The organism is Actinosynnema sp. NPDC091369 (assembly GCF_044757065.1).
GTDB lineage: Bacteria > Actinomycetota > Actinomycetes > Mycobacteriales > Pseudonocardiaceae > Actinosynnema.
Map to the genome: position 1 here is coordinate 397,860 of NZ_JBIVUG010000004.1, position 112,321 is coordinate 510,180.

111 protein-coding genes and 2 pseudogenes (2 of these 113 only partly in view) are annotated in these 112,321 nt (G+C 73.1%); 55 read left to right on the forward strand and 58 right to left on the reverse strand.

The genetic code is table 11. The annotated features are described in order from the left end of the window. From ACIQMJ_RS18345 to ACIQMJ_RS18355, 3 genes are all read right to left on the reverse strand, one after another. A protein-coding gene (locus ACIQMJ_RS18345; RefSeq protein WP_499762156.1) for an efflux RND transporter periplasmic adaptor subunit crosses the window boundary here: on the reverse strand, positions 1-149 show its 5' portion. It extends 856 nt beyond the left edge of the window; the window shows 149 of its 1,005 coding nt (coding positions 1-149); its start codon is at positions 147-149; the stop codon falls past the left edge of the window. Positions 150-289: 140 nt separating this feature from the next. Continuing rightward, positions 290-1,297 (reverse strand): GDSL-type esterase/lipase family protein, encoded by a 1,008-nt coding sequence (locus ACIQMJ_RS18350; RefSeq protein WP_499762157.1) that lies wholly within the window; start codon positions 1,295-1,297, stop codon positions 290-292. Between the two features lie 221 nt (positions 1,298-1,518). Then, a complete protein-coding gene (locus ACIQMJ_RS18355) occupies positions 1,519-2,451 on the reverse strand; it encodes a cation diffusion facilitator family transporter (RefSeq protein ID WP_499762158.1) in 933 nt (310 codons plus the stop codon). A 70-nt stretch (positions 2,452-2,521) separates the two neighbouring features. Between ACIQMJ_RS18355 and ACIQMJ_RS18360 the strand changes: the two genes are divergently transcribed. Together ACIQMJ_RS18360 and ACIQMJ_RS18365 are read left to right on the forward strand one after the other, a co-directional pair. Further along, positions 2,522-2,866 carry an ArsR/SmtB family transcription factor gene (locus ACIQMJ_RS18360; RefSeq protein ID WP_499762464.1) on the forward strand — a complete coding sequence of 115 codons (345 nt, stop codon included), beginning with the start codon at positions 2,522-2,524 and terminating at the stop codon, positions 2,864-2,866. A 133-nt stretch (positions 2,867-2,999) separates the two neighbouring features. Then, positions 3,000-3,179 carry a hypothetical protein gene (locus ACIQMJ_RS18365; protein ID WP_499762159.1) on the forward strand — a complete coding sequence of 60 codons (180 nt, stop codon included), beginning with the start codon at positions 3,000-3,002 and terminating at the stop codon, positions 3,177-3,179. An 87-nt stretch (positions 3,180-3,266) separates the two neighbouring features. Here ACIQMJ_RS18365 and ACIQMJ_RS18370 read toward each other — a convergent pair whose 3' ends face one another. After that, positions 3,267-3,980, reverse strand: a complete 714-nt coding sequence (locus tag ACIQMJ_RS18370) for a DUF998 domain-containing protein (RefSeq protein WP_499762160.1) — start codon at positions 3,978-3,980, stop codon at positions 3,267-3,269. A 112-nt stretch (positions 3,981-4,092) separates the two neighbouring features. Here ACIQMJ_RS18370 and ACIQMJ_RS18375 point away from each other — a divergent pair, with 112 nt between their 5' ends. Next, entirely contained in the window at positions 4,093-7,329 is a 3,237-nt protein-coding gene (locus ACIQMJ_RS18375) for an ATP-binding protein (protein WP_499762161.1), read from the forward strand. Here the strand turns inward: ACIQMJ_RS18375 and ACIQMJ_RS18380 are convergent. After that, a complete protein-coding gene (locus ACIQMJ_RS18380) occupies positions 7,298-7,759 on the reverse strand; it encodes an AfsR/SARP family transcriptional regulator (protein WP_499762162.1) in 462 nt (153 codons plus the stop codon). The two genes, ACIQMJ_RS18375 and ACIQMJ_RS18380, sit on opposite strands and share 32 nt — an antisense overlap. A 144-nt stretch (positions 7,760-7,903) precedes the next feature. Between ACIQMJ_RS18380 and ACIQMJ_RS18385 the strand changes: the two genes are divergently transcribed. After that, on the forward strand, positions 7,904-9,064 hold the full coding sequence (locus ACIQMJ_RS18385) for an L-histidine N(alpha)-methyltransferase (RefSeq protein WP_499762163.1): 1,161 nt from the start codon (positions 7,904-7,906) through the stop codon (positions 9,062-9,064). 4 nt (positions 9,065-9,068) lie between these two features. Continuing rightward, positions 9,069-9,629 carry a hypothetical protein gene (locus ACIQMJ_RS18390; RefSeq protein ID WP_499762164.1) on the forward strand — a complete coding sequence of 187 codons (561 nt, stop codon included), beginning with the start codon at positions 9,069-9,071 and terminating at the stop codon, positions 9,627-9,629. On the opposite strand, the gene ACIQMJ_RS18395 is transcribed toward ACIQMJ_RS18390, so the two are convergent. The 5 genes from ACIQMJ_RS18395 to ACIQMJ_RS18415 all read right to left on the reverse strand — a co-directional run bounded on the left by ACIQMJ_RS18395 (position 9,616) and on the right by ACIQMJ_RS18415 (position 13,443). Then, positions 9,616-9,972 carry a DUF6292 family protein gene (locus ACIQMJ_RS18395; RefSeq protein WP_499762165.1) on the reverse strand — a complete coding sequence of 119 codons (357 nt, stop codon included), beginning with the start codon at positions 9,970-9,972 and terminating at the stop codon, positions 9,616-9,618. The two genes, ACIQMJ_RS18390 and ACIQMJ_RS18395, sit on opposite strands and share 14 nt — an antisense overlap. Positions 9,973-10,082: 110 nt before the next feature. Further along, the gene (locus ACIQMJ_RS18400; RefSeq protein WP_499762166.1) at positions 10,083-10,394 is read right to left on the reverse strand and encodes a hypothetical protein; all 312 of its coding nucleotides are present in this window, start codon (positions 10,392-10,394) and stop codon (positions 10,083-10,085) included. Positions 10,395-10,774: 380 nt separating this feature from the next. Beyond that, complete coding sequence (locus ACIQMJ_RS18405) at positions 10,775-11,635, reverse strand: NAD(P)-dependent oxidoreductase (protein ID WP_499762167.1); 861 nt, start codon at positions 11,633-11,635, stop codon at positions 10,775-10,777. A gap of 34 nt (positions 11,636-11,669) precedes the next feature. Further along, the gene (locus ACIQMJ_RS18410) at positions 11,670-13,160 is read right to left on the reverse strand and encodes an amidase (protein WP_499762168.1); all 1,491 of its coding nucleotides are present in this window, start codon (positions 13,158-13,160) and stop codon (positions 11,670-11,672) included. 61 nt (positions 13,161-13,221) lie between these two features. After that, positions 13,222-13,443, reverse strand: coding sequence for a hypothetical protein (locus tag ACIQMJ_RS18415; protein WP_499762169.1), 222 nt, complete (start codon positions 13,441-13,443; stop codon positions 13,222-13,224). Between the two features lie 17 nt (positions 13,444-13,460). Between ACIQMJ_RS18415 and ACIQMJ_RS18420 the strand changes: the two genes are divergently transcribed. Continuing rightward, positions 13,461-14,096 (forward strand): hypothetical protein, encoded by a 636-nt coding sequence (locus tag ACIQMJ_RS18420; protein WP_499762170.1) that lies wholly within the window; start codon positions 13,461-13,463, stop codon positions 14,094-14,096. 95 nt (positions 14,097-14,191) lie between these two features. After that, on the forward strand, positions 14,192-15,151 hold the full coding sequence (locus ACIQMJ_RS18425; protein WP_499762171.1) for a hypothetical protein: 960 nt from the start codon (positions 14,192-14,194) through the stop codon (positions 15,149-15,151). A gap of 65 nt (positions 15,152-15,216) precedes the next feature. Here ACIQMJ_RS18425 and ACIQMJ_RS18430 read toward each other — a convergent pair whose 3' ends face one another. After that, positions 15,217-16,068 carry an ABC transporter permease gene (locus ACIQMJ_RS18430; RefSeq protein WP_499762172.1) on the reverse strand — a complete coding sequence of 284 codons (852 nt, stop codon included), beginning with the start codon at positions 16,066-16,068 and terminating at the stop codon, positions 15,217-15,219. Next, positions 16,065-16,949 carry an ABC transporter ATP-binding protein gene (locus ACIQMJ_RS18435; protein ID WP_499762173.1) on the reverse strand — a complete coding sequence of 295 codons (885 nt, stop codon included), beginning with the start codon at positions 16,947-16,949 and terminating at the stop codon, positions 16,065-16,067. The genes ACIQMJ_RS18430 and ACIQMJ_RS18435 overlap by 4 nt, the downstream gene beginning before the upstream one ends. Before the next feature lie 132 nt (positions 16,950-17,081). On the opposite strand from ACIQMJ_RS18435, the gene ACIQMJ_RS18440 reads away from it, so the two are divergent. Beyond that, on the forward strand, positions 17,082-17,795 hold the full coding sequence (locus ACIQMJ_RS18440; protein WP_499762174.1) for a MerR family transcriptional regulator: 714 nt from the start codon (positions 17,082-17,084) through the stop codon (positions 17,793-17,795). Here ACIQMJ_RS18440 and ACIQMJ_RS18445 read toward each other — a convergent pair. From ACIQMJ_RS18445 to ACIQMJ_RS18460, 4 genes are read right to left on the reverse strand one after another with little or no spacing between them, the layout of a single operon-like run. Then, the gene (locus tag ACIQMJ_RS18445; protein ID WP_499762175.1) at positions 17,765-18,421 is read right to left on the reverse strand and encodes a response regulator; all 657 of its coding nucleotides are present in this window, start codon (positions 18,419-18,421) and stop codon (positions 17,765-17,767) included. The genes ACIQMJ_RS18440 and ACIQMJ_RS18445 overlap by 31 nt on opposite strands. After that, positions 18,418-19,377: a sensor histidine kinase gene (locus tag ACIQMJ_RS18450; protein WP_499762176.1), complete on the reverse strand. Its 960-nt coding sequence runs from the start codon at positions 19,375-19,377 to the stop codon at positions 18,418-18,420. Before ACIQMJ_RS18450 ends, ACIQMJ_RS18445 begins: the two co-directional genes overlap by 4 nt. 26 nt (positions 19,378-19,403) lie before the next feature. Further along, positions 19,404-20,807 carry a serine hydrolase domain-containing protein gene (locus tag ACIQMJ_RS18455; RefSeq protein WP_499762177.1) on the reverse strand — a complete coding sequence of 468 codons (1,404 nt, stop codon included), beginning with the start codon at positions 20,805-20,807 and terminating at the stop codon, positions 19,404-19,406. Positions 20,808-20,843: 36 nt separating this feature from the next. Further along, entirely contained in the window at positions 20,844-21,044 is a 201-nt protein-coding gene (locus ACIQMJ_RS18460; protein WP_499762178.1) for a hypothetical protein, read from the reverse strand. Between the two features lie 175 nt (positions 21,045-21,219). Between ACIQMJ_RS18460 and ACIQMJ_RS18465 the strand changes: the two genes are divergently transcribed. From ACIQMJ_RS18465 to ACIQMJ_RS18500, 8 genes are all read left to right on the forward strand, one after another. Continuing rightward, entirely contained in the window at positions 21,220-22,284 is a 1,065-nt protein-coding gene (locus ACIQMJ_RS18465) for a sensor histidine kinase (RefSeq protein ID WP_499762179.1), read from the forward strand. After that, the gene (locus ACIQMJ_RS18470; protein ID WP_499762180.1) at positions 22,277-23,485 is read left to right on the forward strand and encodes a hypothetical protein; all 1,209 of its coding nucleotides are present in this window, start codon (positions 22,277-22,279) and stop codon (positions 23,483-23,485) included. Before ACIQMJ_RS18465 ends, ACIQMJ_RS18470 begins: the two co-directional genes overlap by 8 nt. Further along, positions 23,470-24,120, forward strand: coding sequence for a response regulator (locus ACIQMJ_RS18475; protein ID WP_499762181.1), 651 nt, complete (start codon positions 23,470-23,472; stop codon positions 24,118-24,120). The genes ACIQMJ_RS18470 and ACIQMJ_RS18475 overlap by 16 nt, the downstream gene beginning before the upstream one ends. A 97-nt stretch (positions 24,121-24,217) precedes the next feature. Next, a complete protein-coding gene (locus ACIQMJ_RS18480; RefSeq protein ID WP_499762182.1) occupies positions 24,218-25,561 on the forward strand; it encodes a glycoside hydrolase family 6 protein in 1,344 nt (447 codons plus the stop codon). A 51-nt stretch (positions 25,562-25,612) separates the two neighbouring features. Next, positions 25,613-26,101, forward strand: coding sequence for a MarR family winged helix-turn-helix transcriptional regulator (locus ACIQMJ_RS18485; RefSeq protein ID WP_499762183.1), 489 nt, complete (start codon positions 25,613-25,615; stop codon positions 26,099-26,101). Between the two features lie 73 nt (positions 26,102-26,174). Beyond that, complete coding sequence (locus ACIQMJ_RS18490; protein ID WP_499762184.1) at positions 26,175-27,599, forward strand: MFS transporter; 1,425 nt, start codon at positions 26,175-26,177, stop codon at positions 27,597-27,599. Between the two features lie 25 nt (positions 27,600-27,624). Further along, positions 27,625-28,014, forward strand: coding sequence for a pyridoxamine 5'-phosphate oxidase family protein (locus ACIQMJ_RS18495; protein ID WP_499762185.1), 390 nt, complete (start codon positions 27,625-27,627; stop codon positions 28,012-28,014). Between the two features lie 136 nt (positions 28,015-28,150). Further along, complete coding sequence (locus ACIQMJ_RS18500; protein WP_499762186.1) at positions 28,151-29,350, forward strand: MFS transporter; 1,200 nt, start codon at positions 28,151-28,153, stop codon at positions 29,348-29,350. 31 nt (positions 29,351-29,381) lie between these two features. On the opposite strand, the gene ACIQMJ_RS18505 is transcribed toward ACIQMJ_RS18500, so the two are convergent. Beyond that, entirely contained in the window at positions 29,382-30,203 is an 822-nt protein-coding gene (locus ACIQMJ_RS18505) for an alpha/beta fold hydrolase (RefSeq protein WP_499762187.1), read from the reverse strand. A gap of 76 nt (positions 30,204-30,279) precedes the next feature. Here ACIQMJ_RS18505 and ACIQMJ_RS18510 point away from each other — a divergent pair, with 76 nt between their 5' ends. Beyond that, complete coding sequence (locus tag ACIQMJ_RS18510; RefSeq protein WP_499762188.1) at positions 30,280-31,314, forward strand: sigma-70 family RNA polymerase sigma factor; 1,035 nt, start codon at positions 30,280-30,282, stop codon at positions 31,312-31,314. Between the two features lie 56 nt (positions 31,315-31,370). On the opposite strand, the gene ACIQMJ_RS18515 is transcribed toward ACIQMJ_RS18510, so the two are convergent. Beyond that, positions 31,371-31,895: a hypothetical protein gene (locus ACIQMJ_RS18515; protein ID WP_499762189.1), complete on the reverse strand. Its 525-nt coding sequence runs from the start codon at positions 31,893-31,895 to the stop codon at positions 31,371-31,373. A gap of 70 nt (positions 31,896-31,965) precedes the next feature. Here ACIQMJ_RS18515 and ACIQMJ_RS18520 point away from each other — a divergent pair, with 70 nt between their 5' ends. From ACIQMJ_RS18520 to ACIQMJ_RS18530, 3 genes are all read left to right on the forward strand, one after another. Then, positions 31,966-32,415: a helix-turn-helix transcriptional regulator gene (locus ACIQMJ_RS18520; RefSeq protein ID WP_499762190.1), complete on the forward strand. Its 450-nt coding sequence runs from the start codon at positions 31,966-31,968 to the stop codon at positions 32,413-32,415. A 5-nt stretch (positions 32,416-32,420) separates the two neighbouring features. Then, positions 32,421-32,831 carry a VOC family protein gene (locus tag ACIQMJ_RS18525; protein WP_499762191.1) on the forward strand — a complete coding sequence of 137 codons (411 nt, stop codon included), beginning with the start codon at positions 32,421-32,423 and terminating at the stop codon, positions 32,829-32,831. A gap of 113 nt (positions 32,832-32,944) precedes the next feature. Continuing rightward, on the forward strand, positions 32,945-35,335 hold the full coding sequence (locus ACIQMJ_RS18530; protein WP_499762465.1) for an ATP-binding cassette domain-containing protein: 2,391 nt from the start codon (positions 32,945-32,947) through the stop codon (positions 35,333-35,335). A gap of 213 nt (positions 35,336-35,548) precedes the next feature. Here ACIQMJ_RS18530 and arfA read toward each other — a convergent pair whose 3' ends face one another. The 4 genes from arfA to ACIQMJ_RS18550 all read right to left on the reverse strand — a co-directional run bounded on the left by arfA (position 35,549) and on the right by ACIQMJ_RS18550 (position 40,262). Then, a complete protein-coding gene (gene arfA, locus ACIQMJ_RS18535) occupies positions 35,549-37,054 on the reverse strand; it encodes an arabinosylfuranosidase ArfA (RefSeq protein ID WP_499762192.1) in 1,506 nt (501 codons plus the stop codon). Between the two features lie 7 nt (positions 37,055-37,061). After that, on the reverse strand, positions 37,062-37,928 hold the full coding sequence (locus ACIQMJ_RS18540; protein ID WP_499762193.1) for a carbohydrate ABC transporter permease: 867 nt from the start codon (positions 37,926-37,928) through the stop codon (positions 37,062-37,064). Beyond that, the gene (locus tag ACIQMJ_RS18545) at positions 37,925-38,887 is read right to left on the reverse strand and encodes a carbohydrate ABC transporter permease (protein WP_499762194.1); all 963 of its coding nucleotides are present in this window, start codon (positions 38,885-38,887) and stop codon (positions 37,925-37,927) included. Before ACIQMJ_RS18545 ends, ACIQMJ_RS18540 begins: the two co-directional genes overlap by 4 nt. Positions 38,888-38,951: 64 nt before the next feature. Beyond that, positions 38,952-40,262, reverse strand: a complete 1,311-nt coding sequence (locus ACIQMJ_RS18550; RefSeq protein ID WP_499762195.1) for an ABC transporter substrate-binding protein — start codon at positions 40,260-40,262, stop codon at positions 38,952-38,954. A gap of 383 nt (positions 40,263-40,645) precedes the next feature. On the opposite strand from ACIQMJ_RS18550, the gene ACIQMJ_RS18555 reads away from it, so the two are divergent. From ACIQMJ_RS18555 to ACIQMJ_RS18575, 5 genes are all read left to right on the forward strand, one after another. Beyond that, positions 40,646-41,674: a LacI family DNA-binding transcriptional regulator gene (locus tag ACIQMJ_RS18555; protein WP_499762196.1), complete on the forward strand. Its 1,029-nt coding sequence runs from the start codon at positions 40,646-40,648 to the stop codon at positions 41,672-41,674. A gap of 268 nt (positions 41,675-41,942) precedes the next feature. Next, positions 41,943-45,014 carry a glycoside hydrolase family 2 TIM barrel-domain containing protein gene (locus ACIQMJ_RS18560; RefSeq protein ID WP_499762197.1) on the forward strand — a complete coding sequence of 1,024 codons (3,072 nt, stop codon included), beginning with the start codon at positions 41,943-41,945 and terminating at the stop codon, positions 45,012-45,014. Beyond that, positions 45,014-47,716 (forward strand): exo-rhamnogalacturonan lyase family protein, encoded by a 2,703-nt coding sequence (locus tag ACIQMJ_RS18565; protein ID WP_499762198.1) that lies wholly within the window; start codon positions 45,014-45,016, stop codon positions 47,714-47,716. Before ACIQMJ_RS18560 ends, ACIQMJ_RS18565 begins: the two co-directional genes overlap by 1 nt. Before the next feature lie 80 nt (positions 47,717-47,796). Then, positions 47,797-48,483: a response regulator transcription factor gene (locus tag ACIQMJ_RS18570; RefSeq protein ID WP_499762199.1), complete on the forward strand. Its 687-nt coding sequence runs from the start codon at positions 47,797-47,799 to the stop codon at positions 48,481-48,483. Further along, a complete protein-coding gene (locus tag ACIQMJ_RS18575; RefSeq protein ID WP_499762200.1) occupies positions 48,480-49,883 on the forward strand; it encodes a sensor histidine kinase in 1,404 nt (467 codons plus the stop codon). The genes ACIQMJ_RS18570 and ACIQMJ_RS18575 overlap by 4 nt, the downstream gene beginning before the upstream one ends. Positions 49,884-49,910: 27 nt before the next feature. On the opposite strand, the gene ACIQMJ_RS18580 is transcribed toward ACIQMJ_RS18575, so the two are convergent. Next, complete coding sequence (locus ACIQMJ_RS18580; RefSeq protein ID WP_499762201.1) at positions 49,911-50,285, reverse strand: hypothetical protein; 375 nt, start codon at positions 50,283-50,285, stop codon at positions 49,911-49,913. Between the two features lie 128 nt (positions 50,286-50,413). Between ACIQMJ_RS18580 and ACIQMJ_RS18585 the strand changes: the two genes are divergently transcribed. Genes ACIQMJ_RS18585 through ACIQMJ_RS18595 form a run of 3 tightly spaced genes read left to right on the forward strand, consistent with a single transcriptional unit; the run spans position 50,414 to position 53,595 of the window. Further along, the gene (locus ACIQMJ_RS18585; protein WP_499762202.1) at positions 50,414-50,755 is read left to right on the forward strand and encodes an ArsR/SmtB family transcription factor; all 342 of its coding nucleotides are present in this window, start codon (positions 50,414-50,416) and stop codon (positions 50,753-50,755) included. Between the two features lie 47 nt (positions 50,756-50,802). Then, positions 50,803-52,431 carry a SulP family inorganic anion transporter gene (locus ACIQMJ_RS18590; RefSeq protein WP_499762466.1) on the forward strand — a complete coding sequence of 543 codons (1,629 nt, stop codon included), beginning with the start codon at positions 50,803-50,805 and terminating at the stop codon, positions 52,429-52,431. Positions 52,432-52,440: 9 nt separating this feature from the next. Further along, positions 52,441-53,595, forward strand: coding sequence for a glycosyltransferase (locus ACIQMJ_RS18595; RefSeq protein ID WP_499762203.1), 1,155 nt, complete (start codon positions 52,441-52,443; stop codon positions 53,593-53,595). Here ACIQMJ_RS18595 and ACIQMJ_RS18600 read toward each other — a convergent pair. Both ACIQMJ_RS18600 and ACIQMJ_RS18605 read right to left on the reverse strand, forming a co-directional pair. Next, entirely contained in the window at positions 53,558-54,241 is a 684-nt protein-coding gene (locus ACIQMJ_RS18600) for a response regulator (protein WP_499762204.1), read from the reverse strand. The genes ACIQMJ_RS18595 and ACIQMJ_RS18600 overlap by 38 nt on opposite strands. Beyond that, positions 54,238-55,344: a sensor histidine kinase gene (locus tag ACIQMJ_RS18605; protein ID WP_499762205.1), complete on the reverse strand. Its 1,107-nt coding sequence runs from the start codon at positions 55,342-55,344 to the stop codon at positions 54,238-54,240. The genes ACIQMJ_RS18600 and ACIQMJ_RS18605 overlap by 4 nt, the downstream gene beginning before the upstream one ends. A 135-nt stretch (positions 55,345-55,479) precedes the next feature. Between ACIQMJ_RS18605 and ACIQMJ_RS18610 the strand changes: the two genes are divergently transcribed. Beyond that, positions 55,480-56,670, forward strand: a complete 1,191-nt coding sequence (locus ACIQMJ_RS18610; RefSeq protein WP_499762206.1) for a serine hydrolase domain-containing protein — start codon at positions 55,480-55,482, stop codon at positions 56,668-56,670. 47 nt (positions 56,671-56,717) lie between these two features. On the opposite strand, the gene ACIQMJ_RS18615 is transcribed toward ACIQMJ_RS18610, so the two are convergent. Continuing rightward, entirely contained in the window at positions 56,718-57,350 is a 633-nt protein-coding gene (locus ACIQMJ_RS18615; RefSeq protein ID WP_499762207.1) for a response regulator, read from the reverse strand. Further along, positions 57,347-58,378, reverse strand: coding sequence for a sensor histidine kinase (locus tag ACIQMJ_RS18620; RefSeq protein ID WP_499762208.1), 1,032 nt, complete (start codon positions 58,376-58,378; stop codon positions 57,347-57,349). The genes ACIQMJ_RS18615 and ACIQMJ_RS18620 overlap by 4 nt, the downstream gene beginning before the upstream one ends. 89 nt (positions 58,379-58,467) lie before the next feature. Between ACIQMJ_RS18620 and ACIQMJ_RS18625 the strand changes: the two genes are divergently transcribed. From ACIQMJ_RS18625 to ACIQMJ_RS18640, 4 genes are all read left to right on the forward strand, one after another. Continuing rightward, positions 58,468-59,826, forward strand: coding sequence for an alpha/beta fold hydrolase (locus ACIQMJ_RS18625; protein ID WP_499762209.1), 1,359 nt, complete (start codon positions 58,468-58,470; stop codon positions 59,824-59,826). A gap of 27 nt (positions 59,827-59,853) precedes the next feature. Continuing rightward, complete coding sequence (locus tag ACIQMJ_RS18630; protein ID WP_499762210.1) at positions 59,854-60,225, forward strand: RNA-binding S4 domain-containing protein; 372 nt, start codon at positions 59,854-59,856, stop codon at positions 60,223-60,225. Positions 60,226-60,397: 172 nt separating this feature from the next. Next, entirely contained in the window at positions 60,398-61,381 is a 984-nt protein-coding gene (locus ACIQMJ_RS18635) for a hypothetical protein (RefSeq protein WP_499762211.1), read from the forward strand. 424 nt (positions 61,382-61,805) lie between these two features. After that, the gene (locus tag ACIQMJ_RS18640; protein WP_499762212.1) at positions 61,806-62,006 is read left to right on the forward strand and encodes a hypothetical protein; all 201 of its coding nucleotides are present in this window, start codon (positions 61,806-61,808) and stop codon (positions 62,004-62,006) included. Here ACIQMJ_RS18640 and ACIQMJ_RS18645 read toward each other — a convergent pair. Beyond that, positions 62,003-62,935: an EamA family transporter gene (locus ACIQMJ_RS18645; RefSeq protein WP_499762213.1), complete on the reverse strand. Its 933-nt coding sequence runs from the start codon at positions 62,933-62,935 to the stop codon at positions 62,003-62,005. The two genes, ACIQMJ_RS18640 and ACIQMJ_RS18645, sit on opposite strands and share 4 nt — an antisense overlap. Positions 62,936-62,974: 39 nt before the next feature. Between ACIQMJ_RS18645 and ACIQMJ_RS18650 the strand changes: the two genes are divergently transcribed. The 12 genes from ACIQMJ_RS18650 (at position 62,975) to ACIQMJ_RS18705 (ending at position 75,057) form a co-directional block, all read left to right on the forward strand. Next, a complete protein-coding gene (locus ACIQMJ_RS18650) occupies positions 62,975-63,505 on the forward strand; it encodes a CGNR zinc finger domain-containing protein (protein WP_499762214.1) in 531 nt (176 codons plus the stop codon). Between the two features lie 133 nt (positions 63,506-63,638). Next, a complete protein-coding gene (locus ACIQMJ_RS18655) occupies positions 63,639-64,895 on the forward strand; it encodes an ATP-grasp domain-containing protein (protein ID WP_499762215.1) in 1,257 nt (418 codons plus the stop codon). Further along, positions 64,892-65,734, forward strand: a complete 843-nt coding sequence (locus tag ACIQMJ_RS18660) for a Rossmann-like domain-containing protein (protein WP_499762216.1) — start codon at positions 64,892-64,894, stop codon at positions 65,732-65,734. The genes ACIQMJ_RS18655 and ACIQMJ_RS18660 overlap by 4 nt, the downstream gene beginning before the upstream one ends. Beyond that, positions 65,731-66,792: a PLP-dependent cysteine synthase family protein gene (locus ACIQMJ_RS18665; RefSeq protein WP_499762217.1), complete on the forward strand. Its 1,062-nt coding sequence runs from the start codon at positions 65,731-65,733 to the stop codon at positions 66,790-66,792. Before ACIQMJ_RS18660 ends, ACIQMJ_RS18665 begins: the two co-directional genes overlap by 4 nt. Further along, positions 66,789-67,790 (forward strand): dipeptide epimerase, encoded by a 1,002-nt coding sequence (locus ACIQMJ_RS18670; protein ID WP_499762218.1) that lies wholly within the window; start codon positions 66,789-66,791, stop codon positions 67,788-67,790. The genes ACIQMJ_RS18665 and ACIQMJ_RS18670 overlap by 4 nt, the downstream gene beginning before the upstream one ends. Beyond that, positions 67,787-68,968: an MFS transporter gene (locus ACIQMJ_RS18675; RefSeq protein WP_499762219.1), complete on the forward strand. Its 1,182-nt coding sequence runs from the start codon at positions 67,787-67,789 to the stop codon at positions 68,966-68,968. The genes ACIQMJ_RS18670 and ACIQMJ_RS18675 overlap by 4 nt, the downstream gene beginning before the upstream one ends. Positions 68,969-68,979: 11 nt before the next feature. Beyond that, positions 68,980-69,786 carry a class I SAM-dependent methyltransferase gene (locus ACIQMJ_RS18680; RefSeq protein WP_499762220.1) on the forward strand — a complete coding sequence of 269 codons (807 nt, stop codon included), beginning with the start codon at positions 68,980-68,982 and terminating at the stop codon, positions 69,784-69,786. A gap of 10 nt (positions 69,787-69,796) precedes the next feature. Then, a complete protein-coding gene (locus ACIQMJ_RS18685; RefSeq protein ID WP_499762221.1) occupies positions 69,797-71,332 on the forward strand; it encodes an ABC transporter substrate-binding protein in 1,536 nt (511 codons plus the stop codon). After that, on the forward strand, positions 71,329-72,273 hold the full coding sequence (locus tag ACIQMJ_RS18690; RefSeq protein WP_499762222.1) for an ABC transporter permease: 945 nt from the start codon (positions 71,329-71,331) through the stop codon (positions 72,271-72,273). Before ACIQMJ_RS18685 ends, ACIQMJ_RS18690 begins: the two co-directional genes overlap by 4 nt. Further along, the gene (locus ACIQMJ_RS18695; protein WP_499762223.1) at positions 72,270-73,040 is read left to right on the forward strand and encodes an ABC transporter permease; all 771 of its coding nucleotides are present in this window, start codon (positions 72,270-72,272) and stop codon (positions 73,038-73,040) included. Before ACIQMJ_RS18690 ends, ACIQMJ_RS18695 begins: the two co-directional genes overlap by 4 nt. After that, positions 73,037-74,509 (forward strand): ABC transporter ATP-binding protein, encoded by a 1,473-nt coding sequence (locus ACIQMJ_RS18700; RefSeq protein WP_499762224.1) that lies wholly within the window; start codon positions 73,037-73,039, stop codon positions 74,507-74,509. The genes ACIQMJ_RS18695 and ACIQMJ_RS18700 overlap by 4 nt, the downstream gene beginning before the upstream one ends. Beyond that, positions 74,506-75,057 (forward strand): GNAT family N-acetyltransferase, encoded by a 552-nt coding sequence (locus ACIQMJ_RS18705; protein ID WP_499762225.1) that lies wholly within the window; start codon positions 74,506-74,508, stop codon positions 75,055-75,057. The genes ACIQMJ_RS18700 and ACIQMJ_RS18705 overlap by 4 nt, the downstream gene beginning before the upstream one ends. Before the next feature lie 6 nt (positions 75,058-75,063). Here the strand turns inward: ACIQMJ_RS18705 and ACIQMJ_RS18710 are convergent, their stop codons facing one another. The 6 genes from ACIQMJ_RS18710 to ACIQMJ_RS18735 form a co-directional block, all read right to left on the reverse strand. Further along, positions 75,064-75,909 carry an SDR family oxidoreductase gene (locus ACIQMJ_RS18710; RefSeq protein WP_499762226.1) on the reverse strand — a complete coding sequence of 282 codons (846 nt, stop codon included), beginning with the start codon at positions 75,907-75,909 and terminating at the stop codon, positions 75,064-75,066. Positions 75,910-76,184: 275 nt separating this feature from the next. Next, positions 76,185-77,327 (reverse strand): ABC transporter permease, encoded by a 1,143-nt coding sequence (locus ACIQMJ_RS18715; protein WP_499762227.1) that lies wholly within the window; start codon positions 77,325-77,327, stop codon positions 76,185-76,187. Continuing rightward, the gene (locus ACIQMJ_RS18720; protein ID WP_499762228.1) at positions 77,327-78,211 is read right to left on the reverse strand and encodes an ABC transporter ATP-binding protein; all 885 of its coding nucleotides are present in this window, start codon (positions 78,209-78,211) and stop codon (positions 77,327-77,329) included. The genes ACIQMJ_RS18715 and ACIQMJ_RS18720 overlap by 1 nt, the downstream gene beginning before the upstream one ends. An 84-nt stretch (positions 78,212-78,295) precedes the next feature. After that, a complete protein-coding gene (locus tag ACIQMJ_RS18725; protein ID WP_499762229.1) occupies positions 78,296-78,967 on the reverse strand; it encodes a response regulator in 672 nt (223 codons plus the stop codon). Then, positions 78,964-80,241, reverse strand: coding sequence for a sensor histidine kinase (locus ACIQMJ_RS18730; RefSeq protein ID WP_499762230.1), 1,278 nt, complete (start codon positions 80,239-80,241; stop codon positions 78,964-78,966). Before ACIQMJ_RS18730 ends, ACIQMJ_RS18725 begins: the two co-directional genes overlap by 4 nt. Before the next feature lie 841 nt (positions 80,242-81,082). Continuing rightward, positions 81,083-81,874 carry a class I SAM-dependent methyltransferase gene (locus ACIQMJ_RS18735; protein ID WP_499762231.1) on the reverse strand — a complete coding sequence of 264 codons (792 nt, stop codon included), beginning with the start codon at positions 81,872-81,874 and terminating at the stop codon, positions 81,083-81,085. A gap of 65 nt (positions 81,875-81,939) precedes the next feature. On the opposite strand from ACIQMJ_RS18735, the gene ACIQMJ_RS18740 reads away from it, so the two are divergent. Continuing rightward, positions 81,940-82,527: a TetR/AcrR family transcriptional regulator gene (locus ACIQMJ_RS18740; RefSeq protein ID WP_499762232.1), complete on the forward strand. Its 588-nt coding sequence runs from the start codon at positions 81,940-81,942 to the stop codon at positions 82,525-82,527. A 281-nt stretch (positions 82,528-82,808) separates the two neighbouring features. Here ACIQMJ_RS18740 and ACIQMJ_RS18745 read toward each other — a convergent pair whose 3' ends face one another. From ACIQMJ_RS18745 to ACIQMJ_RS18755, 3 genes are read right to left on the reverse strand one after another with little or no spacing between them, the layout of a single operon-like run. Next, positions 82,809-83,765: an LLM class flavin-dependent oxidoreductase gene (locus tag ACIQMJ_RS18745; RefSeq protein ID WP_499762233.1), complete on the reverse strand. Its 957-nt coding sequence runs from the start codon at positions 83,763-83,765 to the stop codon at positions 82,809-82,811. A 9-nt stretch (positions 83,766-83,774) separates the two neighbouring features. Continuing rightward, on the reverse strand, positions 83,775-84,452 hold the full coding sequence (locus ACIQMJ_RS18750) for an SDR family NAD(P)-dependent oxidoreductase (protein ID WP_499762234.1): 678 nt from the start codon (positions 84,450-84,452) through the stop codon (positions 83,775-83,777). Then, the gene (locus ACIQMJ_RS18755; protein ID WP_499762235.1) at positions 84,449-84,865 is read right to left on the reverse strand and encodes a VOC family protein; all 417 of its coding nucleotides are present in this window, start codon (positions 84,863-84,865) and stop codon (positions 84,449-84,451) included. The genes ACIQMJ_RS18750 and ACIQMJ_RS18755 overlap by 4 nt, the downstream gene beginning before the upstream one ends. A gap of 46 nt (positions 84,866-84,911) precedes the next feature. Between ACIQMJ_RS18755 and ACIQMJ_RS18760 the strand changes: the two genes are divergently transcribed. Further along, positions 84,912-85,589, forward strand: coding sequence for a GntR family transcriptional regulator (locus tag ACIQMJ_RS18760; protein WP_499762236.1), 678 nt, complete (start codon positions 84,912-84,914; stop codon positions 85,587-85,589). Here ACIQMJ_RS18760 and ACIQMJ_RS18765 read toward each other — a convergent pair. The 9 genes and pseudogenes from ACIQMJ_RS18765 to ACIQMJ_RS18805 form a co-directional block, all read right to left on the reverse strand. Beyond that, complete coding sequence (locus ACIQMJ_RS18765; protein ID WP_499762237.1) at positions 85,553-86,695, reverse strand: alpha/beta hydrolase family protein; 1,143 nt, start codon at positions 86,693-86,695, stop codon at positions 85,553-85,555. The genes ACIQMJ_RS18760 and ACIQMJ_RS18765 overlap by 37 nt on opposite strands. A 159-nt stretch (positions 86,696-86,854) precedes the next feature. Further along, positions 86,855-87,727 (reverse strand): alpha/beta hydrolase family protein, encoded by an 873-nt coding sequence (locus ACIQMJ_RS18770; RefSeq protein WP_499762238.1) that lies wholly within the window; start codon positions 87,725-87,727, stop codon positions 86,855-86,857. Positions 87,728-87,749: 22 nt separating this feature from the next. Continuing rightward, entirely contained in the window at positions 87,750-88,733 is a 984-nt protein-coding gene (locus ACIQMJ_RS18775) for an ABC-2 membrane transporter-related protein (RefSeq protein WP_499762239.1), read from the reverse strand. After that, a complete protein-coding gene (locus ACIQMJ_RS18780; RefSeq protein WP_499762240.1) occupies positions 88,730-89,611 on the reverse strand; it encodes an ABC transporter ATP-binding protein in 882 nt (293 codons plus the stop codon). Before ACIQMJ_RS18780 ends, ACIQMJ_RS18775 begins: the two co-directional genes overlap by 4 nt. Continuing rightward, positions 89,608-90,000 carry a GntR family transcriptional regulator gene (locus ACIQMJ_RS18785; RefSeq protein ID WP_499762241.1) on the reverse strand — a complete coding sequence of 131 codons (393 nt, stop codon included), beginning with the start codon at positions 89,998-90,000 and terminating at the stop codon, positions 89,608-89,610. The genes ACIQMJ_RS18780 and ACIQMJ_RS18785 overlap by 4 nt, the downstream gene beginning before the upstream one ends. Before the next feature lie 250 nt (positions 90,001-90,250). After that, on the reverse strand, positions 90,251-90,556 hold the full coding sequence (locus ACIQMJ_RS18790) for an immunity protein TriTu family protein (RefSeq protein WP_499762242.1): 306 nt from the start codon (positions 90,554-90,556) through the stop codon (positions 90,251-90,253). Between the two features lie 10 nt (positions 90,557-90,566). Beyond that, positions 90,567-90,762 (reverse strand): annotated as a pseudogene (locus tag ACIQMJ_RS18795) (IS110 family transposase); the annotation flags it as partial. Then, a pseudogene (locus ACIQMJ_RS18800) lies at positions 90,755-90,862 on the reverse strand (IS110 family transposase); the annotation flags it as partial. The pseudogenes ACIQMJ_RS18800 and ACIQMJ_RS18795, both read right to left, overlap by 8 nt. Positions 90,863-91,149: 287 nt before the next feature. Further along, positions 91,150-92,694, reverse strand: a complete 1,545-nt coding sequence (locus ACIQMJ_RS18805) for a right-handed parallel beta-helix repeat-containing protein (protein WP_499762243.1) — start codon at positions 92,692-92,694, stop codon at positions 91,150-91,152. Positions 92,695-92,985: 291 nt separating this feature from the next. On the opposite strand from ACIQMJ_RS18805, the gene ACIQMJ_RS18810 reads away from it, so the two are divergent. Then, on the forward strand, positions 92,986-94,077 hold the full coding sequence (locus tag ACIQMJ_RS18810; protein ID WP_499762244.1) for an IS630 family transposase: 1,092 nt from the start codon (positions 92,986-92,988) through the stop codon (positions 94,075-94,077). On the opposite strand, the gene ACIQMJ_RS18815 is transcribed toward ACIQMJ_RS18810, so the two are convergent. Then, positions 94,074-95,522, reverse strand: coding sequence for a DHA2 family efflux MFS transporter permease subunit (locus tag ACIQMJ_RS18815; protein ID WP_499762245.1), 1,449 nt, complete (start codon positions 95,520-95,522; stop codon positions 94,074-94,076). The genes ACIQMJ_RS18810 and ACIQMJ_RS18815 overlap by 4 nt on opposite strands. A 190-nt stretch (positions 95,523-95,712) precedes the next feature. Beyond that, positions 95,713-96,207: an FBP domain-containing protein gene (locus ACIQMJ_RS18820; protein WP_499762246.1), complete on the reverse strand. Its 495-nt coding sequence runs from the start codon at positions 96,205-96,207 to the stop codon at positions 95,713-95,715. 77 nt (positions 96,208-96,284) lie between these two features. On the opposite strand from ACIQMJ_RS18820, the gene ACIQMJ_RS18825 reads away from it, so the two are divergent. The 7 genes from ACIQMJ_RS18825 to ACIQMJ_RS18855 all read left to right on the forward strand — a co-directional run bounded on the left by ACIQMJ_RS18825 (position 96,285) and on the right by ACIQMJ_RS18855 (position 103,036). Beyond that, on the forward strand, positions 96,285-96,851 hold the full coding sequence (locus ACIQMJ_RS18825) for a TetR/AcrR family transcriptional regulator (RefSeq protein WP_499762247.1): 567 nt from the start codon (positions 96,285-96,287) through the stop codon (positions 96,849-96,851). Positions 96,852-96,933: 82 nt separating this feature from the next. Then, entirely contained in the window at positions 96,934-97,296 is a 363-nt protein-coding gene (locus ACIQMJ_RS18830; protein ID WP_499762248.1) for a PLDc N-terminal domain-containing protein, read from the forward strand. 422 nt (positions 97,297-97,718) lie between these two features. Next, on the forward strand, positions 97,719-98,321 hold the full coding sequence (locus ACIQMJ_RS18835) for a DUF4956 domain-containing protein (RefSeq protein ID WP_499762249.1): 603 nt from the start codon (positions 97,719-97,721) through the stop codon (positions 98,319-98,321). Then, a complete protein-coding gene (locus ACIQMJ_RS18840) occupies positions 98,318-99,157 on the forward strand; it encodes a polyphosphate polymerase domain-containing protein (protein WP_499762250.1) in 840 nt (279 codons plus the stop codon). Before ACIQMJ_RS18835 ends, ACIQMJ_RS18840 begins: the two co-directional genes overlap by 4 nt. Continuing rightward, a complete protein-coding gene (locus tag ACIQMJ_RS18845) occupies positions 99,148-101,247 on the forward strand; it encodes a CotH kinase family protein (RefSeq protein WP_499762251.1) in 2,100 nt (699 codons plus the stop codon). The genes ACIQMJ_RS18840 and ACIQMJ_RS18845 overlap by 10 nt, the downstream gene beginning before the upstream one ends. A 175-nt stretch (positions 101,248-101,422) precedes the next feature. Then, entirely contained in the window at positions 101,423-102,376 is a 954-nt protein-coding gene (gene xynA / locus ACIQMJ_RS18850; protein WP_499762252.1) for an endo-1,4-beta-xylanase XynA, read from the forward strand. Positions 102,377-102,697: 321 nt separating this feature from the next. Then, positions 102,698-103,036: a HEAT repeat domain-containing protein gene (locus ACIQMJ_RS18855; protein WP_499762253.1), complete on the forward strand. Its 339-nt coding sequence runs from the start codon at positions 102,698-102,700 to the stop codon at positions 103,034-103,036. Between the two features lie 75 nt (positions 103,037-103,111). Here ACIQMJ_RS18855 and ACIQMJ_RS18860 read toward each other — a convergent pair whose 3' ends face one another. The 10 genes in view from ACIQMJ_RS18860 to ACIQMJ_RS18905 are tightly spaced (at most 35 nt apart) and all read right to left on the reverse strand, a layout consistent with a single transcriptional unit that may run on beyond the window. Continuing rightward, positions 103,112-103,768 (reverse strand): hypothetical protein, encoded by a 657-nt coding sequence (locus tag ACIQMJ_RS18860; protein WP_499762254.1) that lies wholly within the window; start codon positions 103,766-103,768, stop codon positions 103,112-103,114. 11 nt (positions 103,769-103,779) lie between these two features. Next, on the reverse strand, positions 103,780-104,274 hold the full coding sequence (locus ACIQMJ_RS18865; protein WP_499762255.1) for a methylated-DNA--[protein]-cysteine S-methyltransferase: 495 nt from the start codon (positions 104,272-104,274) through the stop codon (positions 103,780-103,782). Between the two features lie 5 nt (positions 104,275-104,279). Then, the gene (locus tag ACIQMJ_RS18870; protein ID WP_499762256.1) at positions 104,280-105,530 is read right to left on the reverse strand and encodes an ATP-grasp domain-containing protein; all 1,251 of its coding nucleotides are present in this window, start codon (positions 105,528-105,530) and stop codon (positions 104,280-104,282) included. Between the two features lie 35 nt (positions 105,531-105,565). Continuing rightward, positions 105,566-106,717 (reverse strand): acyl-CoA dehydrogenase family protein, encoded by a 1,152-nt coding sequence (locus ACIQMJ_RS18875; protein ID WP_499762257.1) that lies wholly within the window; start codon positions 106,715-106,717, stop codon positions 105,566-105,568. Between the two features lie 5 nt (positions 106,718-106,722). After that, positions 106,723-107,211: a flavin reductase family protein gene (locus ACIQMJ_RS18880; protein ID WP_499762258.1), complete on the reverse strand. Its 489-nt coding sequence runs from the start codon at positions 107,209-107,211 to the stop codon at positions 106,723-106,725. A gap of 33 nt (positions 107,212-107,244) precedes the next feature. Next, positions 107,245-108,609 carry an FAD-binding oxidoreductase gene (locus ACIQMJ_RS18885; RefSeq protein ID WP_499762259.1) on the reverse strand — a complete coding sequence of 455 codons (1,365 nt, stop codon included), beginning with the start codon at positions 108,607-108,609 and terminating at the stop codon, positions 107,245-107,247. A gap of 1 nt (position 108,610) precedes the next feature. After that, positions 108,611-108,937, reverse strand: a complete 327-nt coding sequence (locus ACIQMJ_RS18890) for an avidin-fold protein (protein ID WP_233827272.1) — start codon at positions 108,935-108,937, stop codon at positions 108,611-108,613. Beyond that, complete coding sequence (locus tag ACIQMJ_RS18895) at positions 108,934-110,256, reverse strand: ATP-grasp domain-containing protein (protein ID WP_499762260.1); 1,323 nt, start codon at positions 110,254-110,256, stop codon at positions 108,934-108,936. The genes ACIQMJ_RS18890 and ACIQMJ_RS18895 overlap by 4 nt, the downstream gene beginning before the upstream one ends. Continuing rightward, entirely contained in the window at positions 110,253-111,284 is a 1,032-nt protein-coding gene (locus ACIQMJ_RS18900; protein ID WP_499762261.1) for an FAD-dependent oxidoreductase, read from the reverse strand. Before ACIQMJ_RS18900 ends, ACIQMJ_RS18895 begins: the two co-directional genes overlap by 4 nt. Before the next feature lies 1 nt (position 111,285). Further along, a protein-coding gene (locus tag ACIQMJ_RS18905) for a class I tRNA ligase family protein (protein ID WP_499762262.1) crosses the window boundary here: on the reverse strand, positions 111,286-112,321 show its 3' portion. Its footprint extends 506 nt past the window's final position; only the last 1,036 of its 1,542 coding nucleotides appear in the window; its start codon lies beyond the right edge, outside the window; the stop codon is at positions 111,286-111,288.

Below are 112,321 nucleotides of genomic sequence, written 5' to 3' on the forward strand. Positions count from 1 at the left end.
TCCTGCCGGGTCGGCTTGGCCGTGGTCTGCACGGTGCCGCGCGGCGCCAGCTCCGGGTTGAGCGGTTCGGCTCCGGTCGACGTGCACGCGGCCGCGGTGAGCACTGCCGCGGCCAGTCCGCACACGCGGACGAAGGCGTTCTCGGACACCGGTCCCCCCAAAGCGATTCCCCAATCCGGTCCCGCCAATTTACCCATATGACGCCGGCGGGGTGATCGGGGTTGCGCGCCAACGGGAAATCGCTCCCACCCGGTGTCGGGCGGGAGCGATCCCCGGTGGTCAGGCGGTGCTACGCGACGGCGTGCAGGTTGCCGTCGGCGCCCGCGAGGCAGCGGGCCGAGGCCGCGCCGCCCTGGACGAACTCGGTGATGCAGCGGCCGAGCTGCCCGTGGCCGTCGGCGTTCGGGTGGAACGACTGCTGGGCCAGGTGGATGCCGATGGCGTCCAGGCCGCCGGTCACCAGCGCGTACGGGTCGACGGTGAGCCGGCGCTGCCACTCGCCCGCGGAGCTCTCGCCCTTGCTGCACGCCTCGCGGTTCTCGGTGGCGCGGGAGAAGTCGAGGAACTTCACGCCCGCCCGGCCGGCCACGCCGCGCAGCGCCTCGGACAGCTGCGGCACGGCGACCGTGCGGCCGTAGGCGGCGTCGGCCAGGCGCAGCGGGCAGCCCTGCGGCCCGTGCAGGTAGCGGTCCATCTTCTCGGTCACCGGCGAGGCGTACGAGGTGAGGATCAGGTTGTAGGCGGAGTCGGCGTACCCGGCCTGGGCCATCGCGGAGCGGACGTCGCGCAGGGCGTTCTCGACCTTGGGCGCCATGCCGGCCAGCCGGCCGGGCCACTCGCGCTCCAGCTTGGAGCGGCAGCTCGCGCCGAACGGGTTCGCCCACGCGGCGACGCAGTCGACCATCGTGTCGGCGAACCGGACGTCGTCGTTCGCGCCGACCTGCACGACGACCGTGGTGACGCGGTACTGGCGGGCGACGTCGATCAGTCGGCGGGCCTGGCTGCCCTCGGTGTAGTGCACGGTGTCGGCCAGCGACACGTTCGCCGAGTCGGCGCCGGAGCAGGCCAGGTTGACGGTGCGGTCGGCCAGCTGGGTGCGGTGGACCATGGCCTGGGTGGAGCGGTGGCACCAGTTGCCGTTCTCGCCCTCGGTGCCGGGCTCGTAGGAGCCGGCGCCCTCGCCGGACATCGCGCTGTCGCCGAGCGAGACGACGGCGGTCGGCCGGTCGTCCACGGCGCTCGCGGTGATGGGGATGGCGAAGAAGGTGGAGCCGGTGAGCAAGAGCGCGCCGACCACGGCGCCAACCTGTTTCCGCGACACCGCGGGCCTCCAAGGGGTGTGCCGTCGATCGGGCGTGATCCGACCGTAGGGCGAGCGTGGCGCGGCGACAACGGCCGATCGGCTGCTTTGCCCGCGCCTTCGGCTGTCCGCAGCTCACGGTCGGTCCACAGAGGAACGACGACGGCCGCCGGGTGCGGCGTGGGCGCCGGGGGGCACGGCCCTCCGGGACGGGACGGCTAGGTCGAGGCCGGCTCGGTGTGCACGGTGACGGCGGCCAGGCGGGGGACGGCGCGCTTGAGGTGGTGCTCGACCTCGTGCGCGATGCGGTGGCCCTGCTCGACGCTGAGGCCCGCGTCCACCGCGATCGCCAGTTCCGCGCGCAGCACGTGGCCGGTCCAGCGCATCCGCACCCGGTCGGCCCGGACCACGCCGTCGACCTGCGCGGCGGCGCGTTCGGCCAGGTCCACCGACGCCGGGTCGACCGCGTCGAGCAGCCGGCCGAACACCTCGCCGGCCGCGTCGCGCAGGACGAACAGGATCGCGGCGGTCATGCCCAGGCCCACGAGCGGGTCGGCGGCGGGGAAGCCCAGGGCCACGCCGAGGCCGCCCAGCACCACGGCGAGCGACGTGAAGCCGTCGGTGCGGGCGTGCAGGCCGTCGGCGACCAGCGCGGCCGAACCGATCTCGCGGCCGACCCGCATCCGGTAGCGGGCCACCAGCTCGTTGCCGAGGAACCCGATCACGCCGGCCGCCGCCACCACCCACAGGTGCCGCACCGGCTGCGGGTCGAGCAGGCCGCGCACGGACTCGTAGCCCGCGTACACCGCGGACGCGGCGATCACCAGCACGATCACGACGCCGGCGAGGTCCTCCGCCCGCCCGAGGCCGTAGGTGAAGCGGCGGGACGCGGCCCGGCGGCCGAGCACGAACGCGATCGCCAGCGGCACCGAGGTGAGGGCGTCGGCGACGTTGTGCACGGTGTCGCCCAGCAGTGCGACCGAGCCCGTCACCAGCACCAGCGCGGCCTGCGCGACCGCCGTGGCGAACAGCGCCGCGAACGACACGACCAGGGCGCGCAGGCCGCGGTCGCTGCTCTCCAACGCGGTGTCGACCCGGTCCGCCGAACGGTGCCCGTGGCCGTGCCCATGTCCGTGTCCGTGCCCTGTCACGACTGCCAGCATACCTGCGCACTCACGCAGATACGCAAGCAAGTAGGCTGGCCGGGTGCCGGACTTCGACATGCCCAACGAGGAACAGGTCCACCTGGCCGCCGAGTCGTTCCGCCTGCTGGCCGACCCGACGCGGATCAAGGTGCTGTGGGCGCTGTTGCAGGGCGAGTCGTCGGTGGCCGCCCTCGCCGAGCTGGCGGGCTCCGCGCCGACCGCGGTCAGCCAGCACCTGGCCAAGTTGCGCCTCGCCGGACTGGTGAAGGGCCGCCGCGAAGGCACGTTCGTCTACTACTCGGCGGCCAACGACCACGTGAAAGCCCTTCTGGCGCAAGCACTCTTCCACGCCGACCACGTCGACCGCGGCATCCCGCCCGCCGACGACGCCGAGCAGGAGGTCGCGCACCACCGGCGGTGACCACCCGATTCACCCTTACGTCGCAACGGATCTGGCTTATCAGTGCAGCTCAGCGGGTATCCGAGGCTCCCCCACCCGGTTCGACGAGGAGCAGGATCATGGGCACCTCACCCTGTTGTGACGGGAGGTCGTGATGGCGCAGTCGCGGGACCTGGTCGACATCCGCAGCGGAGACCTCTTCCACCAACCCGTCCCCTACGGCCTGGTGTACCCGACGTGCACGGCCGACGGCGAAGCGCCGCCCAGCCAGCGCGGCCGCACCTGGGAACACCTGACCGCGTCGGGTCGCGTCCTCGAACCGGTGTCCCGGTGAGGCGCGGCAGCTGTCCCCCGACGGGGCCGTGGGCAACCGCCCGCGGCCCCGTTCTCGTTGTGCGGCGAGGAAAAACAGCCTGCGCGCTCAGTGGCTGCCGGTGGTCCCGGCGGGAGTCCGGCGCTTGCGCAGCGCGGCGCCCACGACGATGAAGCCGATCAGGAACGGGTAGACGATCCCGCGTTCGACGAGACCGATCAGGATCCCGGCGTCCGACGCGAGCACGGCCGCGAACGCCGCGATCGAGACCAAGCCGAGCACCCCGGCCGCCACCAGCCCCCTCCCCAGTCCGCGGGAGAGGCCCAGGAGTTCGTGCGTCCTGCCGATGAGGATCGCGAGCACGTTGCCGCCGAGGAACGCGAGGAAGGCGCCCAGGCCGTGCAAATCGGTCGCGCCGCTGTCCGCCGCTTCGCCGGAGCCCGGGTGGAACGCCAGCAGCACGCCGCCGGCAGCCAGCAGGCCCGCCGCGACCACCTCAGGGCGGTGACGCCGGCCGGGCAGCCCCCGCAGCACGAGGACGCCGACCAGCGCGGCGAGCCCGAACAGGAAGAAACCGGTGTTCATCACCCAGGCGAGCGGCGAGTACATGAACTGGCCGAAGGCCGTCGAGGGGCCGTGCACCCCGAGGTTGCTGATGAAGTGGTGGGTGTAGCTGTAGGGCGGGTCCGTCCACGCCGCCGCGGCGATGAACTCGGCGGTGAAGAAGACGACGCCGCTCGTCATGAGCGCCGCCCCCGCCCCGCGACGCCGTGGGGACGGCAGGTGGACAGCGTTGTCGTTCATGGCTTCCTCTTGTCGCATGGGCCAAGGCTGGGCCGCGTCGCTGACACGGGACGCACACGGCGAGCACACGGCGCTTGCACGGCCGGCCCCTGCTTCGCGGTCGGGGTGCGGAGTGCGCGACGATCGGCGCATGGACGGTGGTGCGCGGCTCCGCGTCACGCTGCTCGGCGCGTTCCGCGTGTCGCGCGGCGACGCCGTGCTGCCCGTGCCGGGTCCGCGGTTGCGGGGCCTGCTCGTCCGGTTGGCGCTCGCCGGTGGCCGCGCGGTCGAGCCGGGCGTGCTGGTCGACGCGATCTGGGCCGAGGAGCCGCCGTCCGGCCCGGCCTCCGCCCTGCAAACCCTCGTCTCCCGGCTGCGCCGCGCCCTCGCCCCGACCGACCCGGACCGCGGCGTGGTCGTGCAGACGGCGGGCGGCTACCGGCTGGCGGTGGACGCGGCCGACGTGGACGCGCTGCGCTTCGAGCAGCTCACCGCCGCCGGTCGGGACGGTCTGCGCGCCGGTGACCCCGAGGCCGCGGCCACCGCGCTCGCCGAGGCCGTGGCGTTGTGGGGCGACCACCCCGCCACCGAACCCGCGGTCATCGCCGCGGTGGCACCCGCCGTCGCGGCGAGGTTGGCCCGGGCGTCGATCGAGGCGGTCGCCGACCTCGCCGACGCCGAGCTGTCACTGGGCAGGGCCGAGGCCGCCGCCGCCCGGCTGACCGGTCTGCGGGCCGCGCACCCGCTCCACGAACGGGTGGCCGCGCTCCTGATGGACGCCCTCGCCGCCCAGGGGCGGCAGGCCGAGGCGCTGATCGTCTACGAACGGGTCCGCGAGGCCCTGGCCGACGTCCTCGGCGCCGACCCGGGCACCGCCCTGCGGGAACGCCACCTGCGCCTGCTGCGCCCCGACCCGACCCCGGCCACCCCGACCGGCGGCACCGCGGACCGGCCGACCGACCTGCCGACACCGCTGACCAGCTTCATCGGCCGTGACGACGACCTCGCCCGCATCGACGCCCTGCTCACCACCGGACGCCTGGTCACCGTCGTCGGCCCCGGCGGCGCCGGGAAGACCCGGCTCGCGCTGGAGGCCGCCCGCCGCCACCGCCACGCCTACCGCGACGGCATCCGGCTCGTCGACCTCGCCCCCGTCACCGAACCGGCGAAGATCGCCGCGACCGTGCTCGGGGCGCGGGGCGGGGCGATGCTCGACGCCCGGAGTCGGGTCGGGGGCGACGACCTGGACGTGCTCGTCGGCGAGCTCGGCGGCCGGGTGGGCCTGCTGCTGGTCGACAACTGCGAGCACCTGATCGACGCGGTGGCCCACCTCGTCGCGGCGCTGCTGCCCCGCTGCCCCGGGCTGCGCGTGCTCGCCACCAGCCGCGAACCCCTCGCCGTGGACGGCGAAGCGCTCGTCCCGCTGGGCCCGCTCGCGCTGCCCGCCCCGGACGACGGCGTCGACCAGGCCCGTGAGGCGGCCTCGGTGCGGCTGTTCACCGAACGGGCCGCCGCCGTGCGACCCGGTTTCGCCGTCGACGGGACCACGCTGGCGGACGTGGTGCGCGTGGTCCGCGGCCTGGACGGGATGCCGCTGGCGCTCGAACTGGCCGCCGCGCGGCTGCGCACGCTGTCGCTGCCCGACCTGGCCGACGGGCTCTCCGACCGGTTCCGGCTCCTCACCACCGGCCACCGCACCGCACCGGCCCGGCACCGCACGCTGCGCGCGGTCATCGCCTGGAGCTGGGAGCTGCTGGGCGAGCACGAGCGCGCGGTCGCGGAACGGATCTCCGTGCTGCCCGGCGGCGTCACGCCCGCCTCGGCCGCCGCCGTCTGCGCCGGCACGACCGTGCCCGCCGCCGACGTCCCCGAGCTGCTGGCCGCCCTCGTGGACCGGTCGCTGCTGCACCTCGCGCCCGGCCGCTACCGGATGCTCGAGACGATCCGCGAGTACGGCGTCGAACGCCTGGCCGACACCGGTGAGCTGGACGCGACCCGCGACCTGGCCGCCGCCCACCTCACCGGGCTGGTGGCGCGCCACGACCACGCGTTGCGCGGACCGGAGCAGCTCGAGGCCCTGGCGTCCATCGGCGCCGAGCACGACAACGCACTGGCCTCCCTGCACCACCTGTGCGCCACCCGCGACTCCCCCGGTGCGATCACCCTCGCCCTGTCGCTGACCTGGTACTGGCAGATGGTCGGCCGGCACGCCGACGCCGCCCACTGGCTCGGCCAAGCGCTGGCGGTGCCCGGCGAGCCGACGCCCGAGCGCGACTGCGCCCGAGCCGTCCACCTGCTCTGCCGGGCGGACGTCCGGTCGGGCACCACCGCCGGGGAAGCCGCGGCCGACCAAGCCGCGATGCGCGAGCTGGCCGACCGGCTGCCGGCGCACCCGGAGCTGCCCGGCCACCACCGCGTGTTCGGCCCGGTCCTGCTCTTCCTGCTGGAAGATCCGTCCGCGGCGGCGACCTTCCGGTGCGTGGCGGACGGCGACGACGGGTGGCTGTCCGCGCTGGCCCACTACTTCCAGGCCGAGATCGCCGAGAACGCGGGCGCGCTGGACCGGACGCGGGTCCACGCGGAGGCGGCCCTGGCCGGTTTCCGGCGGGTCGGCGACCGCTGGGGCCAGGCCGCCACGCTGCCGGTGCGGGCCCGGCTGCGCCGGTACGACGACCTCGACGGCGCGCTGGCCGACCTGCGCGAGGCCCGCACCCTGGCCCGCGCGTTCGGCCCGCTCAACCTCGCCGACCAGCTCCACCGCGACCTGAGCCGGGTCGACGTGCACGTGCGGCGCGGCGACACCGACGAGGCGATGGCGATCCTCGGCTCCGCCCGCCACCACGCGCTCCACGCCTCCCCGGACCTGCCGGTCCTGGTCGACGCGCGGGAGGCCGACCTCCGGGTGCGGCTCGGCGACCTCGACCGGGCGGGCGCGCTGCTCGACGACGCCGAACGGGGGCTCCGCGACGACACCGCGTTCCACACCCGGGCACAGGTCGCCACCGCGCGTGCCGCGCTCCGCCTGGCGTTGGGCGACCTGCCCGGCGCGGACGAAGCGCTGCGGGAGGCGTACTCGGCCGCCCTGGCCACCCGCGAACTGCCGGTCCTGGCGCCGGTGGCGGTGCACGTGGCCGCGCTCGCCGGGACGCGCGGGCAGCACCGCGGAGCGGCCGTGGTGCTCGGGGCCGCCGCCCGCCTGCGCGGCGCGCACGACCACACCGATCCGCGGGTCCGCGAGCTCACCCGCCGAGGCCGAGCCGCGCTGGGCGCGGACGAGTTCGCCGCCGCGTACGCGCGAGGTTGGGAACTGGACGCGTCCAGCGCCGTGACCGCCGCCGACCCGGCCACGGGAGCGGTCACCGCCACGGGCCGGGGTCGTTCGACCTGACGGCCTCCGCGCACACCGGCATCGTGGTGGCGGCCCAGCTCCAGGTCCGCCTCCACCCGGTCCTCCAGCGCGGCCGGCCGCTCCTCCACCAGCGCGACACGAGCCGGTCGCGCAGCGGACCGTCCGCCGTGTCGGCCAGCGGCGCGCCACGCCACTCCGCCGCCGCCGCCGGCAGCCGACGCCGCACCGCGACGTCCGCACCGGCCCGCGCCCGCGCCGCGATCTCCCGGAACCGGTGCAGGTCGACCTCGTCCGGGTCGACCAGCGCCACACCCGGCCCGGCCGGCAGCGCCGCCGGCACCACGCGACCGGCCTCCGACGCCGGCACCGCCAACACGCACCGCAACCGCGGACCGGGCACGGCGACGAGCCGTTCCCCGTGCGCCACCTCGACCGGACCCAGGACCGCCACCCGCACCGTGCCCCCCATGACGGCCGGAACCAGCCACCCCGCACCCCGGGAACAGCCTGTCCGGCTGTCCGGACGCGTCCCGGACAGGCGTGCGGGCGAAAGCGCGTCGCCGTCGGTGGTGATCGGTACGCTTCCGGTGCGGACCACAGCGGAGGAGGCCGAGTGACGGCGAGCGACGGGCGGTTGGTCGGCGACCTGGCCAAGGCCATCGACGAGTCGGACTTCGCCTGGTCGCTGGTCCTCGTCGGCGAGGACCAGCGCGACAAGCTGGCCGCGCTGACCAGCGACCTGCTGGGCAAGCCGTCGTCCAACGGCGACGGCAAGCAGATCACCTCCGGCTACGCCTACTGGGGCATCGGGCCGACGATCGCCTGGGCGCACGCCTGCGCCGACCCGTTCTACCTGGTGATGAAGCAGAGCCTGGACTCGTTCACCCGCCGCTGGGGTCGGGTTCGCGGCCGGGTCGGCGAGGGCTTCCACCACGTCAGCTTCGGCGTCGGCACCGGCCACAAGGACCGGCTGATCCTGGAGCACCTGCTGGAGCGCAACCGCGACCTGCTGTACCTGCCGGTGGACATGAGCTCGGAGATGCTGCGCCTGGGCACCCAGGAGGCCACCCACCGCGTCGGCCTGCGCGGGCACCGCGTCGTGCCGGTGCAGCTCGACTTCTCCATCAACGACAACCTCGCCGAGCTGCGCGACCTGGTCCACCGGCTGGTCGGCGACGAGCCGGTGCTGTACTCCCTGCTGGGCAACACGCTGGCCAACTTCGACCACGACGACGCGCTGCTGGCCAACCTCACCGCGCTGGCCCGGCCGCAGGACCTGTTCCTGCTGGAGGTCGCCACCACCGAGGAGCTCAGCGACGACCTGGCCCGCGACGCGGTCGAGGAGTACTCCCGCAGCCGCGCCTACCGCGAGTTCGTCACCAGCGCCCTGCTGCACAACACCGACCTGACCATCAACGTCGACGCCGTGCAGTTCCGCGGCTCGGTCGAAGGCGACCGGGCGCTGAAGGTCAAGGTCGTCTACCAGAACCAGACCGGCGACGACATCCTGATGATGCTGCCCGACCGCACCAGGGTCGCGTTCCCGGACCGCGACACCATCCGCCTCTACCTGACCCGCAAGTACGCGCGCAGGGCGCTGGACGGCATCGTCCGCGCGGCCGGGATGCGCAAGGTCACCGGCACCCACTCCGACTTCGCCGTGCCGCGCTCGGCCCAGGGCTTCGGCATGGACCTGCTGCTGCTCGCCCCCGGCGACCCGGTGCCCGCGCCCCGACCGGACGACGACGTGGCCCGCGTCATCTGGGAGAACTGACCCGATGACCCGCATCGCGATCACGGCGCTCACGTTCGGCGCGCTCGCGGTGGCCATGGTGCTGGGCGTGAGCTGGTTCTTCGTGTCCCCGCCGGGCGAGCGCTGGGAACCTGCGGTGAACTCGCTGGCCCTGCTCGCCGGCATCACCGGCATCTTCGCCGAGCGCTGGGCCTCGCAGCGCGAGCAGCGCACCCAGGCGCTCGACTCCATCCGCCTGGAAATGGCCCGAAACAGGGAAACCCTGGACAGCGAAGCCTTCAGCGCCACCGGCTCCCGCGCCCGCCGCGTCTACCCGCGCCTGGTCCAGTCGGCGGTCGACACCGCGCTGTCCTCGGGTTCGCTCAGCCCGCACCGCGACGCCGACCTGATCGACCTGCTGCACCGCTGGCGCACCGCCGCCGCCTCGGTCAACCGCCGCCTGGAGCTGACCGAGATGCTGGTGTTCACCAGCCCGTCCGACGAGAAGGCCGAGCAGTTCCACGCCGCCCTGCACAGCGCCACCAGCTTCTTCCAGGGCGTGCGCGCCCTGCTGGACGAGACCCAGACCTACGTCAGCTCGCGGTGAGCAACTCCCGCCCGTCGTGCACCAGGCGCAACCCGTCCACCCAACGCGCCACCGCCGCCGGCTCCGGCCGCACCGGCCCCCGCAACCTGGCCAGCACGAACGGCGGCTCGGCGCTGTCGCTCTCCACCGCCACCGACCAACCGCGCCCCTCGTCCCACAGCAACGCCACGTCCCGATCCGCGAAACCGGGCAGGTGCCCGTCCAACGCCAGGTAGGCACCCAACCGGGAGCCGTCGGACTGCACGAACGAGCACTCCCCGCTGAGCCCGAGCGCCCGCGTCACATCCGACACGTAGGCCAACAGCGCGCGTACCGCGCCCTCGTCATCGAATTCCCAGTCCACCACGCACCACCGCTCTCCGCCCCCGAAGCACCGGTCCGCGCCGACCACTCGACGCGATCCGGGGTAGCCCGACCGTGGAGTTCCAAAACCCGAACGTTCCGACTTTTTCCTCACGGCCTCGGCGTCCGCACCGCGACGGCCGCGATGTCGTCCAGGTACTCCGCCGTGAACCCACCGGCCACGTTCTCCGCTTCCGCGACCACCACCGTCACCCCGTCCACCACGTCCGAGTCGTAGTTGTGCGCCGTGAACGGAACATCCTTGACCTGCACCAACGCCCCCGCCAACGGCGTGATGTCCCCCGTCCCGTGCACGTCCTCCAACTCCTTGAACCGCCGCGCCGCCTCCCGATCCCCGAACTCCACCCACGCCACGAACACCACCGCCGTACTCCCCGCGTCATCCGTGACGGTGAAGATCATCCGCTGCAACCCCGCACACGGGACCACCCGCAACAACTCCTGCACCTGCCCGAACGAGTGCGAAACACACTCCCCATCCGCCCTCGTCGCCCGATCCACCACCCTCAACCCCCGATCCCCCCACAGCTCATCGGGCTCCACACCCCCACCAACCCCAACCGCCAACACCCCAACCACCGCCGCCGCCGCAACCAACCCGCCAGCCCCCACGCCGCCACCTCCACCGAGCACCTGTCACCCACTTGTACCCCTTCCCACCCCATCTCCCACCTTCCCCCTCTCCACCCACCCACAACGGACCCGCCACCAACCCACAAGGCTGAACCACCGACCTGGACCCCTGCCCTCACCTCACCGAACCCACACCCCGCCCTACCCCCTCACGACCGGAACGCCGCCACCACCGCCGCCATGTCCGCCGCTTCCCCCACCCTCCCCGCCGCCACCCGGTAGTGCTCCTCCACCACCCGCATCAACCGGTCATCCGTCCCCGCCACCGCCATCGCCGCCAGGATCAACCCGCTGTCCTTGACCGCCCCGTCGACCCCGAACGACGGCGGGAACTCGCCGTCGATCATCGCCCGCCCCTTGACCTGCGCGTAGGTGCTGTCCACCGGCCCACCCGCGATGACCTCCAGGAACGCGTCGGGGTCCAACCCCAACCCCCGCGTCAACGCCACCGCCTGCGCCGTCGCCGCCGTGATCGACAGCACCCACGAGTTCGCCGCCAACTTCAACCGCTGCCCGTCCCCGGCCCGCTCACCCGCCCACACCGTCCGGATGGCGATCGCGTCGAACACCGGCGCGACGGCCTCCCGCACCTCGACCGGCCCCGCCGCGAGGACCGTCAACTTCCCCTGCTCCGCCGGCGCGCGCGTCCCCAGCACGGGCGCGTCCACGAACGGCACGCCGTACGTCGCCGCCAGCTCCGCCAGGTGCTCAACTCCGGCCAACCCCACCGTGCCGCACTGCACCCACACCGCGCCGTCCGCGACCGACACCGCCGGCAACGCCTCCGCCATCACCCCGGCCGTCGCGTCCGCGTCGAACAGCATGGTGATCACGACGTCCGCGCCGACGACCGCGCTCTTCGGGTCCTCGGCGACCACCGCGCCCTCGTCCGCCAACGGCCGCGCCTTGGCCAGGGTCCGGTTCCACACCACCACGTCCATCTTGGACCGCAGCAGGCTCCGCGCCATCCCGGCGCCCATCAGACCCGTGCCCAGCACCACCACGCGCATGGACCCAACATTCCACCAAGGACGGTGGACCGCATCACGAAGGCGAGTACCCCGGTGCCCGACGCGCGTCCGCCGCCCGCTCGAACGCCGCCGCGATCCCGAGCACGCCCGCGTCCGCCCCGTGCCCCGCCATGAACGACACCCCGATGGGCAACAGCCCGGCGAACCCGGCCGGCACGGTCGCGTTCGGGTACCCGGACACCGCCGCCGGCGTCGAGGACCCCAGCTCGTACGCGTCACCGCTGCCGTACTCGGTCCGCCACGCGGGTCCGTTCGTCGGCGCCATGATCACGTCCAGCCGGTGCTCGGCCAGCACCTCGTCGATCGACCGGCGGGCGAGCGAGGTCGCCGTGCGGCGCTGCTCGACGTACTCCGGATCGGTGACCGGCGGTGCCTTCGCCGCCTCCACGAACAGCTCCTGCCCGAACTTGCCCAACTCCACCGGGTCGGCCTCGTTGAACGCGATCAGCTCGGCCACCGTCTTCGGCGCGCCGGGCCGCGTCGCCAGGTACCGCTCCAGGTCGTGCTTGAACTCGGTGATCAACGCCGGGAACTCGGCCGCCTCCACCTCGGCCTGGTGGGGCAGCTCCACCTCGACCACCACCGCGCCGGACCGCCGCAGCACGTCCACCGCCCCCTGCACGACCCGGTCCGCGTCGGCGCTGCGCCCCGCCTTGCGCCACACGCCGACCCGCTTGCCGCGCAACGTCGCCGACGCGAGGCCCGCCGCGTAGTCGACGCCCTTGCCCTCCAACGCCGACATCAGGATGGCCGCGTCCACCACGTGCCGCGCCATCGGGCCCGCCGTGTCCTGCTTCGACGAGATGGGCACGACACCGTCGCCGCTGACCCGGCCGAGCGTCGGCTTGAGCCCGACCACGCCGTTCTGCCCGGACGGGCACACGATCGAGCCGTCGGTCTCCGTGCCGACCGCGACCTGCGCCAACGACGCCGCCACCGCCGCGCCCGAGCCGGACGACGATCCGCACGGGTTGCGGTCGAGGACGTGCGGGTTGTTGGTCTGCCCGCCGACCGCGGACCACCCGGACGTGGAGGACGTGGAGCGGAAGTTCGCCCACTCCGACAGGTTCGTCTTGCCCAGCACCACCGCGCCGGCGTCACGCAGCCGCCGCACCAGTTCCGCGTCGTCGCGCGGCGGCACGCGCAACGCGCGCGACCCGGCCGTCGTGCCCATGGTCCGGGTGTCGATGTTGTCCTTGAGCAGCACCGGGATGCCGTCCATCGGACCCTTGGCGCGTCCCTTCCGACGCCGCCGGTCGCTCTCCGCCGCCTGGGCGAGCGCTTCGGGGTTCACCGCGACCACCGAGCGCACCTTCGGGTCGACCGCCTTGATGCGCCGCAGGTAGGCGCGGGTGAGGTCGACGGCGGTGAGGGTGCCCGCGTCCATCCGGCGGACCAGCTGCGGGATGGTGGCCGCGTCCAGGTTCTCGACCGGACGGGTGTGGGCGTCGGCCGGCGGCGCGACGACGAGCACGCACAGCAGGGCCGCGAGCAGGGATCGCATGGTGGTCACCCCAGCCCCGGGAACCGTTCCCGGTCAACCCCCCGTTGGTCGGGGCTTCGGCTTACCTCGGCGCTCCGGACTCCCCCGACACGCCGTCACCCGACACGCCACCACCCGACGGGCCTTCACCCGATGTGGCGCCTTCACCGACCCGGGCGTGCAACCGCGCTCGGATCTCGTCGGGCGTGTAGGCGCGGCGCTTGCGCTCCGCCCGCGCGATCACCACCCCGGTCGCCGCGACACCCGCGACACCGGCCAGTCCGAGCAGCTTCCACCACCGCATCTGCCTAGGCTACCGGGATGGCTGGAACGAAGATCGGTCTGGACGAGGCGGTCGAGCTCACCCGAACCGGTGACGTCTGGTTGTTCCGCGGCAGCTCGGTGGCCGACCGCGCGATCCGGGTGACCACGAACAGCCCGGTCAACCACGTGGGCATGACCGTCGCGGTCGAGGACCTGCCGCCGCTGATGTGGCACGCCGAGCTGGGCCGCTCGCTGCCGGACGTGTGGACCGGCACGCACCACCGCGGCGTGCAGCTGCACGACCTGCGGGACGCGGTCCTGGTGTGGGCGCGCAAGTACGGGCAACGCGCGTGGTTGCGACAGCTCGACCGGCCGACGACCCCGGAGCAGGACGACGCCGTGCTGAAGACCGTGGCCCGGCTGAACGGCACGCCGTTCCCGTCCACCGCGCGGTTGGCGACCCGCTGGCTGCGCGGCCGGTTGCCGAACCTGCGCAAGTCCTCGGACGCCACCCTGGAGACGGCCTACTGCGCGGAGGTCGTCGCCGTGACGTACGAGGCCATGGGATTGCTGCCGTCCGGCCGGCGGGCGAACTGGTACGACCCGGGCCGCTTCTGGAGCGGGGACGAACTGGACTTGTCGGGCGGGGCACGGCTGGGAGAGGAGATCGCCGTGGAGATCCCCTCTCCCTGAACACCCCGCGATTCTCCCCGAACAACCCGCGATCGACCCCTGGGCTTCCGGAAAAACGGGCGTGCCGGAGCGGCCACCGCCCTACCATTCGGGTGGTGAACAAGCGTTCGAGCGTGCCGCTGGCCGCTGTCACCGTCCTGCTGGTCGGGTGCGCCGCCCTGGCGGCCGGGTGCTCGGCCGAAGCCGACGGCGCGCGGCCCGCGCCCGAGACCGGGCTGCTGGGCGCGCTGTCGGGTGTTCGGGCCACCGCCGAGTCGTCCGTGCTGGTCGAGTACGGCGACGTGGCGGCCGTGCGGGCGTTGCTGGCCAAGGACGCCGAGCGCTTCGGCGGCCTCCGGGGCTACGGCTACTCCGGCCTCGCCGGGCACAGCCGCGTGCTGCCCGACCTGGTGGGCTTCGACCCGGACGCGGCCACCACGGCGTTGCGGGTCGGGCAGCCGCCGACGTGGGCCGCCGTGCTGCGGATGGACGTCGACGTGGCGGCGGTGGACGCGAAGCTCCAGGCGCTCGGCGGCCGCAAGGCCGGCTCCGGCGCCTGGACCACCGGCCCGGACAACGAGGTCGACCCCGACGGGCCGCTGGCGCAGGCCGGGATCGTGACCGGGTTCCAGCAGGTCCGCGTGCAGACCGGCTCGGTGACGCACTCCCCCGCCGCCGACGCGTTGAAGTGGGTCACCGAACCGGCCGGTGACTCCTCGCTCGCCGCCGACCCGATGATCGGCGAGCTGGCCCGGTGCCTCGGCGAGGTCTCGGCCGCGGTGATCAGCGAGCCGAAGGGCGGGCTGCCGGTGGCGGCGGGCGTGCGGACCACCGCCGACGGCACGACGACCGAGGTCGTGTGCGTGCCCGACGAGAACCCCAACGCGCTCATGGACCTGGTGCGCACCAACCTGGAATCCGCGCCGTGGTCCGGGACGCTGCCCGGCGCGACCGTCGAGCAACCCGCCGACCAGACCGGTGTGGTGCGGGTGCTCGCGCCGGCCGCCCCGGACGTCCGGGTCGGTCGGGTGCTGGTGGCGTGGCAGCGCGGCGACCTGCCGACGCTGTTCGACTGACCGCGGGCCACCCCGCACCCACCCCACACCCACCCGGACCGACCCGGACCGACCCCGGTCGGACGTCAGTCGAGCCGCTGCGCCACCTGTTCCCGCCGCGCCGCGACCGACGACCCCGACTCGCGCCGCGCCATGCGGCGCAGCACCACCGACGCCAGGGCGAACCCCACCACCGCCCAAGCACCCAGCACGAGCACCGTCTCCCCGTGCCGCCACGACCCGCCGACCTCGGCCGCCGCCACCGCGTCCGGCAGCAGCGCGGACCGCAGGCCGAGCCCCATCCAGTACAGCGGGAACGCCTGGCCGACCCACTGCAACCACCCCGGCAGCGCGGTGATCGGGTAGAACACGCCCGACACCGCCACCAGCGCCATGAGCAGGAGCGTGACGAAGCCGAGGCTCTGGGTGTTGCCGAACACCGCGCCCAGGATCGCCCCGATCGGCAGCACCGCGAGCAGGCCGAGCACCAGCACCCACGCCAAGGTCACCCACGTCGACGCGCGCCCCGGCCGCAGGCCGTCGAACAGCAGCATCGCCGGCACCAGGACGAGCAGGACGACGGCGACCGCCATCGCCGCCTTGCCCAGCACCTTGCCCACCACGTACGCGAGCACCCCGTTCGGCGTCGCCCTCGCCCGCAGCAGGGTGCCGTCCTCGCGGTCCATGGTCAGCGTCATCGCCAGGCCCACCAACCCGGTGAACACGGCGTTCATGGCGAGGATGCCGGGCACGGCCTGCGCGCCGAGCGGGAAGTCCACGCCGGGCACCGCGCCGTCGCCGAACGCGTACATCACGATCAGCGCCACCACGGGCAGCCACAGCCAGCCCATCAGCTCGCCCGCGTTCGTCATCGTGTGCCGGAACTCGATCCGGCCGCGCCGCACCCCGGCGCGCACCGCCACCGCGCGGGCGTTCACGCGCTCACCGCCTCGGACTCGCGCACCAGCGCCAGGTACACGTCCTCCAGGCTCGCGCGCCGCACTTCGAGGTCGTCCACCGCCTCGCCGTGCTCGGCGAACAGCTCCCGCACGTACGAGGTGGAGTCGGCCACCGACAGCACGTGCTCCGCGCCGCCCAGCCGGTAGCGGACCTCGGCCTCGCCCGCGATGCGGTCGGCCAGCTCGACGGCGGTGCCGTCGGCGACCACGCGCCCGGACACCAGGATGACGATCCGGTGGGCCAACTTCTCCGCCTCGGTGAGGTCGTGGGTGGTGAGCAGGATGGCGGTGCCGGTCAGGCGGCCCACCACCTCGTGGAACTCGCGTCGCGCCTCGGGGTCGAAGCCGACCGTCGGCTCGTCCAGGAACAGCAGGTCGGGGTGCCCGATCAGGCCGACCGCGACGTCCAACCGCCGCCGCTGGCCGCCGGACAGCGCGCCGACCCTCTTGTCCGCGTGGTCGGTGAGGCCGACGAGCCCGATCAGCTCGTCCGGGTCGAACACCCGATCGCGGTACGGCTCGTAGAACAGGGTGAGGTAGGACAGCAGCTCGCGCACCCTCCACCGGCCGTGGTCGCGCCACGACTGGAGCACGACGCCCAAGCGGGCGCGCCACGCCTCGTCGCCGTGGTCGGGGTCGACGCCCAGCACGCTCACCTCCCCGGCCGACCGCTTGCGGAAGCCCTCCAGGATCTCGATGGTCGTGGTCTTGCCCGCGCCGTTGGGCCCGAGCAGCGCCACCACCTCGCCCGGTCCGACGGTCAGGTCCACCCCCTTCAGCACGTCGGTGGAGCCGTAGCGCATGCGCAGGTCCCGCGTGCGCACGACCGACGATTCCCGCTGGTTGTCGCTGGTTTTCATGTCTTCAACCGTATCGTTGAAGTACCCTGTTTAAGGTTGTCGCGGGTTCCTCCAGGAATCCGACCGGCCAACCTTCAAATTCCCGTTGAACCCGAACCTCGTGCGGAGGGCTGTGCGGTGGGGCTTCGCCCGGTGGATCTGGCCCGTGCCGCGGGCATCTCGGCCCAGCAGGTGCGCAACTACCTCGCCGACGGCGTGCTGCCACCCGCCGAACGGTCCCCGGCGGGGTACCGGGTGTTCGACGAGCGGCACCGGCAGGCGGTGACGACGTACCGGGCGCTGGGTCGCGGCTACGGGTGGGACGCCGCCAAGGCCATCATGCGCTCGATCCACGCGGGCGCGCCCGACCCGGCGCTGGCCCGGCTCGACGCCCTGCACGCGGCGGCGCACGAGCAGCGGTTGGCGTTGCGGGCCACGGCGCAGGCGTTGGAGTCGGTGGCGTTGGAGTCGGCGGCGTCCGAGGCCGCCGGGCACCCGTCGGACACCGTGCCGCGGGCCGGCCTGCGGGTCGGTGAGCTCGCGGCGCGGCTGGGCGTGCGACCGTCGGCGCTGCGGGTGTGGGAGGCGGCCGGCCTGCTGCTGCCGGCGCGCGACACCGACGGCCACCGCCGGTTCGGCGCGACCGACGTGCGCGACGCGCGCCTGGTGGCGACCCTGCGGCAGAGCCGCTACCCGCTGCCCGCGATCAAGCCGATCATGGACGAGTTCCGCAGCTCGGGCGGCGCGGACGCGTTGCGCGCCGCGATCACCGCGCGGGAGGCGGAGCTGGGCCGCCGGGCCAGGGCGATGCTGGCCGCGGCCGCCGCCCTGGACGGCTACCTGGCGGTGGTCAGCCCGGCCTCGTAGGCCACGATCGCGGCCTGCACCCGGTTGGCCACGTCGAGGCGGTGCAGGATCGCGCTGACGTGCGCCTTCACCGTGCCCTCGACCAGGGACAGCCGGCGGGCGATCTCCTGGTTGGACAGGCCCTCCCCCACCAGCGCCAGCACCTCGCGCTCCCGCCCGGTGAGGACGCCGACCCGCTTGCGCGCCTGCTCGTGCCGGGTGAGGCGACCGCCGCGCAGGTCGGCCACCACCCGCTGGGCGATCTTCGGTGACAGGTAGGCCGCGCCGGCGGCCACCGCGCGCACCCCGATCAGGAGCTCCCGGGGGTCGGCGGCTTTGAGCAGGAAGCCGTTCGCCCCCTCCCCCAACGCCCGCGCCACGTACTCGTCCTCGTCGAACGTCGTCAGCATCACGACCGCGACGTCGGGCGCGGTCCGCCGCAGCTCGGCGGCGGCGGACAGGCCGTCCAGGCGGGGCATCCGGATGTCGAGCAGCGCCACGTCCGGCTGGTGGGCGCGGGCCAGCTCGACCGCCTCCCGCCCGTCCGCGGCCTCGGCGACCACGTCGACGTCCGGGTCCGTGTCGAGGATCGCCCTCACGCCGGCGCGGACCATCGCCTCGTCGTCGGCGAGCAGCACGCGGATCATGCCCGACCTTCCCGCGGCAGCCGGGCCGTCACGGTGAACCGGCCGTCGACCGCACCCGACCGCAGCGCGCCACCGAGCAGCCGAACCCGTTCCGCCAGCCCTTCCAGCCCGCTGCCGGCGCCGTCCGCCGCGGGCTCCCGGTCGACCGGGTTGGTCACGGTCACCACCACGTCCTCCGTCCCGGCGATCTCCACGGTCACGGGCGCGCCGGGCGCGTGCCGGGCCGCGTTCGTCAACGCCTCCTGCACGACCCGGTGCACGGCCCGGTCCGTCAACGACGGCAACCCGGCCGTGTCGCCGGTCCGGGTCAGCACCACCGGCAGGCCCGCCTCCACCGCCCGCGCCACCAACGCCTCCACCGTCTCGTCGGGCGGGTCGAACGTCGTGGGGCCCTCCCGCAGGACGCCCACCGTGCGCCGCAGCCGGTCGGTGGCGGTCACCGCCGACTCACGCAGACCGGCCGCCGCCGCGCGGGTCGACCCGGTCTCCGCGGTCAGCTCCAACGCGCCCGCCCGCAACGCGATCAACGCCAGCTCGTGCCCGAGCGAGTCGTGCATGTCGGCCGCGATGCGTGCCCGCTCGCGCAGGCGGGCGCGTTCGGCGACCAGCTCCTGCGCCCGTTCCAACTGCACGATCCGCTCCCGTCCCACGGTGATCAGCTCAGCCTGCTGCCGCCGGAACCGGCCGGCGAGCCACGGCAGCACCACGACCAGGCCGAGGCTCGCGAACGCACCGACGCCCTCCCAGACCCGCCACGCCGCGACGCCGACCCCGACCACCGCCACCGCGCCCACCACCAGGCCGCCGCGGCGCACCGGCAGGTGCCTGCCGTGCAGGTAGGCCAGGACGGCCAGCAGCGGGTAGAGCAGTTGCCGCCACGCCGGCAACGCGTCGGTGGCCATCCCGTTGAGCAGCCCCGCGAGCGCGAGGACCGCGAGGACCGTGGCGTTGCGCATGGTGCGGACCTTACCGACCGGCATCCTCAGAGGACCGTCGCACGCAGGCGGAGGACCCGCGCAACCGTCGTCGCCACGCCCGCCAGTGCGGCCACCACCAGGGTGATGGTCAGCGGCACGGCGAAGTACGTCAGCTGCGCCCACGTGACCGTGCGACCGTTCGTCAGCAACGACACCAGATCCGGGTAGGCCGCCAACAGCGCCGCCGGCAGGAGCAGCGGCACGAACCGCAACCCCACCCGCCACCTCGACGCGCCCGCGCGACGTCGTGCCCACGTCGCGGACCGCCACACGCCGAGCACACCCAACCCCGTGGCCGCCAACGCGATCAGGCCGAGCACCAACTCGAACAACTGCCGCCCGCCGCCGACGGGTCCGGGGTCGCGGCCCTGGCTCAGGGCGACCAGGCCGTTGAGGATGTCGTAGGTGTCGTCCTGCAAGGCCGCGCTGTTGGTGAGCACGGCGAACCCGTGCCCGGTGCTCGGGACGACCGCCTGCATGGCCGAGTAGGTGAACAGGTTGCCCGCGTGCACGAGCTGCTCCACGCCGTCCGGACCGGTGTCCGGGACCCACCCCATGGCGTAATCGTCCACAGTGGATCTCGTGTGCATGGTGCGGAGACCTTCAGGTGACACCAACTGCGTGCCGTGGCCCGTCTGGCTGATCAACCACCTGCCCATGTCCGCCGCCGTCGTGATCACCCCACCGCCGCCGCTGGAGTCGAGGAAACCGGGCAGTTCGGCCCGGCTCAGCCACGCGCCGAACACCGAGTTGTAGCCGTCGGCCGGCTGGAGGTCGTTCGCGGAGACGGCGCTGCGCGACATGCCCAGCGGCCCGAACACGTGCTCTTTCAGGTAGTCGCTGAACGTCTGGCCGCTCGCCACTTCGACGAGTCGTGCGGCGAGGTCGTAGTTGACGTTGCAGTACTCGTAGTGCGTGCCCGGGTCGGCGGCCAGGGAGTCGGAGGCGAGCTTGGCGGTGTAGTCGACCAGGGAGGTCGCGGTCTCCAGGGCGGTCACGTCGATCGTGGTGTCGGAGAAGCCCGAGGTCTGGTTCAGCAGGTGGCGGACCGTCACGTCGGCGAACCGGGGGTCGGCCATGGTGAAGCCGGGCAGCTGGGAGGCCACCGACCCGTCCAGCGCGATGCGCCCGTCCTCCACCAGGGTCATGACGGCCATCGCGGTGAACGACTTGCTGACCGAGGCGATCCGCATCGGCGTGTCCGCCGTGACGGGTGCTCCTGCGGAGTCCTCCCCGTACCCGGCGGCGTGCACCACCCGGTCGCCCTGCGTCACGACCACCGACACACCCGGCAGACCGGTGTCGTGCATGACTTCGGCCATGAAGTCGTCGATGGAGGCTTGGGCTTGGGCAGTCGGGGACAGGAGCGTCGCGGCGAGGGCCGCGACCCCGATCAACGTGGCTTTCATGGTGACGACGCTAGGAACAACACCCCTGCGCGGACATCAAACCGCGGTCCCCGACCACCCCTGACGAAAGACAGGGGTCACGGCTTGACCAGCGCCCGCGCCCGGGTTCAGCACCCGCGCGCCAGGCTCCGGCGCGACCCACGACACCAGCCGCGCACCGAACGCGGCGAAGAACGGCACCGACCGGTCGTGGTCGGCGGCCACCCGGTCGAACAGCTCCGCGCCGGGATCGGTCACCCGTCGAGGGCTGGGGCGTCGCCGCGGCGGGGGCGGCCGACTTCCTCCGGCGCCACAGGTCGGCGCGGTCCGGCCCGCCCGGCGGGTGAGGGTGTTCCCGGGCAGGTCACCCGCCGTTCACCTCGGACCGCGCGGGTGGAGCGGGAGGGTGGACGGGGCGGCTAGGGTTCGCCGCATGCCGGGTCAGGTCGAGGGCGAGCTCCTGACCGCCTTCGCGCGGTTCGCCGGGCCGGTTCGTGGGGTCGGGGTGACGCTGATCAGCGTGTTCGGCCTGCTCTCCGTGCCCACCGACGCCCTGCCGCTGGGGCTCGGGCTGTGCGGGCTGGTCTTGGTCGGGGTGGTGGCGGACTTCACGGCGCCGAAGGTCGCGTTCGTGCTGGCGGTGGTCCGCGTGGTGGCCTTGTGCGCGGCGCACGAGCAGCTCGCGGCGACGGACGCGTGGACGCTCAACGTGCTCACCACGACCGCCATCACGTTGCAGTGGGAGTGGAGCCCGAGGGTCACCGTGCCGACCACGGCCGCGCTGCTGGCCGTCTACCTGACCGCCGTGTGGTGGGACGGCTCGGTGGTGTTGAGGGTGGTGGTGGAGTGCGTGTTGGCGAGGCTGGCGCTGTCGTTGTTGCAGCGGTCGTCGCGGCGGGTGGACGAGTTGCGGACGCGGCGGGCGGCGATGGAGCGGCTCGAGGCGGTGGCCTTGGAGCGGCGCAGGCGGGAGCGGGAGTACCTGGCGCTGCTGCACGACACGGCGTCGGCGACGTTCCTGGTGGTGGCGGTGAACGGGCGGGAGACCGACCCGGCCGAGGTCGCCGGGTACGCGCGGCGGGACCTGGACCTGCTCACCGGGTCGTCCGGTGAGCCGCGGGACAGCGCGGTGGACGTCGGCTCGTCGTTGCGGGCGGTGGTGGAGCGCAGCCCGCTCGAGGTGGACGCGCGGTGGGAGAGCGTGCTCCTGCCGGCCTCGGTGGCGTTGGCGCTGGTGCGGGCGGTGCGGGAGGCGTTGACGAACGTGGAGCGGCACGCGGGCACGGGGGCGGCGCGGTTGCGGGTGCGGGCGGTTGGGCGTGGTGTCGAGGTGGAGGTGACGGACGCCGGGCCCGGGTTCGACGTCGGCGCGGTCTCGGACCACCGGCGGGGGCTGCGCGGGTCGGTGGTCGAGCGGATGGCGGCGGTCGGCGGTCGGGCCGAGGTGACGTCGCGGCCCGGGCGGACGACGGTGCGGTTGGAGTGGACCGGTGACTGAGCCCGCGACCCACGGAACGCACGCGACCCACGGAACGCACGCGAGCGGCACCCGGCGGCGCACCCCGTCGTGGACCGGCCCGTTGATCTCGTGGCGCGACGACGCGAACGACCACACCTCCGACGACGGCCGCGAGGCCCGGCGGCACGTGTTCGCCGGCGTGCGGCTGATCCTGCTCGGCGTCACGGCCGTCCTCCAGGTGAGCCTCGGCTTCGGTACCCTGCTCACCCACCCCCACCACCCGGCCGAGCGGTACTCGTTCGCCACGGCCGTCCTGGTGACGCTGGCGTGCGCGGTCTGGGTCGTGCGGCGCAAGCCCCTGCCGACGCCGGTGGTCGTGGGCGGTGTGGTGGCGATGCTGGGGGCGTCCGCCGTGGCCACCGCGGTGCTGCCGCCGGACGCGCACTTCGGCCCGGCGCACTGGCTGTGGGGCCAGGTCGGGTGGTCCCTGCTGCTGTTGCTGCTGGACCGCGTCCCCGCGCTGGTCGGCGCGCTGGCCGCGCACGTGGTGCTCGGAGTCGCGCAGTGGTTGCTCGCGGGCACGCCGGACCGGGCCGAGATCGGCAACGCGGGCGTGGTGGTGCTCAGCGTGACCAGCCTCCAGCTCGGCGCGCTGGTCATGACGCGGTTCATGCTGCGCAGCGCGGCGCAGGCCGTCGAGGTCGCCGCCGAGCGGGAGCGCGCCGCGACCCGGGCCGCGTTGGCCGAGCAGTGGGACCAGGACCTGCGCGCCGGGTTCGCCGGGCAGCTCGGCGCGACCCTGCCGCTGCTCGCGGACCTCGCCGACGGCGTGCTGGACCCGCGTGCCGACGACACCAGGCAGCGGTGCGCGCTCGCGGCCACGCAGCTGCGGCGGCTGTTCGCGGAGAACGACGACGTGCCCGACCCGCTGGTGCACGAGGTGACGGCGTGCGTGCACATCGCGGAACGGCGCGGGCTGGCGGTGTCGCTGGCGGTCAGCGGCGCGCCGGTGCCGGTGCCGACCGACGTGCGGCGGGAGCTGACCGGGCCGCTGGCGGAGGCGTTGTCGGCGGCGCGGGAACGGGCGCGGGTGAGCCTGCTGCGCACCGGGAGCGAGGTGCGGGTGGCGGTGGTCGCCGACGCGGGCGTCGGGGTGGGAACCGCCGGGGGCCGGGTCGAGGTCGAATGCGGCACGTACGGTCGTCACACGCGGATGGAGGCCCGATGGCGGACGAGCTGAGCGCGGTGGTGGTGGACGACCACCCGGCGGTGCGCGCGGGTGTCGCCTACTGGCTGTCCTCCGGCACGCCGCCGATCCGGGTGGTGGCCGGCGGTGAGGACGTGCGCTCGGCGTGGTTGGGCGAGGGGGCGGCGGCCGACGTGGTGATCCTGGACCTGCACCTGGGCGGGCCGACGCCGGTGCTGGGCGACTTGCGGCGGCTGGTCGAGGCGGGCCGGCGGGTGGTCGTGTACTCGATGCGCGCCGACGACGACATCGCGTTGCAGTGCCTGGAGTTGGGCGCGTTGTGCTACCTGACCAAGGCGGAGGGCGCGGAGCACCTGGTGCAGGCGACGCGTGCGGCGGCGGAGGGCAGGCCGTACACGCCGCCGTCGTTGGCGGGCGCGTTGGCGGGTGACCGGTCCGACCACCGGCCCGCGTTGTCGGCGCGGGAGGTCGAGGTGCTGGTCGAGTGGTTCCAGTCGGAGTCGAAGGAGTTCGTGGCGCAGCGGCTGGGCATCTCGTTGAGCACGGTGAACTCGCACCTGGAGCGGATCCGGGTGAAGTACGCGCTGATCGGGCGGGAGGCGCCGACGAAGGCGGCGCTGGTGGCGCGGGCGATCCAGGACGGGTTGATCGGGGTGGACGACCTGTAGCGGCCGAACCGGTGACGGCCGGTGGCCGTGCGATCACGGTACGGTGGGGGCACACCGCCTCCTTCACATCGCTGTGATCACCGGAGGTAGCCAGCCCATGAGATCTTCCCTACGCGTCGGCCGCGTGCTGACGGCGGTCGCGTGCGCCGCCGGGCTCGTGGTCGTCACCCCGGCCGGGGCGAGCACGTCGCCGCACTGGTCGCCACGCCTGGACAACCCGTACGTCGGCGCCCGTCCCTACGTCAACCCCGAGTGGTCCGCGCGGGCCGCCGCCGAGCCGGGCGGCGCGGCCGTCGCCGGGCAGCCGACCGGCGTGTGGCTCGACCGGATCGCGTCCGTCACGGGCGCGAACGGGAGGATGGGCCTGCGCGCCCACCTGGACGAAGCCGTGCGGCGGGGCGCGAACCTGGTGCAGCTCGCCCTGTGGAACCTGCCCGGACGCGACTGCGGGTGGCTGTCCACCAACGGGGAGCTGGGGTTCGGCGAGCTGCCGCGCTACAAGCAGGAGTTCGTCGACCCGATCGCCGCGATCCTGGCCGATCCGCGGTACGCGCGGTTGCGGATCGTGGCGGTGGTGGAGCCGAACTCCCTGCCGTTCCTGGTCACGCACGTGCTGCCGCGGGCCGACGCCACGACGAGCTGCGAGCAGGTGAAGGCGGCCGGGTCGTACACCGAGGGCATCGGGTACGCGCTGGCGAAGCTGGGCGCGATCCCGAACGTCTACAGCTACCTCGACATCGCCCACCACGGCGGGATCGGCTGGGACGACAACCGCAAGCCGACGGTGGAGCTGCTGGCGAAGGCGGCGCGCTCCGGCGGCAGCAGGCTCTCCTACGTCCACGGTTTCATCGCGAACACCCGCAACTACTCGGTGCTGCGGGAGGAGTTCATCGTCAAGACGGTGATCAACGGGCAGCACATCCAGCAGAGCAGGTGGGTGGACTGGAACCCGTTCCTGGACGAGCTGTCGTTCGCGGACGCGTTCCGGGCGGAGGCGGTCGCGGCGGGCTTCGACCCGCGGGTGGGGGTGCTGGTCGACACCTCGCGCAACGGGTGGGGCGGCCCGAACCGGCCGACCGCGCCCGGGTACGAGACGTCCGTGGACGCCTACGTCGACAGCAGCCGGCTCGACCGCCGGGCGCGGATCTACAACTGGTGCAACCAGACCGGCGCGGGCCTGGGCGAGCGGCCGGTGGCGGCGCCGCGGCCGAACGTCGACGCGTACGTGTGGATGAAGCCGCCGGGCGAGTCGGACGGTGCGAGCTTCCCGCTGCCGATCGGGGACGAGAACTTCAACCGGATGTGCGACCCGGATTACGACGGCCGGCCGACCTCGACGTACGACCCGACCGGGGCGTGGCGGGACGCGCCGCCGGCCGGGCAGTGGCACTCGGCGCAGTTCCAGGAGCTGGTGCGCAACGCGCACCCGCCGGTGGCGTGATTCGGTTTCTTGCGGATAATCCGCTGGTGTCACGGTAGCTAGACTGGGGCCATGCCCGCCATGGCCCCAGCCCGCACCGAGTCCGACCTGTCGTTCCTCCTGGACCACGCGGGCCACGTGCTGCGCACCCGCATGGCGGCGGCGCTCGCCGAGATCGGCCTGACCGCGCGCATGCACTGCGTGCTGGTCCACGCCTTGGCGGAGGAGCGCACGCAGATCCAGTTGGCCGAGCTCGGCGACATGGACAAGACCACGATGGTGGTGACCGTCGACGCGCTGGAGAAGGCGGGTCTCGCCGAGCGGCGGCCGTCCGGCACCGACCGGCGGGCTCGGATCATCGCGGTCACCGAGAAGGGCGCGGAGCTGGCCCGTCGGAGCCAGGAGATCGTGGACGGGGTGCACCGGGCGGCCTTGCAGTCGCTGCCGGACCGGGATCGCGAAGCCCTGCTGCACGCGTTGAACCTGCTGGTCACCGGGCACTTGGCCACCCCGATCGCGGCACCGCAGACGGCCCGGCGCGCCCGGGAGAGGACGCGTTAAGTCCGAGAGAGATTGTCTGCAACAAAACTATCCGCTACGGTTCCTCCTGTCCGCCCCGGAACAGGAGAGACCGATGTCGTCCTCGCTCGACACCCCGCTCGACACACCCCGCGCGAACCGCTGGTCCGCGCTGGTCGTGCTGTCCGCCGCGATGCTCATGACCATCCTCGACGGCAGCATCGTCACGGTGGCCATGCCCGCCATCCAGGCCGACCTCGGCTTCACCGCCGCCGGGCTGAGCTGGACCGTGAACGCCTACCTGATCGCGTTCGGCGGCCTGCTGCTGCTCGCGGGGCGGCTCGGCGACCTGATCGGCCGCAAGACGATGTTCCTGGCCGGGAACGCCGTGTTCACCGGCGCGTCGCTGCTGGCGGGCGTGGCCGGCACGCCGGGGCTGCTCATCGCGGCCCGGTTCCTCCAGGGCGCGGGCAGCGCGATGGCGTCGGCCGTGGTGCTCGGCATCCTGGTCACGCTGTTCACCGACCCCGCCGAGCGCGCCAAGGCGATCGGCGTGTTCAGCTTCACCGGCGCGGCGGGCGCGTCCCTCGGGCAGGTGCTCGGCGGCGTGCTGACCGACGCGCTGAGCTGGCACTGGATCTTCTTCATCAACCTGCCGATCGGCGTCGCGACCGTGCTGCTGGCGCTGCGCGTGCTGCCGGCCGACCGCGGCGCGGGCCTGTCCGCCGGGGCCGACGTGCTCGGGGCGGGGCTGGTGACCAGCGGGCTCATGCTCGGCATCTACACGGTGGTCGAGGTCGAGCAGCACGGCTGGACGGGGGCGCACACGCTGGGACTGGGCGCGCTGTCGGTCGCGTTGCTGGCCGCGTTCACCGTGCGGCAGGCGCGGGCGCGCACGCCGTTGATGCCGTTGCGGGTCCTGCGGTCGCGCAACGTGACCGGCGCGAACCTGGTGCAGGTGCTCACGCTGTCGGCGATGTTCGCGTTCCAGATCATCGTGGCGCTGTTCATGCAGAAGGTGCTGGCCTACAGCGCGCTCGCCACCGGCTTGGCGATGCTGCCGGCGGCGGTCGCGATCGGCGGGGTGTCGCTGTTCGCGTCGGCCCGGTTGAACACGCGGTTCGGTGAGCGGGCCGTGCTGCTGGCCGGGTTGGCGCTGCTGGCGGGCGCGATGGTGAAGCTGAGCGTGGTCCCGGTGGACGCCGATTACGCCACCGACCTGCTGCCCGTCATGCTGCTGATCGCGGGCGGCGGGCTGGTGCTGCCCGCGCTGGCGTCGCTGGGCATGTCCGACGCGAAGCCGGACGACGCGGGCCTGGTGTCGGGGCTGTTCAACACCACCCAGCAGGTCGGCATGGCCGTGGGCGTGGCCGTGCTGTCGACGTTGGCCGCCTCCCGGACCGAGGACGAGCTGGCCGCGGGCGTCGCCGAGCCGGCCGCCCTGACCGCCGGGTACCACGTGGCGTTCACCGTCGCCGCGTCGCTGCTCGTCGCCGCGTTCGCGGTCACGCTGGTCGTGCTGCGCAAGCGTTCCGCCTGACCACCGCACATCGGAGGAGATCACCATGACCGCCAACGCCGGCCCCGCGCCCCGCACCCTGACCGACGCCGAACTGGTGGGCCTGATCGGCAAGCAGCGGTTCGGCGTGCTCGCCACGGTGAAGCGCAGCGGCCACCCGCACCTGTCGACCGTGCTGTACCAGTGGGACGCGGAGGAACGGGTGATCCGCGTGTCCACCACGGCGGATCGGCTGAAGGCCCGCCAGATCCGGGCCGACCCGCGGGTCGCGCTGCACGTCAGCGGGCCGGACGTGTGGTCGTTCGCCGCGGTGGAGGGTGACGCGGAGCTGGTGGAGGTGTCGGACGGCGACGAACCGGACCGCCGGTTGACCATCACGTTCCCGGCGGCCCGCCTCTACGGCACGGCGCTGGACATCCCGAAGGCGGACGGCTGATCGAGGCGGGGGCGTGTGAGGAGAGGCACGCGCCGGCGGTGGGGGCGGGTGGGGCCCGGCCGGTAAAATCGTTTCGGTAGCTAAGCAACCTACGTCGCGGTCACTGTCGACTCGGGACAGTGGACGGGAGCGACGGATGACGGCGACGGTCGGGACCACCGCGGCACGGCGCGGCAAGGGCGGCGGGGCGGCGATGGCGGCCCTGGCGCTCGGCGGGTTCGGCATCGGGACGACCGAGTTCGCCACCATGGGCCTGCTGCCGCAGATGGCGGCCACGTTCGACATCTCCATCCCCACCGCGGGCCACGCGATCAGCCTCTACGCGCTCGGCGTGGTGGTCGGCGCGCCGCTCATCGCCGGGCTCGCCGCGAAGCTGCCGCGCAAGGGCCTGCTCATCGGCCTCACCCTGGCCCTCGCGCTGGGCAACGGGCTGTCCGCCCTCGCGCCGAACACCGCCCTGCTGATGACCGCCCGGTTCGTGGCCGGGCTGCCGCACGGCGCGTACTTCGGCATCGCGGCCGTCGTGGCGACCACGCTGGTGGCGCCGGAGCGCCGGGGCACGGCGGTCGCCCGGATCATGGTCGGCCTGACCGTGGCCAACCTGGTCGGCGTGCCCGTCGCCACCGCCGCCGGGCAGCAGATCGGGTGGCGGGTCGCCTATCTCGCGGTCACGGTGATCGCGCTGGTCACGGCGCTGGCGGTGGCCCGGTGGCTGCCGCGCGTGCCCGCGCCCCGGGACGCGAGCGTGGCGGCCGAGCTGAGCGCGTTCCGCCGGCCGCAGGTGTGGTTCGCGCTGCTCACCGGCATGATCGGGTTCGGCGGCATGTTCGCCGTCTACTCCTACATCTCCCCCATCACCACCGAGGTCACCGCGCTGTCGGCGTCGGCCGTGCCGTGGGTGCTGGCGGTGTTCGGGCTCGGCATGACGCTGGGCGCCACGGTCGGCGGCCGGTTCGTGGACCGCTCGGTCATGGGCACGGTGTTCGGCGCGCTGATCGCGGTGACGGTCGTGCTCGTGGTGTTCGCGCTGACCGCGACCTCGGCGGTGATGGCGTTCGGCACGGTGTTCCTGATCGGCCTGGTGTCGCAGGTGCTGGCCTCGGCGTTGCAGGTGCGGCTGATGGACGCCTCCCCCGACGCGCCGTCGCTGGCCTCCTCGTCCAACCACTCCGCGTTGAACATCGCCAACGGCGCGGGCGCGTGGCTCGGCGGCCTGGCGATCGGCGCGGGCTGGGGCTACACGTCCACCGCCTGGGTCGGCGTGGCGCTGAGCCTCGCCGGGCTGGCGGTGGCCGCCCTGTCGGTGCTGGTCGACCGCCGCCGCGTGCCCGCCTGAGCCTCAGAGCCGCGGAGCACCACTTCGGGTCCTAGGCGCGGTCCAGCACCTCCCGCAACCGGACGGCGAAGCGGGCCGGGTCCTCGACGAACCCGATGTGACCACCGGGGAACCGGGTCGGCTCGATCCCCAGCCCCTCGGCCAGCGCGAGGGACGTGCGCTCGCACAGCTCGCCGCCCGAGTCCTCGCCGATGCCGACCACGATCCGGCTCGACGCCGACCGCAACGCGTCCAGGTCGGGCACCCACTCCACGGTCGGCCGCAGCATGTGCTCGTACTGGAACCGCTCGTCGGCCAGGTCCTGCGGGTCGCGCTCGCCGCCGAACATGTGCTGGACGACCTCGTCCGGCATGTGGATGTTGGCGATGGCCATGAACTGCCGCCACGCGCCCAGCGCGTCACCGGACCGGTGGGTGGCGATCATCTCGTCGGTCCGCCGCAGCAGGTCCTCGCGGTCGGGCACGAGCTGGTTCAGCGGCGGCTCGTGCGCGATCGCGGTGTGCGCCAGCTCCGGGTGCGCCTGGGCCAGCGCCAGCACGCTGACCGCGCCGCCGCTGGACCCCAGCACGGCCGCCGGGCCCGCGTCCACGTGCCGGATGAGCCGGGCCAGGTCGTCGGCGCGCAGCTCCGGCGTCGCGTCCCGGTCCGGGTCGTCCACCTCGCTGCGGCGGATGCCGCGCGGGTCGGTGGTCAGCACGGTGTGGTCGGTGGCGAGCAGGTCGGCCAGCGGCTCGAACGACCTGGCGTCCATCGGCGCGGCGACCAGCACGACCAGCGGGCCCCGGCCGCGCAGCTCGTAGTGCAGCAGCGCGTCGGGCACCCGCAGGGTGTCGGTGGTGGCGGTGTCGGTCATCGCGGATCCTCCTGGAACTGTTCCGAAGTGCTCGTTCGCCGGTAGTGACTCTGCGCGTGAGGCAGAATCGTCGCTCGTGGGCGAAGTTTTTTCCGCGGAGTCCGTTGAGGACGCCGACCTGGCACGGGCGCGCGAGGGCGACGGCGAGGCGTTCAGCCGCCTGGTCGAACCGCTGCGCCGGGAACTGCACGCCCACTGCTACCGCATGCTCGGCTCCACCCACGACGCCGACGACGCGCTCCAGGACGCCCTGCTGCGGGCGTGGCGCGGGCTGGGCGGCTTCGCGGGGCGCGGCTCGCTGCGGTCCTGGCTGTACGCGGTGGCCACCCGCACGTGCCTGGACGCGGTGGCGAGCCGGGGACGGCGGGCGCTGCCGGTCGACCTGGGGCCCGCCAGCACGCGGACGGTGGTCGACGACGCGCCCCTGACGGACGTGGCGTGGCTCGGGCCGTACCCGGACGCCGGCCTGGTCGACGGCGGTGGCGGGCCGGCCGGGCGTTACGCGCAGCGGGAGGCCGTCGAGCTGGCGTTCGTGGCCGCGGTGCAGCACCTGCCCGGCAACCAGCGGGCGGCGTTGCTGCTGTTCGAGGTGCTGGGGTTCTCGGCGGCCGAGATCGCCGCCATGATGGACACCTCCACCACGTCGGTGAACTCGGCGCTGGCCCGCGCCCGGCGGGTCGTCGCCGAGAAGGCGCCCGACCGCACCCAGCAGCAGGCGCTGCGGTTGATCGACGACGCCCGCCTGCGGCAGGTCGTGGCCGGCTACGCCACCGCGCTGGAACGCGGCGACGCCGACGCCCTGGTGGCGCTGCTCACCGAGGACGTGACGTGGTCGATGCCGCCGCTGCCGCACTGGTACCGCGGCATCGAGGCGGTCACCGACTTCGCCGTGCGCGTGCCGCTGACGTCGTGCCCGCCGTGGCGGCACCTCGCCACGAGCGCCAACGCGCAGCCCGCCGTGGCCGGCTACCTGTGGGACGACGGCGCGGGCGCGCACCTGGCGTGGTCGATCGACGTGCTGACGGTGCGCGACGGGCGGATCAGCGCGATCACGTCCTTCGTGGACGCCGCCCACTTCCCCGCGTTCGGGCTGCCCGCCTCGCTGCCCTGACCGGCACGAGCCGGCGACACCCGCTGAGTCAGTGACGCTCGTCGGGTCGGGGACGCTCACCAGCCGGCGACGCGCACCACCTCGTGCGCGATGTCCTCGACGGACCTGCCGTCCGTGGCGATGCGCACGGTCCCCGGCGGGGCCTCGGCGTCCAGCCGGCGGGCCATCGCGAGGCTCCGCTCGATGTGCGGCGCGAGCTGCGAGCCGATCTCGCGGCGGGCGAGGCGTGCGCGGGTGGTCGCCTCCGACGCCGTGAGCAGCACGAGCGTCGAGCGCACCGGACCCTCCCCCAGCGCCCGGCGGATCATCGGCTCCTCCAGCACGCTGACCGTGTTGGTGTAGACGAGCCGGTGCCGGCCCAGCGCGGCGTAGTTCGCCCACAGCGCGGCCAGGTTGCGCTCGGTGATGCCCGTGCGGTGCGGGTCGTCGGCGGGCGCCGGGTGGATCTGGTCCAGGTTGTCGCCCTCCACCAGGCAGTGGGCCGTCCCCCGCGCCTGGAGCACGTGGGACACCTCCCAGCCCACGCTCGACTTGCCCACCCCGGCACCGCCGCCGAGCACCACCAGCTCTCGCGTGATCACCCGCCGCAGCGTGCCAGGGAGGTCGGCCGATCGTCTGCCCGTTTTCCCGCCATGTGGCACCATCGGCCACGTGACCAGCAGACCTGCGCAGGCGCACCGCCTGGGCGACCTCGCCCGGTTGCGCCGCGTCCGCGACCGGATCGACCGCGAGTACGCGCAACCGCTGGACGTGGAAGCGCTCGCCCGCGGCGTGAACATGTCGGCCGGGCACCTCAGCCGCCAGTTCCGGCTCGCCTACGGCGAGTCGCCGTACTCCTACCTGATGACGCGGCGCATCGAGCGCGCGATGGCGCTGCTGCGCCGCGGCGACCTCAGCGTCACGGAGGTCTGCTTCGAGGTCGGCTGCTCGTCGCTGGGCACCTTCAGCACCCGCTTCACCGAGCTGGTCGGCGTGCCGCCCAGCGTCTACCGGCAGGACCCGTCGGTCGCGACCGCGGGCATGCCGGCGTGCGTGGCCAAGCAGGTCACCAGACCGGTCAGGAATCGAGAAGCGCCCCCCGCCGGGCCGCACCTAGCGTGATCGCCATGGACATCACCATTCACCAGACCTTCCTCCCGCAGGACGACCCGGAGGCCGCGCTGGCCTTCTACCGCGACACCCTCGGCTTCGAGGTGCGCAACGACGTCGGCTACGAGGGCATGCGGTGGATCACGGTCGGTCCGGCCGGCCAGCCCGACACCTCCGTCGTGCTGCACCCGCCCGCCGCCGACCCCGGCGTCACCGAGGAGGAGCGCCGCACCATCACCGAGATGATGGCCAAGGGCACCTACGCCGCCATCAACCTCGGCGCGAAGGACCTCGACACCACGTTCGACAAGGTGCAGGCCGCGGGCGCGGACGTCGTGCAGGAACCGACCGAGCACCCCTACGGCGTGCGCGACTGCGCGTTCCGCGACCCGGCCGGCAACCTGGTCCGCATCCAGCAGCTGCGCTGACCCGTCCACACCGGACGGCGCCGCCCCGCTCCGACGCCCGAACGAGCGGGGCGGCCCCACCACCACTACCGCCACCACCGAGAGCGCGCGCCGCACCAGCAGATGGAGACACGATAAGCATGGCCACGAGGAAGAACGCGCCGTCGCCCGAGCCGCACCTCGCCGACAGCCACGACCTCATCCGCGTGCAGGGCGCGCGCGTGAACAACCTCAAGGACGTCAGCGTCGAGATCCCGAAGCGCCGGCTGACCGTGTTCACCGGTGTCTCCGGCTCGGGCAAGAGCTCGCTGGTGTTCGGCACGATCGCGGCCGAGTCGCAGCGGATGATCAACGAGACCTACAGCGCGTTCGTGCAGGGCTTCATGCCGACCCTGGCGCGCCCCGAGGTCGACGTGCTCGAAGGGCTGACCACGGCGATCATCGTCGACCAGGAGCGGCTGGGCGCGAACCCCCGCTCCACCGTCGGCACCGTGACCGACACCAACGCGATGCTGCGCATCCTGTTCAGCCGGTTGGGCAGCCCGCACATCGGCCCGCCCAACGCGTACTCGTTCAACGTGCCGTCGGTGAAGGCCAGCGGCGCGATCACGGTCGAGCGCGGCGGCAAGACCAAGGCCGAGAAGGCGACGTTCACCCGGCTCGGCGGCATGTGCCCGCGCTGCGAGGGCATGGGCTCGGTCAACGACATCGACCTCACCGCGCTGTACGACGACGGCAAGTCGCTCAACGAGGGCGCGCTCACCATCCCCGGCTACAGCATGGACGGCTGGTTCGGCCGCATCTTCCGCGGCTGCGGCTTCTTCGACCCCGACAAGCCGATCCGCAAGTACACCAAGCGCGAGCTGCACGACCTGCTGCACAAGGAGCCCACGAAGATCAAGGTCGAGGGCATCAACCTGACCTACTCGGGACTGATCCCGTCGATCCAGAAGTCCTACCTGTCCAAGGACGTCGACTCGCTCCAGCCCCACATCCGCGCGTTCGTGGAACGGGCGGTGACGTTCACTACCTGCCCCGACTGCGGCGGCACCCGGCTGGCCAAGGAAGCCCTGTCGTCCAAGATCAAGGGCCGCAACATCGCGGACGTCTGCGCGATGCAGATCAGCGACCTCGCCGAGTGGGTGCGCGAGCTCGACGAGCCGTCGGTCGCGCCGCTGCTGGCGAACCTGGGGCGGACGCTCGACTCGTTCGTGGACATCGGCCTGGGCTACCTCTCGCTCGACCGGCCGTCGGGCACGCTGTCCGGCGGTGAGGCGCAGCGCACCAAGCTGATCCGCCACCTCGGCTCGTCGCTCACCGACGTCACGTACGTGTTCGACGAACCCACCATCGGCCTGCACCCGCACGACATCGACCGGATGAACGCCCTGCTGCTCCAGCTGCGGGACAAGGGGAACACCGTGCTGGTGGTCGAGCACAAGCCCGAGGTGATCGCGATCGCCGACCACGTCGTGGACCTCGGCCCGAAGGCCGGCACGGGCGGTGGTGAGGTCGTGTTCGAGGGCACCGTCGACGAGCTGCGCGCCGCCGACACCCTCACCGGGCGGCACCTGGACGACCGGGCGAAGCTCAAGCCGTCGGTGCGCACGGCGTCGGGCACGCTGGAGGTGCGCGGCGCGAACACCCACAACCTGCGCGACGTCGACGTGGACATCCCGCTCGGCGTGCTGTGCGCCGTCACCGGTGTCGCGGGCTCCGGCAAGAGCTCGCTGATCCACGGTTCGGTCGCCGGCCGCGACGGCGTGGTGGTCATCGACCAGGGCGCGATCCGCGGCTCGCGGCGCAGCAACCCGGCGACGTACACCGGCCTGCTCGACCCGATCCGCAAGGCGTTCGCCAAGGCCAACGGCGTGAAGCCCGCGCTGTTCAGCTCCAACTCCGAGGGCGCCTGCCCGACGTGCAACGGCGCCGGCGTCATCTACACGGAGCTGGGCGTGATGGCGACCGTCGAGTCCACTTGCGAGGACTGCGAGGGCAAGCGCTTCCAGGCGGCTGTGCTGGAGTACACGCTGGGCGGCAAGGACATCGCCGAGGTGCTCGCCATGTCCGTGGTGGAGGCGGAGGCTTTCTTCGCCGAGGGCGAGGCCCGCACACCCGCCGCCCACAAGGTCCTCGACCGGTTGGCCGACGTCGGGCTGGGGTACCTGACCCTCGGGCAGCCGCTGACCACGTTGTCGGGTGGCGAGCGGCAGCGGTTGAAGCTGGCCACCCGGATGGCCGAGCAGGGCGGGGTCTACATCCTGGACGAGCCGACCACGGGGTTGCACCTGGCCGATGTCGAGCAGCTGCTGGGACTGCTCGACCGGTTGGTCGACGCGGGCAAGTCGGTCATCGTGATCGAGCACCACCAGGCCGTCATGGCGCACGCGGACTGGATCATCGACCTCGGGCCCGGGGCCGGTCATGACGGTGGCCGGGTCGTGTTCGAGGGGACGCCTGCCGAGCTCGTCGCCAAGCGGGCCACGCTGACCGGTGAGCATCTGGCGGCGTACGTCGGAGAGTGATGCCGGGTTGGCTGGGCGCGGCGGGCGAGCTTGGGGAGAAGCAGAAGATTACCAGCGTCCTAGCCGGACGGGCAGATCAGCAGGATGACCCCAACTGCCCCTGCAATCTCCTGTTTCGTTGGTCAGGTCGGTGCTGGTGCCCGCCGCGGTCGCGGTGGTGGGGCCTGCCCGGGTGGGCGGCACGGCTGCTGCGCGTGCCGCCCACCCAGCGGCTCATGGGCGGGGGCTGAGGCGCACCGCGGTCCACGACACGGGAGGCAGGACGACGTGCAGTTCGCCGTCCGCGACGGTTGCCTCCTGGGGCTTGGGCACGACCCGGTCCGGGTCGGCCTCGGTGTTCGTCGCCGAGCCGTCCGGGTCGTGCACCAGCCACGCCTCGGCCACTTCGACGTCGCCGAACGCGCTCAGGCCCACTCGCAGGTCGACCGGTTCCGACCGGTGCCGGTTGACCACGAACACCACCGTGTCGCCGGACTCCTCGTCGTGCGTGGCGACCGCGTCCACCACCGGGACGGCGCCGAAGCGCTGGGTCTCGTAGGTCGGCGAGGACGTCTCCACGCGCAGCACCCGGCCCCGCGCCAACCGCGACGTCAGTGCGAACGGGTGGAAGATGGTCTGCCGCCACGCCGCGCCGCCCGGCTCGCTGCGGATCGGCGCGATGACGTTCACCAGCTGCGCCTGGCACGCCACCGCGACCCGGTCGCTGTGGCGCAGCAACGAGATCAGCAGGTTGCCGACCACCACGGCGTCGGTCACGTCGTACTGGTCCTCGATGACCCGCGGCGCGATCTCCCACTCGGTGCGCGGCTCCGCCTGGAACCGCTTCATGTACCAGACGTTCCACTCGTCGAACGACAGGTTGATCTTCTTGCTGCTCTTCAGCTTCGCGCCGACCGCGTCCGCGGTGGCCACCACGCTGTCGATGAAGTGGTCCATGTCCGTGGCGGAGGCGAGGAAGCTGTCCACGTCACCGTCGATGACCTCGTAGTAGGCGTGCAGCGAGATGTGGTCCACCTCGTCGTACGCCAGCTCCAGCACGGTGGACTCCCACTCGCCGAAGGTCGGCATGGACGAGCTGGAGCTGCCGCACGCCACCAGCTCCAGGTCCGGCTCGGCCTGGCGCAGCGCGCGTGCGGTCTCGGCGGCCAGTCGGCCGTACTCGTGCGCGGTCTTGTGGCCGAGCTGCCACGGGCCGTCCAGCTCGTTGCCCAGGCACCACAGCTTCACGCCGTGCGGGTCCTCCGAGCCGTTGGCGCGGCGCAGGTCAGACAGGTGCGTGCCGCCTTCGTGGTTCATGTACTCGTGCACGTCGAGGGCTTCGGCCACACCGCGCGTGCCGAGGTTGACCGCGTACATCACCTCGACGTCGGCCTTGCGAGCCCAGCGGACGAACTCGTCGACGCCGACCTCGTTGGTCTCGATGCTGTGCCAGGCCAGCTCGCGCCGCACCGGCCGCTCGGCGACCGGGCCGACGCCGTCCTCCCAGCGGTAGCCGGAGACGAAGTTCCCGCCGGGGTAGCGGACGAGCTCGACCCCCAGTTCGCGGGTCAGCTCCAGCACGTCGCCGCGGAACCCGTCCTCGTCGGCGGTCGGGTGGCCGGGCTCGTAGATGCCGGTGTAGACGCAGCGGCCCATGTGCTCGACGAACGACCCGAAGAGCCGGCGTCGCACGGGCGCGATGACGTAGTCGGGGTTGAGGGCAAGGGAGGCGTTGAGCACGGTGCTCCTACTTCAGGGCGCCTGCCGCCGCACCGCTGCGCCAGAAGCGCTGCAGCAGGACGAAGGCGACGATGAGCGGGACGATGGCCAGCAGTGAGCCGGTCACCACGAGGTTGAACAGCATGCGGGTGCCTGCCTCCTGCTGGGCGGTGTTGAACCAGGTGGTCAGGCCCACGGTCAGCGGGTACAGGTCGGCGTCGCTGAGCATCACCAGCGGCAGGAAGTAGTTGTTCCAGGTCGCGACCAGGGTGAACAGGAAGACGGTGACGATGGCGGGCCGCATCATCGGCACCACGATCTGCCAGAAGATGCGCAGCTCCCCCGCCCGGTCGATGCGGGCGGCGTCGAGCAGCTCGACCGGCACGCTCTCGTCCACGTACACCCGGATCAGGTACGCGCCGAACGGGCTGAGCAGCGACGGCAGGATCACCGCCCACATCGTGTCGACCAGCTCCACCTCCGACAGGATCAGGTAGGTCGGCAGCACCAGCGCGGTGGCCGGCACCATGATCATGCCCAGCAGCGCCGTCTCGAACAACCGCTTGCCCAGGAACTGGAACCGCGCCAGGCCGTAGCCCGCCGCCGCCGCCAGCGCCGTCGCGCCGACCGCGCTCAGCCCCGAGTACAGCGCCGTGTTGACCAGCCACTTGCCGTAGACGCCGTCGTCCTCGCGGAACAGCAGCCCGATGTTCTCGAAGAGGTTGAACTCGGCGAACCACAGCGCCGGGCTGTCGAGCAGGTCCGGCTGGCTCTTGGTGGCCGCGATGACCACCCACAGCAGCGGCACCAGGAAGTACAGGATGCCCACGCCCATGAACAGGTGCGGGAGCCGGGACTTCACCTTCGTCCGGTGTTCGGCTCTGCCGAGGGTCATGAGCGCGCCACCCGCCTGCGGTTGTTGACGAACACGAACGCGTAGGCCACCACGAACACCAGGAACCCGAGGGCGAAGGAGACCGCCGCGGAGTAGTGGAAGTCCGAGTAGGCGAACGCCTGGTTGTACGCGTAGAGGTTCGGCGTGTACCCGGCGGAGATCTGCGGCGCGAACCGGGCCATGATCTGCGGCTCGGTGAAGAACTGCATGGTGCCGATGACGGTGAAGATCGCGGCCAGCGAGATCGCCTGCTTGATCGCGGGCACCTTGACCCGCAGCGCGACCTGCACCGGCGTGGCGCCGTCGATCACCGCGGCCTCGTACATCTCCCGCGGCACGCCCTGCAACGCCGAGTACAGGATGATCATGTTGTAGCCGGTCCACGCCCACGTCACGATGTTGCCCAGCGACACCAGCAGCAACGACACGCTGAAGAAGTCGATCGGGTCGCCGCCCACCAGCGTGGGCAGGTCGGCGAACGGGCCGAACGTGCGGCTGTAGAGGAAGCCCCACATGAGCGCGCCGACGACGGCGGGCACGGCGTAGGGCATGAACGCGATGAGCCGGAACGCCAGGGCGAACTTCGTCGTCACGGCGTCGAGCACGAGCGCCCCCGCGAGCGCGATGCCGAGCATGACGGGGATCTGCACGAGTCCGAAGAGGACGACCCGCAGCAAACCGTCCAGCAGCACCGGGTCGGTGAACGCGCGCACGTAGTTGTCCAGGCCGCTGAACCGGGTGCCCAGCGCCAGGCTCTTGCTGGACAGGCTGAGCCAGAACGCGTACCCGAGCGGCACGACCAGGAACGCGACGACGACGAGGAAGAACGGCAGGACGAACAGCATCCCGGCCACGGGACGCGCGGTGACCCGGCGCGCACGCCGCCCCGCGCGCGACTCGACCGGTGCGGCCGGCGGGTCGTCCGCCTCGGGCTCCGTGATCGGCAGGGACCGCGTCACGGTGGACCTCCTGACTGGGCGTGGACGTGGGGACGGCGGCCCGCCGGGGCGGGCCGCCGGTGGGCTACTGGCTGACTTTGAAGCCCTGCTGCTCCGCGTACGCCACCACGTTCTTCTGCGTCTCCTCCAGCACCGTGCCCCACGGCCTGCTGCCCGACATCGCCTCGGCGCTGCGGTCGTTCAGCTCGCCGAACACGAAGTCCTGGAACGGCGTGTACTGGAACTCGCCCAGCTTGTTCGACACCGGCACGAAGATCTCGTTCACCTTCTGGCCGTTGAAGAACTCGTAAGCCTTGCCGGTGAACGCCGGGTCCGCCGCGACGTCCTTCACCAGCGGGTAGAGGAACGCCTTGTTCAACCCGATGTCCCAGGCCGCCTCGGACTTGCCGAACAGCTCGCGCGCCACGGTGGTGGCCGCCTTCGGGTTCTTGGCCTGCTTGGTCACGGTGAACGTGGAGCCGCCCCAGTCGCCCTGCTCGTCGGCGCCCGCGGTCCACTGCGGCATCGGCGCGACCGCCCACTTGCCCGCGGTGTTCTTCAACGAGCCCGCGACGTAGCCGGGCGTCCAGCCGGCCGCGGCCCACGTCCAGTACTTGCCCGAGTCGAGCGCGGCGGTGGCGTCGGCGGTGAAGAACGGGTCCTTGGCCATCAGGCCCTTGTCCACCAGGTCGCCGTAGAAGTCGAACACCTTCCGGCACTCCGGCGCGGTGAGGTCGATCTTCACCTGGTCCTTGGCGGTGGCCTGCGAGTAGCCGTACGGGCGGCAGCCCGCCTGCCACATCAGGCCGTTGATCCAGCCGCCGTCGCTGCCGAAGCTCGCGATGTGCGCGTTCGGGTCGGCGGCCTTGATCTTCACGGCCGCCTCGCCGTACTCGGCCCACGTGGTCGGCACCGGGATGCCGTGCTGGTCGAACAGGTCCTTGCGGTACATGAGCGCCATCGGGCCGCCGTCGACCGGGATCGCGTAGACCTTCTCGCCGTCCGTGGCCTGCTTCCAGGCCCACTCGGCGTAGAGGTCCTTGTCCTCGTTGGCGCCGTGCTCACCCATGTCCACCAGGGCGTCGAGGATGATGAACGTCGGGATCTGCTGGAACTCCACCATCGCCACGTCCGGCGCGCCCTTGCCGGCGGTGAACGCGGTCTTGAGCTTGGCGTACTGGTCCGGTCCGGTGCCGACGTTGGTCCACTCGACCTTGATGTCGGGGTGGGAGGCGTTGAACGCCTCGACCACCCCCTTGAACTCCGGGTACCAGGCCCAGACGGACACCGTCACGGGTCCGTCGTCGCCGCCCGCGCCGCCGCACGCGGCCACGGCGAGCAGGCCGCAGGCGGCGAGCCCCCCTCGGAGTTTCGCCAACCAGGTGGTGCCGAGCATGGGTGCGCCTTTCCGTCGTGGCCTGCATCAGGGCATGCCACGACCGCGATCACGGTGCGTGAACGAGACGTACAAGGTAAGCGGCGACCCCGCGAGGCGCGATCTGGTGCCGTGAGGTCGGGTCCGGGTGTCGCACCACGGCCGGCGGGTCCCGGTGGACCGAGGAGTGTCTGCCGCCGTGGCACCGGTCTTGCTGCGCTGCAAAGCACTATGGACGGCGTTTTGCCGCGCTGCAAGACCTCATCTGAAGTTAATCCAAACGAGATTTACGGCGGTGACGACCCGCCGGCGGGTCGGGGCTTGTCGCGGCGAGGGTCGCCGTGCACACTCTTTTGCAGCGCTGTAGCGGTGGGGCCGCCGCGCCGGTCCGACGGAGGAGAACGATGCGCGACGCCACGCTGCGTGATGTAGCCGAGCTCGCGGGCGTGTCCGCGCGGACGGTCTCGAACGTGGTCAACGGCTACGCCAGGGTCACCGAGCGGACCCGCGAGAAGGTGGAGCGGGCGATCGAGGAGCTGGGCTACCGGCCCAACGTGCTGGCCCGCAACCTCGCCAACGGCCGGTCCGGGCAGATCGCGGTGGTCGTGCCCTACCTGGACACGCCGTACTTCGCCGAGCTGCTCCAGGCGATCATCCCGAGGGCGCGCGAGCGCGGCTACAACGTGCTGATCGACCAGACCGACGGGGACCCGGCGCACGAGCGGGAGCTGATCCGGCGCGGTGCGCGGGCGCTGCTGTTCGACGGCATGATCTTCAGCCCGCTCGGGCTGGCGCAGGAGGACCTGGACGACGGCGACCCGACGTTGCCGCTGGTCGTGCTCGGCGAGCGGTCGTCGAACGGCACGTTCGACCACGTCGGGATCGACGACGTGGCGGCGTCGCGGGAGGCGACCGCGCACCTGATCGGCCTGGGTCGGCGGCGGATCGCGGCGATCGGCGACCAGCCGTACCCGACCGGCGAGGCCGCGCAGCTGCGCACGCTGGGCTACCGGCAGGCGCACGCCGAGGCCGGGCTGCCGGTGGACGAGTCGTTGATCATCAGCACGCCGCGGTTCAACCGGGCCGACGGGTCGGGCGCGATGCGGCTGCTGCTCGACCGGGACGACCCGCCGGACGCCGTGTTCTGCTACAGCGACCTGGTCGCGCTCGGCGCGTTGCACGAGGTGCTGGCCCGCGGGCTGCGCGTGCCCGAGGACATCGCGCTCATCGGGTACGACGACATCGAGGACGGCCGCTACTCCAACCCGACGATCAGCACGATCTCGCCGGACAAGGTGACCATAGCGACCACGGCGGTGGAGCGGCTGCTCGCGCGCATCGGCAGCACCGAGCCGCTGCCCGGTGTCGAAGTCCGCGCCGGCCACCGCCTGATCGCCCGCCAGAGCACCCTGGGGCGCGCCGACCGCACCTGACCCGAACGGTCAACTCACCCGTCCTGAGCGTTCGACACGCGCGTCCCGAACGTAGGACTCACGCGAGAGTCGAACGCTCAGGTCCCGAGAGTCGAACGCCCAGGTACCCCGAGTTCAACGCCCGGGTCGGGCGGACGCGTGAAGAAAGCGCTTTCCCGAAGGGTTGACACCCGTCGGCGAGGGCGGGCAGCATCCTGTGTCGTTCTGTTGCTCTGCGCACTTCTCTGCTCGGTGTTGTTGGTTCACGACGCGTAGAACCGGGGTCCAGGTGGACAGACGCAGGCGTTTGCTCGCAGCGGCGGTCGCCGCGCTGCTCGTCGGGTCGGGATCGGCGATCAGCCCGGCGGCGGCGAGCGAGCCGGTGGCACACCACGTCCGCAGCGAGAACTTCGACGGGTCGTGGAAGTTCGCGCTGGCCAACACGACCGGCGACGACGAACCGGCGTACGCCGACGCCGACGAACCGGCCTTCGACGACTCGTCCTGGCGCACCCTCAACCTGCCGCACGACTGGTCGATCGAGCAGCCGATGACGCCCGCCGCCGGCAGCGGCACGGGCTGGTTCCCCGGCGGCCTCGGCTGGTACCGCAAGGCGTTCACGCTGCCCCGCGACACCGCGGGCAAGAAGGTCTCGCTGGAGTTCAACGGCGTCTACATGGACTCCGAGGTCTACCTCAACGGCACGCTCGTCACCGCCCACCCGTACGGCTACACGGGCTTCGCGGTCGACCTCGCGGCGGCCCACAGGGACGGCCGCACGCCGAACGTCGTCGCGGTCAAGGTGCGCAACAAGCTGCCGAGCAGCCGCTGGTACTCCGGCAGCGGCATCAACCGGCACGTCGACCTCGTCGTCACCGACCGGGTGCACGTCGCCCGGCACGGCACGTTCGTGACCACGCCGAACGTCGAGCACGAGGTGTCGTCGCACTACGCCACCGCCCACGTCCGCACCGACGTGGTCAACGACCGCGCCGCCGAGGACGTCGCCGTCCGGTACCGCATCAAGGACGCCGACGGGCGCATCGTGGCACGCCACCACACCCCGGTGACCGGCTCGACCGTCGAATCCGACATCCGCGTCCCGGACCCGACCCTGTGGTCCATGGCGAACCCGCACCTCTACACCCTGGAGACGGAGGTGACGGTCGCCGGCCGTCGGGTGGACGCCACCAGCACCCGGTTCGGCTTCCGCTGGGTCCGGTTCGACGCGGACGAGGGCTTCTTCGTCAACGGCGAGCACCACAAGATCCAGGGCGTCGACCTGCACCACGACCAGGGCGCGCTCGGCTCCGCGGTCAACCGCGACGCGCTGGCACGCCAGTTCAAGCTGATGAAGGGCATGGGCGTCAACGCCTTCCGCACCTCGCACAACCCGCCGTCACCCGAACAGGTCGAGCTCTGCGAAGAGCTGGGCATCGTGATGATGGTGGAGGCGTTCGACACCTGGCGACGACCCAAGCTCCCGTACGACTACGGCCGGTTCTTCGAGGCCAACAGCAGCGCGGACATCAAGGAGATGGTGCACGCGGCGAAGAACTCCCCCGCCGTCGTGCTGTGGTCGGTCGGCAACGAGATCCCGGACTTCCACTCCGTGCCGTTCGGCCCGGACACCGCCCAGCGCCTGGCCGCCGACATCCGCTCGATCGACACCAGCCGGCCGGTGGTGTTCGGCTCGGACGCCTACCGCCGCGTGCCCGCCACCGGCTCGGGCCCGGACCGGATCCTCAACGCCCTGGACGGCCTGGGGTTGAACTACAACACGGCCGGCGCGGTGGACGCGCTGCACGCCAAGTACCCGGACAAGTTCATCTTCGAGTCGGAGTCGTCGTCCTCGACGTCCACCCGCGGCGCGTACCAGGACCCGTCGCTGGTCAACACGGGCGAGAACCACACGCCCGGCCGGCGCGAGGTGTCCTCCTACGACAACAACATGGCCTCGTGGACGCTGAGCGGCGAGTACGGGTTGAAGAAGGACCGGGACCGCGAGTTCTTCCTCGGCCAGTTCCTGTGGGCGGGCATGGACTACATCGGCGAGCCGACTCCGTACGACGGGGTGTTCCCGGTGCGCACGTCCCACTTCGGCGCGATGGACACCGCGGGGTTCCCGAAGGACCTGTACTACCTGTTCAAGAGCCAGTGGACGACCGACCCGATGGTGCACCTCGTGCCGATGGACTGGACCGGCCACGAGGTGGGCGAGCCGGTGCAGGTGTGGGCGTACGCGAACGTGGACGCGGTCGAGCTGTTCCTCAACGGCGAGTCGCTGGGCGTGCGGCAGTTCGACCGCAAGAAGACGACGTACGGCAAGGAGTACCTGGAGACCACCGAGCCGACCGGTGACGACAAGAACGTCACCACCGGTCCGTTCCCGGGCAGCTACACCAGCCCCAACGGCAGCGCGGGCAAGCTGCACCTGACGTGGACCGTGCCGTTCGAGCCGGGTGAGCTGGTGGCGGTGGCCCGCCGGGACGGCCGGGAGGTCGCACGGGACACCGTGCGCACCGCGGGCGCGGCGGAGGGGGTGGAGCTGACGCCGGACCGCAGGGTCGTGACGGCCGACGGCCGGTCCCTGACCTACGTCACCGCCGACGTGGTCGACCGCAACGGCGTGGTCGTGCCCGGTGCGGCGAACCGGGTGACGTTCTCCGTCACCGGCGGCCGGCTGGTGGGCGTGGACAACGGGCGGCCGGAGAGCGTGGAGCCGTACCAGTCCAACGGGATGACCGCGTTCCGCGGCAAGGTGCTGGCGATCGTGCAGTCCGACGCGCGCGGCGGCGCCATCCGGGTCGAGGCCACCTCACCCGGCCTGAGGTCCGGTCGCACGTCCGTGCTCGCCATCCCGCGCGGGCCCCGGGGACCGGGCGGCTTGACGCCCACCCTGCAACCGGCGCCGGCCCAGGATATGTCGGTGGCGGACGCGAGCTACAGCGGCCGGGCGAGCACCGTGCCGGCCGCCATGGTGGACGGCGACCCGGCCACCCGCTGGTCGAACGCCTACGCCAAGCAGGCGACCCAGGTGCTGCCGGCCGTGTCGTCCGCGCACGCGAGCGAGTGGGTGTCGGTGGGGTGGCCGCGGGCACGCGCAGTCGACGGGGTGACGGCCTCCTTCGCCGTGGACGCCTCGCACCAGCTCCCCGCCTCGATCCGGGTCGAGCACTGGGACGGCTCGGCGTGGGCCCCGGTGGGGAACGCCCGGGTCGAGTGGGCCGACGCCACGGGCCGCGTCGCGTTCGACCCGGTGACCACGACGCGGGTCCGGCTCACCCTGACCAGCCGCGCGCCCGGCACGTCGACCGGGTTCCTCGGCATCGCCGAACTGCACGTGAACGGGGGCTCGTGATGGCGAAGGTGAACCGTCGGACTTTCCTCGGTGGCGTGGCCGCGGCCTACGCGCTCCCGTTCGGCACGGGCCAGGCCCGAGCCGCCGAACCGCCCCGGCGGACCGCCGCCCTGTCCTGGCTCGAAGGCGGCACGCCCACCACGCACGCCGGCACCACGTGGGGTGTGCCGTGGCCGCGCGGCGAGTTCCCCGGGGATCAGACGTTCTCGCTGGTCACGAGCACGGGCGAGCAGGTTCCGGTGCAGACCTGGGCCACCGGCGTCTGGCCGGACGGCTCGCTGAAGTGGAGCGCGCACGCGATCAGCGGACCGACCGCCGCCGAGGGGTACCGGCTGGAACCCGGCCCGGCGCAGCCGCCCGCGCAGGCCGTCACCGTGGAGGACGGGCCGGAGCACGTCGTCGTCCGCACCGGCGTGATCGAGGCGACCGTGCGCAAGAGCGGCGGGGACCTGGTCGAGCGGATCACCCGCGGTGGGCAGCCGGTCGTGCAACGCGGGCACCTGGTGTGCCTGCGCCAGGACCACGACGACGACGAGGACACCGGCGGCGCGAAGCGGGAGAAGTTCGTCAGCGCCGTGCGCAACGTCATCGTGGAGCAGAGCGGGCCGGTGCGGGCCGTGCTGCGGATCGACGGCGTGCACTGGGCGAAGCGGCGCGAGTGGCTGCCCTTCACCGTGCGGCTGTACTTCTTCGCGGGCGCGGACAGCATCCGGATGACGCACACGTTCGTGTGGGACGGCACCGAGAACGACCACCTGCGCGGGCTGGGCGTCCGGTTCGAGGTGCCGATGCGCGACGAGCCGCACGACCGGCACATCCGGTTCGGCGGCGAGGAGGGCGGGTTGCTGCGCGAGGCCGTGCGCGGCATCACCGGCCTGCGCCGCGACCCCGGCCCGGCGGTGCGCGCCGACCAGGTGGCGGGCCGCAAGCTGCCACCGGTGTCCACTTGGGACAGCCGGGTGAGCAGCCGGCTGCACCTGATCCCGACGTGGGGCGACTACAGCCTCAGCCAGCTCACCGCGGACGGCTTCACGATCCGCAAGCGCACCAAGCCCGGCCACACGTGGGTGGACGTGGACGCGGGACGGCGGGCGGCCGGCTTCAGCTACGTCGGCGGCGCGAGCGGCGGCCTGGCGTTCGGGCTGCGCGACTTCTGGCAGCTGCACCCCACCCAGCTCGACGTCCGCGGCGCGGCGACCGACAAGGCCGAGGTGACGGTGTGGCTGTGGTCGCCCGACGCGCGGCCGATGGACCTGCGCTTCTACCACGACGGCCTGGGCATGGACACGTTCGCGGAGCAGCTCGAGGGCCTCCAGATCACCTACGAGGACTACGAACCCGGTTTCGGCACCGCGTACGGGGTGGCGCGCACGAGCGAGCTGACGTTCTGGGCCCTCGGCTCGACGCCCGACGACGCGAGCCTGGCGGGCATGGCGCAGGCCGTGCGGACACCGCCGCTGCTGGTCGCGCCGCCGGAGCACCTGCGGGGAGCGGGCGTGTTCGGCGACTGGTCGTTGGTGGACCGCTCCACGCCGGCGCGGGCGGCGATCGAGGACCGGCTGGACTTCCTCTTCGACTACCACCGCGACCAGGTGGAGCAGCGCCGCTGGTACGGGTTCTGGAACTACGGCGACGTGATGCACACCTACGACGCGGACCGCCACCAGTGGCGGTACGACATCGGCGGGTACGCGTGGGACAACTCGGAGCTGTCGACGGACCTGTGGCTCTGGTACGCCTACCTGCGCAGCGGGCGGGCGGACGTGTTCCGGATGGCCGAGGCGATGACCCGGCACACCGGTGAGGTCGACGTCTACCACCTCGGCCGGTGGAAGGACCTCGGCACGCGGCACAACGTGCTGCACTGGGGGTGCAGCGCCAAGCAGCTGCGGATCAGCACGGCGGCGAACCGGCGCTTCTACTACTTCCTCACCGCCGACGAGCGGGTGGGCGACCTGCTGCGCGAGCTGGTGGACGCGGACCGCACGTTCGTCGCGCTCGACCCGCTGCGCAAGATCCGCACCGAGCCGTACACGCCGGACCCCAAGGCGCTGGCGGTCGGCCTCGGCACGGACTGGGGCGCGTTGGCGGCGGCGTGGCTGACCGAGTGGGAGCGCGGCGGCACCCCGGTCGCGCGGCGGAAGCTGCTGGGCACGGTCGAGGACATCGGGAGGCTGAAGAACGGGTTCGTCACCGGGGAGGCGTTGTACGACCTGGAGGCGGGCCGGTTCGCCACCGACCGGGTGCAGGTGAGCGTGTCGCACCTGTCGGCGGTGTTCGGGCTGGTGGAGATCTGCAGCGAGCTGATCTCGATCCTGGACGACCAGCCCGGCTTCGAGAAGGCGTGGTTGCAGTACTGCCGGCTGTACGGCGCGACCAGGGAGGAGCAGCAGGCCGAGGTCGGCGGCTCGTGGAACAACGGCTTCCGCCAGATGCACTCCCGGCTGACCGCGTACGCGGCGGCGCGGACCGGGGACGACGCGTTGGCGCAGCGGGCCTGGGACGAGTTCTTCGCGGGCCAGGACGGGTACGGCCCCGGGCTGCCGTGGCGCACCACCCGGGTCGAGGGCCCGAACGCCCTGCGCCCGGTGGACGAGGCGGCGTTCGTGTCCACCAACGCGTCCGCCCAGTACGGCCTGGCCGCCATCCAGAACCTGGCCCTGGTGGGCGACAAGCTGCCGCCGCAGCGCGTGGACCGGTGAACGCCCGCCTGAAGCCCGCCTGAAGGAACCTGAAGCCGACTTCAGCCGGCACCGCGCTGCGTCACGGCATAGTTGTGCCCATGCGGGTTCTGGTGGTCGAGGACGACCGGCGATTGGCCGAGCTGCTCCGCCGCGGCCTCACCGCCGAGGGGTTCGCGGTGGACGTCGAGCACGACGGCGGCGACGGGCTGCGGCGGGCCGCCGGGCGCGCCTACGACGTGGTCGTGCTCGACGTCATGCTGCCGTCCCTCAACGGGTACCGCGTGTGCGAGCGGCTGCGCGCCGCGGGGGTGTGGACGCCGATCCTCATGCTCACCGCGAAGGACGGCGAGCTGGACGAGGCCGAGGGGTTGGACACGGGCGCGGACGACTACCTGACCAAGCCGTTCTCCTACCTGGTGCTGGTGGCCCGGTTGCGCGCGCTCGTCCGCCGCGGCGGCGTGGCGCGGCCCGCCGTGCTGCGCGCGGGAGACCTCGAACTGGACCCGGCGCTGCGCGTGTGCCGCCGCCGTGGCGTGCCGATCCCGTTGACCGCCAAGGAGTTCGCCGTGCTGGAGTTCCTGGTGCGCCACCGCGACCGGGTGGTCACCAAGGTGGAGGTCATCGAAGGGGTGTGGGGTTCGGCGCAGGACCCGGACCCGAACCTGGTCGAGGTCTACGTGTCCGCCCTGCGGCGCAAGGTCGACGCGCCGTTCGGGCAGGCGAGCATCACGACCGTGCGCGGCGTGGGGTACCGCGTGCGCGGTGACGGCGAGGTGCGCGCGTGAGCGGGCGGCGCTCGTTGCGGGTCGCGGTGACGGTGGTGGCCACGGCGGTCGTCGCCGTGCCGCTGCTCGGGATCGCCGCCGTGGCCGGGGTGTTCCTGCGCGACCAGGCGATGCGGTTCGAGACCGCGCCGACCAGGATCACCGTGATCTGCCTCGCCGGCTCGCTGTCCACCGACGCAGGCGGCGCGGCGACCCGCCGGACCGCCGGCACGGTGTCGCTGGGCGAGGAGTGCGCGGGCGGGGAGCACGAGGTCGCGATCACGTCGCGGCCGATCGGGGAGCACGCCGTCCCGGGCCTGGCCGACTCCGACCGGGTCGTGTTCCTGGAGGCCCGGTACAACTCGGTCGCGCACGTGCCGGAGCTGTCGCTGTGGCCGTTCACCGATCCGCTCACCATCACCACCCGGCAGGTGCTCGACACCGGTGAGACCGGTCCGGGCCGACCCGTGGCGAGCCTCGCCGCGCCGCTGCGGGACGGTCTCGTCGCGGCTCAGGCGACGCTCAACCTCCGGGTGTCGGCCCTGGTCGGCGGAGCCCTGCTGCTCACCGCCCTGTTCGCGCTCGTGGTGTGGTCGGCCACCGGCCGGGTGCTGCGGCCGGTGGAGGCCATCCGGCGGGAGCTCGCCGACATCACCGGGCACGACCTTGCCCGCCGCGTGCCCGTGCCCGGCACGCGGCACGAGATCGCCCGGCTGGCCGGCACGGTGAACGCCACGCTGGACCGGTTGCAGGCGGCGGTGGAGGAGAACCGGCGGTTCGTCGCCGACGCCTCGCACGAGCTGCGCGGCCCGATCGCCGCGCTGCGCGCCGAGCTGGAGATCGCGCACGCCCACCCGGAGCTGACCGACTGGCGCGCCGTGGTGGACGGCGCGCTCCAGGACACCTACCGCCTGCACCACCTCGCCGGTGACCTGCTGATGCTCGCCCGGCTCGACCACGCGCCCGCCCCGGCCTCCGACGACGTGGTCGACCTGGCCGAGCTGGTGCGCGCGGAGACCGCCCGCCGCCGCGGCGACCACGCGCTGACCGTCGACGTCGACGGCGTCGTGCCGGTGCGCGGCAGCCGCGCGCTGCTGGCCAGGCTCCTCGGCAACCTGCTGGACAACGCCGAGCGCCACGCCACCGGCCGGGTGAGCGTCCGGCTGGCCGCGCACGGCGGTGTCGCGTGGCTGGACGTCGTGGACGACGGGCCGGGCATCCCGCCGGAGGACCGCGAACGCGTCTTCGAGCGCTTCACGCGCCTGGACGACGCCCGCACCAGGGACATCGGCGGCACCGGCCTCGGCCTGCCCATCGCTCGGCGGATCGCCGAACTGCACCACGGTGAGCTCGTCGTGTCCGACGCGCCGGAGCACGACGGCGCCCGCCTGACCGCGACGCTGCCCGTCCTGACGGGCTGACGGGCTGACGACACGGCCTGGACGCGTCTAGGTCTGCTTCGGCCTGGGCAGCAGCAGGTGCACGGCGAAACCCGCGAGGGTCGTCAGCACCGCCTGGTAGAGGATCGACAGCCGCGGGTCGCTCCCGACCGTGAACACCGCGTCCAGCCCGGTGGTCGCCACGCCGGCGAGGGTGAGCAGGCCGGTCACGTGCCAGCCGAAGAACCCGGCCGACCAGGCGACCAGGGGCCAGCGGTTGCGGTCGGGCCGGCGCAGCACCAGGTAGGTGGAGAACGCGGCGGCGGCGTTGAAGAGCACGCCGACGACCCGCATCTCGGCCGGGTCGCCGGACAGCAGCGTGGCGAGCGCCTGCGCGACCACGAGCGCGATCACCGACCAGCACCCGGTCCGAATCTTGTCCACGGGGCGGATGCTAGCGCCGAGCCCCCGGGTCGGGCCGATCGCCGCCGGAGAGACGAGGAGCACAGTTGCGCAATTTCGCAATTTCTCATCTCTAGAGTCACACGGGTCCGTCCCGTGTGAGGAGTGCCGTGCCCGTTCCCCTTTACCAGGCCAAGGCCGAGTTCTTCCGGATGCTGGGCCACCCGGTGCGGATCCGGGTGCTGGAGCTGGTGCAGGACGGTCCGCTGCCGGTGCGCGACCTGCTGGCGCAGATCGAGGTCGAGGCGCCGAACCTGTCGCAGCACCTGGCCGTGCTGCGCCGGTCCGGCATCGTGACCGCGACCCGCGAGGGCTCCACCGTGGTCTACGCGCTGGCCGGCGGTGACGTGGCCGAGCTGATGCGCGCGGCCCGGCGGATCCTCACCGAGATGCTGGCCGGGCAGCACCAACTGCTCGGCGAGCTGCGGGACGCGGAAGCCGGGTCGTCGTGAGAGCGCGGCTGCGCGCGGTGCTGCCGCGCCGGGACGACCTGGCCGCGATGGGCCGCCAGCCCAGGCGGGACCTGCTCGCCGGGTTGACCGTCGCGGTCGTGGCGCTGCCGCTGGCGCTGGGGTTCGGCGTGTCGTCCGGGCTGGGCGCGCAGGCCGGGTTGGCGACCGCGGTCGTGGCGGGCGCGCTGGCGGCCGTGTTCGGCGGCTCGCACCTCCAGGTGTCCGGGCCGACCGGCGCGATGACGGTCGTGCTGGTGCCGATCGCGGCGGCCCACGGCGCGAGCGGTGTGCTGACCGTGGGCCTGATCGCCGGCCTGCTGCTGGTCGTGCTCGCCTTCGCACGGGCGGGCCGGGCCATGCGGTACGTGCCCGCGTCCGTCGTGGAGGGCTTCACGCTCGGCATCGCCTGCGTGATCGGCCTCCAGCAGCTGCCGAACGCGCTGGGCGTGCCCGCGGGTGACGAGGAGCGGGTCCTGGTGATCGCGTGGGAGGCGGTGCGCGACTTCGCCGTGACGCCGAACGGGCCGGCGCTCGGGGTGGCCCTCGCGGTGGCCGCGGTGATGCTGGCCGGCGCGCGGTGGCGACCGACCGTGCCGTTCTCGATCGTGGCGGTGATCGCGGCGACGCTCGTCGTGTCGCTGTGCGGGTGGGACTCGGTGGCGGTGATCGGGCCGCTGCCCGCGGGCCTGCCGGCGCCGTCGGTGGCGTTCCTCGACCCGGCCGCCGTGGCGGGTCTGCTGCCGTCGGCGGTCGCCGTGGCGGCGCTGGCCGCGCTGGAGTCGCTGCTGTCGGCGTCGGTGGCGGACGGGATGACGGTGGGCCGGCGTCACGACCCGGACCGGGAGCTGTTCGGGCAGGGGCTGGCCAACCTCGCCGCGCCGCTGTTCGGCGGCGTGCCCGCGACCGGCGCGATCGCCCGCACCGCCGTCAACGTCCGCAGCGGCGCCGGGTCGCGGCTGGCCGCGCTGACCCACGCCGCGCTGCTGGCGGTCATCGTCTACGCCGCCGCGCCGTGGGTCGGGAAGATCCCGCTGGCGGCGCTGGCCGGCGTGCTGCTGGCCACCGCGATCCGGATGGTCGAGGTGGGCGGCCTGGTCGCGATGGCGCGGGCCACCCGGTCGGACGCCGCCGTGCTCGCCCTGACCGCGACCGCCACCGTCGTGCTCGACCTGGTGTACGCGGTGGTGCTCGGCCTGGTGGCGGCGGGCGCGCTGGCGTTGCGGGCGATGGCCCGGCAGGCGCGGCTGGACCGGGTCGACCTGGCCGACGACCTGCCCGCCGCGACGAGCGACGAGGAGCAGGCCCTGCTCGCGCAGCACGTCGTCGCCTACCGCATCGACGGCCCGCTGATCTTCGCCGCGCACCGGTTCCTGCTGGAGCTGCCCCACATCGCGGACCTGTCGGCGCTGGTCCTGCGCATGTCGCGGGTCACCACCATCGACGCCAGCGGCGCGCTGGTGCTCAAGGACACCGTCGACGCGCTGGAGCACCGCGGCATCGCGGTCTACGTCTCGGGCATCCGCGACGGGCACCACCGGCCGTTGGAGGCGCTGGGCGTGATCGCCCGCCTGACCGGCGCGGGCCGCGTCTTCGCCACCACACCGGAAGCCATCGCGGCGGCGCGCCGGGACCTGGCCGAGCGCGGCCTCCTGCCGTCCCCGGCGGGTGATCCCTAGGCTGGCCCGGTGCGCGTTCTCTTCACCTTCATCGGCGGGATCGGCCACTTCCGCCCCTTGGTGCCGCTGGCGTCGGCCGTGGTCGCGGCCGGGCACACCGTGGCCGTCGCGGCGGCGCCCGATCGGCGGGCGGCGGTCGAGGCGGCCGGGTTCACCGCGGTCCCGGTGGGTGCGGGACGGGCCGAGCGGGCGCAGGTCGGTCCGCTGCTCGCGCCCGACCGGGAGCGGGACGCCCTGGAGCTGCGGGACGGTTTCGCGCGGCGCGGCGCGGCCGAGCGGGTGCCGCTGTACCTGGACCTGTTCACGCGGTGGCGGCCGGATGTGGTGGTGTGCGAGGAGGTCGACTTCGGCAGCGTGCTCGCGGCCGAGGAGCTGGGGCTGCCCTACGCGAACGCGCAGGTGATCGCCTCCGGGGCGTTCGTGCGGCCCGAGGTGATCGGCGAGGCGCTGGGCGAGCTGCGCGCCGGCCTCGGCCTGCCGCCCGACCCCGACCTGGTGATGCTGCGCCGGCACCTGGTGGTCTCGCCGTTCCCGCCGAGCTTCCGCGATCCGGCGTTCCCGCTGCCGGACACCGCGTTCCCGATCCGGCCGCCGGTCGGTCCCGAGGGCCGGTCCGACCGGCCGACCGTCTACTTCACCCTGGGCACGGAGTTCAACACCGAGTCGGGCGACCTGTTCTCCCGCGTGCTGGCCGGGCTGGACGACCTGCGGGTGGACGTGGTCGCGACCGTCGGCGAGCACGTCGACCCGGCGGCGTTCGGCCCGCGACGGCCCGGTGTGCGCGTCGAGCGCTTCGTGCCGCAGGACTCCGTGCTGCCGCACTGCGACCTGGTCGTCTCGCACGGCGGGTCGGGCAGCGTGATGGGCGCGTTGGCGCACGGGTTGCCGAGCGTGCTGCTGCCCCTGGGCGCGGACCAGCCGCAGAACGCCGAGCAGTGCGCGCGGCTGGGTGTCGGCCGGGCGCTGGACCCCGTCGCCGCCACGCCGCACGACGTGCGCACGGCGGTGGCGCAGGTGCTGGCGGACCCCGGCTACCGGCAGGAGGCGCGACGCCTGCGGGCGGAGATGCTCGACCTGCCCGAGCCGGCCCGCGCGGTGCCGCTGCTGGAGCGGCTCGCCGCCTCCGCTACCCGCTCCGGTCGCGGTGGGCCGTCGGCACGATGAGCCCGGTCTCGTAGGCGACCACCACGGCCTGCGCGCGGCTGGACAGGCCGAGCTTGCCCATCGTGCGCTTGACGTGCGTCTTCACCGTCGCCTCGCTGAGCACCAGGCGTTGGGCGATCTGGCCGTTGGTCAGCCCGTTGCCGACCAGGCGCAGCACCTCGGTCTCCCGCGCGGTCAGGGCCGCCAGCTGCGTCGCGCCGACCGCGGTGGCCCGGTGGTGCTGGGCGTAGGTCTCGATCAGCCGGTGCGTGATGTGCGGCGCGACCAGGATGTCCCCGGCGTGGATGGTGCGGACGGCGGAGATGATCCGGTCCGGCGGGGTGTCCTTGACCAGGAACCCGGACGCGCCCTCGCCCAACGCGGTGTAGACGTACTCGGGCAGGTCGAACGTGGTCAGCACGATGATCCGGGGCGGCTCGTCCCGGTGCGCGGCGAGGATCGCCCGGGTGGCCCCGATGCCGTCCAGCACGGGCATGCGGATGTCCATCAGGATCACGTCGGGCGAGGTCCGCGCCGCGGCCGCCACGGCCTGCTCGCCGTCGGCGGCCTCGCCCACCACCTCGAAGCCCGGCGCGGCGGTGAACAGGGCGACCAGGCCCGCGCGGATGAGCGCCTGGTCGTCGGCGACGAGCACGCGGATGGTCACCTCGCCGCCACCTCGCTCATCGGCAGCCGCAGCACCACGCCGAACCCGCCGTCGGCGGTCGGGCCGGCGGTGAGCACGCCCCCGTACAGCTCGGCGCGCTCCCGCATGCCGCGGATGCCGTGCGCCTGGTGGTCCGGGTCGCGCGGTCGGGCCGCCCGGCCGTCGTCGGTCACCTTGAGCACCAGGGTCTGCTCGCCGTACTCGACCTCGATCCGCGCCCGCGCCGGCCCGGCGTGCTTGAGCACGTTGGTCAACGACTCCTGCACCACCCGGTACGCGCACAGGTCCGGCCCCGGCTGGAGCTCGCGCGCCGCGCCGGTGACCACCACGTCCACCGGCAGCCCCGCGCCGCGGGCCCGTTCGACCAACCCGTCCAGCGCCGACAGGCCCGGCTGAGGGCGGTAGTCGTCGTCCGGGTCCACCCGCAGCACGTCCAGCAGGCGCCGCATCTCGGTCAACGCCTCGCGGCTGGTGTCCCCGACCGTGGTGATCGCCTGGCGCGCGGTCGCCAGGTCGGTGTCCAGCACGTACTGCGCCACGCCCGCCTGCAACGAGATCACCGACATGTGGTGGGCGACGATGTCGTGCAGCTCCCGCGCGATGCGCACCCGCTCGTCCGCGACCGCCCGCGCGGCCTGCTCGGCCAGCCGCTCGGCCCGGTGCGCCCACCGCCGCGTGCCCTCGCCGAGCATCCAGGCGCCCACCACGACCACCACCGACTGCGCCACCTCCGACCAGGCGACCACGGCGACCCCCAGGAACGCCAGGACCACGACCACCGTCGTCACCGCGAACACGACCGCGGCCACGAGCCGGGACCGCAGGGTGGCCACGGTGAACATGCCGATCAGCACACCGACGCCCCCGCTGGGCAGACCGCCGAACTCCGCCAGGCTGTAGGCCGCCAACGCCCCCAGCATGACCACCATCGTGAGCACCGGCGCGAGCTGGCGCAGGGCGATCGGCACGACGGTGAGCCCGGCCAGCACGTGCGCCACCCAGTTGTGCGCACCGCTCTGGTTCACCGCGGTCGCCACGGTCAACGTGGTCAGCACCGCCGCGAGCAGCAGGTCCAGCCGGATCGGCTTGAGGGTCGCCAGCACCAGCCCAAGGTAGTGGCGTCACCGGTCAGCCGTCGCCACCCCGTGGGTGGACTCCGCGCTACCCCCACGGGGGTAGGGCGAAATGCCGTCGTAGGGCGACGACGTGAGCACTCCGCGTGTCTACCGTTCGGTGACATGAAACGACTTTGTGCGACCGTGGTGATCGCGGCGCTGACCCTGACCGCGGCGGGCACGGCCCACGCCGAGCACCGCACCGACACCAGGACCCTTCAGCGGCACGCCGACGCGCTGCTCGCGCAGGGCGCGCCGGGTGTGCTGGTCGAAGTGGACACACCTCGCGGCGACGTGCGGGTGCGCAGCGGGTACGGCGACGTGGACCGGCGGAGCCCCGTGCCGTGGCAGGCGAAGTTCCGCATCGGCAGCTACACCAAGACGTTCGTGGCGGCGACCGTGCTGCAACTGGTCGGCGAGGGCCGGCTGTCCTTGGAGGACACCGTCGAGCGGTGGCTGCCCGGGGTCGTGGCGGGCAACGGCAACGACGGTTCGAAGATCACCGTGCGGAACCTGTTGCAGCACACCGGCGGCCTCCACAACTACGTCGGCAAGATGCCGGAGCTGTTCCTGGAGGAGGAGTTCCCGAACGTCCGGTTCCGGACCTACCAGCCCGAGCAGCTCGTGGCGCTGGCGATGCGGGAGAAGCCCGACTTCGCCCCGAACGAGCAGTGGCGCTACTCCAACACCGGCTACATCCTGGCCGGGATGATCATCGAACGCGTCACCGGCACCACCTGGCAGCACCAGGTGCGCACCCGCGTCGTCGAGCCCCTCGGCCTGCGCGACACCACCCTGCCCGGCACGTCGCCGTTCCTGCCCCGCCCGCACGCCACGGCCTACGAGCGGTTCCCGGAGAAGGGCCTGGAGGCCGACCCGAACGACCCGCGCTACGGCCGGGCGCTCGACGTGACGCACTACAACCCGTCGTGGGGCGGCGCGGCCGGTGACATGATCAGCACCACCGAGGACGGCAACAAGTTCCTCAAGGCGCTGTTCGGCGGCAAGGTGCTGCGGCCCGCGCAGCTCGCCGAGATGACCAAGACGGTGCGCGCGCCCGACCTGGACGGCGGCTGGCCGGGCGCCGAGTACGGTCTCGGGATCATGTTCATCCCCAGCTCGTGCGGCGGCTACTGGTCGCACGGCGGCGACATCCCGGGCTTCCGGACCCGCAACGGCGTGACGACGGACGGCAAGCGCAGCGTGATGGTGTCGATCAACACCGACTCGATGGTGCCCGAGCCCGGCGCGCCCAAGCCGGTCCGGGAGGTCACCGCGGACCTCGTCGAGCACGCGCTCTGCGGCGTGAAGTGATCTTCCCCGGTTGGTGGGGCGTCCTCGGTGACGTCCCACCGCCGGCGTCACGCCCGCCCGGCCGCGTCCCGGACCAGCAGGGCCGCCTCGACCCGGTTGCGGCAGCCCAGCTTGGCCAGGATGCGGCTCACGTAGGTCTTGACGCTGGCCTCGCTCATGTGGACGCGGCGGCCCACCTCGGCGTTCGACAGCCCTTCGGCGACCAGGGCGACGACGTCGGACTCGCGGGGCGTGAGGGCGGCGAGCCGGCGTGCCGCGGCCTCGTCCCGCCCGTCCACCGCGACCATGCCGAGCACGCGCCGCGTCACGGCGGGCGACAGGTACGCCTCACCGGCGTGCACCGCCCGCACGGCCCGGATCAGCTCGTCCGGCGCGCAGTTCTTCAGCACGAACCCGTCGACACCCTGCCGCAACGCCCGGCGCACGTTCGCCTCGTCGCCGAACGCGGTCAGCACCACGACCCGCGGTCCGCTCATCGCGGCGGCGGCGGCCAGGCCGTCCAGCACGGGCATGGCGAGGTCGAGCAGCGCCACGTCCACGCGGTGCCGGCGGGCAGCGTCCACGGCTTGGCGGCCGTCCGCGGCCACCGCGACCACCTCCAGGTCGTCCGCCGACTCCAGCACGGCCCGGATGCCCGCGGTGATCAGCGGCTCGTCGTCGGCGATCAGCACCTTGATCACGCGGAGGCACCCACCCGGTCCGGCGCCACCGGCAGCATCGCGACCACGCGGAACCCGTCCGGCTCCGCGCGCACGCGCAGCAGCCCGCCCGCCGCCCGGACCCGTCCGGCCAGACCGGTCAGGCCGGTGCCCCCCGCGGTCAGCCCGGTGCCGCCAGCCGTCAGGCCGGTGGCCCTGGTCGGCGCGCCGGTCGGGTTGGCCACGCCGACCAGCAGCGCGTCGGGCTGCCAGTCCAGCGACACCACGACCGGACGGCCGGGCGCGTGCCGCGCGGCGTTGGTCAGCCCTTCCTGCACGACCCGGTAGGCGGCGTGGCCCGCGTCCCGCGTGATCGGTCGGACCGCGCCGGAGGTTTCCGCGGTCACCGCGACACCGGCCCGGCGGAACTGCTCGACCAGCTCGTCCACGCCGGCCAGGCCGGGTTCGTCGCGCAACGCCGCCACGACGGCGTGCAGCTCGTCCACGGCGGTGCGGGCGGCGTCGGCGAGGTCGCGCACCACCGGGCGCTGGTCGGCCGGCAGCGGTGCCACCTCCAGCGCCGCCGCCCGCACCGACACCAGGCTGAGCCACCGGCCGAGCGAGTCGTGCATGTCCGCCGCGATGCGCAGCCGCTCCCGCGTCCGCTCCAGCTCGGCCTGCCGGGCGAAGTGCACCCCCGCGACCAGCGGCAACGCCACCAGCAGCGCCATCCGGGCCAGCGCGGGCCACGGGTCGGCGCCCAGCCGCTGCGTCGGCACCAGGAGCAGGGCCGGGTAGGCGACCGCGGCGGCGACCACCCGGGTCAGCTCACGGCGGGACGCGACGCGTCGTCCGGTCAGGTAGCTCGTGCACGCCAGCAGCGCCAGCGAACCGCCGGTCACCAGCGCCATCGCCACCGCCGCCGGGAACGCCGCGAGCGGGCGCCGTGCGGCCAGGACCAGGACCGCCGCCGTCACCGCCGCCACCACCGGCAGTCCCCCGACCCCGCTCAGCCACGCCGTCCCCGTGTCGGCCACCACCACCGCGAGCAGCAGCGCAGTCCTCCCCATGGCCGCCACCCTAGCCATCCACTTCAGTGGACAAGCCCGACGACGATCGCGAACAGCGCCCGACCGCCCGGTCTTCCTAGCGTGGCCGGGTGATCAAACTCCTGCTCCCCCTGCTGCTCGTCGTGCCACCGCACGTCGACCAGCCACACCGGGCGCTCGACTGGCAACCCTGTCCCGGCGACAGCGCGGTCGCCGCCGAGTGCGCCGACCTGCCCGTGCCCGTGACCTCGTCCCGGACCATCACGCTCAAGCTGGCCCGCCTGCCCGCGACCGGTCCGCGCCGGGGTTCGGTGCTGGTCAACTTCGGCGGCCCGCAAGGTGACCAGATCGCGCTGCTGCGGTCCCGGCCGCACATCTTCGACCGCGTGCGCGAGTCGATGGACGTCGTCACGTGGGACCCGCGCGGCTACCCCGGCCTGAGCCGGCCCGCGCTGGCGTGCGACTGGTCGTTGCTGCGCACGCCCCGCTTCCCCGCCGACCAGGCCGGGTTCGACCGGCTCGTCGCCGACAACCGCGCCCGCGGCGAGCGGTGCCGGGCCACCGATCCCGAGCTGTTCGACCACATGGACTCCGGCGGCGACGCCCGTGACGTCGAGGCGATCCGGGTCGCGCTGGGCGAGCGGCGGGTGAACTTCGTCGGCACCTCGTACGGCGGCGTGATCGCGCAGACCTACGCGCGGCGGTACCCGCACCGGGTGCGCACGGTCTACGTCGACGGCACGGGCAACCACAGCACCCGCGACTGGGACCGGGAGCTCGACGCCATCGCCCGGGACAACGAGGCGTTCGCGCGGCGGTTCCTGGACTGGGCCGGGCCGGACGTCGAGCGGCGCTGGCAGGCGTTGGTCGCGCGGGCCGACGTCGAGCCGGTCCCGGCCCTGTCGGCGAACACCGCCTACGACGGCACGCAGTTGCAGGCGCTCGCGTTCGGCAAGCTGCGGCGCGGCCCGGTGCAGTGGGAGGAGGTGGTGCGGGCGATCACGGCGGCCGAGGCGGGTGACGCGTCCGGTTTCGCGCCGGCGCCGGGCCGTGACCCGAACCCCGGCCTGCCCGGCGGCGGGGTGAAGGAGTGCCTGGACTTCCCGCACTCGGACTTCGCGCGGGTCGAGCGCACGGTCGAGCGGCTGCGGCGGATCGCGCCGAACACCGGCGCGTCGTTCCCGCTGGCCTGGCACCTGCCGCTGACGTGCACCGGGTGGCCGACGCCGACGACCAACCCGCCCGCGCCGCTGCCGGTGGGGCTGCCGCCGTTCCTGGGCGCGGGCACCTTGCAGGACCACGCGGCGACGAAGCGGGTGACGGACCAGGTCCCGGGCAGCCGCGCGATCTTCCACGACGGGCCCGGTCACAACTTGTTCGCGGGCATGATGAACGCGTGCGTGATCGGGCACGTGAGCGCGTACGTCACCGAACGCCGTCTGCCGCCCGCCGACGCCACGTGCCCGTGACCGTGCCGACAGGCCATGATGTACGACGTGGAGTCCACCCGTGTGGACCGCTGGCTGTGGGCGGTCCGGCTGACCAAGACCCGATCCGACGCCGCGGCGGCGTGCCGGGGCGGGCACGTGCGCGTCAACGACAAGCCGGCCAAGCCCGCCACGTCGGTGTCTCCCGGTGACGAGGTGCGTGCACGAGTGGGTGACACGACCCGGATCGTGGAGGTCGTCCGGGTGATCCAGAAACGCGTGGGCGCGGCGGACGCGGTCGGCTGCTTCCTCGACCGGACCCCGCCGCCGCCACCGCCGACCGAGGCCCCCGCGCCCGTCGCGCGCCGGGAACGCGGCGCGGGTCGGCCCACCAAGCGGGAACGTCGGGTGCTCGACAAGTTCCGCGGCGGCCAGTTGTGAGCGTGCGCGGGTCCGCGTGGCGGACCCGCGCACAGCCGGATGGCCCGCGTCCCTCCTGGACCGTTCGGGTGAATCGCGCGGCATCCACCTAACGGGGGATGAAATCCAGCCGATCAAGGAAAGGACGGCGTTCTCGCGTGAGCGGCCCGCACAGCCGCGGTCGGGAGGTGCGGTGGCGCGCAAGCAGCGGGACGAGCGCAACGGGCGGGTCGGCCTGGCCCGCTGGCGACTGCGGGAGGGCGACTCGGCGGTGCTGGCGGGACGCTTGCCCGAGGCCGCCGACCTGTACGCGGTGGCGGCGTACGAGCTGGGCGGGCTCGACCCCGGTGATCGCGAGGTCGCGGCGCTGCTCGCGCACGCGCTGGCCGGTCATGGCCGGGTGGACTTGGAGCTCGGTAACGCCGAGCGTGCGCTGGAGACGTTGACGAGCGCTCTTGAGCTGACCGAACCCGGTAGTGCGCTGCGCGCCACGGTGTTGTGCTGCCGGGCGTGCGCGTTGCGGGAGACAGGGGCGGTGGACGAGGCGCTCCGGGCGTTCACCGACGCGTTGGCGATCCAGCGGGTCGCGGACCGGACCGGTGAGGCGGTGGTCGGGACGCTCACGGAGTTGTCGCGGACGCTCCGGTTGCGCGGCGAACCGTGTGCCGCCGAACGTGCCGCGCGTGAGGCGGTCGAGGTGGCGGAGCGGGTGGAGCCGGGTGGCCTGGCCGCCGGGGTCGGCCACCACGTGCTGCGGCAGGCGTTGGACGACCTCGGGCGGGCGGGGGAGGCGGAGGTGCACTTGGCGCGCAGCATCGATCTGTTGCTGCGACACGTGCCCGATGCGGTGGTGACGGCCGAAGCCGTGGATCGGTGGTGTGAGGTGGCGTTGAGGAGGGAGGGGGCGAACGACGCGCTGCCTTGCTTGGACCGGCAGTTGGCCGTCATCGAACCGCGGGTGCCGGACGCGCCGGTGGTGGGTGTGTTGCGGTTGTGGCGCGGGATCGCCTTGGCCGCTCTCGGCTCCGATGAGGCCGACGCGGAGGCGTGGCACGAGTTCACCGACGCCGAACGCCTGCTGGCCGGCCACCCCGACCAAGCGGAGCGGATCACCCGGGCCCGAACCGAACGCGCCACTCTGCTCTCCCGCCACCGCGACCAACCCAACGCCGGATAAACCGCACCCTTGAACGAAAACCCCGCTGGCGCAAACAGAATCGCAAGCCTGCACCACCACCGGCACAGCGCCCAGCCATCCGCAGCTGTGCAGCGCGAGCGGCCGGAGAACGGCTTTGTGCCTCACGCCTCAGGATGCGGCGGTGTCCAGGAACATCGGTGAGTCCATCCGGCACGTGCACGGGTTCCGGTCGGCCGTGGCCTGAGGGAAGCTGCTCCCTGCCTTGAACCTCCTCGGATTCGTTGCCGGACTCCCCGTGCCGTCCACTTGCGAAGGATCACCGGGGTTCACCCCGATCTGCTCGAACCAGCCCATGATCGTGATGCCCCTGGCCCACGACCCATGAGGCAAGCGCTTTCCGCGCGTAGGAGCCCGTGCAGATGCGACAAGGTTCGAAACGTACGGGCTCGACCCCGGCCGCACCGTGGAGCGCCTGCTGCGCGACGCCAACCACATCTACTCCCCCGCCGGCACGTCGGACATCCAGCGGCTGCGGCCGGCGGAGGTGGCGCTGGGCACACACCAGGACCAGTGGTCCGCGCGCCTGGCCGACAAGCTGCGCGCGAGCAGCGTCACGCTCGTGGCGGGCGAACCGGCGAACCTGCCGATCGGCGCGCCCGCCTAGCGCGGCTCGCCCAGCTTCACGGCCACCACGCCGCCGAGGATCAGCGCGCCGCCGGCCAGTTGGACCGGACCGGGCGCCTCGCCGAGCAGCAGCCACGCGAACACCAGCGCCATCACCACCTCGGTCAGCGCGACGAACGACGCCAGCCGCGAGCCCAGCCGCCTGGTCGCGGCGATGCCGGCGACGTAGGCCAGGGCCGCCGTCACCACGCCCAGCGCGAGCAGCGGCACCCACCACGCCGCGGTGAACCCGACGAACGCCACCGGTCCGGCCGACACCGCGAACGGGACGACCCCGACCGCGCCCGCGAGCACCAGCACGACACCGCCCACCAGCAGCCCGCCCGCCGCCAGCACGACGCCCGGCAGCCCGTCCGCGTCACGCGCGTTGAGCACGAAGTACACCGCCGCGCCCACCATCGCGGCCAACGCCCACAGCACGCCGACGGCGCTGACCCGCGCGCCGGACACGACGTCGAGCACCAGCAGCAGCCCGAGCAGGCCCAGCCCGGCGCCGAGCACGGTCAGCCGGGTCGGCCGCTGGCCGTGCCGCAGCCACAGCCAGCCGACCACGGCCACCGGCGCGGTGTACTCGACCAGCAGGGCGACGCCGACCTCCATGTGCGCGACGGCGTTGAAGAACGCGAGCTGGCAGCCCGCGACCGCGACCAGCCCGTAGGCCGTGATCAGCGGCGCGGTGCGGCGCAGCAGGCGCCACCGGCCGCGCAGCGCGACGGCCGCGATCGGGGCCAGCACGGCGGCGGCCAGCAGCACCCGTGCCGCCACCGCGGCCGCCGACGACCAACCCGCGTCCATCAGCCCGCGCGCCAGCGGTCCGGACAACCCGAAGGACGACGCCGACAGCAGCGCGAAGCCCAACCCGGCCCGCAGCTGCCCGCCCACCTGCGTGTCATGCGTCATCGTCGCCATGGCTCATGACGCTATGGACCGGGCCGGTAATCTGTCAACATGGTTTTCACCCATGACACGACGGCGTCGCTGGTCGCCGCGGTCGCCCTGGTGAACTCGGCCGAGGAGCCGGACACGCTGACCGACCGGGACCGGCTCGACGCGTTCTTCGCCGAGCACGGCTACACCGGCTCGCGCACCCACGACGAGGCCGAGCTGGCGGCCGTCCGAGCGCTGCGCGCCCCGCTGCGCCGGCTGCTGACCAGTGACCGCGACACCGCCGTGGCGATCGTCAACGACGTGCTGGCCCGCCACCGGGCCGTGCCGCGACTGGTGCGGCACGACGGCTTCGACTACCACCTGCACGCCACCGACCCCGCCGCGCCGCTGGCCGACCGGATCGAGGTGGAGACGGCGATGGCGATGGTCGACGTGATTCGCGCCGACGAGCTGAGCCGCCTGTCGGTGTGCGCGGACGACACGTGCGGCGGGCTCGTGCTCGACCTGTCCCGCAACCGCTCGCGCCGCTACTGCAGCACGGCGTGCGGCAACCGGATCGCCGTCGCGGCCTACCGCGCCCGCAAGGGCTGACCCCGCCTCGCCGACGAAGGGAGCGCCAGTCGACCCCAGTGAGCCACATCACCCGATTGGTGGCCACGCGACCTGACTGATAATGATTACCATTCCCTCAGTCCCGGTCCGACGCCCCTTCGGAGGAGCACGCGTGGCGCACTTGTTGATGATCGAGAGCTGGGTGGGCGCGATGAGTTCGCTGCTGCCACGGGCGATCCACGAGTCCGGCCACCGGTTCACCTTCCTCACCCGCGACCTGCGGCACTACCTGCGCTCCGCGCCCGCGCACCCGCACCCGCTGCTGGCGGCGGACAACGTGCTCACCGCCGAGACCAACGACGTGCCCGCGCTGCTGTCCTACGTGGAGCGGCTGCACGGCGTGCTGGGGTTCGACGGCGTGATCTCCTCCTGCGACTACTACCTGTCCACGGTCGCCGCCGTCGCCGCGCACCTCGGCCTGCCCGGACCGGACCCGCTGGCCGTCGAACGCGCCTACCGCAAGGACCTCACCCGCACGACCACCTCGGCGGCGGGCGTTCCCGGTCCCCGGTTCGCGCTGACCCGGGACTGGCCCGCCACCGCGAAGGCCGCCGCCGAGCTGGGCTACCCGCTGGTGGTGAAGCCGGTCGACCTGTGCGCGGGGATGCACGTGCGGGAGGTGCGCGACGAGGCCGCGCTGCGCGAGGCGTACCAGGCGCTGGAAGCGTTCCCGGTCAACGCGCGCGGCCAGGAGCGGGTGCCGACCGTGCTGCTGGAGGAGCTGCTGGTCGGCCCCGAGGTGAGCGTGGAGACGGTGACCGTCGCGGGCACGACCCACGTGGTCGGGGTGACCGACAAGAGCCTGGCCGGGCGGCCGTGGTTCGTGGAGAGCGGCCACATGTTCCCGGCCGCGCTGGGCGACGCCGACTGGAGCGCGGCCGTGGACACCGCGGTGAGCGCGATCGAGGCGCTGGGCCTGGACCACGCCGTCGCGCACACGGAGGTCAAGCTGACCGCAGACGGTCCCCGCCTGATCGAGGTCAACCCGCGCCCGGCGGGCAACCAGATCACCGAGCTGGTCCGCCGCGTGACCGGGATCGACCTGCCCTCGGTGTTCGCCGACCTCGCCGCGGGCCGCGAGCCGGACCTGCGGGCGCGGGAGACGGGCGTGCGCAGTGCCGCCATCTCGTTCCTGCTGCCGCCGCGCGCCGGCGTGGTGGCCGGGATCGACGGCGTCGAGGCCCTGGCCGCGAACCCGGAGGTGGTCGACTGGGCCGCCAAGCCCGCGGGCCACCGCGCCGGCGAGCCGACCAGCAACAACAGCTACCTCGGGCACGTCATGGTGACGTCGCCGGACGGTGACGCGCGCACGCGCGCCGAGCGGGTCGTCGGCACGCTGGACGTGCGCTACGCGGAGCCCGTCGCGTGACCGCGCAGGCCGACCGGCGCCCCCTGTCCGGCGTCACCGAGCTCGTCGCCCTCGCCCGGGCGGGAGCGATGGGGCCCGACCCGGCCGGGTCCAGGGTCAGCGTCGCCTTCACCACGAGGCAGGGCGCGCGGCACGTGTCACGCGGTCAGGTGTACCGCAACACGGTGATCAGCGTCCGCATCGGCGACGCGGTCGGCTCGTGCGCGGTCGAGCCCGACGGCGCGGACGACGCGGCCGTGACCGACTGCGTCGGCGAGAGCGTCGCCGACCTGCTCGACCACCCCGACCCCGCGATCCGGACCGCCGTGCTGGACGCCTACCTGATGCACGCGCACCCGCACCACCTCGCCGCCGCGCGGCACGTCGTGATCGGCGCGGGCGACTCGCTGGCCAAGTCGATGGCCCGCGCGTCGACCGTGGTCGACCTGCTGGAGGCCCGGCCGGGGCAGCGGGTGCTGGTCGTCGGGGTGGTGAACTCGTTGCTGCACCACCTGCGCGACCGCGGGCTGCGCTACGTGCCGTGCGACCTCAAGGGCGGTCGCACCGAGTGGGGCGAGCCGATCGTGACCGACGCGCTCGCCGCCGTCGCCGACTGCGACCTGGTGCTGGCCTCCGGCATGACGGTCGGCAACGGCAGCTTCGAACCGCTGCTGCGCACGGCCGCCGCGGCGGGCCGGCCGCTGGTGGTGTTCGCCCAGACCGCGAGCGCGATCGTGCCGTGGTTCCTCGGGTCGGGCGTCACGGCGGTGTCGGCCGAGCCGTTCCCGTTCTTCTGGCTGCACGGCGGCCCGACCACGCTGCACCTCTACCGCTCCTCCCCCGCCGGACGGGACCGGTGACCGCGGTGCGCCGCAACCCCCACCTGTTCGACCTGCTCGGCAACACCCCGGTCGCCCGCATCGACACGCCGCTGCCGCACCGGCACGGCGGGTTCTGGGCGAAGCTGGAGTGCCTGAGCGCGGGTGGGATGAAGGCGCGTTCGGCGGTCGCGATGCTGTTAGCCGCACGGGAGCGCGGCGAGCTGCGCCCCGGCGCGGTCGTCGTGGAGTCGACCAGCGGCACGCTCGGCCTCGGCCTGGCGTTCGCGGGCCAGGCCCTGGGTCACCCGGTGGTGCTGGTGGTCGACCACGAGCTGGAGCCGTCGATGCGCGCGCTGCTGCGGGCCCACGGCGCGCGGCTGGAGGTCGTGGACCGGCCGCACCCGACCGGTGGCTGGCAGCAGGCCAGGTTGGACCGGCTGCACGCCCTGCTGCGCGGCCTGCCCGGCGCGTACTGGCCCGACCAGTACAACAACCCCGACAACCCGGCGGGGTACGCGGGGCTGGCCCGCGAGCTGGCCGCCCAGCTCGACCACGCCGACGTGCTGGTGTGCAGCGTCGGCACGGGCGGGCACAGCGCCGGTGTCGTGACGGCCCTGCGCCGGCACTGGCCGGACGTGCGGCTCATCGGCGTGGACACGGTCGGCTCGACGATCTTCGGCCAGCCCGCCCGGCCCCGGGTCATGCGCGGGCTGGGCAGCAGCATCCACCCGCGCAACGTCGCCTACGAGCTGTTCGACGAGGTGCACTGGCTCGGCCCGGTGGAGGTGGTGGACGCGTGCCGCCGGCTGGCGCGGGACTGCTTCGTCACCGGCGGCTGGAGCACCGGCGCGGTGGCCCTGGTGTCGTCGTGGGTGGCGCGCGTCGAACCGGGCGCGACCGTCGTGACGATCTTCCCCGACGGCCCGCACCGCTACCTCGGCACGATCTTCGACGACGACTTCTGCCGCGCGCGGGGCCTGCTGGGCACGCCCGAGGACCGGCCGGTCGAGATCGCCGACACCGCGGAGGTCGAGGTCACCAGCTGGGCGCGGTGCCGCACGGTCTACGCGCCCAAGCCCGTCGGGGTGCCGGCGTGAAGCTCGACTGGACGGTGTACGGGCTGGACCTGCGGTCGCCGCTGCGCATCTCGCGGTCGGTGATGGCCCGGCGTGACGCGGTGCGCGTGGTCGTGGAGTCCGACGGGGTCCGCGGCCACGGCGAGGTGGTGACCAGCCGGTACTACGGGCTGGACGTGGAGCGGATCACCGGGCTGCTGCGCGACCTCGCGCCCGTGGTCGACTCCTGCGCGAGCCCGGACGAGCTGCGGGAACGCCTGCCCGAGCTGCCGCCGGGCGTGCTCGCCGCCGTGGACGCCGCGCTGCACGACCTCGAAGCGCTGCGCGACGGCGTCCCGGTGCACGCCGCACTCGGAATTCCACAGTGGACGGACGTGCCGACGGCGTACACGATCGGCATCGGCTCGGTGCGCGACGCGGCTGCCGAAGCCGCCGCGCTGGCCGCGCGCGGGTTCAGCGTGCTCAAGGTCAAGGTCGGCGCGGAGGACGACGTGGCCCGGGTGGACGCGGTCCGGGCCGCCGCGCCCGACGCCCGGCTCATCCTCGACCCGAACGGCGGCTGGACCGCCGAGCAGGCGGTGCGGGTGGTCGACCGGCTCACCGGTGTCGACGCCCTGGAGCAGCCGATCCCGCCGGGCCGGTGGGACGAGCTGGCGTGGTTGCGCGAGCGGTGCCCGGTGCCGGTGATCGCGGACGAGGACGCCGCCACCGTCGCCGACGTGCGGGCGCTGGCGGACCTGGTGGACGGGGTGAACGTCAAGCTGGCCAAGTGCGGCGGCATCACCGCGGCGCGCGAGGTCGTCGACGTGGCGCGGGCGTGCGGCCTGGACGTGATGCTCGGCTGCCTGGTGGCCAGTTCGCTGGGCATCGCGCCCGCCGTGCACCTCACCGGTCATGCGCGGTGGGTCGACCTGGACGGCCACCTGCTGCTGGCCGACGACCCGTGGACGGGCATCGGCGGCGAGGACGGCACGCTGCGGCTGACCGGCGCGCCGGGGCTCGGCGTGGTGCCCCGATGAGGCGCTTCCCGCTGCCGGTGCGCCTGCTGCTGGTCAACCAGTTCGGCGTGAACACCGGCTTCTACCTGCTCATCCCCTACCTGGCCACGCACCTGGGCGACCTGGGCCTGTCGGTGGCGGCCATCGGCGCGGTCCTGGGCGTGCGGACGTTGAGCCAGCAGGGCCTGTTCCTGTTCGGCGGCACGGCGTCGGACCGGCTCGGGCCGCGCCGGGTCATCATCGCGGGCTGCGCGGTCCGGGCCGTCGGGTTCGGGCTGTTCGCGGCGGGCGAGTCGGTGGCGGTGCTGCTGGCCGCGTCCGTCCTCAGCGGGCTCGCGGGCGCGCTGTTCAACCCGGCCGTGCGGGCCTACATCGCCGAGGAGTCCGACGACCGGGCCGGCGCGTTCGCCCTGTTCAACGCCTACGGGCAGGCCGGCGCGCTGGCCGGACCGCTGCTGGGCGGCCTGCTGATGCTGTGGGACTTCCGGTTGGCGGCGCTGGTCGCGGCCGGGATCTTCGCCGCGCTCACGGTCGCGCAGGCCGTCGTGCTGCCCGACCGGCCCGTGGCGCCGCACCGGGGCACGGTGCTGGACGACTGGCGCGAGTGCCTGACCGACCGGCGGTTCCTGGCGTTCACCGGCGCGTTGACGGGCGTGTTCGTGCTCCAGAACCAGTTGTACCTGGTGCTGCCGCTGGAGGCGCGACGGCTGAGCGGGTCGTCGTTCGCGGTCGCGGCGGTGTTCCTGGTGTCCACCGTCGCCACCCTGCTGTTCCAGGTGCGCATCACCCGTGCGCTGGACCGGTTCGCGCGCGGTCGGGCCATCGCGCTCGGCATCGCGGTGATGGGGCTGGGTTTCGTCGCCACGGCCGTGAGCCACCTGGGGGCGTTCGGCGGCATCACGCCGGTGCTGGTCGCGACGCTGCTGCTGTCGGTCGGCGTGATGATCTCGCAGCCGTTCGTCTACGAGCTGATCCCCGCGTTCGGCCGCACCGGCTTGGCGGGCACGTACTTCGGCGTGTTCTACCTGGCCTCCGGCCTGGCGGCGGCGCTGGGGAACGCGGCCATCGGCTGGGTGTTCGGCCGGTCCGCCCCGGCCGCGTCGCTGCTGTGCGTGGCGGTGGGGCTCGGCTGCGCGGCGGCCGTGGCCCGGCTGCACCGGCGCGGCGTGCTGACCGCGAACCGAGAGGTGGCCAGATGAGTGAGACACCGATGACTGAGACGCAGATGAGTGCGACGCCGACGAGCGAGAACCTGCTGACCGACAACCCCGGCCTGTACGAGCAGCAGTTCCCCGACCCCGACCACGTCGCCGCCCGGTTCACGCACGACGTGGTGACGCGGTTCGGCGGGGGACGCGCCCTGCTCGACGTCGGCTGCGGCACCGGCCGCGACGCGGGTCACCTGGCGAGCCTCGGGTACGACGTGGTCGGCTTGGACAGCTCCGAGCGGATGGTCGAGCACGCCCGCGCGCACCACCCGGCGGTCGGGTTCGTGCTCGGCGACATGCGGACGTTCGACCTCGGCCGGCGCTTCGACGTGATCACGTGCCTGGACAGCGCGCTGCTGTACTGCCACGCGAACGCCGATCTGACCGCGTTCCTGGACCGCTGCCGCGAACACCTCGACCCCGGCGGGCTGCTGGTGGCGGAGATGCGCAACGGCGCGTTCTTCCTAGGCAACACCGAACTCCTCGACGGCGTCCGCACCCGCACGGTGGTCTGGGAAGGCGTGTCCTACACCTCGCACACCAGGCTCTGGATCGACCACGCGGCCCAACTGCTGCGCCGCCGGCGCGAGTGGTGGTGGCCCGGCGCGCAGCCGCTCGTGCAGCGCTCGGCGTGGCGGTTGCTGTTCCCGCAGGAGCTGCGGCACTTCCTCGACCACGCCGGGTTCGACGTGCTCGCCCTGTTCGACTCGCCGGGGCCGCGGACGGACGAGCCGTGGACGGCCGACGCCGCGGTGAGCGAGGCCCTGTCCGGAGACCGCCTGCACCTCGTCGCGCGCCTGCGCCACTGAAAGGAACACCATGCACCCCCTCAACCGCCGCGGTTTCCTCGGCCTCACCGCCGGCCTCTCGATCGCCGCCCTCACCGGCTGCGGCACGCAGACCCCGACCTCCGCCGCGTCCGCCCCCCGCGACGGCGGACGGCTGCGCGCGGCGTTCGCGGGCGGCGGGGCCAAGGAGGTCCTGGACCCGCACCTGGCCAACCTGTTCGTGGAGGCCGCCCGGTCCAAGGCGCTGTACGACAAGCTCGCCGACCTCGGCCCGGACGTCTCCGCCCAGCCCAGACTCGCCGAGAAGTGGGAACCCGACGCCACCCTGACCCGCTGGCGGATCACCCTGCGGCAGGCGACGTTCCACGACGGCCGGCCCGTGCGCGCGGAGGACGTGCTGGCCAGCTACGCCCGCATCCTCGACCCGAACCGCGCGTTCCGGGCGAAGTCCAGCCTCGCCGTGATCGACCTGCCGAACAGCCGCGCGGTGGACGAGCGGACGGTGGAGTTCGCGCTGAAGCGGCCGTTCGTGGAGTTCCCGAACGTGCTGGCCGCGTTCGGCGCGTACGTCGTGCCCGCGGGCACCGAGGACTTCACCGACCCGGTCGGCTCCGGGCCGTTCCGCTTCGTGTCGTTCGAGCCAGGCAAGTCGGTGCTGCTCAAGCGGCACGGCGAGTACTGGGAGGGCGCGCCGCACCTGGACGAGCTGGAGTTCGTGATCGCCAACGAGGAGTCCGCGCGGACGAACGCGCTGCTCGGCGGCCAGGTCGAGTACGCGCACGACCTCACCCCGACCACCGCCCGCAGCCACGAGGCCGGCGGCCGGATGGCCATCCACCGCGCGCCCAACAGCGCCGTGCAGGCGTTCGCGATGAAGCTGGACCGGCCGCCGTTCGACAACCGGGACCTGCGCGAGGCCCTGTTCCTGCTCGCCGACCGGCCGCAGCTGGTCGAGTCGGTGCTCGCGGGCAGCGGGCAGGTGGGCAACGACCTGTTCGGCAAGGGCTACCAGCACTACGCCGACGACATCCCGCAGCGCACCCGCGACCTGGACAAGGCGAAGTTCCTGATCCGCCGGGCGGGCGCGGAGGGACTGACGGTCAAGCTGGACACCTCCACCGCCGCGGCCGGCATGGTCGAGGCCGCCACCGTGTTCGCCGACCAGGTCAAGGGCTCCGGGCTGACCATCGAGGTGGTCACCGGCAACAAGGACAGCTACTGGTCCGACACGCTCAAGAACGGCTCGCTGTCGAGCTTCCGGTCCGGGGCGATGCCGATCGAGACGCACATCGCGCAGCGGCTGCTCAGCGGCTCGGGCACCAACGTGACCAAGTGGGCCCGGCCGGAGTTCGACGCCCTGTACGACCAGGCAGTGTCCACTGTGGACGCCGGGCGGCGGGACGGGTTGTACCGGGAGATGCAGCGCTCCCTGCACGCCGAGGGCGGCTACCTGATGTGGGGCTTCGCGGACTGGATCGTCGGCGCCGCCCCGAACGTCGGCGGCATCTCCACCGCGCCCGCCAACACGCTGGACTGGGCGCGGTTCGACAAGGTGTGGTTGGGGTGAGCCTGCGCCGGTACGCCGCCCGGCGACTGGCCCTGGGCCTGGTCCAGGTGCTCGCCGTGGTCACGGTGGTGTTCCTGCTGGTGCAGGCGCTGCCCGGGGACGCGGCGGTGGCGCTGGCGGGCGACAACCCGGACCCTGAGCGGATCGAGCAGATCCGCGTCGCGATGGGGCTGGACCGGCCACCGCTGGAGCGGTTCGGCGACTGGGTGGCGGGGCTCGCCCACGGCGACTTCGGCGTGTCGCTGATCTCCGGCCGGCCGGTGGCCGAGTTCCTGCACGACGGGCTGGGGCCCACGCTGGTGCTGGCGGTGCTCGCCCTGGTGCTGCTGATCCCGTTGTCGGTGCTGCTGGGCGTGCTGGCGGCGTTGCGCGAAGGCGGGCCGCTGGACCGCGCCGTCACGACGGTCACCGTGGGCCTGCACTCCATCCCGGAGTTCGCGCTCGCCGTGGTGCTGATCGCGGTGTTCGGGGTGCAGTTGCGGTGGCTGCCGCCCACGGCGGTGGGCGCCGACCTGCTCGGGCAGCCGGCCGTGCTGGTGCTGCCGCTGGCGGTGCTGGTGGCGCGGCCGCTGTGCTCGATCAGCCGGCTCGTGCGGGCCGGGATGATCGACGCGCTGGCGTCCGACCACGTCCGGCACGCGCTGCGGCTGGGCATCGGCGTGACGCGGGTCCGGTTCGCGCACGCGCTGCCGACCGCGCTGGCGCCCGCCGTGCAACAGGTGGCGCGGACCACCGACTGGTTGCTGGGCGGCGTGATCGTGGTCGAGGCGGTGTTCGTCATCCCGGGCCTCGGCACGATCCTGGTGGACGCGGTCGCGGGCCGCGACCTGCCGGTGGTGCAGGGGCTGGCGGTGGTGTTCGCGGTGACCACGGTCGTGGTGAACCTGGTCGCCGACCTGCTGGTGTTCCGGCTCGCCCCCCGATCGGTGGCGATCGCGTGAAGGGCGTCGGCCTGCTGCTCGTGCTGGTGCCGCTGGCGTTGGCGCTGCTGGGGCCGCTGTTCGTGCCGGACGAGCTGACGCGCGGCGCGCCGTTCGTCGCGAACTCGTCGCTGGGCACCGACTTCGTCGGCCGGGACGTGTGGCACCAGGTGCTCGCGGGCGGGCAGACCGTGGTGCTGGTCGCGGTGCTGGCGTCGGTGCTGTCCTACCTGCTGGGCGTGCCGTGGGGCGTGGTCGCCGCGATGACCCGCCTGCGAATCGTGGACGAGGTGCTGATGCGGCCCCTCGACCTGCTGCTGGCCGTGCCGTCGCTGCTGGTGCTGATCCTGGTGGCGGCCATCGCGGGCCCCGGGCTGCCAGTGCTCGTCGGCGTGGTGGCGCTGGTCAACTTCCCCGACGTGGCGCGGATCTCGCGGGCCGCCGCGCTGGAGGTCGCCGGGCGTCCGGCGCTGGAGGCGATGCGGTTGCAGGGCGAGACGTGGTGGCGGACGTCGGTCGTCTACACGGGACGGTCGATGCTGCGGACGCTGGCCGCCGACTCGGGCGTGCGGCTGACCGGCGCGCTGTACCTGGTCGCGTCGGCCAGCTTCCTCGGCGTCGGCGTGGCGCCGGACGCCGCCGACTGGGCCGTCATGGTCGACCGCAACCGGGTGGGCCTGTTCATCCAGCCGTGGGCGGTCGTGGTGCCCGCGCTGCTGATCGTCGCCCTGTCGGTGGGGCTGAACCTGGTGTTCGACCGGGCGTTGCGGGCGGAGGCGCGGACGTGACGACCGTGGTGCACGTCGAGGACCTGCGCGCGGTCGCCGGGTCGCACGTCCTGGTCGACGGGGTCAGCTTCGCGCTGGCCGCCGGCCAGGTGGTCGCCCTGGTCGGTGCGTCCGGCAGCGGCAAGACCACCACGGGGCTCGCGCTGCTCGGCGAGCACGCGCCGGGCGTGTCGGTCAGCGGACGGGTCACCGTGACCGGCCGGGTCGGGTTCGTGCCGCAGCAGCCGTCGGCGGCGCTGAACCCGGTGCGACGGCTCGGCGGCGTGTTCCGGGAAATCGCCGCGCTGCACCCCGGCGACCGCGACGCGCTGGTCACGACCGCGCTGCGCCGGGCCCGCGTGCCGGTGGAGCTGCTGCGCCGGTACCCGCACGAGCTGTCCGGCGGGCAGCAGCAGCGGGTGGTGCTGGCGCAGGCCCTCGTGGGCGACCCGGCCGTGCTGGTCGCCGACGAGCCGACCACCGGGCAGGACCCGATCACCCGGGCCGAGGTGGTGGACGAGCTGTCGTCGGTCGTGGCGCAGGGCGTGGCGCTGGTGCTGCTCACGCACGACCTGGACGTGGTGCGCGCGCTGGCCGACGAGGTCGTGGTGCTGCGGTCGGGCCGGGTCGTGGAGGCGGGCCCCGTGGCCGACGTGCTCGACCGGCCGCGGTCGGCCTACACCGCCGCGCTGGTCGCGGCACAGCCCCGGGTCACCGTGCCCGACGGGCGCCCGGCCGTCGCGCCCCGGCTGGAGACGCGGTCGCTGACCGCGCGGCACCGCGCCACGACCGTGCTGCACGACGTGGACGTGCGGGTGGGCGCGGGCGAGTGCCTGGCCGTCGTGGGGCGGTCCGGGAGCGGCAAGACGACGCTCGCCCGGTGCGTCGCCGGGCTGCACGCCGGGTTCACCGGTGACGTGCTGCTCGACGGCCGCCCGCTACCGCGGTCGCTGCGCCGCCGTTCCCGGTCCGAGCTGGCCGCGGTGCAGTACGTGTTCCAGGACCCGCGCGCGTCGTTCGACGCCTACCGGACCGTGCTCGACCAGGTCAGCCGGACCGCCGTGCGGCTCGGCGGCGTCGCCGACGCGCGTGCGGCGGCGGTGGCGGAACTGGCGGCCGTGGGGCTGGACGAGGCGACCGCGACCCGCCGGCCCGCCGCGCTGTCCGGCGGCGAGCTGCAACGCGCCGCGCTGGTGCGCGCGCTGCTGGCCCGGCCCGACGTGCTCGTGTGCGACGAGATCACGGCCGGGCTGGACACCCTGACCCAGGCGAGCCTGCTCGACCAGCTCGCCGCGCTGACCTGCACCGTGGTGCTGATCAGCCACGACCTGGCCGTCGTCGCGCGGCTGGCCGACCGCGTCGCCGTGCTGCACCAGGGGCACGTCGTCGAGCACGGCCCGGCGGGCGACGTCCTGGGCTCCCCCACCCACCCGGTCACCATCGGCCTGCTGGGCCGCTCGATGGAAGGAACAGAGGAGAAGAAGACATGACCCCCTACCACCGCGAAGTGGGGCCGTACGAGGTCCGTCGCGCGCGAGAGTCCGATCTGGACGGTGCGCGCAGCGTCATGCTGGACACGTTCTACCAGGAGTTCGGCTACGGCTACCGGCCCGAGTGGCACCGGGACGTGGTCGACCTCGAAGGCGCGTACCTGCGCCCCGAGCGGCACGCGCTGTTCGTCGCGGTCAAGGGCGACGAGGTGGTGGGCACCACCGGCGTGCGCGCCACCGCGCCGGCCAGCCCGCCGCACCCCGCCTGGCTGGCCGCCCGCTACCCCGACGGCGTCACGGCGCAGCTGTTCCGCGTGTACGTGCGGCCCGACCACCGCCGGGCCGGGTTGGCGCGGGCGCTGGTCGAGATGGCCACCGGGTTCGTCGCCGCGACGCCCGGCTACGAGCGGCTGTACCTGCACACCGACACCCGGATCGCCGGGGCCGAGCCGTTCTGGCGGTCCGTGGCGGAGGAGGTGCACGACGCCCGTGACGGCGACCCGATTACCTTCCAGACCGTCCACTTCGAGATCCCGCTGCCGCGCTGAGGTCCGCTACCGGCCACGTCGTCGGCGGAGCAGGTCCGCCAACGACGTGGCCGGGTGCCCGGTGAGCGCGGGCACCGCGTCGCTCACCCCGTCCAGCTCGCCGCGGGCGATGGCGGTGTAGGTGGACACCCACGCGTCGACCTGCCAGTCCGGCGCGCCGTACCCCGCGCGTGAGCGATAGGCTTCCTCGACGGTTTCCGGGTGATAGGTGATCGTCCGGCCGGTGGCTTCCGACAGCACGGCCGCGATGTCGTGCAGCGACAGGGCTTGCGGCCCGGTGAGGTCGTACGTGCGGCCCGCGTGCTCCTCCGGATCGGTGAGCACGGCGGTGGCGGCGTCGGCGATGTCGTCCTGCGCCACGACGGCCGCCCGACCGTCGCCGGCGGGACCGCGCAGCACGTCGTCGTCCCCGACCATGGCGGGCAGGAAGTCGGCGTAGAGGTTGTCCCGCAGGAACGTGAACGCCATCCCGCTCGCACGGATGTGCTGCTCGGTGGCGTGGTGGTCGCGCGCGAGGGTGAACGTGGCGTCCGCCGCGGCCCCGGCGAACGAGGTGTAGACCAGGTGGGCGACCCCGGCGTCCGCCGCGGCGTCGACGAAGGCCCGGTGCTGGTCGACGCGGTCCGTCGACTCCGACCCCGAGACCATGAGAACGACCGGGATGCCTTCCAGGGCACGGCGGACGGCGTCGCGGTCGGCGAACGACGCCCGCGCCACGGCCGCGCCGGGCAGGTCCGGCGCGCGGGACGGGTCCCGGACGAGGAGCAGCTGGGCGTGGCCCGCGTCGGCGAGGCGGCGGGCGACACGGCCACCGATGTTCCCGGTGGCGCCGGTGACGGCGAGCGACGGCATGCGGCGTGGTCCTCTCGGCTGGTCGCGCCGAGTCTCCCACCGCCGGCTCGCCGTCGGCCATTCGAACCGGTGCGGGCGCGCGGCTCCGGAACTCGCGGTCCCGATCGTGCACGTGACACCTCCTCCACTCGGTCACCCCCTATACGGCGGCCGACCGCGCCCCGTTGCCCGTAACTTTGCGTGACGACACGACGAGGGGCCCGCGCACCCCCGAGCGCACGGGCCCCTCTGCCGAGCCGGCTCCCCGATCAACCGGCCGGGTCGAAACGCACGGGCTACTCCTCCCGCGCCCACGCCTTCGCCAGCTTGAGCTTGCCGCCGGTGTGCAGCAGCGACCCCGAGTAGACCCGGCTCGCCAGTAGCACGGTCAGCACGACCGTCCCGGCCAGCAGGCCCAGCGCCAGCAGCGGCTCCCAGACCGCCGCGTCACCGGCGAACAGTCGCACCGGCATCGCGATCGCCGACGAGAACGGCAGGAACGACAGCACGGTGAGCACGGTGGCGTTGTCGGAGAAGAACATCACGCCGAAGTACGGGCCCATCACCAGGATCATCACCAGGCCCATGCTCGAACCCAGGTCCTCCTGCCTGCTGACCAACGAACCGGCGACCGCCCACATCGACGCCAGCAGCACGAACCCCAGCACCAGGAACGGCACGAACCAGCCGAGCGCGGGCGCGACCAGGGCCAGCAGCTCCGAGTGCCCGCCCAGCCGCAGCGCCAGCGGCGCGGCCACCGCGATCACCACCACCTGGCCGATCGTCAGCAGCGAGTGGCCCGCGATCTTGCCCGCCAGCAGGGCCCGCACCGGGATCGTCGCCACCAGGATCTCCACGATCCGGGTCTGCTTCTCGGTGACCGTGCTCTGCGCGATGGCCGTGCCGCTCATCCCCACGATGAGGAACACCAGCGCGAACACCATGATCGCCAACTGCCGCTGGCCCTGCCCCACCTCGGCCGGGTCGAGCAGGTCGACCGGCGGCGCGGTCCGCAGCGCGGCCAGCACGTCGGTCGGCGGGTCGGCCAGCGCGACCACGCGCACACCGGTGGCCGAGTCGCCGGTGGTGTCCGGCACGACCGCCGCCTCCACCTCCTCCGACCGGATCAACGCCTGCGCGGCGGCCTCGTCGGCGACCTCGCGGACCTCCAGCCCGCTGTCGGTCAGCACCTCGGCGGCTCGCGCGCCGACCGCGGCCACCTTCGTCTCACCGCCGCCGAGCACGGTCGGCAGGATCGACATCGCGAACAACCCGACCACGATCACCGCGAGGCCGATCCAGAAACCCTTGGCGCGCAGGAACGTCCGCACCTCGCGCTCGGCGACCAACCGGGTGGCCGCCGCGAAACCCCGCGCCCCGCCGTGCTCCGCCACACCGCGCTGCTCCGCCACGCCGTGCTGCTCCGTCACGCCGGTCATCAGATCGCCTCCATGAAGATCTCGTCGAGCGTGGGCACCACCGGGGTGAAGCCGCGCACCGGACCGCGGCCCAGCGCGGCCTGGAGGACCACCTGGTCCACGTCGGCGACGCCGTCGGGCTCGAACACCACGCGCGGCCCGTCGACGTCCACCACCCGCACGCCCGGCACGTCCCGCACCCAGCCCGCGTCCGACGCCACGACCAGCTCGAACCGGGTCGTGCCGTACCGGGCTCGCAGCTCGTCACGCGCGCCTGCCGCCGTGATCCGCCCGCCGGAGATGATCACCACGTCGTCGCACAGCCGTTCCACGACCGACAGCTGGTGGCTGGAGAACAGCACCGGCACGCCGTTCGCGGCCCGCTCGCGCAGCACGCCCAGCACCGTCTCGACCGCGATCGGGTCCAGCCCGGAGAACGGCTCGTCCAGGATCAGCATCACCGGGTCGTGCACCAGCGCGGCGGCGACCTGCGCGCGCTGCTGGTTGCCCAGCGACAGCTCCTCCAGCTTGTCGTCCGCCCGGTGGCCGAGTTCGAGCTGGTCGAGCAGGCGTGCGGTGTTGCGCCGCGCGGCGGCGGCGTCCAGGCCGTGCAGCCGGCCGAGCCAGGCGATCTGCTCGGCCACGCCCATCTTCGGGTACAGGCCGCGCTCCTCGGGCATGTACCCGAACCGCTGCCGCACCGCGCCGGTCACCGGCGAGCCCTGCCAGGCGACCGTGCCGCCGTGCGCGGCCAGGACGCCGAGGACGATGCGCATCGTGGTGGTCTTGCCGGACCCGTTCGCGCCCAGGAACCCGGTCATGCGGCCGGGTCGGACCTCGAACGAGACCCCGTCGAGGACCCGGTGGTCGCCGAAGCTCCGGCTGACCGACGTGACTGTCAACATGACCGCAACGCTAGGTCGCCGCGCCCTCCGGCACGTCCGGCCCGAGATCGACTCCGGGGTCCTCCTCGCGGAGGACCCCGCGCGTCACGCCCGGCCCGGCTCCACGATCCCGTGCTCGTAGGCGAACACGACGGCGTGCGTCCGGTCGCGCAGGCCCAGCTTCGCCAGGATGCGCGACACGTGCGTCTTCACCGTGGTCTCGCCCAGGTACAGCGCACCCGCGATCTCGGCGTTGCTCGCGCCGCGGGCCAGGTGGACCAGCACCTCGAACTCGCGGTCGGTGAGCTCCGGTGGCCGCCGGGTGGGCGTGACCGGGGCCGGCGCGGTGAACCGCGCGATGACGCGGCGCGTGACCTCGGGCGAGAGCAGCGCGTCACCGCGCGCGACGACCCGCACCGAGTCGACCAGGTCCTCCGGGGAGGCGTTCTTGAGCAGGAAACCGCTCGCACCCGCCCGCAACGCCTCGAACAGGTAGTCCTCGCGGTCGAACGTGGTCAGGATGACCACCTTGATCGGGTGGCCCGCGCCGTCCGCGCCGAGGATGCGCCGGGTGGCCTCCAGCCCGTCCACGCCCGGCATCTGCACGTCCATCAGCACCACGTCCGGCTGGAGCCGGCCGACCACGTCCACGGCCTCGGCGCCGTCGCGGGCCTCGCCGACCACCTCGATGTCGTCCTCCGTGCCGAGGATGACCCGGAAGCCCGCCCGGACCAGGTCCTGGTCGTCGGCGAGCACCACGCGCAGGGGAGCCGTCATGCCGGGAACCTCGCACGGACCCGGTACCCGGCGTCACGGCGGGGTCCGGCTTCCAGCTCGCCGCCGTGCACCGCGACCCGTTCCCGCATGCCGACCAGCCCGAACCCGGCCCCGCCCGACGCCCCCGCGCGCCCCCGACCGTCGTCGGCCACCTCGACCTCCAGCGAGTTCTCCAGGAACCGCACGCGCACGTCGGCCTTGCGCGCGTCGGCGTGCTTCACCACGTTCGTCAAGGACTCCTGCACGATCCGGTACACCGACAGCGCCACCCCCTCCGGCACCGGCCGCGGCTCCCCGTACACGCCGTGCGCCACGTCGAGCCCGGCCGACCGCGCCTGCTCCGCCAGCTCCGGCAACTGGTCCAGGCCCGGCGACGACGTCTCGCCGCCGGTGGCGGGCACGTCCTCCTGGTCGGCCCGCAGCACGCCCAGCAGGCCGCGCAGCTCGCCGATGGCCGTGCGCGCGGTCTCCTCCACGGTCCGCAGCGCGTCCCGGGCCAGGTCGGGGTCGCGGTCGAGCACCCGTCGCGCCGCACCGGCCTGCACGCCCATCACCGACACGTGGTGCGCCACGACGTCGTGCAGGTCGCGGGCGATGCGCACCCGTTCGGCGACGATCGCGCCCCGCGTGTTCTGCTCCTGCGACCGCCGCAACTGCTCGGCCCGGTGCTCCAGCTCGGCCTGCCGCCGCGCGGAGACCCACGCCATCTCGCCGAAGAAGTACGCGGACAGGAAGAACAGCACGTTGAACCCGATGCCGTACAGGACGGTCGCGAGCACCGGGTCGAGCGGCCCGGCCGCGCCCTCGAAGTGCGGCGCGGGCTCCAGCAGGAACCTCACCAACCCGAACCCGAGCCACCCGAACATCGCCACGACCACCGCCACCCGCCCCCACCGCGCGCGGGTCCGGTCCTGCCCCCACGCGCCGGCGCTGAAGATGGCCAGGAACAACGCGACGGACGGCACGAGGTTGTCCGCCACCTGCCGCGCCTGGACCACGATGAGCAGCGCGCCGACCAGGAACATCACCGTGAGGGGGTAGCGCCGCCGGGCGACCAGGGGCAACGTCAGGGCCGCACCCCAGGCGAGCTGCTCGGCGAGCGGCGGTCCGCTGTCCCACGGGCTCGCGCCCATGCTGCTGATCAGCACGGTCACGACGACGGCTCCGGCCAGCGCGGCGAGCGCCAACCAGACGTCGTCACGCCACCCGGCCGGGCCGGGCCCGGGACGCCGCCACTGCGCCCAGTCGGGCTCGCGCGAGGGTTCGTCCGTCATGCCCGAAACGTAACCCGGCTCCGGTCCCCGGCCGGCGCCGGCACACCCCTCACCGTGGTGCCGACCCTCTTGAGGGACTCTTGAGGGGACCAGCATGCTCCTGACTCTCCATTCGCCACAATCCCGATCCACTACTACCCTGACCAGGCTCAACGTCGATCATCAGCTTCACGATCGGGTGAACCTGCCAAGTCCACTCAAATAAAACACCGTCACCGAACTCCCCAAACGTCGGTTGAAACGAAGAGGAAACCCGAGCAACCACCCCTGCCCCAACCCGCCGATGGCCTCCCCACCCAATCGCCCCTCGCCCCGACCCGACCCGCCTCGACCGTGGGCCTGAGCCCTGACCCCGACCCCCCGAATCCCAGACCACCACCACCCGCAGCGGAACCGGCCGTCGAGCACGCGAACCGCCGCCGCCACGCAGCGGGCCAGTCGCACAGCATGCGGACCACCGCCCCTTGCGGTGGACCGGCCGACCCAGCGCCACGCCGCGGTGGGCCAGCTGCCTAGCACCGGACCGGCCCCCGGCTCGCGGTTGACCGGCCCGACCAACGTCAGGCCAGCGCCGCCTCGCGGTGGATTGGGCAGCCCGGCGCAAGACCGCCGCCGCCGCCGGCGGCTCACGGTGGACCTGCGCACCCGGTGCCGTACCGGTGCCGCCCACCGGTGGACCGGATTGCGCGTCAGGCCACCGCCGACAGGCCGCGCGGACTGGCCTGACCGATGGCGAGCCGCCGTGGGGCGCGGCAGGCCGGCTCACCCGCAGTCAGGAAGCGCCCGCCGTCGGGACCCTGCCGGCTGGCGACAGGCTCGTGTGGTGGTGGGTGGAGTGGGGTCAGCCGGTTGTTCGGGCGGCCGTGATCACCACGGCCGTGTAGCGCATCACGAAGCTGCCGCCGGCCGCGTCGATCACCGCGCCGATGTCGGCCAGCACGTCGTCCAGCACGCCGGGTGGAAACAGGGTGCGCGCGCCCGAGGTCGGCAGCTGGTCCAGCCACTCGTCGCGGGTGTAGGTGCGGTCCCAGTCGAACTGCCACTCCTCCGGCTCGGTGAAGCCGCCCGCCTGGCGGATGCCGTCGACGGCCCGGTCGGTCAGCGCGGTGTGGCCGGTTCCGGAGTAGGCGCGGCCGGCGAGTGAGCCCGGGACGACGCGCTCGTAGACGTCGGCGAAAGCCTGGGCCAGGTCGGGTGGTGGTTGGGCGACGTTCCAGAACGCGGCCAGTCTGCCGCCGGGGCGCAGCACGCTCGCCGCCTTGGCCGCGCCCGCGACCGGGTCGACCCAGTGCCAGCTCTGGCCGGACACCACGGCGTCGAACGTCCGGCCGGCGGGGTCCCACGACTCGAACGCGGCCACCTCGACGTCCAGGCCGCTCCGCCGGGCCCACTCGGCCATCCGGGGGTCGACCTCGACGCCCAGCACCCGGCACCCGGCGGCTTGGAACAGCCTGGTCGCGATGCCGGTGCCCGCGCCGACGTCGACCACGTCCGGTCCGGGGCCGGCGGTGACGATCGCGGACACCATGGTGTCCGGGTAGGTGGGGCGGGCGCGGTCGTAGCGGGCCGGGTCGGTGCCGAAGGACTCGGCCATGCCGCGGGCCTGGTGGGGTTCGGAGGGTAAAGTGGGCATGCGCCCACTATGAGTGGGCGGATGCCCACTCGTCAACCTGCCCTTCGTCAACCGGGAGGAGCGCCGTGCCCACCGGCGTGACCATTCGCGACGTGCGCGACCAGCTGTTCGACGCCGCCGACCGCATCCTGCTGCGGGACGGGCCGAGCGCGTTGACCAGCCGGGCGGTCACCGCCGAGGCCGGTGTCGCCAAGGGCGTGCTGCACCGCCACTTCGCCGACTTCGACGCGTTCCTGGCCGAGTTCGTGCTCGACCGCGTCCACCGGATGGACGCCCAGGCCGCCGCCCTGCGCGACTCCGCCGGCGTCGGCTCGGTCGCCGACAACCTGACCGACGCGCTGACCGCCCTGTTCGGCTCGGTCGCCGTGGCGATCGTGGCCCTGGTGACGTTCCGCGACGAGCTGCGCGCCCGGCTGCGCGAGACCTGGCCCGCCGGCGTGCCGGTGCTGACCGAGGCGGTGATCATGATCGCGGCGTACCTCGCGGCCGAGCGCGACCTCGGCCGCCTCGCGCCCGACGCCCCGGTCGACGCGCTCGCGCCCACGCTGATCGGCACCGCGCACCTGCTGTTCGCCGACCGCGGCGCACGGCCGGACCGCGAGGCCGTGCACCGAGCCGTCACCTCGGTCGTCGCCGGGGCCCTGCGGCACTGACCGCCGGCGGGGCTCGATCCCGGTGGCCGTGTCGCCGAGCGCGAGCCGAGCGCGAACGGGGACGGCTCGCACTCGGCGATGAAGTCGCCCGGGAACCGAGCCGGAACTCCACCGCCGCCTCCAGCCGGCGCACCGCGTCCCCCAGCAGCGTCACGTCGAGCGCCGAGGTCCGTAGGGCACCTGGAGACCGGCGAACGGGGCCCAGTCGAGCCTGACCGTGCCGGACGACGCGGGCAGGCGCGGGAAGCCCACGCCGCCACGTCCTGGACGCAGCAGCCCGGTCAGAGCACCGCGGCCAGCTGGTCCAGCGCCGCCACCGGGTCCGGGCCGATCGGGAACAGCACCGCGCTGTCCACCCCGGCCGCGAACAGCTCGGCCAGCCGCGCCCGGGCGTCCTCGGCCGTTCCGGTCACCGCGAGCTGCCGCACCCACTCCTCCGGCAGCCGGCGCACGAACTCCTCCCGGCTGCCGCACTCCCGTCGCAGCGCCGCGAACTCCGCCGCGAACGGCAGCGGGGCGAGGTGGGGTGCCCAGTCCGGCTCGCCGATCCACTCCAGACCGGCCCGCACGGCGTCCACCGCCACCGCCGCGTCGGGGTGGACGGCGGCCACGTTGTAGCCGACCAACCGGTGCGGCCGGTCCGCGTCGATGTGCGCCAACGCCGCCCGCGCGTACTCCGGCGTGGTCGGCTCGGCCAGGATCGTGCCGTCCGCCACCCGGCCCGACACCGCCAGCGAACGCGGGCCGCGCACGCCCGCCAGCACCGGCGGCGGGGTGTCGGGCACGCACTCGGCCTCCAGGCGCACCCCGTCCAGCCGGACGTACTCGCCCGGCTCGACCGACTCACCGCGCAGCAGGGCGGTCACCGCGCCCAGGTACTCCTCCAGCAGGGTCAACGGGCTGGCGGGCCACTGCCCCACCGACCGCATCCAGCCCGGCATGCCGTGCCCGATGCCGACGTCGATCCGGCCGGGGAACAGCTGGGCCAGCGTGGCTGCCTCCATCGCGGCGAACGCGGCGTTGCGCGCGCCGACCGGCAGCAACCCGATGCCGACGCGGATGCGCCCGGTCGCCGCCAGCACCGCGGCGGCCTGGCCGATCCCACCCCGGTAGCCGAGGTCCTCCACCACCCACAGCTCGTCGAACCCGAGCTCGTCGGCGCGCCGCGCGAACGGCAGCACCCGAGCCGGCTCGAGGTCGCGGGGCAGCATCACCCCGACCGATCCGGTACGACTCACGACGACTCCCTAGGTCCGCAGGTACGAAGCGCCGTTGAGGTCGAGCACGGCGCCGGACGCCCACTCGGCCGCCGGCGAGGCGAGGTAGACGACGGCGGCGGCGATCTCGTCCGGCCGCGCCACCCGGCCGAACGGGCTCTGCGCCCGCACCTCGTCGGTCACCATGTCGGCCACCCGGTCCGTGCCCACGAACCCGGGTGCCACCGACGCGACCGCGATGCCGTGCGGCGCCAGGGCGACCGCGAGGGACTGGCCCATCGAGTGCAGTGCCGCCTTGCTCGCGCCGTACGCGGGCATGTCGGGCTCGCCCCGGAACGCGCCGCGCGAGCCGACGTTGACGATCCGGCCCCGGATGCCGCGCGAGATCATGTGCCGGGCGACGCAGTAGGACATGTCCGCGGCGCCGAAGACGTTGACCGCGAACGTGCGCCGCCACAACGCCTGCCACCGCGCGTACGGCAGGTCCAGCGAGCCGAGTTCCACCAGGCCCGCGTTGTTGACCAGGACGTCGATGCCGCCGAGGGTGTCGGCGGCCGAGTCGACGACGCGCTCGATCGCGTCCGGGTCGGCGAGGTCGACGTTCGAGGAGGACAGCGCGACCACGTCGTCGCCGAGGTCGCGGAACGCGTCGGCGACGGCCGCGCCGATGCCGCGGCTGCCGCCCGTGACCAGCACGCCCCGGCTCACTTGGCGAACACCTGCGACTCGTCCTTGAAGGCTTTGAACTCCAGCGCGTTGCCCGCCGGGTCGCGGAAGAACATCGTCCACTGCTCGCCCGGTTCGCCCGCGAACCTCAGGTACGGCTCGATCACGAACTCCGTCCCCGCCGCGCGCAGCCGCTCGGCCAGCGCGTGGAACTCCGGGATCGGCAGGATCAGGCCGAAGTGCGGCACGGGCACGTCGTGGCCGTCCACCGGGTTGCGGCCGGAGTCGGCGCGCGGTCCGGGCACGACGTGCGTGACGAACTGGTGGCCGTAGAAGTTCCAGTCCACCCAGTTCTCGGCCGAACGCCCTTCTTCGAGTTCGAGCACGCCGCCGTAGAACTCGCGGGCCTGGGCCAGGTCGTCGACGGGGACGGCGAGGTGGAAACCGGGTCTCATGCCTCCACCTTGACCACCGCCCCCGCCAATGTCAACATTCGACATCATGGAGCTGCGCAAGGCCGACCGGCGGGGCCTCGCGGACACGGCCGCGGACCTGATCCGGGAGGCGATCCTCGGTGGCCTCTTCCCGCCCGGCTCCCCGCTGCGCGAGGTCGAGCTGGCCGCGTCGCTGGACGTCAGCCGCGGCTCGGTGCGCGAGGGCCTGGCCGTGCTGGAACGGGAAGGGCTGGTCCGCAGCGCCTGGCACCGCGGCACGAAGGTGATCGACCTGACGGCGCGCGACGCCGAGGAGGTCTACTCGGTCCGCGCCGCGCTGGAGGGGCTGGCCGGGCGCAGCGCCATCGGCCGGGTCGACCTGGGCGTCCTCGGCGGTCTGGTGGACGGGATGGCCCGGCGGCTGGCCGCGGGCGCGCCCAGTGACGAGCTGCTGGCGTTGGACATCGAGTTCCACGACACGATCTACCGGGCGGCGGGCAACCGGCGGCTGATCGAGGCGTGGCACGCCGTGCGGTCGCAGGTGCACCTGTTCCAGCTCACCCGCATCCGGCTCGGCCACCACGACTACCGCGCGGTCGTGGTGGACGAGCACCGCGAGATCGTCCGCCTCCTCGACGCCGGTGACGCCGACGAGGTCACCCGCTTCGCCGAGGAGCACGTCCACTCGGCGAAGCGGGTGCTCGTGGCTCAGCTCGCCGGTTCGACCCGCGACACCTCCGGGTAGCTCGCCGACGGGCCGTCCAGCAGCGGCTGCGGCTCACCGCGCAGGTGCCGGTCGAAGAACGCCCGCACGTAGGCGCGGGTGATCGCCGCGCCGCGCTCGCCGGGCACCTCGCCGAAGTCCAGGCCGAGCTGCGGCCCGATCACGCCGATGTCGGTGAACGACGGGTGCTCCATGCCCGCCACCACCAGCCAGCGCTTCCACCCGGTCAGCAGCGGCCAGGCGTCCGCCCAGCTCTCGGCGCTGGGCGCGCCGGGCCCGAAGTTGTTCTGCCGGCCCAAGAGCATCACCGGCTGCGACATCCCCTCCGGCGGGACGGGCGTGGACAGGACGCCGTCCACGTCGATGGCGGCGCGGATGCGGGCGTCGGCGCGCGCGGCTTCCAAGCTGCTCGCCCCGCCGACGGAGTGGCCGCCCATGGCGATCCGGGCGGGGTCGACCAGGTTCGCGCCGCGGTGGTGGCGCAGCGGCCCGGTCAGCTGGTCCAGCACGAACGACACGTCCGCCGTGCGGCCTTCGCCGAGCTTCCGCCAGAACTCGGGGTCGTGGAACACCTCGCAGGAGGCGCAGGGCGCGACCCGCCCGTCCGGGAACGTGGTGGCGACGTTCTCGTGGGTGTGGTCGACCACCGCGACGACGTAGCCGTGGCTCGCCAGGTCCTCGGCGAGCGTGGTGAGCGTGGCGCGGGGGCGTTTGTAGCCCGGTGACAGCACGACCAGCGGCAGGCCGTGCCGCCGCCCGACCGGTCGGGCGTCCACGACGGCGTTGGTGCGCACGGTGCTCAACGCGTCGGGCGGCACGGTGGTGATGCCGCCTTCTTCGAGCACCGCCTGGGACTCGACGGGCGTCATGTACTGCTTCTTCGGGCCGTGGCCCGACGCCGCCGGGTAGAACAGCGACACCATCAGCTCGCGGTCCACCCCGGGCACCCACGGGTCGGGGCGCGAGGTGTCCGCGAGGTGCAGCGAGGTCGTGCCCACGGCGTGGCGGCCGGTCGGCGCGGGCAGGGAGGGCGTCGCGTCCGCGGCGGGGCCCGCCCCGGAGGCGTGCGCGGGTGTGGCGGACAGGACGAGGCTCAGTGCGATCAGGAACGTGAGGTTGCTGCGCATGGGTCTTCCTCTCACGTCGGCCGTCAGCCGACGAAGGTCACTTCCGGGTGGTCCGCCGAGGGCCGCTCCAGCAGCGGTTGCGGCGTGCCGCGCAGGTGCAGGTCGAAGAACGCGGCGGTGTAGGTGCGGGTGATGGCCAGGGCGCGGTTCGCGTCGATGTCAGTCGCGCTCCCACCCGCGGTACGGGCCGAGGCTGCCGGGGACGTAGAGGTCCTTGTTGCCCACGAACAGGAACGGCCGGGACAGACCTCCGTCGGGGATCGGGAGGTGCGTGCTGCCGTCGAGGTCGACGCCCGCCCGGATGCGGTCGTCGGCGAGCATGGCCGGGATCGCGCTCGCGCCGCCCGCCGAGTGCCCGGCCATGGCGATGCGCGCCGGGTCGACCAGGTTCGCGCCGCGCCGGTGCCGCAGCGGGCCGGTCAGCTGGTCCAGCACGAACGACACGTCGGCCGCGCGGCCCGCGCCGAGCTTCTCCCAGAACCCGTCCAGGTGGTCCACCTCGCACGCGGCGCAGGTGGTGACGCGGCCGTCGGGGAACGTGGTGGCGATGTTCTCGTGGGTGTGGTCCACCACCGCGACGACGTAGCCGCGACTGGCCAGGTCCTCGGCCGGCGCGGTGAGCGTGGCGCGGCCGTTGGTGAAACCGGGTGACAGCACGACCAGCGGCGCGCGGTGCCGACGGCCGGGCGCGGGCGCGGCGTCGACCACGGCGTTCGTCCGGGTCCTGCTCAGCAGGTCCGGCGGGAGGTCGGTGAGGCCCGCGTGCTCCAGCATGAGCGCCGATTCGGTCGGCGTCACGTACCGGGCTGCCGGCCCGCGCGCCGCGGCGGCCGGGTAGAGCAGGGCGACCATCAGCTCCCGGTGCGTCGAGGGCACCCACGGGTCGGGTCGGGAGGTGTCCTCCAGGTGCAGCGAGGTGGTGCCCACCGGCCGGTTGCCGGTAGGCGCGGGTAAGTGGGGCGCCGTGTCCGCGAACGCGGGTGTGGCGGACAGCGCGAGGGACAGTGCGGTGACGACCGCGAGGCCGCGCATGGGCTTCTCTTCTCGTGACGGGTCAGGACAGGTGGCGGAGCCGGCGGATGCAGAACCACGTCAGCAGCGCCGACACCGCCAGGTACAGGGCCAGTTCGAGCCACTGGAGGGGCCAGAACCGGCTCGCCGGGTGGTAGGCCAGGTGCTGGCGGTAGCCCAGCTCGGACAGCCGGGCGAAGCACTCGCGCATCCGGTCGAGGACCCGGGCGTCGATCTCGCCGACGGGTACGCGCGGCAGGCAGCCGCCCACCGAGGCGGGCAGCCGGTGGACCACCGCGCCGTCCGGGTCCACGGTCTCGTTGGCCAGCACCCACGCGCCCTCGGGCTCGACCACGGTCAGCGCCTCGGGCACGTCGCCGTCCGGTCCCTGCTCCGCCCGCACACCGGCGATGGTTCCCGCGGTGATCACGACGGTCTCCTCCACCGGCGGCAGCAGGTGCGGGCGCACCGCGAGCGGGACCGCCACCTGCACCGCGACGAACACCACCAGGGTCACCGCCATGGCGGCCACGGTGCGGCGCACCAGGATCGCGATCACCACGCCGAGGACGAACGCGAACGCGGCGTACCCGAACGGCGCGATGCCCCGTGCGGCGAACACGCCCGGCGTGATGCGCGAGTCGTACCCGCCCTCGCCGGCCGCCGCGTCGACGGGGTCGGCCCACCAGGTGACGACCAGGGCCAGCAGCCCGGCGGCGACCGCGGCGGCCGGCACGCCGAGACCGAGCTTGACCGCGAGCCAGCGGGTGCGGGTGGTGCTCTGGTTCCACACCAGGTTGTGCGTGCCGGTCTCCAGCTCGCGGGTGATCATCGGCACGCCCCAGAACACGCCGAGGACGGCGGGCAGCGCGTACACCGCGAGCATGCCCGCGCGGTACAGGAACTCCTCGTCGCCGGAACCGCCGCGCTCGGGCCGGGTGAGCACGAGCACCACCGCGACCAGCCCGAGCGCCGCGTACACCGACACGAGCGGGAAGCGCAGTTGCCGCCACGCCAGCCAGGTCATCGGACCACCCCCAGGGACGGGCGACCGGCGTGCGGGTTCGCCAGGTAGGCCAGGATCAGGTCTTCGAGGTCGACCTCGCCGACGTCCCACGCCGGGTCGAGGACCGGCGCCTCGGTGCGCACCAGCACGGTGGTCTGGCGGTCGGTGTGGCGGGCCGAGACGACGTGCTGGTCCGAGGGCAGGGTGTCGACGTCGCGCCGGGGGCCGGTCAGCCTGCGGTGCGTTGCCAGCAGCTCTTCGACGTCGCCGGTGAGCCGGACGCGGGCGTCCACCAGCACGACGAGGTGGTCGCAGACGCGTTCCAGGTCGGCGACCAGGTGCGACGACATCACCACGCTCACGCCGTGCTCGGCCACGACCTCCATGAGGTCCTGCAGGAACTCGCGCCGCGCCAACGGGTCGAGCGAGGCCACCGGTTCGTCCAGCAGCAGCAGCTCGGGCCGTTTCGCGATGCCGAGCGTGAGCGCGAGCTGGGCGCGCTGGCCGCCGGACAGCTTGCCCGCGGCCAGCGCCGGGTCCAGGCCGATCCGCGCGATCCGGTCGTTGGCCAGCTCGTCGTCCCAGCCGGGGTTGAGGTGCGCGCCCAGGCGCAGGTGCTCCGCCACGGTCAGGTTGGCGTAGACGGGGGCGTTCTGCGCGACGAACCCGACCTTGGCCAACTGGGCCGGGCCGCTGCCGGGCACGCCGCCGCACACCTCGATCGTGCCGCTGGACGGCGTCAGCATGCCCGCGGCGAGGCCGAGCAGCGTGGACTTGCCCGCGCCGTTCGGCCCGACCAGCCCGGTGACGTGCCCGGCCGGGACGTCGAGCTCGCAGCCCGTCAGCGCCCAGCGGCGCTGGTACTTCTTGCCCAACCCGCGGGCCCGCAGCACGGTCACGCTATGTCCTCTCTGGACGCGGAGCGAAAGGTGGTCAGGAACAACGCCTCGATGCCCTCCTCGTCCAGGCCGGCACGACGGGCCTTGGCCAGCCAGCGCCGCAGGTCCTGGCGCAGGGGCGCGAGCGCGGCGAGCGAGGTGCCGGAGAGCGTGGCGGTCACGAACGTGCCCACCCCGGGACGGGCCGCGACCAGGCCGTCGTGCTCCAGCTCGCGGTACGCCTTGAGCACCGTGTTCGGGTTGATCGCGAGGTCGGCCACCACGTCCTTCACCTTCGGCAGCTGGTCGCCCTCGTGCAGCAGGCCGAGCCGCAACGCGTGCCGCACCTGCCGGACCAGCTGCTGGTAGGGCGACAGGCCCGACTTGCCGTCCAGGTGGAACTCGATCACGACTACCTCCATTTATCTAGCTACCTAGCACTATAGGTATATAGGAGGGTGGCGTCGAGCGAGCGGACCGGGGCACCCGCGTCGGCGTGTGGAAAGAAAAGGCGGGACGGTGTCCCTCGCGGCCCGCGGACGGCATCCGACCTCGGCGGCTCAACCGGTCCGGTCGGCCCTTCGACCGGTCACCGGACACGGGAAGGCGGGTCGGTGCTGCGGGAGTGTCCCTGTGGTTCTTGTGAACCCAGGAATTCGGTCAGGTCTGCCTGTTGAGCCGCTGGGTGAGGTCGTCCAGGCAAGTGCTGAGGTCCTGTGGGCTTGTCAGGTCGTAGTGGACTTGGTCGACGAGCCCGGTCGAGAAGCTCCCGATCATGAGTTCGGCCTCGCCGCTGGTCCACACGATGAGCTGGCCTGCCAGATCGCCGGTCTCACAGTCGACGTAGGCGGCCGACTTGTCGCGCTTGGGGCCGAACGTGAACTGCCACCGGATCCCCGCTCGTTCCCACCGCGGCGCGTGCGCGTGCACGGCCGCAGCGAACTGGGCGAGGTCGAGTTCGATCACGCCGGCGATGCTATGCGGTGGCGGTGGTCTCCGGTGCCCGGTAGAAGGTCCTGGTGCGCAGCATCGCGAACAGGACAGCGCAGCGGCGCCGGGCGAGGCAGATCAGGGGCGGCGTTGTGTTTCTTGCCCTGGTCGCGTTTGCGCTGGTAGTACGCCCTGCTGGTCGGGTCGGACAAGGCCGCGAACGCCGCGAGGAAGAACGCGCGGTTCGCTGTTGGGCAACGGGCCGTCGTGCAGGCGCTTGCCTGCCGGGTCCAGGCCGACCGCGTGGTGCGTGCCCTTGCCCACGTCCAGGCCGAGGAACACGCCGAAACCGCTGCTCGTCCACCATGCCGATCGTTCGTGTCAAGCGGCCACCGGTCGGGCATCGAGCGCCGGCACCCACGTTACGACGAGACCTGCCCACCGGCGGCCGTGTCCCTTTCAGCGGTCACCCGATGCCACCGGGGCCGGGGACACCACCCCGGATCATGCGTGCGACTGGGGAGAAAGTCATGCCGGACGCGGTGACCACAGCTCCGTGATCAAGAGCCATGAAAACGGTGACGGGGGGATCGGCGGGGCCGGGGTCGTCGAGCCGGCCCCGCCGAGGTTCAGAAGCGGGCGCCCACGTTCGCGCCGTTGGCCGGGCGCAGGAAGTCCGACGACGGGATCGAGCCGTCGGCGTTGCGCGGACCCGTGATGGTGGCCGGGTTGGTGCTCGTGAACGACCACGTGCCGCCGAGGTCCCACGAGTTGCCGCTGCCGGTGGAGGTCGAGCCCAGCGAGGCGTTCGTGCCGTTGGCCACCGCCAGGTTCCCGGTGAGCGTGCTGCTCGACCTGTCGAACTGGAAGCCGGTCTTCGGGTTGTCCCACGCGGTGCTGCGCTCGATGCGGTGCCGGCCGGGGTTGTTGTTGTCCACCACGCCGCCGGCGGCGTTGTCCCACGTCATCGTGTTGCGCACGGTGTGGTCGGCGGCGACGCCGTTGCCGCCCAGCTTCAGCCCGTTGCCGTCACCGGTGAAGTCGGGCAGGTTCCAGCGGTTGAAGCCGTTGCCCCAGGCCAGGCTGTTCTCGGTGAGGATCGGCGAGGAGAACATCCAGTAGTCCAGGCCGTCGTCGGAGTTGTGCCACAAACGTGCGCCGCGCACGACGTTCCCGGTGCCGGAGCCCTCCTTGATGGCCAGGCCGTCGGCGCTCTCCCCGTTCTTGCGCGGGTCGCGGTTGCCGTGGGCGTCGAGGTCGAGGATCCGGTTGTCGCTCGACGCGCCTTGGAGGTGCAGGCCGGACTCGTAGTTGTCGCGCGTGACGAGCCGGTCGAAGACGGTGCTGTTGACGTCCAGGCCGAACACGCCGTACGGGCCGTGCACGACCTCCAGGCCGATCAACCGCCAGTGGTCGCCCTCGATGTGGATCGCCCCGCGATCCGCGCGCGGGATGCTGGAGCCCACCGCGCCCGGCGTGTACGGCATGTTCTCGCCGTCGATGACGACGCGCTCGTTGGCGTAGTTGCGCAGGGTGATGGGCCGGCTCGCGGTGCCGTTCTTGAGCAACTGGATGTTGGTGGTGGGCGCGTACGTGCCGCCGCGCACGTGGATCGTGTAGCCGGGCTGGGCCAGGTCGACGCCGCGCTGGAGGGTGCGCAGCGGCGCGGCGAGGGTGCCGGGGTTGCCGTCGTCGCCGTCGGTCGCCACGTACAGCGCGTCGGTGGGCGGCGGCGTGCCGTCCTGGGTGAAGTCCAGGTAGTCGACGTTCGGCAGGCCGGCCGAGGTGGTCGGGCTCAGCCGGATCGTGCTGGAACCGGCCGGCACGGTCACGGAGACGGTCTTCGACACCCACGTCGACCACGCGCCCGTGGCCTCGAACGAGACCGACTGCGCGGTCACGCCGTTGACGACGAGGTCGGCGGGGCGGGCGGCCGCGCCGCCGTTGGCGAACCTGATCGCCACGGTCGCGGCCCCGGCGGCCGGCGCGGTGACGGTGAACTGCGCGTGGGCGCCGACGGCGTTGTCCGCGTTGCAGAACCCCGTGCCGGAGTAGCCGGACCAGTTCGCGTCGATCGTGCCGGCGCACACCGCGGGGGCGGTTTCGGCTTCGTGGTGCGTGGTCGCGGCGGTCGCCGTGCCACTCGGTGCGCCGAGCGCCGCGACAGCGACCACAACGGCGACGGCACAGGGTTTCAGCCTCATTGTTCCTCCCTCGGTGTGACGCGGCGGCGGGCCCGTGTTCACGCTTCTGAACTGCGCAAACACGATCAGGGAGCGATCGGGGGCACGTTAACGCACACCTTTGGAAAGGCGCAATGATTCGACTGCCGGAATCTGCGGTTTCACAATGATGAACAAAAAGGGCGGGCACGGGGACGAATGTCCCGTGCCCGCCCTCGGAGTGCGGTCGGCGCGACTAGTGTCCTGCGCCTGAAGTTCGTTGATGAATTGTAGGGTTGTCGGGTGGCTCGTAGGGGTCGGCCGGTGGCCGCGGTGGTGTTGACGGACGAGGAACGCGAGACGCTGGCACGTTGGGCGCGGCGGGCGAAGTCGTCGCAGGCGTTGGCGCAGCGGTGCCGGATCGTGCTCGGCTGCGCCGACGGCAAGTCCAACCAGGATGTCGCGGCCGAGTTGGGCATCTGGCCGCAGACGGTGGGCAAGTGGCGACGCCGGTTCCTGGACAAGCGGCTGGAAGGACTGGTCGACGAGCAGCGTCCCGGCGCCCCGCGGAAGATCACCGACGAGCGGGTCGAACAGGTCGTGGTGGCCACGCTCGAACGGACGCCGGCCGACGCCACCCACTGGTCGCGCGCGTCGATGGCGGCCGAGAGCGGGTTGTCGCGCTCCACGGTCGGGCGGATCTGGAAGGCGTTCAACCTCAAGCCGCACCAGGTCGACACGTTCAAGCTGTCCACCGATCCGCAGTTCGTGGACAAGGTCCGCGACGTGGTCGGGCTCTATCTGAACCCGCCGGAAAAGGCGCTGGTGCTGTGCGTGGACGAGAAGTCGCAGATCCAGGCCCTGGACCGGTCCGCGCCGACACTGCCGATGATGCCGGGCCTGCCCGAACGCCGCACCCACGACTACATCCGGCACGGCATCACCACCCTGTTCGCCGCGCTCGACATCGCCACCGGCGAGGTCATCGGCTCGATCCACCGCCGCCACCGGGCCGTGGAGTTCAAGAAGTTCCTCGCCAAACTGGACAAGGAAGTGCCCGCCGACCTGGACGTGCACCTGATCTGCGACAACTACGGCACCCACAAACACCCCACCGTCCGGAAGTGGCTGGAAGCGCACCCGCGCTTCCACATGCACTTCACGCCCACCTACTCCTCCTGGCTCAACCAGGTCGAGCGGTGGTTCGGCCTGCTCACCGACAAGCGACTACGCCGCGCCGCCCACAAGTCCCTGCGCGCCCTGGAGAACGACATCCGCGACTGGATCAAGACCTGGAACGAGAACCCCAGGCCCTTCGTCTGGACCAAGGACGCGGACGAGATCCTCGACCGCCTCGCCTCATATCTTGACCGGATTCCTGGCGCAGGACACTAGTGCGGCGACTCCGCCTTGCCCGCCTTGACCATGAAGGAACCGGCGACCGCCACCAGCGACAGGATGGCCGCCAGCACCAGCGCCGCGTGCATGCCGCCCATCTCCGCGCCGACGCCCGGCTCACCGCCCGTGGCCAGCTCGGCGGCCCGCGCGCTCATCACGCTGACGAGCAGCGCCACGCCCGCCGCGGCGGCGAGCTGCTGGGTCGTGCTGAAGATCGCGCTGCCGTGGGAGTACAGGCGAGCGGGCAGCGCGCCCAGGCCGGAGGAGAACAGCGGCGTGAACGAGAACGCCAGGCCCAGGCTCAGCACCAGGTGGAACACCAGCACGAACGTGGCGGACGTGCCGGCGTCGAACGTCGTGGCGAACCACAGCGAGCCGCTCGTGGCGACCGTGCCGACGATGAGCAGGATCCGCGGCCCCACCCGGTCGTAGAGCCGGCCGACGAACGGCGACAGCAGACCCATCAGCAGGCCGCCGGGCAGCAGCAGCAAGCCGGTGGCCAGCGGGTCGAGCATCAGCACGTTCTGCATGTAGATCGGCAGGATCGTGACCACGCCGAGCAGCAGGCCCATCATCACCATCATCAGGGCGCTGGCGAGCGTGAACGTCCGGAAGGCGAACGTGCGCAGGTCCAGCAGGGCCCGCTCGTCGCGCTGCAACCGCACCTGGCGCAGCACGAACGCGGTGATGCCGAGCACGCCCACCGCCAGCGACGCCCACAGCGTGGCCGACGACCCGCCGCCGCTGTGCCCGATGCTGGACAGGCCGTAGACCAGGCCGCCGAAGCCGAACACCGACAGCACGACCGACAGCGGGTCGATCGGCGCGCTGCTCGCCTCGCCGATGCGGGTCACCCAGCGCAGGCCGAGCAGCAGCGTCGTCAACGAGATCGGCAGCACGACCCAGAACATCGCGCGCCAGCTGAACACGTCGAGCAGCACGCCCGACACCGTCGGCCCGATGGCGGGCGCGACGGAGATCACGATCGAGATGTTGCCCATCACCGCGCCGCGGCGGGCCGGTGGCACCAGCGTCATGACGGTCGTCATGAGCAGCGGCAGCATGATCGCCGTGCCACTGGCCTGCACCACGCGGGCGGCCAGGAGCACCGGGAAGCCCGGCGCCAGCGCGGCCAGCAGGGTGCCCGCGCTGAACAGGCCCATCGCCACGCCGTAGAGCACGCGCGTCGACACGCGCTGGATGAGGTAGCCGGTGATCGGGATGACCACCGACATGGTGAGCAGGAAGCCCGCGGTGAGCCACTGGCCCACGGCGGCGGTCACGTGGAGTTCGGTGAGCAGCACGGGCAGTGCGACGCCCATGATGGTCTCGTTCAGGATGACCACGAACGTGGCCACGAGCAGCACGCCGATCACGGCGCGGTCGGCGCGGGTGAGCGCGGGCGGCGACGTCACGGCGTCGGACACACCAGCGGAAGTCATGCGTGGATCCCCCAGAGGAAAAGACGGGCGCGACGAAGAGGCGACGGCGCCCCGAACACTCCAACCCTACCTCCGCCGGTGCCGACGCCACCTCACCTTTTCCCGTCGGCGAACCCCGCACGACTGGACCCGGTCGCCGACCGGGTCGCCGCGCGGGCTCCCCGCCGACCCGTCCGGGTGCGGTGCGTGCTCACTCCACCACCCTGGCGAGGAAAGCGGCGAGTCTGGTGTCGGTGCGGGCGGCTTTTTCGTCCTGGGTGAGCGATTCGTGCAGCCGGCCTCCCGGGCCGGCGTCCTTCTTGCCGCGCAGGTAGAGCGAGCACGCCAGGTCGGCGCAGATGTAGACGCCCACGGAGTTGCCCTGTTGGCCGCCGCGTCCCGCCTTGCGAGCGGTCATCAGGGTGACGCCGTCGCCCGGGTGCGTGGTCAGGCACAGCGAGCACATGTTGCGCCTCGGCTGTCCCGCGGCGGACGAGGCCAACCGGAGGGCGACGCCCACCAGGTCGTCGCCCGACCGGGCCACGAGGTAGGCGCGGTGCGGTGCGGCGGGGTCGCGCCAGCCGAGGAAGTCCAGGTCGGCCCACGGGCGGTCGGCCAGGTCACCCGGCACGGGCAGGCGTTTGGCCTCGCCCTTGCTGCAGTTGACGAACGACGCGCGGATCTCGCGCTCGGTCACAGGCTCCATGACACCGAAGCTACGTCAGACAGGTAGCAGGGACAAACGATTATGCAGTAGCCTAGGATCCCTAGGAAGGGAACGGCATGGCACGAGCGGGACTCACCGTCGAACGCCTGGTGCGGGCGGCGGCGGAACTGGCGGACGAGGTCGGCTTCGACCAGCTGACCGTCTCGGCGCTCGCCCGCCGGTTCGGCGTCAAGGACGCGAGCCTGTACTCCCACCTCCGCAACGCCCAGGACCTCCGCGAGCGGGTGGCCGTGCTGGCGCTGGGCGAGCTCGCCGACCGGGCCGCCTCCGCCCTGGCCGGCCGCGCGGGCCGGGACGCGCTGGTCGCCTTCGCCAACGCCTACCGCGACTACGCCAAGGCCCACCCAGGCCGCTACGCGGCGATGCGGGTGGACCTGACGCCGGAGATCGCGGCCACGAGCCGGGCGGACCGGCACTCCGAGATGACCCGGGCCGTCCTGCGCGGCTACCACCTGCCCGAGCCCGACGAGACCGACGCCGTGCGCCTGCTGCACAGCGCGTTCCACGGCTTCACGACCTTGGAAGCGGCGGGCGGCTTCGGCCACCACCCGCGCGACACCGAGGCGTCCTGGGCCAAGGCCCTCGACGCCCTGCACCACCTGCTCAGCCACTGGCCGGGCTGACGCGGCGCGGGCGCACCGGATCGCCCCCGCCGCGTCGGCCCCCTGCGCTACGGTGCGGCCGACGACTTTGGGGGTTGGAAACGTGTTCTACTTCGGGGGCCTCTTCGGCGTGCTCACGCTGGGCCTGTGGTTGTTCTGCCTGGTCGACGTCATCACCACCGACGACGGTGACGCCCGCAACCTGCCGAGGACGGGCTGGCTGCCGATCGTGCTGTTCTTCCCGCTGGTCGGCTCGATCCTGTGGCTGGTGGCGGGCAGGCCCGTGCGCCCCGCCGGCCGGCCGCGCGCCCACGAGCGCACCGCGCCCGCGTTCCCCGAGTACGACCGCCCCGGCCGCTTCGCCGCGGCGGACTCGGAGTCCGACGCCGAGTTCCTCCGCCGCTGCCGCGAGCGCGCCGAGGAGCAGCGCCGCAGGGCACGCGAGTCCGGGGGCGGGTCGCACTAGCCGCGTCCGCGCGCGCCACCGCCGCCGGTTCGTCCCCTGTGGACGGACCGGCGGTTTCGCGCTGCCCCGGAACTCTCGGGCCGGCTCCACGTCCGATGATCCACGCCGGAGCCGTGGAGCCGAAACTTTCGGCACCGCTCGCCACGGCCGGATTACCACCCGTACCGATGACCCATCCGGCCAAACGATGGCAGAGAGAGCGGCCGAATGGCCTCTACCAGCGAAGTATCCACCGTTCAAGGCCGGCTGGTACACCGGCAGTTCATTGACGTGACACCACGGTGCCCCCTATCGTTTCGAACCAGTTCCCGAAAGTTTACCTGAATATTCGAAAGTTTCGGCGACCGTCCTGCAGACCCCCGCCAAGAAGCGGGCGGTGCCCAGCCGACCCTCGGCACGCACCTGTGGGAGGAACGAACGAGATGCCACAACTCGTCCTGTTCGCGATCGACATCTGCGCGGTGGTGCTGCTCGTCTTCGGGCTCTACTTCCCGCGGCACCGCCGCCGCGACCTGGTCGTCGCCTACCTCGGCGTCAACATCGGCGTGCTCGCCGTCGCCAGCGCGTTGAGCACCAGCAACACCGGCGCCGGGATCGGGCTGGGCATGGCGTTGTTCGGCGTGCTGTCGATCATCCGCCTGCGCTCGACGGAACTGGACCAGCACGAGGTCGCGTACTACTTCTCCGCGCTCGCCCTGGGCCTGCTCGGCGCGCTGAGCACGTCCTCGCTGTGGCTCAACGGCGGCCTGATGGCGCTCATCGTCGTGGTGATGTTCCTGGGCGACAACAAGAAGTTGTTCCGCCACTACCGGCACCAGATCCTCGTGCTCGACTCGGCCATCCCCGACCACGTCGCGCTCGTGGCGCACCTGGAGCAGCTGCTCGACGCCAGGGTGCACTCGGTCACCGTCCAGCGGTTGGACATGGTGAACGAGACCACGATCGTCGACGTCCGGTACGCGCTGACCGAACGCGCCCGGACCGCCGCGCCCACCGCGCCCACCCACACCGGGGCGCGCCGATGACCGCGACGACGACGTTCGTGCCCGCCGTGGCGCGGATGGCACCGGTCGGGCTGGCCGAGCTGGTCGAGCGGGCCGCGCTGCAAACCAGGGTGGACCGCAAGTACGTCGTGCCGGCCGAGGCGCTGCCGCACCTGCTGGAGCAGGTCGCGCCGCACGCGCGGGTGCTCGACATCGACGGCGCGCGCACGTTCCGCTACGAGTCCGTCTACTTCGACACCGCGCGGCTGGTCAGCTACCACTCGGCGGCCTACCGCCGGCGCCGCCGGTTCAAGGTGCGCACCCGCACCTACCTGGACTCCGCCGAGTGCTGGCTGGAGGTCAAGATCAGCGGGGCGCGGGGCAGCATCACCAAGCACCGGCTGCCCTACCACCCGGCCGACCGCGACACCGTGCGGCCGGGGCGGCACTTCGTCGAGGAGGCGCTCGCGCGCGAGTCCATCGCACCCGACGCCGACGGCTCGTCCCTCGAACCCGTCCTGGTCACCGACTACCGGCGGACCACGTTGCTGCTGCCCGAATCCGCGAGCCGGGTCACCATCGACACCGCGCTCTCGTGGCGGCACGACGACTCCGCGCTGCGGCTGTCCGGCTTGGCCGTGATCGAGACCAAGACCGCGTCGGCCGCGTCGCCGGTCGACCGCATGCTCTGGCAGCGGGGCGTCCGCCCGGCGCGCATCTCCAAGTACGCCACGGGTCTGGCCGCGCTCCGCCTGGACCTGCCCGACGCACCGTGGCGGAGGACGTTGCGCCGCCACTTCCGCGGGGCCACGCCGCCGGTGGGCCCGGTACCGACCACCCTGACCCACCGACCCGAACAGGAGGCATCGTGCGTTTGACCTCCCGCAGCAACGGCGCCGCGGCAACACACCGGTCCAAGGGGCTCGCGGTCGCCGCCCTGCTCCTCACCGGACTGCTCGTCCCGCTGTCGGCTACCGCCGAGCCCACCGACCCCGACGCGGCCGGCAGCACGGCCGCCGCCGACGCCACCGCCGCCGCGGCCGCGGCCGACGACCTGGTCGGCGACATCACGTTCTCCGTGCCCAGCGGCACGTTCCAGGGCCAGGTGTCGGTGTCGTTGGGCACCGCGATCGCCGGCGCCCAGATCCGCTACACGACCAACGGGCAGCTGCCCACCGCGCAATCGACGCTCTACCAGGGCTCACCGGTGCAGCTCACCCGCACCACGCAGCTGCGCGCGCAGGCGTTCGTCAACAACGCCGCGTCCGGACGTCCCGGCACCGCGATGTACGTCGCCCGGGAGGCCACCGCCACCGCGCACGACCTGCCGGTGGTCGCGATCGACTCCTACGGCGCGGGCAAGCCGCAGCGCGAGTACTTCGACGGCGCCACCATGATCTTCGAGCCGCAGGCGGGCGGCACGACCTCGTTGGCCGCGACGCCGACGGTCGCCACCCGTGCCGGGTTCAAGCTGCGCGGCCAGTCCTCGGCCTCGTTCGAGAAGACGCCGTACCGCCTGGAGTTCTGGGACAACACCAACGACGACGCCGACTACCCGGTGCTGGGCATGCCCGCCGACTCCGACTGGGTGCTGCGCGGACCGTTCACCGACAAGGCGCTGATCCGCGAGGCGTTCATCTACGACCTCGGCCGCGAAATGGGCCTCAAGGCGCCGCGCTACAAGTTCGTGGAGTTCTACCTCAACACCGACTCCACCCCGGTGGGCGCCAGTGACTACATGGGCGTCTACATGATGGTCGAGACCATCAAGAACTCGAAGAACCGGCTCGACCTCAAGGGCTTGGACGAGGACGACACCACCCTGCCCACCATCCAGGGCGGTTACATCTTCAAGTTCGAGTGGATGGCGGCCGAGGAGCCGACGCTGCCGTGCACCGGGGCGACCGCCACGTGCTGGAACTACCTGGAAGTCGCCGACCCGGACCCGTTGAACACCCAGCAGCGGGACTGGTTGCGCGGGCACATCCAGGAGTTCCACGACGTGCTGCGGGCACCGAACTTCGCCGATCCGGTCACCGGGTACCAGAAGTACATCGACGTGCCGTCGTTCATCGACCACATGATCATCAACGAGCTGAGCCGCGGCATGGACGCCTACCTGCGCAGCGCCCACTTCTACAAGGACCGGGACGGCAAGATCTTCGCCGGTCCGCTGTGGGACTTCGACCTCACGTTCGGCGTGGGCGGGTTCTTCCAGAACGACCAGGTCGCCGGCTGGCAGTACCTCCAGACCCGGCAGCCCCAGGCCAACGACTGGCACACCCAGCTCCTGCGCGACCCGGCGTTCGTCAACCAGGTCAAGGCGCGCTGGCAGGCGCTGCGCCGCGGTCCGCTCTCGGACTCCGCGCTGCAGAGCCGGATCGACGGCCTCTCCCGGCCGCTGACCAACGCCGCCCAGCGCAACTTCCAGCGCTGGCCGAACCTCAGCTCGGCGACCGTCGGCTTCTTCCGCACCCCGACCGCGCCCACGTGGCAGGGACAGGTGCAGGCGATGCGGGACTGGATGCAGCGCCGCATCCAGTGGCTGGACTCGACGTCGGGCTGGGGCGGCTCGACGACTCCGACGTCCACGACAACGCCTACCTCCACCTCCACGACCACGACCACGACCACGACGACGACCACCACGACCACGCAGCCCGGTGGTGCGAGGTGCTCGGCGACGTACACCGTGGTCAACCGGTGGCAGGGCGGCTTCCAGGGCGAGGTCCGCGTCACCGCGGGCACGTCGGCGATCAGCAACTGGACCGTCTCGTGGACCTACGCCGGCGGTGAAACGGTCAGCCAGGCGTGGAACGCGACCGTGACCAGCCAGGGTTCGACGGTCACCGCCCGCAACGCGGCCCACAACGGCTCGGTGGGCGCGGGGCTCAGCACCACGTTCGGCTTCCTCGGGTCGACCACCGGGACGCCCGGCACACCGACGCTCACCTGCACCGCGAGCTGACCCGATCGCGGGAGGACCGTGCCCGGCGCCACCCCGGCGCCGGGCACGCCGTCGTGAATTCGAATTCCGGCTGTTCTCGCCGACCGGAAAGTTTCGCAAACTGTTGACCGGGTCCGCGGACCGACTCGATGCTATTCGACGTCGATCAGCAATGCTGCTGAAAGGAATTCCCCCGATGTCCGTCAAGATCAGAGGTGGGAGGTTGCTCCCGCTGACGGCGATCACATTCCTGCTCATGGCGATCGTGACGTCGAACGCCCAGGCGGCGGTGACCACCAACCAAGAGGGCACCAACAACGGCTACTTCTACTCGTTCTGGACCGACAGCCAGGGCACCGTCTCGATGGAGCTCGGGTCCGGCGGCAACTACAGCACGTCGTGGCGCAACACCGGCAACTTCGTGGCCGGCAAGGGATGGGCCACCGGCGGACGGCGGACGGTCAACTACTCGGGCAGCTTCAACCCGTCCGGGAACGCCTACCTGACCCTCTACGGCTGGACCCGCAACCCGCTCGTCGAGTACTACATCGTCGACAACTGGGGCACGTACCGGCCCACCGGCCAGTTCAAGGGCACTGTCACCACCGACGGTGGCACGTACGACATCTACAAGACGACGCGGACGAACGCGCCGTCCATCGACGGGACCCGGACCTTCGACCAGTACTGGAGCGTCCGGCAGTCGAAGAAGACCGGCGGCACCATCACGTCGGGCAACCACTTCGACGCGTGGGCCCGCCAGGGGATGAACCTGGGCAGCCACTACTACATGATCTTGGCGACCGAGGGCTACCAGAGCAGCGGCAGCTCCAACATCACCGTCGACGGCACCTCCACCGGCAACCCGCCCAACCCGGGCACCGGCGGCTGCACCGCCACCCTGTCCGCGGGTGAGAAGTGGAGCGACCGCTACAACCTCAACGTCTCGGTCAGCGGCGCGACCAACTGGACCGTGACGATGAACGTCCCGTCGCCCGCGAAGGTCCTGTCGACCTGGAACGTGCAGGCGAGCTACCCGACCGCGCAAACGCTCACCGCGAAGCCGAACGGCAGCGGCAACAACTGGGGCGTGACGATCCAGGCCAACGGCAACTGGACCTGGCCGTCCGTCTCCTGCGCCTCGGGCTGATCCCGCCGGCGACCGGAGGCACGGCGGTCACCCCGAACCGCCGTGCCTCCGGCGATCAGGTCCCGCGCTTTGACGACCCCGTCGAAACCCGACCACCACCGCCGGCACCGTTTTCGTGGATGCAGGCGGTACAGCCGACGGCGAGCGGAGCCATCACGCACTTCCGCGGTGGTCGTACAGTGATCTTCGGTTCGGCGGAATTGAAGCACAATTACGGTGACGCGGCCGACGTCCCGGAATTGTTGCACGGTTGCGCCGACCCCGATGCGGGCACGGCGGGGCGTGCTGTCGGCCGGCTCTACCACACCCTCTACCACCAGGGTGGCTGGATCTGCTCGGCCGCGGCTGCTGGACCTGCCGGCCGACCCGGACCCGCTGGTGCGGCGCGAGGCGACGGCGAAGGCCGCCGACGGCATCAGGCACCCCGACGCGGTGGCCGCGTTGTGGCGGCGGTGGCAGGTCGAGGCGGACCGGGTGACGCGCTGGGACCTCGTGCAGGCATTCGGCGCGGTGCGCCCGGCAGGGGTCGGAACACCGATGCGGGCCGAGTTGCACCGGTTGCGCGGGATGGCCGGCTCCGGCGACGACTGGACGCGCGTCGAGGCCGCGCACGCGCTCTGGCGGGTGACCGGCGACCCGGCCGAAGCCGTGCCGCCCTGACCGACCTGGCCGCTCGCGGAAGGCCGGTGCGACCCCGTCCAGGTCTCCGCGCTGCGCTACCTGGCCGCCATCGGCTCACCCACCGCGCCGGTCGTCGCCCTCGCCCGAGCCGTCGCCGACAACCCCCGCCGACTCGCGTACTTCGGTGGCTGGCGCACCTTCGTCGAGGACGAGGCCGTGCGCGAAGCCGCCGACGACCTCCTCCGGGCCGGCTGACCGCCGGTCGACCCACCGCCGGGTCGCGGGCAGCAGGAGCAGCACGAGCGCGGCCACCGCGCCCGTGAACCCGAACGGCACCGCGGCCACGTCCGCGAACCGGACGAACGCGGGCGTCGTGGCCGGGTCGAAGTAGGCGCTCAGGTCGTTCGGGTCGAGGGCTGCCCGGTCGCGCCACCCCACCCTCGGCAACGAGGCCGCCGTGTAGAGCACGTGCGGCACCACGCCGACGAGCGCCATCACCCAGCCCGATCGCCGACCCTCCAGCAGACCGAGCACGGCGAAGGTGAGCAGGAGCGCGGTCCCGGCCATGACGACGAGCGAGCACGCCCCGATCATCCAGGTGATCATCACCGCGAGCGAGCCGGTCATGGACTCGTCCTTCGCGGCCGCGAGCGCGAAGACCTCGTCCGCGTTCGCGTACTCGTGGACGATCGTGACGGCGTCGAACGCGAACCCGGTGGCGAGCAGGAGCAGGACCGCCGGCACGGCCTTCACGGTCCAGGGCTCCGGCATGTCCGCCACCCTCACCAGAGCAGGTCGCCGCGCTCGAAGCCGAGCAGCATGCGCTTGCGCTCGATGCCTCCGCCGTACCCGGTCAGGCCGCCGGTCGAGCCCACCACCCGGTGGCACGGCACGATGATGCTGATCGGGTTCTTGCCGTTGGCCAGCCCCACCGCGCGGGACGCGGTGGGCCGGCCGATCCGGGCCGCCAGCTCGCCGTACGACACCGTCTCACCGTGCGGGATCTCCCTGAGCGCGTCCCACACGGTCCGCTGGAACGGGGTGCCCGCCATCGACAGCGGCAGGTCGAACTCCGTCCGCTTGCCCGCGAAGTACTCCTCCAGCTGGGCCACGACCTCGTCGAACGGGGCCGCGTCGCGCTCGCCGAAGGTCTCCAGCGCCGGCCGGTGGCGGTGTTCGTGCATGTAGAGGCCGGCGAGCACGCCGTCGCGGGCGACGAGCGTGATCTCACCGACCGGGCTGTCGATCACCGTGTGCACGGCGACTGGGGTTGGCATGCGCGTCATTCTGCCGCGCGCACCTCGATCCGGATCGCGTCGGCCGCCTTCTCCGCGAGCGCCAGCGCCTCGGCCGGGGTGTCGGCCACGACCGTGACCGACCCGGCCCGGTCCCACGAGCTGCGCAGTTCCCGCACGGTCTCGCCGGGCGCGGCCATCACCGACGCGGCCAGCACGCCGGGCATGGCCTTGACCTCCTCGATGCCCTCGACCGACACGACCTCGCCGGGCTCGGCCCGCAGGAAGCGCACGGACGCCGCGCGTTCCGCCCTGGCGGGCAGCGGGGGGTGCTCCTCGCCGCGCATGATCGAGTAGTAGCGCTCGGCCAGCGGGAACCCGTACGCCTCGTCGATCAGCCACGTGATGCCGTCGCCGGGGAACCGGCCCGCGCACTCGACCAGGTGCGGCCGGCCGTCGGCGAGGATCCACTCGCAGTGCACGACTCCGGTACCGAACCCGACCGCCCGCAGCACCGCCGCGGTGCGCTCGGCCAGCAGCGCGGTCGTGTCCTCGGGCAGGTCGGCGGGCACGAGGTGGCCCAGCTCGATCGGGCGCGGTCCGGGGAACAGCGTCTTGCCGGTGATGTTGGTGAACAGCGGCACGCCGTCGCGCACCAGCATCTCCACGCTGTACTCCTCGCCGCGGACGAACGTCTCGACCAGCATCCGCAGCGGGATCTCCCGGTCGGGCACGAGGATGCCCTCGTCCTGCCCGGCCAGGCACTCCTGCCAAGCCTGGTCGACCTCGGCCGGGTCGTGCAGCACCTTCGTGCCCAGCGACGCCTGCCGGTTGGCGGGCTTGAGCACGACCGGGCCGGGATGGGCGGCCATGAACGCGCGCACGTCGTCCGGCGTGTCCACGGCCGTGGACACCGGGTTGTCGACGCCCGCGGCCCGGGTGACGCGCCGCAGCAGCTCCTTGTCGCGCAGCAGCTGCGCCGCGCCGCTGGTCGCGCCGGGCAGGCCGTAGCGCTCGGCGAGCCGGGCGGCGAACGGCGTGGCGTACTCGACCAGCGGCACGACGTAGGCCGGGTCCAGGTCGGGGTGGGTGTTGTAGAACTCGTCGGCCGCGCCGGGGAGCTGGTACTCCCACGGCACGAGCTCGCGCAGCGAGGCCGCGCCCGCCATCTTCGCCGCGACGTCCCGCTTGCGGATGACGTCGGGCTCGTCCACGAGGACCATCGAGGCGTCCTCGAACTCGGTGCGGGTGGGCAGCGGCGCCAGGAAGCCGACGATGATCACCGGTCGCGCGGTCATGGTGTCCTCTCGCAGGTCGGTCGGGTCGGGGTGCGCTAGCGGGTGATGCCGAGCGCGAGCGGGAACGCGGGCGCGCCGCCGAGCAGGTACGCGCCCGCCGTCTGCAGGATGCGGTCCTGCGCCACGATGTGCTGGCACATGGTCGTGGTGTCGCGCAGCCACCGGTCGAGCGGCGAAGGTCGGTAGATCGAGGAGGTCTGCATGAGGTCGTACAGCCTGGTGACGATCGACCGGGCGGTGCGGAACGCGTGCAGCCGGGACAGCGGCAGCGCGGTCCGCTCGCGCGGCGAGAGGTCGTCCAGCGTGCCGCCCGCCGACAGCACGTCCCACTGCCGCCGCAGGCTCTCGTACACGCCGGCGCGGGTGGCGGTGAAGTCCGCCTCGCACTCGGCGAGCGCCACCTGGGTGCGGTAGTTGTCCGCCCAGCCCTTGGCCGCGGCGGTGTCCCGGACGAAGTCGAGGGCGGCGCGGGCCACGCCGAGCGGCACGCCCGGCATGTTGCGCATGTGCACCTCGGCCTGGGCCAGCGGACCGGCGGGCCCGTGCACCTCGCTGAAGAGCAGGGTGTGCTCGGCGGGCACGAACACGTCGGTGATCGTGTAGTCGCAGCTGCCGCTGCCCGCCAGGCCGGTGGTGTGCCAGGTGTCGACGACCTCGACCTGCTCGCGCGGCACCATCATCAGCATCGAGTTCTGCGGCACGCCGTCGGGCTCGCCGTCGCGGAACAGCATCGCGCCGGACACGACCCAGTCGGCGTGCGTGATGCCGCTGCCGAACTGCCAGCGGCCGGTCAGCCGGTAGCCGCCGGGCACGATCTCGGCCCGGCCGGTCGGGAACAGCAGCCCGGCGGTGACCATGTCGATGCTCGGGAACATCTCCTTGGCCGCGGCCGGTTCCAGGAACCGGGCGTACAGGCCGGTGTCCATGCCGATCATGGCGCACCACCCGGCGGAGGCGTCGCCGTAGGCCAGCGCCTCCACCACCTGCGTCTGCTGCTCGGAGGTCATCTCGGGACCGCCCCAGTCGCGGCCGAAGCCCATCCGGAACACGCCCGCGTCGCGCAGCAGCGCCACGACGTCGTCGGGCAGGCGGCGCAGGCGTTCGATCTCCTCGGACCGCTCGCGCAGCCGGGGCGCCAGCGCCTGGGCGGCGGCGAGGATCTGCTCGCCGGTCTCGGGCACGGTCATGGTGCTCACTCCTCGCCGTTCGGTCGGTCGGTGTCGTCCAAGGTGCGGTAGCGACCGCGCAGGTAGAGCAGGGGCACGCGGGGGTCGCCGACCCCGGCGGCCACCACCTCGCCGACGACCATCGTGTGGTCGCCGAGCTGGAAGGAGTCCCACAGCTCGCACTCCAGCCAGCTCGGCGCGTCCAGCACGAGCGCGCCGGTGTGCCGCCCCGGTGACGCGGGCAGCGACGACAGGGCGCCGACCCGGCTCGCCCGGTCGCCCGAGCAGAGCCGGGCCGCGGCGGCGGCCGTGCCGTCCAGGATGGACAGCGCCCACTTCTTCGTGGTCAGCAGGTCGGCCAGGAAGCGGGACTCCAGCTTGAGGCAGACCGAGACCAGCGGCGGGTCGAGCGAGACCGAGGTGACCGAGTTGACCGTCACCGCGTCGTGGTCCCGCCGGTCGCCGTGGTCGACGTAGGTGGTCGCGATGCACACGCCGGTCGCGAGGTTCCGCATGGCTCCGCGCAGGTCTGGTGGCACCGGTGGCTCCTAGATCGCCTGGGGGAAGCGGAAGACGCGGTCGGGGTCGTAGCGGCGCTTCACCTCGGCCAGGCGGGCGTAGTTCGGCCCGTGGTAGGCCGACTGCCAGTCGCCCAGGTCGGGGTCGGTGAAGTTGACGTACGCCGAGTCCGCGGCGAACTCCCCCATCCGCTCGTGCAGCGCGGTGAGCCAGTCGAGGTTGGCCCGCGCCACGGCCGGGCCGTCCTCGACGTGCCAGGAGGTGTCCATCGAGATCAGGAACAGCACGTCGCGGTGCGGGAACGCGGTCTCGGTCACCGGCACGCGGTTGATCGCGCCGCCCCACGTGAACAGCGCGGCGCCCGCGCCGTCGGCGTTGCTGCTGCCCGGCCACGCGTCCACCGCGTCGACCATCGTGGCCACGCCCGCGTCCGGCAGCGGCTTGGGCGTGGACCGGGTGCGCACCGCGAACGCGCCGCCCTCGGTGTTGTGGTGCAGGTAGTCCTTGGCCTCCCAGTACGTCCGGTCGGCGATGTCGGCCCGGAACGGCTCGGCGACGGCCAGCGCGGGGCGCAGCATCTCGCGCAGCTCCTCGGCCGGGCCGAGGTGCCAGCCGACGACCGAGACGACGGCCTCCTCGTCGGCGGCGCGGGCGATGCCGATGCGGGCCGCGAACTCGTCCGGCGCGCGGTCCATGACCTCCTGCATGCACGCCAGCACGTCGTGCGCGTGCTTGCGGTGCCACAGCAGCAGGCACGTGGAGCTGGCCAGCACCGGCCGGGCCTGGAACGTGAACGAGGTGTTGACGCCGAAGTTGCCGCCGCCACCGCCCCGGCACGCCCAGAACAGGTCGGCGTTGCTGGTCTCGTTGCACGTGACCGTGGTGCCGTCGGCCAGCACCACGTCGGTCTCCACCAGCGAGTCGCAGGTCAGGCCGAACGAGCGGGACACGGCCGCGACACCGCCGCCCAGCACCAGCCCGCCGATGGCCACGTCGTCGGCGTTGCCCGCCGGGAATGCCAGGTCGTACGGCTCCAGCCCGGCGTACAGGGTGGACATCCGGGTGCCGCCGCCGACCGTGACCAGCTCGCTGGACGGGTCCACCCGCACCTGGTCCAGGCCGCGCAGGTCCAGCACCAGGCCGGTGTTCACCGAGTTGCCCGCGTAGCTGTGCCCGCCGCCCCGGGCCACGATCGGCACGTCGTGGTCGCGCGCCCACACGATCGCCTTGCCCACGTCGTCCGCGCTGGCCACGGACAGCACCGCGGACGGGCGGACGTCGGCGTACCGCTTGTTGAACGGGCGGCTCGCGGCGTCGAACCCGGGGTCGCCCGGCAGCCGCACGTAGCCGTCCACGAGGGTCGCGAGCTTCGAGAAGTCGACCGATCCGCCCACGTCAGCGCACCTCCTCGAGGTAGGAGACGCCGGTCGCGGCGTGCTCGCCGTAGCGCTGCCACTCCTCGCGCAGCACCAGCCGGCCGTCGGGCTCCTGCCGCGGCACGTTGACCGTGTGGCCCGCGATGACCTCGCCGGTGACCAGCACCATCGTGTAGGCCAGCCGGATCGTGCCGTCCGGGCCGCACGTGCCGGTGACCGTGCCGCGGCGCACCTTGCCGCCGGTGAAGTCGGCCCACACCAGGTCGCCGTCCTGGTGGTAGCGCGCCTCGGTGCCGTCGCCGCCGCCCGCCTTGCGGAACCGCCGCCCGTCGTAGTTGATCGTCATTCGTCCACGTCCAGGAGTCCGGTGGGCATTTCCAGGGTCGCGCCGGGCGGTAGCGGGTCGATCCGCTCGGCGTCCAGCTCGACCAGCGCCTGCGCCGCCACGAGCCGGTCGCGGCAGGTGTCGGCGTCGTCGGCCTCGCACACCACGAACGAGTGGCGGGCGATGTAGCCGCCGGGCGGCAACCGCAGGCTCGCGCCGGGGTCGACCATCGGCGCGGCGGTGACCAGGCCGGGCGCCTCGGCGGGCACGGTCACCGACCGCACCACGCAGTCGTGGTCGGGGTAGCCGAAGCGGATGCCCGCCACCGAGCTCCTCGTCGCCGCCACCTCGGGCCGCCGGCCGGTGGCCACGTCGAACAGCACCTCGCCGGGGTCGATGCCGGTGGCGGTCTTGCCGAGGAACGGGATCAGGTCGCCGCCGAGCCTGCCGTTGATCTCGATGATGACCGGGCCGCGGTCGGTCAGCCGCACCTCGGCGTGCGTGATGCCGTCCTCCACGCCGAGCACGCGGTGCGCCCGCGCGAGCGTGTCCATCAGCTCCCCGTCGCGCAGCAGCGGGTCGTCCGCGTCCACGACGTGGCCGACCTCCTCGAAGTACGGCGGCATGCCGGTCTGCTTGCGGGCCAGGAACAGCGGCTGGTACTCGCCCTTGTGCAGCGCGCCGTCCACGCTGATCTCCGGGCCGTCGGCGTAGCCCTCCACGATCGCGCCGCCGCGGTAGGGCTCGTCGCCGATCAGGCTGGCGTCCGACGCGACCCGGAACGCCGCGTCCAGCTCGCTCTCGTCGGTCGCGAGCACCACGCCCATGCTCGCGCCGAGCGCACGGGGCTTCACCACGACCGGGTAGCCGATGCGCGCGGCGGCGGCACGGGCCTGGTCCACCGTCCCGGTCATCTCGCAGCCCGGCTGCGGCAGGCCGGCGGCGGTGAGCAGGGACCGGGTGTGGTACTTGTCCCGGCAGCCGTCCACACCGGACACGCTCAGCCCCGGAACGCCGAACTCGGCGGCGATGTGCGCCGACGGCATGACGAACGGCTCGTCCCAGCACATCACGCCGACGATCCGCCGCCGTGAGGCGACCTCGCGCGCCGTCCCGGCCAGCAGCTCGTGGTCGAACAGGTTGATCACGGTGATCTCGTCGAAGTACGCCCGCTGCCAGGTCGGCTGGATGTTGTTGACCAGCACGAGGTCCAGCCCGGCGTCCCGCGCCCGGCCCGCGATCGAGCGGACCAGGTACTCGCGGTACAGCTTCAACCCGCTGCCGATCACCAGCACGGCGTCGGTCGTCCGGTGGTCGGCCCCGCCGACGCTACCGTTCATGTCCCTACCTCCTCGGCGATCCGTTCGGCGACGACGGGGGCGGTGCGGAACCCGTCCCCGCCGCTGGCCGCACGGGCCCATGTGGACGGTCCGATGTGGACCAGGCTGCCGCCGCCGGTGGCCGCGTCCACCGCGTAGTGGCACGTCCTGGTCGCGGTGACGGTGTAGCGCTCGTGGCCGTTCAGCACCGACGACAGCGCCAGCCGGTCGGTCCAGTCGTCCCCGTCGTCACCCACCTCCGCCACCTCGCGGCACAGCGCGGCGGAGCTGATCTTCAACTGCGTGCCGTCGCCGGGCGGGAGCAGCCACGCCTGCCCGTCGTCGCCGATGCGGCCGGCGCTCGGCGCGCCGTCCCACCGGTGGGCCAGGTCGGCGGGCGGCCGCAGGTACACGCTGGTCTGCCGGTGCAGCACGGTCGGCACGTCCACCAGGTCGCGCGACCACGGCCCGGCGGCGACCAGGAGCACGTCGCCGCGCACGGTCGACCCGTCGGCCACCTCGACCGAGGCAGCCTCGGCGTCGACCCCCCGCACCGCGCACCCCGACCGCAGCTCGACCCGGGGCTGCTCGCGCAACCACCCCACCGCGGCGTCGAGCACGCGGTCCGCCAGCAGCGCACCGGCGTCGGCTTCCAGCAACCCGACGGACCCGGTGGGGAAGCGCAGGTGCGGGTGCTTCTCCGGCTCCACCACCGACACCGGCACACCCGCCTCCCGCGCCACGTCCAGCGCCGCGTCCACCGCGTCGGCGGGCCACCCGGTGACCACGCCGACGCGCCGGTAGAACCGCGTGCCCAGCAGCGCCTCCAGCTCCAGCCAGCGGCGGTGCAGCACCGCCGAGGCGCGGGTGGCGGCCACGTCGCCCGGGTCGAGCGCCCGGATGGCGCGGTGCTCGTCGTGGGACGTGGCGGCCGGGTTGGGCACGGGCCCGGAGTCGAGCACCGTGACCCGCGCCCCGGCCCGGGCGCACCGGACCGCGGTGAGCAGCCCGGTCACGCCCGCGCCCACGACCACCACGTGCCGGGTCACGTCACACCACCCCGGCCGACAGCCTCGGCAGCGCCCGGGGCGTGATCTCGGTCGTCGACGGCACGGCCGGGATGCCCGTGTCCGGCAACGCCTCGGCCGCCAGGTCCACCAGGATCGGCGCGGCGCAGCGCAGGAACACGTCCAGCTCGTGCCAGAAGTCGCCCGCGTCGGCCTCGGCGACCTCCCACCGCGACAACCGGCCCAGCTGCTCGGCCACCAGCTCCGCCGCGCGGCTGAGGCTGAAGTGGCGCAGCTCGTAGGCCGCCGCGAAGCGCGCCACCACCCGTGCCGCGACCGACCGGGACCGGTCCGACACCGGCAGCGGCCCCCGGCCGACCCACCGCCGCGCCTTGTCCACCACCGCGTTCCACGGCTCGACGAGCCGGGTGCGGGTGATGGTCTCCAACCCGTCCTGGGTGAAGTTGGTGCGCTGGTGCTCCGGGCTGGTCGTGGCCAGGTGGAACCGGATCAGGTCGCGAGGCACCCGCCCGGCCAGGTCCCGGCCCTGCACCACGTGGCCCCGGCTGGTGGAGAACTTCTCGTTCTCCAGCTCGTAGAACTCGTTGGTGACGAACCGGTGCGGCAGCGCGTAGCGGTCGCCGTGCGCCATCAGCATGGCCAGGCCCGCGATGGCGAACGGGAACGTGTTGTCGAACCCGAGGAAGTACACCACCTCGGAGCCCGCGCCCGCCTTCCACAGCTCGTCCTCCGCGCCGAGCGACACGCCCCGCGCCTCGGCCGCCAGCGCGGCGCAGTGCATGCTCCACGCCTGCGTCTCGGCGTTCGGGTTGATCACCTGCCCCGGCGTCTCGGCGAACGGGGCCGGGATGCCCCACGAGACCGGGTGCGTGATCGGGAAGTCGGGCAGCGGCCGGGACAGCAGCTCCTCGACCAGCTGCGCCATGTGCGGGCGCATCGAGTCGGCGTGCCGGGCGAAGTGCTCCCGCAGCCGCGGCCGGAACTCCTCCAGCGGCAGCACGAGCACGTCGGCCTCGCGCAGCTCCACCGGCTCGTCCGGTCGCAGGGTGGCCCGCGGG

Excerpts from the sequence above, each read along its gene's own strand:
- ACIQMJ_RS18360 (WP_499762464.1), top strand. The coding sequence starts at position 2,522 with ATGCCCAACGAGGAACAGGTCCACCTGGCCGCCGAGTCGTTCCGCCTG.
- ACIQMJ_RS18365 (WP_499762159.1), top strand. The coding sequence starts at position 3,000 with ATGGCGCAGTCGCGGGACCTGGTCGACATCCGCAGCGGAGACCTCTTC.
- ACIQMJ_RS18370 (WP_499762160.1), bottom strand. The coding sequence starts at position 3,980 with ATGCGACAAGAGGAAGCCATGAACGACAACGCTGTCCACCTGCCGTCC.
- ACIQMJ_RS18375 (WP_499762161.1), top strand. The coding sequence starts at position 4,093 with ATGGACGGTGGTGCGCGGCTCCGCGTCACGCTGCTCGGCGCGTTCCGC.
- ACIQMJ_RS18380 (WP_499762162.1), bottom strand. The coding sequence starts at position 7,759 with ATGGGGGGCACGGTGCGGGTGGCGGTCCTGGGTCCGGTCGAGGTGGCG.
- ACIQMJ_RS18390 (WP_499762164.1), top strand. The coding sequence starts at position 9,069 with ATGACCCGCATCGCGATCACGGCGCTCACGTTCGGCGCGCTCGCGGTG.
- ACIQMJ_RS18400 (WP_499762166.1), bottom strand. The coding sequence starts at position 10,394 with ATGATCTTCACCGTCACGGATGACGCGGGGAGTACGGCGGTGGTGTTC.
- ACIQMJ_RS18405 (WP_499762167.1), bottom strand. The coding sequence starts at position 11,635 with ATGCGCGTGGTGGTGCTGGGCACGGGTCTGATGGGCGCCGGGATGGCG.
- ACIQMJ_RS18410 (WP_499762168.1), bottom strand. The coding sequence starts at position 13,160 with ATGCGATCCCTGCTCGCGGCCCTGCTGTGCGTGCTCGTCGTCGCGCCG.
- ACIQMJ_RS18415 (WP_499762169.1), bottom strand. The coding sequence starts at position 13,443 with ATGCGGTGGTGGAAGCTGCTCGGACTGGCCGGTGTCGCGGGTGTCGCG.
- ACIQMJ_RS18420 (WP_499762170.1), top strand. The coding sequence starts at position 13,461 with ATGGCTGGAACGAAGATCGGTCTGGACGAGGCGGTCGAGCTCACCCGA.
- ACIQMJ_RS18435 (WP_499762173.1), bottom strand. The coding sequence starts at position 16,949 with ATGAAAACCAGCGACAACCAGCGGGAATCGTCGGTCGTGCGCACGCGG.
- ACIQMJ_RS18445 (WP_499762175.1), bottom strand. The coding sequence starts at position 18,421 with ATGATCCGCGTGCTGCTCGCCGACGACGAGGCGATGGTCCGCGCCGGC.
- ACIQMJ_RS18450 (WP_499762176.1), bottom strand. The coding sequence starts at position 19,377 with ATGCGCAACGCCACGGTCCTCGCGGTCCTCGCGCTCGCGGGGCTGCTC.
- ACIQMJ_RS18455 (WP_499762177.1), bottom strand. The coding sequence starts at position 20,807 with ATGAAAGCCACGTTGATCGGGGTCGCGGCCCTCGCCGCGACGCTCCTG.
- ACIQMJ_RS18465 (WP_499762179.1), top strand. The coding sequence starts at position 21,220 with ATGCCGGGTCAGGTCGAGGGCGAGCTCCTGACCGCCTTCGCGCGGTTC.
- ACIQMJ_RS18475 (WP_499762181.1), top strand. The coding sequence starts at position 23,470 with ATGGCGGACGAGCTGAGCGCGGTGGTGGTGGACGACCACCCGGCGGTG.
- ACIQMJ_RS18480 (WP_499762182.1), top strand. The coding sequence starts at position 24,218 with ATGAGATCTTCCCTACGCGTCGGCCGCGTGCTGACGGCGGTCGCGTGC.
- ACIQMJ_RS18485 (WP_499762183.1), top strand. The coding sequence starts at position 25,613 with ATGCCCGCCATGGCCCCAGCCCGCACCGAGTCCGACCTGTCGTTCCTC.
- ACIQMJ_RS18490 (WP_499762184.1), top strand. The coding sequence starts at position 26,175 with ATGTCGTCCTCGCTCGACACCCCGCTCGACACACCCCGCGCGAACCGC.
- ACIQMJ_RS18495 (WP_499762185.1), top strand. The coding sequence starts at position 27,625 with ATGACCGCCAACGCCGGCCCCGCGCCCCGCACCCTGACCGACGCCGAA.
- ACIQMJ_RS18500 (WP_499762186.1), top strand. The coding sequence starts at position 28,151 with ATGACGGCGACGGTCGGGACCACCGCGGCACGGCGCGGCAAGGGCGGC.
- ACIQMJ_RS18505 (WP_499762187.1), bottom strand. The coding sequence starts at position 30,203 with ATGACCGACACCGCCACCACCGACACCCTGCGGGTGCCCGACGCGCTG.
- ACIQMJ_RS18525 (WP_499762191.1), top strand. The coding sequence starts at position 32,421 with ATGGACATCACCATTCACCAGACCTTCCTCCCGCAGGACGACCCGGAG.
- ACIQMJ_RS18540 (WP_499762193.1), bottom strand. The coding sequence starts at position 37,928 with ATGACCCTCGGCAGAGCCGAACACCGGACGAAGGTGAAGTCCCGGCTC.
- ACIQMJ_RS18550 (WP_499762195.1), bottom strand. The coding sequence starts at position 40,262 with ATGCTCGGCACCACCTGGTTGGCGAAACTCCGAGGGGGGCTCGCCGCC.
- ACIQMJ_RS18555 (WP_499762196.1), top strand. The coding sequence starts at position 40,646 with ATGCGCGACGCCACGCTGCGTGATGTAGCCGAGCTCGCGGGCGTGTCC.
- ACIQMJ_RS18565 (WP_499762198.1), top strand. The coding sequence starts at position 45,014 with ATGGCGAAGGTGAACCGTCGGACTTTCCTCGGTGGCGTGGCCGCGGCC.
- ACIQMJ_RS18570 (WP_499762199.1), top strand. The coding sequence starts at position 47,797 with ATGCGGGTTCTGGTGGTCGAGGACGACCGGCGATTGGCCGAGCTGCTC.
- ACIQMJ_RS18590 (WP_499762466.1), top strand. The coding sequence starts at position 50,803 with ATGGGCCGCCAGCCCAGGCGGGACCTGCTCGCCGGGTTGACCGTCGCG.
- ACIQMJ_RS18610 (WP_499762206.1), top strand. The coding sequence starts at position 55,480 with ATGAAACGACTTTGTGCGACCGTGGTGATCGCGGCGCTGACCCTGACC.
- ACIQMJ_RS18620 (WP_499762208.1), bottom strand. The coding sequence starts at position 58,378 with ATGGGGAGGACTGCGCTGCTGCTCGCGGTGGTGGTGGCCGACACGGGG.
- ACIQMJ_RS18645 (WP_499762213.1), bottom strand. The coding sequence starts at position 62,935 with ATGGCGACGATGACGCATGACACGCAGGTGGGCGGGCAGCTGCGGGCC.
- ACIQMJ_RS18650 (WP_499762214.1), top strand. The coding sequence starts at position 62,975 with ATGGTTTTCACCCATGACACGACGGCGTCGCTGGTCGCCGCGGTCGCC.
- ACIQMJ_RS18675 (WP_499762219.1), top strand. The coding sequence starts at position 67,787 with ATGAGGCGCTTCCCGCTGCCGGTGCGCCTGCTGCTGGTCAACCAGTTC.
- ACIQMJ_RS18680 (WP_499762220.1), top strand. The coding sequence starts at position 68,980 with ATGACTGAGACGCAGATGAGTGCGACGCCGACGAGCGAGAACCTGCTG.
- ACIQMJ_RS18685 (WP_499762221.1), top strand. The coding sequence starts at position 69,797 with ATGCACCCCCTCAACCGCCGCGGTTTCCTCGGCCTCACCGCCGGCCTC.
- ACIQMJ_RS18705 (WP_499762225.1), top strand. The coding sequence starts at position 74,506 with ATGACCCCCTACCACCGCGAAGTGGGGCCGTACGAGGTCCGTCGCGCG.
- ACIQMJ_RS18710 (WP_499762226.1), bottom strand. The coding sequence starts at position 75,909 with ATGCCGTCGCTCGCCGTCACCGGCGCCACCGGGAACATCGGTGGCCGT.
- ACIQMJ_RS18715 (WP_499762227.1), bottom strand. The coding sequence starts at position 77,327 with ATGACCGGCGTGACGGAGCAGCACGGCGTGGCGGAGCAGCGCGGTGTG.
- ACIQMJ_RS18720 (WP_499762228.1), bottom strand. The coding sequence starts at position 78,211 with ATGTTGACAGTCACGTCGGTCAGCCGGAGCTTCGGCGACCACCGGGTC.
- ACIQMJ_RS18725 (WP_499762229.1), bottom strand. The coding sequence starts at position 78,967 with ATGACGGCTCCCCTGCGCGTGGTGCTCGCCGACGACCAGGACCTGGTC.
- ACIQMJ_RS18730 (WP_499762230.1), bottom strand. The coding sequence starts at position 80,241 with ATGACGGACGAACCCTCGCGCGAGCCCGACTGGGCGCAGTGGCGGCGT.
- ACIQMJ_RS18735 (WP_499762231.1), bottom strand. The coding sequence starts at position 81,874 with ATGCCCACTTTACCCTCCGAACCCCACCAGGCCCGCGGCATGGCCGAG.
- ACIQMJ_RS18755 (WP_499762235.1), bottom strand. The coding sequence starts at position 84,865 with ATGAGACCCGGTTTCCACCTCGCCGTCCCCGTCGACGACCTGGCCCAG.
- ACIQMJ_RS18760 (WP_499762236.1), top strand. The coding sequence starts at position 84,912 with ATGGAGCTGCGCAAGGCCGACCGGCGGGGCCTCGCGGACACGGCCGCG.
- ACIQMJ_RS18765 (WP_499762237.1), bottom strand. The coding sequence starts at position 86,695 with ATGCGCAGCAACCTCACGTTCCTGATCGCACTGAGCCTCGTCCTGTCC.
- ACIQMJ_RS18770 (WP_499762238.1), bottom strand. The coding sequence starts at position 87,727 with ATGCGCGGCCTCGCGGTCGTCACCGCACTGTCCCTCGCGCTGTCCGCC.
- ACIQMJ_RS18775 (WP_499762239.1), bottom strand. The coding sequence starts at position 88,733 with ATGACCTGGCTGGCGTGGCGGCAACTGCGCTTCCCGCTCGTGTCGGTG.
- ACIQMJ_RS18815 (WP_499762245.1), bottom strand. The coding sequence starts at position 95,522 with ATGACTTCCGCTGGTGTGTCCGACGCCGTGACGTCGCCGCCCGCGCTC.
- ACIQMJ_RS18820 (WP_499762246.1), bottom strand. The coding sequence starts at position 96,207 with ATGGAGCCTGTGACCGAGCGCGAGATCCGCGCGTCGTTCGTCAACTGC.
- ACIQMJ_RS18825 (WP_499762247.1), top strand. The coding sequence starts at position 96,285 with ATGGCACGAGCGGGACTCACCGTCGAACGCCTGGTGCGGGCGGCGGCG.
- ACIQMJ_RS18835 (WP_499762249.1), top strand. The coding sequence starts at position 97,719 with ATGCCACAACTCGTCCTGTTCGCGATCGACATCTGCGCGGTGGTGCTG.
- ACIQMJ_RS18840 (WP_499762250.1), top strand. The coding sequence starts at position 98,318 with ATGACCGCGACGACGACGTTCGTGCCCGCCGTGGCGCGGATGGCACCG.
- xynA (WP_499762252.1), top strand. The coding sequence starts at position 101,423 with ATGTCCGTCAAGATCAGAGGTGGGAGGTTGCTCCCGCTGACGGCGATC.
- ACIQMJ_RS18860 (WP_499762254.1), bottom strand. The coding sequence starts at position 103,768 with ATGCCGGAGCCCTGGACCGTGAAGGCCGTGCCGGCGGTCCTGCTCCTG.
- ACIQMJ_RS18865 (WP_499762255.1), bottom strand. The coding sequence starts at position 104,274 with ATGCCAACCCCAGTCGCCGTGCACACGGTGATCGACAGCCCGGTCGGT.
- ACIQMJ_RS18870 (WP_499762256.1), bottom strand. The coding sequence starts at position 105,530 with ATGACCGCGCGACCGGTGATCATCGTCGGCTTCCTGGCGCCGCTGCCC.
- ACIQMJ_RS18875 (WP_499762257.1), bottom strand. The coding sequence starts at position 106,717 with ATGACCGTGCCCGAGACCGGCGAGCAGATCCTCGCCGCCGCCCAGGCG.
- ACIQMJ_RS18880 (WP_499762258.1), bottom strand. The coding sequence starts at position 107,211 with ATGCGGAACCTCGCGACCGGCGTGTGCATCGCGACCACCTACGTCGAC.
- ACIQMJ_RS18890 (WP_233827272.1), bottom strand. The coding sequence starts at position 108,937 with ATGACGATCAACTACGACGGGCGGCGGTTCCGCAAGGCGGGCGGCGGC.
- ACIQMJ_RS18895 (WP_499762260.1), bottom strand. The coding sequence starts at position 110,256 with ATGAACGGTAGCGTCGGCGGGGCCGACCACCGGACGACCGACGCCGTG.